Annotated in this window: 105 protein-coding genes and 3 pseudogenes (1 of these 108 only partly in view); 70 read left to right on the top strand and 38 right to left on the bottom strand. The window is 70.5% G+C overall.

The features are described from left to right. The 3 genes from AC07EJ_RS37260 to AC07EJ_RS37250 all read right to left on the bottom strand — a co-directional run. Positions 1-114, bottom strand: partial view of a DUF5667 domain-containing protein gene (locus tag AC07EJ_RS37260; protein ID WP_478885917.1) — the 5' end (the start) only. Its footprint begins 1,092 nt before the window's first position; the window shows 114 of its 1,206 coding nt (coding positions 1-114); its start codon is at positions 112-114; its stop codon lies beyond the left edge, outside the window. A 258-nt stretch (positions 115-372) separates the two neighbouring features. Next, positions 373-1,164, bottom strand: a complete 792-nt coding sequence (locus tag AC07EJ_RS37255; protein WP_100599392.1) for an ECF subfamily RNA polymerase sigma factor, BldN family — start codon at positions 1,162-1,164, stop codon at positions 373-375. Positions 1,165-1,490: 326 nt separating this feature from the next. Continuing rightward, positions 1,491-2,435 carry an HAD family hydrolase gene (locus AC07EJ_RS37250; protein WP_389491128.1) on the bottom strand — a complete coding sequence of 315 codons (945 nt, stop codon included), beginning with the start codon at positions 2,433-2,435 and terminating at the stop codon, positions 1,491-1,493. Positions 2,436-2,561: 126 nt separating this feature from the next. Here AC07EJ_RS37250 and AC07EJ_RS37245 point away from each other — a divergent pair, with 126 nt between their 5' ends. From AC07EJ_RS37245 to hemB, 6 genes are all read left to right on the top strand, one after another. Then, entirely contained in the window at positions 2,562-2,849 is a 288-nt protein-coding gene (locus AC07EJ_RS37245) for a glutaredoxin family protein (protein WP_326711772.1), read from the top strand. A 362-nt stretch (positions 2,850-3,211) separates the two neighbouring features. Continuing rightward, entirely contained in the window at positions 3,212-3,985 is a 774-nt protein-coding gene (locus AC07EJ_RS37240; protein WP_393586965.1) for a redox-sensing transcriptional repressor Rex, read from the top strand. Further along, positions 3,982-5,349 (top strand): glutamyl-tRNA reductase, encoded by a 1,368-nt coding sequence (locus AC07EJ_RS37235; protein WP_393586964.1) that lies wholly within the window; start codon positions 3,982-3,984, stop codon positions 5,347-5,349. The genes AC07EJ_RS37240 and AC07EJ_RS37235 overlap by 4 nt, the downstream gene beginning before the upstream one ends. Continuing rightward, positions 5,346-6,305: a hydroxymethylbilane synthase gene (gene hemC / locus AC07EJ_RS37230; protein ID WP_389491136.1), complete on the top strand. Its 960-nt coding sequence runs from the start codon at positions 5,346-5,348 to the stop codon at positions 6,303-6,305. Before AC07EJ_RS37235 ends, hemC begins: the two co-directional genes overlap by 4 nt. Beyond that, the gene (locus AC07EJ_RS37225) at positions 6,302-7,987 is read left to right on the top strand and encodes a bifunctional uroporphyrinogen-III C-methyltransferase/uroporphyrinogen-III synthase (RefSeq protein ID WP_389491138.1); all 1,686 of its coding nucleotides are present in this window, start codon (positions 6,302-6,304) and stop codon (positions 7,985-7,987) included. The genes hemC and AC07EJ_RS37225 overlap by 4 nt, the downstream gene beginning before the upstream one ends. 69 nt (positions 7,988-8,056) lie before the next feature. After that, positions 8,057-9,046 (top strand): porphobilinogen synthase, encoded by a 990-nt coding sequence (gene hemB / locus AC07EJ_RS37220; RefSeq protein ID WP_389491140.1) that lies wholly within the window; start codon positions 8,057-8,059, stop codon positions 9,044-9,046. 91 nt (positions 9,047-9,137) lie between these two features. Here hemB and AC07EJ_RS37215 read toward each other — a convergent pair whose 3' ends face one another. After that, the gene (locus AC07EJ_RS37215; RefSeq protein WP_389491144.1) at positions 9,138-9,875 is read right to left on the bottom strand and encodes a DUF4232 domain-containing protein; all 738 of its coding nucleotides are present in this window, start codon (positions 9,873-9,875) and stop codon (positions 9,138-9,140) included. A gap of 174 nt (positions 9,876-10,049) precedes the next feature. Here AC07EJ_RS37215 and AC07EJ_RS37210 point away from each other — a divergent pair, with 174 nt between their 5' ends. Then, on the top strand, positions 10,050-11,366 hold the full coding sequence (locus AC07EJ_RS37210) for a helix-turn-helix domain-containing protein (protein ID WP_389491146.1): 1,317 nt from the start codon (positions 10,050-10,052) through the stop codon (positions 11,364-11,366). A 100-nt stretch (positions 11,367-11,466) separates the two neighbouring features. Here the strand turns inward: AC07EJ_RS37210 and argS are convergent, their stop codons facing one another. Continuing rightward, on the bottom strand, positions 11,467-13,242 hold the full coding sequence (argS, locus tag AC07EJ_RS37205; protein ID WP_389491148.1) for an arginine--tRNA ligase: 1,776 nt from the start codon (positions 13,240-13,242) through the stop codon (positions 11,467-11,469). A gap of 158 nt (positions 13,243-13,400) precedes the next feature. Here argS and lysS point away from each other — a divergent pair, with 158 nt between their 5' ends. After that, positions 13,401-15,152: a lysine--tRNA ligase gene (lysS, locus tag AC07EJ_RS37200; RefSeq protein ID WP_389491151.1), complete on the top strand. Its 1,752-nt coding sequence runs from the start codon at positions 13,401-13,403 to the stop codon at positions 15,150-15,152. A gap of 87 nt (positions 15,153-15,239) precedes the next feature. Here lysS and AC07EJ_RS37195 read toward each other — a convergent pair whose 3' ends face one another. The 3 genes from AC07EJ_RS37195 to AC07EJ_RS37185 all read right to left on the bottom strand — a co-directional run bounded on the left by AC07EJ_RS37195 (position 15,240) and on the right by AC07EJ_RS37185 (position 18,685). Beyond that, positions 15,240-16,520, bottom strand: coding sequence for a DUF2637 domain-containing protein (locus AC07EJ_RS37195; protein WP_478885916.1), 1,281 nt, complete (start codon positions 16,518-16,520; stop codon positions 15,240-15,242). Between the two features lie 199 nt (positions 16,521-16,719). After that, complete coding sequence (locus AC07EJ_RS37190) at positions 16,720-17,631, bottom strand: DUF3558 domain-containing protein (RefSeq protein WP_478885915.1); 912 nt, start codon at positions 17,629-17,631, stop codon at positions 16,720-16,722. 130 nt (positions 17,632-17,761) lie between these two features. Continuing rightward, positions 17,762-18,685 carry a DUF3558 domain-containing protein gene (locus AC07EJ_RS37185; RefSeq protein WP_478885914.1) on the bottom strand — a complete coding sequence of 308 codons (924 nt, stop codon included), beginning with the start codon at positions 18,683-18,685 and terminating at the stop codon, positions 17,762-17,764. A gap of 213 nt (positions 18,686-18,898) precedes the next feature. On the opposite strand from AC07EJ_RS37185, the gene AC07EJ_RS37180 reads away from it, so the two are divergent. Beyond that, positions 18,899-20,092, top strand: a complete 1,194-nt coding sequence (locus AC07EJ_RS37180) for an RtcB family protein (RefSeq protein ID WP_389486017.1) — start codon at positions 18,899-18,901, stop codon at positions 20,090-20,092. Positions 20,093-20,261: 169 nt separating this feature from the next. On the opposite strand, the gene AC07EJ_RS37175 is transcribed toward AC07EJ_RS37180, so the two are convergent. The 3 genes from AC07EJ_RS37175 to AC07EJ_RS37165 form a co-directional block, all read right to left on the bottom strand. Further along, positions 20,262-20,444 (bottom strand): hypothetical protein, encoded by a 183-nt coding sequence (locus AC07EJ_RS37175; protein ID WP_389486015.1) that lies wholly within the window; start codon positions 20,442-20,444, stop codon positions 20,262-20,264. Beyond that, on the bottom strand, positions 20,444-21,220 hold the full coding sequence (locus tag AC07EJ_RS37170; RefSeq protein ID WP_393586956.1) for an SDR family NAD(P)-dependent oxidoreductase: 777 nt from the start codon (positions 21,218-21,220) through the stop codon (positions 20,444-20,446). The genes AC07EJ_RS37175 and AC07EJ_RS37170 overlap by 1 nt, the downstream gene beginning before the upstream one ends. 62 nt (positions 21,221-21,282) lie before the next feature. After that, entirely contained in the window at positions 21,283-21,621 is a 339-nt protein-coding gene (locus AC07EJ_RS37165; RefSeq protein WP_389486011.1) for a YnfA family protein, read from the bottom strand. A gap of 167 nt (positions 21,622-21,788) precedes the next feature. On the opposite strand from AC07EJ_RS37165, the gene AC07EJ_RS37160 reads away from it, so the two are divergent. After that, complete coding sequence (locus tag AC07EJ_RS37160; protein WP_389486009.1) at positions 21,789-22,295, top strand: hypothetical protein; 507 nt, start codon at positions 21,789-21,791, stop codon at positions 22,293-22,295. Here AC07EJ_RS37160 and AC07EJ_RS37155 read toward each other — a convergent pair. Both AC07EJ_RS37155 and AC07EJ_RS37150 read right to left on the bottom strand, forming a co-directional pair. Next, the gene (locus AC07EJ_RS37155; RefSeq protein WP_393586954.1) at positions 22,286-22,909 is read right to left on the bottom strand and encodes a GNAT family N-acetyltransferase; all 624 of its coding nucleotides are present in this window, start codon (positions 22,907-22,909) and stop codon (positions 22,286-22,288) included. The two genes, AC07EJ_RS37160 and AC07EJ_RS37155, sit on opposite strands and share 10 nt — an antisense overlap. A gap of 4 nt (positions 22,910-22,913) precedes the next feature. Continuing rightward, the gene (locus AC07EJ_RS37150) at positions 22,914-23,765 is read right to left on the bottom strand and encodes a DUF6597 domain-containing transcriptional factor (RefSeq protein ID WP_389486005.1); all 852 of its coding nucleotides are present in this window, start codon (positions 23,763-23,765) and stop codon (positions 22,914-22,916) included. Positions 23,766-23,894: 129 nt separating this feature from the next. On the opposite strand from AC07EJ_RS37150, the gene AC07EJ_RS37145 reads away from it, so the two are divergent. Together AC07EJ_RS37145 and AC07EJ_RS37140 are read left to right on the top strand one after the other, a co-directional pair. Further along, a complete protein-coding gene (locus AC07EJ_RS37145; RefSeq protein WP_478885919.1) occupies positions 23,895-25,019 on the top strand; it encodes an LLM class flavin-dependent oxidoreductase in 1,125 nt (374 codons plus the stop codon). Continuing rightward, complete coding sequence (locus tag AC07EJ_RS37140; RefSeq protein WP_389486003.1) at positions 25,016-25,630, top strand: FMN reductase; 615 nt, start codon at positions 25,016-25,018, stop codon at positions 25,628-25,630. Before AC07EJ_RS37145 ends, AC07EJ_RS37140 begins: the two co-directional genes overlap by 4 nt. A 37-nt stretch (positions 25,631-25,667) precedes the next feature. Here the strand turns inward: AC07EJ_RS37140 and AC07EJ_RS37135 are convergent, their stop codons facing one another. After that, on the bottom strand, positions 25,668-27,125 hold the full coding sequence (locus AC07EJ_RS37135; protein WP_478885913.1) for a hypothetical protein: 1,458 nt from the start codon (positions 27,123-27,125) through the stop codon (positions 25,668-25,670). A gap of 383 nt (positions 27,126-27,508) precedes the next feature. Then, positions 27,509-28,771 carry a glycosyltransferase family 4 protein gene (locus AC07EJ_RS37130; protein ID WP_478885912.1) on the bottom strand — a complete coding sequence of 421 codons (1,263 nt, stop codon included), beginning with the start codon at positions 28,769-28,771 and terminating at the stop codon, positions 27,509-27,511. 210 nt (positions 28,772-28,981) lie between these two features. Here AC07EJ_RS37130 and AC07EJ_RS37125 point away from each other — a divergent pair, with 210 nt between their 5' ends. Together AC07EJ_RS37125 and AC07EJ_RS37120 are read left to right on the top strand one after the other, a co-directional pair. Then, positions 28,982-29,689 (top strand): response regulator transcription factor, encoded by a 708-nt coding sequence (locus AC07EJ_RS37125; protein WP_389486032.1) that lies wholly within the window; start codon positions 28,982-28,984, stop codon positions 29,687-29,689. Positions 29,690-29,691: 2 nt separating this feature from the next. After that, positions 29,692-31,158: a sensor histidine kinase gene (locus AC07EJ_RS37120; RefSeq protein WP_389485997.1), complete on the top strand. Its 1,467-nt coding sequence runs from the start codon at positions 29,692-29,694 to the stop codon at positions 31,156-31,158. A gap of 66 nt (positions 31,159-31,224) precedes the next feature. Here AC07EJ_RS37120 and AC07EJ_RS37115 read toward each other — a convergent pair whose 3' ends face one another. Further along, complete coding sequence (locus tag AC07EJ_RS37115) at positions 31,225-31,830, bottom strand: hypothetical protein (protein WP_362908553.1); 606 nt, start codon at positions 31,828-31,830, stop codon at positions 31,225-31,227. A 283-nt stretch (positions 31,831-32,113) separates the two neighbouring features. On the opposite strand from AC07EJ_RS37115, the gene hemL reads away from it, so the two are divergent. The 10 genes and pseudogenes from hemL to AC07EJ_RS37065 all read left to right on the top strand — a co-directional run bounded on the left by hemL (position 32,114) and on the right by AC07EJ_RS37065 (position 42,181). Next, complete coding sequence (hemL, locus tag AC07EJ_RS37110; protein WP_478885911.1) at positions 32,114-33,478, top strand: glutamate-1-semialdehyde 2,1-aminomutase; 1,365 nt, start codon at positions 32,114-32,116, stop codon at positions 33,476-33,478. Continuing rightward, positions 33,475-34,170: a histidine phosphatase family protein gene (locus AC07EJ_RS37105; RefSeq protein ID WP_100597987.1), complete on the top strand. Its 696-nt coding sequence runs from the start codon at positions 33,475-33,477 to the stop codon at positions 34,168-34,170. Before hemL ends, AC07EJ_RS37105 begins: the two co-directional genes overlap by 4 nt. A gap of 166 nt (positions 34,171-34,336) precedes the next feature. After that, complete coding sequence (locus AC07EJ_RS37100) at positions 34,337-35,581, top strand: polysaccharide deacetylase family protein (RefSeq protein WP_389485993.1); 1,245 nt, start codon at positions 34,337-34,339, stop codon at positions 35,579-35,581. Between the two features lie 99 nt (positions 35,582-35,680). Further along, positions 35,681-36,301: a TlpA family protein disulfide reductase gene (locus tag AC07EJ_RS37095; RefSeq protein ID WP_389485991.1), complete on the top strand. Its 621-nt coding sequence runs from the start codon at positions 35,681-35,683 to the stop codon at positions 36,299-36,301. A gap of 6 nt (positions 36,302-36,307) precedes the next feature. Further along, the gene (locus AC07EJ_RS37090; protein WP_393586943.1) at positions 36,308-37,084 is read left to right on the top strand and encodes a cytochrome c biogenesis CcdA family protein; all 777 of its coding nucleotides are present in this window, start codon (positions 36,308-36,310) and stop codon (positions 37,082-37,084) included. A 3-nt stretch (positions 37,085-37,087) separates the two neighbouring features. Then, complete coding sequence (gene resB, locus AC07EJ_RS37085; RefSeq protein WP_389485986.1) at positions 37,088-38,788, top strand: cytochrome c biogenesis protein ResB; 1,701 nt, start codon at positions 37,088-37,090, stop codon at positions 38,786-38,788. After that, complete coding sequence (ccsB, locus tag AC07EJ_RS37080) at positions 38,785-39,876, top strand: c-type cytochrome biogenesis protein CcsB (protein WP_389485985.1); 1,092 nt, start codon at positions 38,785-38,787, stop codon at positions 39,874-39,876. The genes resB and ccsB overlap by 4 nt, the downstream gene beginning before the upstream one ends. A 73-nt stretch (positions 39,877-39,949) precedes the next feature. Then, positions 39,950-40,581: pseudogene (locus tag AC07EJ_RS37075) on the top strand (RNA polymerase sigma factor). Next, complete coding sequence (locus AC07EJ_RS37070) at positions 40,578-41,567, top strand: CU044_5270 family protein (protein ID WP_478885910.1); 990 nt, start codon at positions 40,578-40,580, stop codon at positions 41,565-41,567. The pseudogene AC07EJ_RS37075 and the gene AC07EJ_RS37070 overlap by 4 nt, the downstream one beginning before the upstream one ends. 65 nt (positions 41,568-41,632) lie before the next feature. After that, positions 41,633-42,181 carry an SRPBCC domain-containing protein gene (locus tag AC07EJ_RS37065; protein ID WP_389485981.1) on the top strand — a complete coding sequence of 183 codons (549 nt, stop codon included), beginning with the start codon at positions 41,633-41,635 and terminating at the stop codon, positions 42,179-42,181. Positions 42,182-42,209: 28 nt separating this feature from the next. Here AC07EJ_RS37065 and AC07EJ_RS37060 read toward each other — a convergent pair whose 3' ends face one another. The 4 genes from AC07EJ_RS37060 to AC07EJ_RS37045 all read right to left on the bottom strand — a co-directional run bounded on the left by AC07EJ_RS37060 (position 42,210) and on the right by AC07EJ_RS37045 (position 45,300). Continuing rightward, positions 42,210-43,193 (bottom strand): isopenicillin N synthase family dioxygenase, encoded by a 984-nt coding sequence (locus AC07EJ_RS37060; RefSeq protein ID WP_393586935.1) that lies wholly within the window; start codon positions 43,191-43,193, stop codon positions 42,210-42,212. A 98-nt stretch (positions 43,194-43,291) separates the two neighbouring features. Further along, positions 43,292-43,750, bottom strand: coding sequence for a nucleoside deaminase (locus AC07EJ_RS37055; RefSeq protein WP_389485977.1), 459 nt, complete (start codon positions 43,748-43,750; stop codon positions 43,292-43,294). Continuing rightward, positions 43,747-44,142 (bottom strand): PLD nuclease N-terminal domain-containing protein, encoded by a 396-nt coding sequence (locus AC07EJ_RS37050; RefSeq protein WP_478885909.1) that lies wholly within the window; start codon positions 44,140-44,142, stop codon positions 43,747-43,749. Before AC07EJ_RS37050 ends, AC07EJ_RS37055 begins: the two co-directional genes overlap by 4 nt. A 57-nt stretch (positions 44,143-44,199) precedes the next feature. Continuing rightward, positions 44,200-45,300: a LuxR C-terminal-related transcriptional regulator gene (locus AC07EJ_RS37045; protein ID WP_478885908.1), complete on the bottom strand. Its 1,101-nt coding sequence runs from the start codon at positions 45,298-45,300 to the stop codon at positions 44,200-44,202. A 134-nt stretch (positions 45,301-45,434) separates the two neighbouring features. Between AC07EJ_RS37045 and AC07EJ_RS37040 the strand changes: the two genes are divergently transcribed. From AC07EJ_RS37040 to AC07EJ_RS37025, 4 genes are read left to right on the top strand one after another with little or no spacing between them, the layout of a single operon-like run. Next, positions 45,435-46,013 (top strand): hypothetical protein, encoded by a 579-nt coding sequence (locus tag AC07EJ_RS37040; RefSeq protein WP_389485971.1) that lies wholly within the window; start codon positions 45,435-45,437, stop codon positions 46,011-46,013. 51 nt (positions 46,014-46,064) lie between these two features. Beyond that, positions 46,065-47,516, top strand: coding sequence for a menaquinone biosynthesis decarboxylase (locus AC07EJ_RS37035; protein WP_100597997.1), 1,452 nt, complete (start codon positions 46,065-46,067; stop codon positions 47,514-47,516). Beyond that, on the top strand, positions 47,513-48,415 hold the full coding sequence (gene mqnP, locus AC07EJ_RS37030; protein ID WP_389485969.1) for a menaquinone biosynthesis prenyltransferase MqnP: 903 nt from the start codon (positions 47,513-47,515) through the stop codon (positions 48,413-48,415). The genes AC07EJ_RS37035 and mqnP overlap by 4 nt, the downstream gene beginning before the upstream one ends. A 31-nt stretch (positions 48,416-48,446) precedes the next feature. Then, positions 48,447-49,127, top strand: a complete 681-nt coding sequence (locus AC07EJ_RS37025) for a UbiX family flavin prenyltransferase (protein WP_389485967.1) — start codon at positions 48,447-48,449, stop codon at positions 49,125-49,127. On the opposite strand, the gene AC07EJ_RS37020 is transcribed toward AC07EJ_RS37025, so the two are convergent. After that, the gene (locus tag AC07EJ_RS37020; protein ID WP_389486038.1) at positions 49,124-49,258 is read right to left on the bottom strand and encodes a hypothetical protein; all 135 of its coding nucleotides are present in this window, start codon (positions 49,256-49,258) and stop codon (positions 49,124-49,126) included. The genes AC07EJ_RS37025 and AC07EJ_RS37020 overlap by 4 nt on opposite strands. Positions 49,259-49,430: 172 nt before the next feature. Between AC07EJ_RS37020 and AC07EJ_RS37015 the strand changes: the two genes are divergently transcribed. Then, complete coding sequence (locus tag AC07EJ_RS37015) at positions 49,431-49,886, top strand: Lrp/AsnC family transcriptional regulator (RefSeq protein WP_329571395.1); 456 nt, start codon at positions 49,431-49,433, stop codon at positions 49,884-49,886. Between the two features lie 90 nt (positions 49,887-49,976). Further along, the gene (mqnE, locus tag AC07EJ_RS37010) at positions 49,977-51,140 is read left to right on the top strand and encodes an aminofutalosine synthase MqnE (RefSeq protein WP_393586979.1); all 1,164 of its coding nucleotides are present in this window, start codon (positions 49,977-49,979) and stop codon (positions 51,138-51,140) included. A gap of 58 nt (positions 51,141-51,198) precedes the next feature. On the opposite strand, the gene AC07EJ_RS37005 is transcribed toward mqnE, so the two are convergent. Continuing rightward, positions 51,199-51,723: a GNAT family N-acetyltransferase gene (locus AC07EJ_RS37005; RefSeq protein ID WP_389485965.1), complete on the bottom strand. Its 525-nt coding sequence runs from the start codon at positions 51,721-51,723 to the stop codon at positions 51,199-51,201. A 104-nt stretch (positions 51,724-51,827) separates the two neighbouring features. Between AC07EJ_RS37005 and AC07EJ_RS37000 the strand changes: the two genes are divergently transcribed. From AC07EJ_RS37000 to AC07EJ_RS36990, 3 genes are all read left to right on the top strand, one after another. Next, positions 51,828-52,124, top strand: a complete 297-nt coding sequence (locus AC07EJ_RS37000; protein WP_393586931.1) for a DUF4229 domain-containing protein — start codon at positions 51,828-51,830, stop codon at positions 52,122-52,124. A gap of 391 nt (positions 52,125-52,515) precedes the next feature. Continuing rightward, the gene (locus AC07EJ_RS36995) at positions 52,516-53,862 is read left to right on the top strand and encodes a dicarboxylate/amino acid:cation symporter (protein ID WP_389485961.1); all 1,347 of its coding nucleotides are present in this window, start codon (positions 52,516-52,518) and stop codon (positions 53,860-53,862) included. Positions 53,863-53,989: 127 nt separating this feature from the next. Continuing rightward, complete coding sequence (locus tag AC07EJ_RS36990; RefSeq protein ID WP_389485959.1) at positions 53,990-54,637, top strand: TetR/AcrR family transcriptional regulator; 648 nt, start codon at positions 53,990-53,992, stop codon at positions 54,635-54,637. Here AC07EJ_RS36990 and AC07EJ_RS36985 read toward each other — a convergent pair. Then, positions 54,617-55,468, bottom strand: coding sequence for a MaoC/PaaZ C-terminal domain-containing protein (locus AC07EJ_RS36985; protein WP_389486026.1), 852 nt, complete (start codon positions 55,466-55,468; stop codon positions 54,617-54,619). The two genes, AC07EJ_RS36990 and AC07EJ_RS36985, sit on opposite strands and share 21 nt — an antisense overlap. 5 nt (positions 55,469-55,473) lie before the next feature. After that, a complete protein-coding gene (locus AC07EJ_RS36980) occupies positions 55,474-56,787 on the bottom strand; it encodes a 3-oxoacyl-ACP reductase (RefSeq protein WP_389485957.1) in 1,314 nt (437 codons plus the stop codon). Positions 56,788-56,857: 70 nt separating this feature from the next. Between AC07EJ_RS36980 and AC07EJ_RS36975 the strand changes: the two genes are divergently transcribed. Beyond that, positions 56,858-58,159 carry an acetyl-CoA C-acetyltransferase gene (locus AC07EJ_RS36975; RefSeq protein WP_478885907.1) on the top strand — a complete coding sequence of 434 codons (1,302 nt, stop codon included), beginning with the start codon at positions 56,858-56,860 and terminating at the stop codon, positions 58,157-58,159. A 13-nt stretch (positions 58,160-58,172) separates the two neighbouring features. On the opposite strand, the gene AC07EJ_RS36970 is transcribed toward AC07EJ_RS36975, so the two are convergent. Then, a complete protein-coding gene (locus tag AC07EJ_RS36970) occupies positions 58,173-59,045 on the bottom strand; it encodes a helix-turn-helix domain-containing protein (protein WP_393586926.1) in 873 nt (290 codons plus the stop codon). A 262-nt stretch (positions 59,046-59,307) separates the two neighbouring features. Here AC07EJ_RS36970 and AC07EJ_RS36965 point away from each other — a divergent pair, with 262 nt between their 5' ends. Beyond that, complete coding sequence (locus AC07EJ_RS36965) at positions 59,308-60,729, top strand: MFS transporter (RefSeq protein ID WP_478885906.1); 1,422 nt, start codon at positions 59,308-59,310, stop codon at positions 60,727-60,729. Positions 60,730-60,732: 3 nt separating this feature from the next. Here the strand turns inward: AC07EJ_RS36965 and AC07EJ_RS36960 are convergent, their stop codons facing one another. Beyond that, the gene (locus AC07EJ_RS36960; protein WP_389485949.1) at positions 60,733-61,779 is read right to left on the bottom strand and encodes an ATP-binding protein; all 1,047 of its coding nucleotides are present in this window, start codon (positions 61,777-61,779) and stop codon (positions 60,733-60,735) included. Between the two features lie 400 nt (positions 61,780-62,179). Further along, the gene (locus tag AC07EJ_RS36955) at positions 62,180-62,383 is read right to left on the bottom strand and encodes a cold-shock protein (protein WP_006138897.1); all 204 of its coding nucleotides are present in this window, start codon (positions 62,381-62,383) and stop codon (positions 62,180-62,182) included. Positions 62,384-62,675: 292 nt separating this feature from the next. On the opposite strand from AC07EJ_RS36955, the gene AC07EJ_RS36950 reads away from it, so the two are divergent. Together AC07EJ_RS36950 and AC07EJ_RS36945 are read left to right on the top strand one after the other, a co-directional pair. Continuing rightward, entirely contained in the window at positions 62,676-63,539 is an 864-nt protein-coding gene (locus AC07EJ_RS36950) for a menaquinone biosynthetic enzyme MqnA/MqnD family protein (protein WP_389485947.1), read from the top strand. Between the two features lie 296 nt (positions 63,540-63,835). Continuing rightward, positions 63,836-65,479: a serine/threonine-protein kinase gene (locus AC07EJ_RS36945; RefSeq protein ID WP_478885905.1), complete on the top strand. Its 1,644-nt coding sequence runs from the start codon at positions 63,836-63,838 to the stop codon at positions 65,477-65,479. Between the two features lie 16 nt (positions 65,480-65,495). On the opposite strand, the gene AC07EJ_RS36940 is transcribed toward AC07EJ_RS36945, so the two are convergent. After that, a complete protein-coding gene (locus AC07EJ_RS36940; protein WP_478885904.1) occupies positions 65,496-65,732 on the bottom strand; it encodes a GntR family transcriptional regulator in 237 nt (78 codons plus the stop codon). A gap of 317 nt (positions 65,733-66,049) precedes the next feature. Between AC07EJ_RS36940 and AC07EJ_RS36935 the strand changes: the two genes are divergently transcribed. The 8 genes and pseudogenes from AC07EJ_RS36935 (at position 66,050) to AC07EJ_RS36900 (ending at position 73,128) form a co-directional block, all read left to right on the top strand. Continuing rightward, positions 66,050-66,232, top strand: a complete 183-nt coding sequence (locus tag AC07EJ_RS36935; RefSeq protein WP_478885903.1) for a hypothetical protein — start codon at positions 66,050-66,052, stop codon at positions 66,230-66,232. 221 nt (positions 66,233-66,453) lie between these two features. Then, positions 66,454-67,191, top strand: a complete 738-nt coding sequence (locus AC07EJ_RS36930) for a prepilin peptidase (protein ID WP_389485940.1) — start codon at positions 66,454-66,456, stop codon at positions 67,189-67,191. A 59-nt stretch (positions 67,192-67,250) separates the two neighbouring features. Next, the gene (locus AC07EJ_RS36925) at positions 67,251-67,727 is read left to right on the top strand and encodes a hypothetical protein (RefSeq protein ID WP_478885902.1); all 477 of its coding nucleotides are present in this window, start codon (positions 67,251-67,253) and stop codon (positions 67,725-67,727) included. Between the two features lie 105 nt (positions 67,728-67,832). Next, positions 67,833-69,032 carry a cyclic dehypoxanthinyl futalosine synthase gene (mqnC, locus tag AC07EJ_RS36920; protein WP_389485936.1) on the top strand — a complete coding sequence of 400 codons (1,200 nt, stop codon included), beginning with the start codon at positions 67,833-67,835 and terminating at the stop codon, positions 69,030-69,032. A gap of 7 nt (positions 69,033-69,039) precedes the next feature. Next, the gene (locus tag AC07EJ_RS36915; RefSeq protein ID WP_389485934.1) at positions 69,040-69,639 is read left to right on the top strand and encodes a hypothetical protein; all 600 of its coding nucleotides are present in this window, start codon (positions 69,040-69,042) and stop codon (positions 69,637-69,639) included. Positions 69,640-69,673: 34 nt separating this feature from the next. After that, the gene (locus tag AC07EJ_RS36910) at positions 69,674-70,363 is read left to right on the top strand and encodes a demethylmenaquinone methyltransferase (RefSeq protein WP_116511247.1); all 690 of its coding nucleotides are present in this window, start codon (positions 69,674-69,676) and stop codon (positions 70,361-70,363) included. A 170-nt stretch (positions 70,364-70,533) separates the two neighbouring features. Then, positions 70,534-70,602: pseudogene (locus AC07EJ_RS36905) on the top strand (zinc-ribbon domain-containing protein); the annotation flags it as partial. A gap of 285 nt (positions 70,603-70,887) precedes the next feature. Beyond that, a complete protein-coding gene (locus AC07EJ_RS36900) occupies positions 70,888-73,128 on the top strand; it encodes a cell division protein PerM (RefSeq protein ID WP_478885920.1) in 2,241 nt (746 codons plus the stop codon). Between the two features lie 76 nt (positions 73,129-73,204). Here AC07EJ_RS36900 and AC07EJ_RS36895 read toward each other — a convergent pair whose 3' ends face one another. Together AC07EJ_RS36895 and AC07EJ_RS36890 are read right to left on the bottom strand one after the other, a co-directional pair. Continuing rightward, the gene (locus AC07EJ_RS36895; protein WP_389485932.1) at positions 73,205-73,546 is read right to left on the bottom strand and encodes a PASTA domain-containing protein; all 342 of its coding nucleotides are present in this window, start codon (positions 73,544-73,546) and stop codon (positions 73,205-73,207) included. Between the two features lie 121 nt (positions 73,547-73,667). Then, positions 73,668-74,174: a GNAT family N-acetyltransferase gene (locus AC07EJ_RS36890; RefSeq protein ID WP_362908590.1), complete on the bottom strand. Its 507-nt coding sequence runs from the start codon at positions 74,172-74,174 to the stop codon at positions 73,668-73,670. Between the two features lie 98 nt (positions 74,175-74,272). Between AC07EJ_RS36890 and AC07EJ_RS36885 the strand changes: the two genes are divergently transcribed. Continuing rightward, positions 74,273-75,556: a geranylgeranyl reductase family protein gene (locus tag AC07EJ_RS36885; protein ID WP_362908591.1), complete on the top strand. Its 1,284-nt coding sequence runs from the start codon at positions 74,273-74,275 to the stop codon at positions 75,554-75,556. A gap of 536 nt (positions 75,557-76,092) precedes the next feature. Continuing rightward, positions 76,093-76,419 carry a putative quinol monooxygenase gene (locus tag AC07EJ_RS36880; protein WP_116511241.1) on the top strand — a complete coding sequence of 109 codons (327 nt, stop codon included), beginning with the start codon at positions 76,093-76,095 and terminating at the stop codon, positions 76,417-76,419. 111 nt (positions 76,420-76,530) lie between these two features. Here the strand turns inward: AC07EJ_RS36880 and AC07EJ_RS36875 are convergent, their stop codons facing one another. Continuing rightward, positions 76,531-77,337, bottom strand: coding sequence for a C40 family peptidase (locus AC07EJ_RS36875; protein WP_389485927.1), 807 nt, complete (start codon positions 77,335-77,337; stop codon positions 76,531-76,533). Between the two features lie 714 nt (positions 77,338-78,051). Here AC07EJ_RS36875 and AC07EJ_RS36870 point away from each other — a divergent pair. From AC07EJ_RS36870 to recQ, 15 genes are all read left to right on the top strand, one after another. After that, on the top strand, positions 78,052-78,411 hold the full coding sequence (locus AC07EJ_RS36870) for an NADH-quinone oxidoreductase subunit A (protein WP_007383963.1): 360 nt from the start codon (positions 78,052-78,054) through the stop codon (positions 78,409-78,411). Positions 78,412-78,424: 13 nt separating this feature from the next. Continuing rightward, complete coding sequence (locus AC07EJ_RS36865; protein WP_389485925.1) at positions 78,425-78,979, top strand: NuoB/complex I 20 kDa subunit family protein; 555 nt, start codon at positions 78,425-78,427, stop codon at positions 78,977-78,979. Continuing rightward, on the top strand, positions 78,976-79,716 hold the full coding sequence (locus tag AC07EJ_RS36860; protein ID WP_227296709.1) for an NADH-quinone oxidoreductase subunit C: 741 nt from the start codon (positions 78,976-78,978) through the stop codon (positions 79,714-79,716). Before AC07EJ_RS36865 ends, AC07EJ_RS36860 begins: the two co-directional genes overlap by 4 nt. After that, positions 79,716-81,038 (top strand): NADH-quinone oxidoreductase subunit D, encoded by a 1,323-nt coding sequence (locus tag AC07EJ_RS36855; protein ID WP_389485923.1) that lies wholly within the window; start codon positions 79,716-79,718, stop codon positions 81,036-81,038. The genes AC07EJ_RS36860 and AC07EJ_RS36855 overlap by 1 nt, the downstream gene beginning before the upstream one ends. A 41-nt stretch (positions 81,039-81,079) precedes the next feature. Beyond that, on the top strand, positions 81,080-81,913 hold the full coding sequence (gene nuoE / locus AC07EJ_RS36850; RefSeq protein WP_389486025.1) for an NADH-quinone oxidoreductase subunit NuoE: 834 nt from the start codon (positions 81,080-81,082) through the stop codon (positions 81,911-81,913). Next, the gene (gene nuoF / locus AC07EJ_RS36845) at positions 81,913-83,265 is read left to right on the top strand and encodes an NADH-quinone oxidoreductase subunit NuoF (RefSeq protein ID WP_389485921.1); all 1,353 of its coding nucleotides are present in this window, start codon (positions 81,913-81,915) and stop codon (positions 83,263-83,265) included. The genes nuoE and nuoF overlap by 1 nt, the downstream gene beginning before the upstream one ends. Further along, complete coding sequence (locus AC07EJ_RS36840) at positions 83,262-85,760, top strand: NADH-quinone oxidoreductase subunit G (protein WP_389485919.1); 2,499 nt, start codon at positions 83,262-83,264, stop codon at positions 85,758-85,760. The genes nuoF and AC07EJ_RS36840 overlap by 4 nt, the downstream gene beginning before the upstream one ends. Continuing rightward, positions 85,757-87,139: an NADH-quinone oxidoreductase subunit NuoH gene (nuoH, locus tag AC07EJ_RS36835; protein WP_389485917.1), complete on the top strand. Its 1,383-nt coding sequence runs from the start codon at positions 85,757-85,759 to the stop codon at positions 87,137-87,139. The genes AC07EJ_RS36840 and nuoH overlap by 4 nt, the downstream gene beginning before the upstream one ends. After that, complete coding sequence (gene nuoI, locus AC07EJ_RS36830; protein WP_389485915.1) at positions 87,132-87,743, top strand: NADH-quinone oxidoreductase subunit NuoI; 612 nt, start codon at positions 87,132-87,134, stop codon at positions 87,741-87,743. The genes nuoH and nuoI overlap by 8 nt, the downstream gene beginning before the upstream one ends. Next, positions 87,740-88,564, top strand: coding sequence for an NADH-quinone oxidoreductase subunit J (locus AC07EJ_RS36825; RefSeq protein ID WP_389485913.1), 825 nt, complete (start codon positions 87,740-87,742; stop codon positions 88,562-88,564). The genes nuoI and AC07EJ_RS36825 overlap by 4 nt, the downstream gene beginning before the upstream one ends. After that, positions 88,561-88,860: an NADH-quinone oxidoreductase subunit NuoK gene (nuoK, locus tag AC07EJ_RS36820; protein ID WP_004927567.1), complete on the top strand. Its 300-nt coding sequence runs from the start codon at positions 88,561-88,563 to the stop codon at positions 88,858-88,860. Before AC07EJ_RS36825 ends, nuoK begins: the two co-directional genes overlap by 4 nt. A gap of 14 nt (positions 88,861-88,874) precedes the next feature. Then, positions 88,875-90,776, top strand: a complete 1,902-nt coding sequence (gene nuoL / locus AC07EJ_RS36815) for an NADH-quinone oxidoreductase subunit L (RefSeq protein WP_389485911.1) — start codon at positions 88,875-88,877, stop codon at positions 90,774-90,776. A gap of 5 nt (positions 90,777-90,781) precedes the next feature. Then, positions 90,782-92,353, top strand: coding sequence for an NADH-quinone oxidoreductase subunit M (locus AC07EJ_RS36810; RefSeq protein WP_389485909.1), 1,572 nt, complete (start codon positions 90,782-90,784; stop codon positions 92,351-92,353). Continuing rightward, on the top strand, positions 92,350-93,999 hold the full coding sequence (nuoN, locus tag AC07EJ_RS36805) for an NADH-quinone oxidoreductase subunit NuoN (protein ID WP_389485907.1): 1,650 nt from the start codon (positions 92,350-92,352) through the stop codon (positions 93,997-93,999). The genes AC07EJ_RS36810 and nuoN overlap by 4 nt, the downstream gene beginning before the upstream one ends. Positions 94,000-94,204: 205 nt before the next feature. Further along, positions 94,205-96,181, top strand: coding sequence for a DNA helicase RecQ (gene recQ, locus AC07EJ_RS36800; protein WP_389485905.1), 1,977 nt, complete (start codon positions 94,205-94,207; stop codon positions 96,179-96,181). 91 nt (positions 96,182-96,272) lie between these two features. Here the strand turns inward: recQ and fahA are convergent, their stop codons facing one another. Then, a complete protein-coding gene (gene fahA, locus AC07EJ_RS36795) occupies positions 96,273-97,535 on the bottom strand; it encodes a fumarylacetoacetase (protein ID WP_389485903.1) in 1,263 nt (420 codons plus the stop codon). Positions 97,536-97,748: 213 nt separating this feature from the next. On the opposite strand from fahA, the gene AC07EJ_RS36790 reads away from it, so the two are divergent. From AC07EJ_RS36790 to AC07EJ_RS36780, 3 genes are all read left to right on the top strand, one after another. Continuing rightward, positions 97,749-99,008: a carboxylate--amine ligase gene (locus AC07EJ_RS36790; protein WP_389485901.1), complete on the top strand. Its 1,260-nt coding sequence runs from the start codon at positions 97,749-97,751 to the stop codon at positions 99,006-99,008. A gap of 88 nt (positions 99,009-99,096) precedes the next feature. Next, the gene (locus tag AC07EJ_RS36785; protein WP_389485899.1) at positions 99,097-100,299 is read left to right on the top strand and encodes an NAD(P)-binding domain-containing protein; all 1,203 of its coding nucleotides are present in this window, start codon (positions 99,097-99,099) and stop codon (positions 100,297-100,299) included. Between the two features lie 88 nt (positions 100,300-100,387). Continuing rightward, a complete protein-coding gene (locus tag AC07EJ_RS36780; protein WP_478885901.1) occupies positions 100,388-101,206 on the top strand; it encodes an HAD family hydrolase in 819 nt (272 codons plus the stop codon). Positions 101,207-101,244: 38 nt separating this feature from the next. On the opposite strand, the gene AC07EJ_RS36775 is transcribed toward AC07EJ_RS36780, so the two are convergent. Then, the gene (locus tag AC07EJ_RS36775; protein ID WP_478885900.1) at positions 101,245-103,263 is read right to left on the bottom strand and encodes a CocE/NonD family hydrolase; all 2,019 of its coding nucleotides are present in this window, start codon (positions 103,261-103,263) and stop codon (positions 101,245-101,247) included. 10 nt (positions 103,264-103,273) lie between these two features. After that, a complete protein-coding gene (locus tag AC07EJ_RS36770) occupies positions 103,274-104,788 on the bottom strand; it encodes a peptide MFS transporter (RefSeq protein WP_389485893.1) in 1,515 nt (504 codons plus the stop codon). 224 nt (positions 104,789-105,012) lie between these two features. On the opposite strand from AC07EJ_RS36770, the gene AC07EJ_RS36765 reads away from it, so the two are divergent. From AC07EJ_RS36765 to AC07EJ_RS36750, 4 genes are all read left to right on the top strand, one after another. Further along, positions 105,013-106,023 carry a polyprenyl synthetase family protein gene (locus AC07EJ_RS36765; RefSeq protein WP_389485891.1) on the top strand — a complete coding sequence of 337 codons (1,011 nt, stop codon included), beginning with the start codon at positions 105,013-105,015 and terminating at the stop codon, positions 106,021-106,023. A gap of 259 nt (positions 106,024-106,282) precedes the next feature. Next, the gene (locus tag AC07EJ_RS36760) at positions 106,283-107,548 is read left to right on the top strand and encodes a LolA family protein (RefSeq protein WP_478885899.1); all 1,266 of its coding nucleotides are present in this window, start codon (positions 106,283-106,285) and stop codon (positions 107,546-107,548) included. A 113-nt stretch (positions 107,549-107,661) separates the two neighbouring features. Then, a complete protein-coding gene (locus AC07EJ_RS36755; protein ID WP_478885898.1) occupies positions 107,662-108,618 on the top strand; it encodes an ABC transporter ATP-binding protein in 957 nt (318 codons plus the stop codon). Further along, positions 108,605-109,510, top strand: a complete 906-nt coding sequence (locus AC07EJ_RS36750) for an ABC transporter permease (protein WP_389485885.1) — start codon at positions 108,605-108,607, stop codon at positions 109,508-109,510. The genes AC07EJ_RS36755 and AC07EJ_RS36750 overlap by 14 nt, the downstream gene beginning before the upstream one ends. A gap of 38 nt (positions 109,511-109,548) precedes the next feature. Here the strand turns inward: AC07EJ_RS36750 and AC07EJ_RS36745 are convergent, their stop codons facing one another. The 3 genes from AC07EJ_RS36745 to AC07EJ_RS36735 all read right to left on the bottom strand — a co-directional run bounded on the left by AC07EJ_RS36745 (position 109,549) and on the right by AC07EJ_RS36735 (position 112,309). Next, positions 109,549-110,136 carry a flavodoxin family protein gene (locus AC07EJ_RS36745; RefSeq protein WP_478885897.1) on the bottom strand — a complete coding sequence of 196 codons (588 nt, stop codon included), beginning with the start codon at positions 110,134-110,136 and terminating at the stop codon, positions 109,549-109,551. Between the two features lie 132 nt (positions 110,137-110,268). After that, the gene (gene rarD, locus AC07EJ_RS36740; RefSeq protein ID WP_389485881.1) at positions 110,269-111,312 is read right to left on the bottom strand and encodes an EamA family transporter RarD; all 1,044 of its coding nucleotides are present in this window, start codon (positions 111,310-111,312) and stop codon (positions 110,269-110,271) included. A gap of 139 nt (positions 111,313-111,451) precedes the next feature. Continuing rightward, the gene (locus AC07EJ_RS36735; RefSeq protein WP_478885896.1) at positions 111,452-112,309 is read right to left on the bottom strand and encodes an SDR family oxidoreductase; all 858 of its coding nucleotides are present in this window, start codon (positions 112,307-112,309) and stop codon (positions 111,452-111,454) included. A 92-nt stretch (positions 112,310-112,401) separates the two neighbouring features. Between AC07EJ_RS36735 and AC07EJ_RS36730 the strand changes: the two genes are divergently transcribed. Further along, a complete protein-coding gene (locus AC07EJ_RS36730) occupies positions 112,402-112,794 on the top strand; it encodes a winged helix-turn-helix transcriptional regulator (RefSeq protein ID WP_389485877.1) in 393 nt (130 codons plus the stop codon). A 30-nt stretch (positions 112,795-112,824) separates the two neighbouring features. Here the strand turns inward: AC07EJ_RS36730 and AC07EJ_RS36725 are convergent. Next, a pseudogene (locus AC07EJ_RS36725) lies at positions 112,825-112,968 on the bottom strand (2-oxoacid:ferredoxin oxidoreductase subunit beta); the annotation flags it as partial.

The raw sequence follows: 112,968 nt of genomic DNA, 5'->3' as shown, positions 1-112,968 counted from the left end.
TTGTTCGGCGGGGGGCTCTTCGTGCTGTACGGCCGCAGCTTCCCGGTCGGACTGCTCCTCCAGGGCCTGGGCGAAGGCGTTCGCCCGCCGGTGTGCCGATACGTTCGCGATCACTGGCGGCACCTCCTCTCGTCATGACGGTCGACTCCCCAGGGGGTCCTGAGGGTTGCACGCCCTGAGCACTTCCACACGATCGAGTGAGTGGAAGCAGTCGGGGAGTGACCACAGGGAGCCTGCATCCCGCATAACGAGCGACGCGGCACTTGGGTTACGGACGGCGGATGATCGGACCGCGATCCCATCTGCCCCTCACGGAAGGTGAGTTGACGGATACGGAGCGACGCGGGGGGTGGGGTGGGCCCCACCGGGTCACTAACGGGCGTCGTCCGGGAGCAGGCGCGCCAGGGTGCGTACGGCGCGGTACTGGAGGGTCTTGATCGCGCCCTCGTTCTTGCCCATCACCTTGGCCGTCTCGGCGACCGAGAGGCCCTGGAGGAAGCGCAGGGTCACGCACTCCTGCTGCTGGGGGTTGAGCCGGTGCACCGCGTCGAGCAGGGCCGCGTTCGACAGGGACTCCAGGACGGAGTCCTCGGGGCTGCGCTCGACCTCGTTCGCGTCGAGCATTTCGCCGGTGGTCACTTCCAGGCGGAAACGGCTCGACTTGAAGTGGTCGGCGACCAGGTTCCGCGCGATCGTGACCAGCCAGGCGCCGAAGTCCCGGCCCTGCCAGGTGAATGTGCCGATGCGGCGCAGGGCCCGCAGGAAGGTCTCGCTGGTGAGGTCCTCGGCCGTCGCCTTCCCGCCGACGCGGTAGTAGATGTAGCGGTAGACGGTGTCGCTGTACTGGTCGTAGAGACGGCCGAACGCGTCGGCCTCGCCCGCCTGGGCGCGCTCGACGAGATCCATCATGCGGGCGCTGTCGCTGTCCGCGGCGGGGCGGCGTGCGGTGGACGTACCGGCGGAACCTGAGCGGGCTCGTCTTCCTACCGTGGTGCTCCCGTCGGCAAGGGCATAGCAAGGACCGGTAGGGCCGTTCGCGGCGGGTGCCGCGACGGCGAGGGCGGGGACGGCGTACGCGGTGGGGACGAAGCCGCGCAAGCGGTCGGAGACCGTTGCGCGCAGCGTAGCCAGGCCCGAGGCGTCAACCCCGACGTGTGGGTACACGGGACTCCCAGAGGCAGAGCTTCCATCACGTGCAGTGCGGGACCGTTCACTCGTCGTGTTGACGTGTGGGTACCGGTTTGCGTCTGAGGAGAATAACGCTTCGTGCAGGGAGCGCTACACCCAGTTGCTCAAATCACCGATTACGTCGCTTCCGTAACTGAAAGGAGTCGGTTCAAGTACCGGAGAGTGACCGCTTGTTGATCGGATTAGGTCATGTTCCGTCTGAGCGCGGGGCGTGTTGTGGCCGAGTTGAACCAACGGGACTGGCGGGAGCCGTGCGGGGGTAAGGGGATGCGATTGGCGCTCGTGCCCGGGAGCGCCGCGGGTCAGCGGCGACGGCGGTGCAGGGCGACCGCGGCGGCCGTGCCGCCGGCCAGTGCGCCGACTCCCGCCGCGGCCGGGATGCCGACCTTCGCGGCCTTGCGGCCCGTGCGGTAGTCGCGCAGCCGCCAGTCACGTTCGCGTGCGTGCTTGCGCAGTTTGGTGTCCGGATTGATCGCGTAGGGATGTCCCACGAGCGACAGCATCGGGATGTCGTTGTGCGAGTCGCTGTACGCGGCGCAGCGGCCCAGGTCGAGGCCCTCGGCCGCGGCGAGCGCGCGGACGGCCTCGGCCTTCGCGGGGCCGTGCAGGGGTTCGCCGACGAGCTTGCCCGTGTAGACGCCGCCGACGGACTCGGCGACCGTGCCGAGGGCGCCGGTCAGGCCGAGTCGGCGGGCGATGATCGTCGCGGTCTCCACGGGGGCCGCGGTGACGAGCCACACCTTCTGTCCCGCGTCCAGGTGCGCCTGGGCGAGGGCGCGGGTGCCGGGCCAGATGCGCTCGGCCATGTACTCGTCGTAGATCTCCTCGCCGATGGACATCAGCTCGGCGACGCGGTGGCCCTTGACGATGGACAGCGCGCTGTCGCGGGCGTCCTGCATGTGCTCGGGGTCCTCGACCCCGGCGATCCTGAACCAGGCCTGCTGCCAGCCGAACTTGACCAGCTCGCGGCGCTGGAAGAACTTCCGCTTGTAGAGGCCGCGGCCGAAGTGGAAGATCGCGGCGCCCTGCATGACGGTGTTGTCCAGGTCGAAGAAGGCGGCGGCTCTGTCGTCGCCGACGACAGGGAACTCCGTTTCAGGAGTGCCTTCGTCGGGCTGTGTCGCCTCGCCGAGCTGTTCCAGCTCTTGCGACGACTTGCGGGCGGCCTCGGCCGAGGCCTCGCCAGCCAATACGCTCCGCGCGGTGGCGGAGCGCCTACGGGGTGTGAGCCATCCGAGAGCGGCCATGCCGTGAGCATAGCCAGTTTGTTCGGTGGTTCCGTGTCGCGAGGATTCGGCGCTGTGAACTCTCTGCGACCGAGCCGTTAAACAAGTGGCGGGAGAGGTGCGCCGGGAGGCGCCGACGGGACGAGAATGGCCGGTATGAGCCCCATTTTTCGCCGGAGCGAGAAGAAGAGCCCCGAGGAGCGTCTGGTCACCCTGGTCGGGAAGCCGGGCTGTCATCTGTGCGACGACGCGCAGGAGGTGATCGAGAAGGTGTGCGGCGAGCTCGGCGCGTCCTGGGAGAAGAAGGACATCACCCAGGACGAGGAGTTGTACCGCTTGTACTGGGAGCAGATCCCCGTGGTGCTCGTGGACGGAGCACAGCATGACTTCTGGAAGGTGAACGAAGATCGACTTCGGCGTGCGCTGACGGGCTGATCCGTCGATGGTCCGCCTGTGGATCCGCCGGTGGTTCGCCGGTGGTCCGCGGGGGAGTAGCGACCGTCACTGACCGGGCAGTCCAAGTGGTCCGGAAAGTCGCTTAGGATCGGGGGCGGTTTGGTCTCGGGGGCGCGGATCGTAGAGGAGAGTGTGCGGTTTTGCCCCCTTCAAGCAGGCAACGAAGCGGCTTGCGCGCCGGTTCCATATGCGCGCGCCAGGGGCGCGTGACCCCGGTCACGTTGCCCGGGCAAATCGGACACCATCTTTGTGCACGCGTTCACAAAGACATAGCCTGCATTCGACGGGGCGGTCCTGGGACGTACGACCGCCCGCAGCCCCGCTCTACCCGCAGGAGCACCGTGGCAACTGGCCGAACTCACCGACCGGCGACCCGCAGCCGAGGAATTCCCGAGGCCACCGTCGCCCGCCTTCCGCTGTACCTCCGGGCCCTCACCGGCCTGTCGGAACGCTCGGTTCCCACGGTTTCCTCCGAGGAGCTCGCGGCCGCCGCGGGGGTCAACTCCGCGAAGCTGCGCAAGGACTTCTCGTACCTCGGCTCCTACGGCACCCGCGGTGTGGGCTACGACGTCGAGTACCTCGTCTACCAGATCTCCCGCGAACTCGGCCTCACCCAGGACTGGCCGATCGTGATGGTCGGTATCGGTAACCTCGGCGCCGCCCTGGCCAATTACGGCGGTTTCGCCTCCCGCGGCTTCCGTGTCGCCGCCCTGATCGACGCCGACCCGGCGATGACCGGCAAGTCCGTCGCGGGCATGTCCGTGCAGCACGCCGACGACCTCGAGAAGATCATCGACGACAACGGCGTCTCCATCGGCGTCATCGCGACCCCCGCGGGCGCGGCCCAGCAGGTCTGCGACCGGCTCGTCGCCGCCGGTGTCACCTCGATCCTCAACTTCGCGCCGACCGTCCTGACCGTTCCGGACGGCGTCGACGTGCGCAAGGTCGACCTCTCCATCGAGCTCCAGATCCTCGCCTTCCACGAGCAGCGCAAGGCCGGCGAGGGCCAGGACGACGCGATGGAGGAAGCCGGCACCGAGACCCCGGCCGCCACCGCGGCGAAGCCGGCCCGTAAGGGACCCGACGGGGACGTCCCCGCCGTGATGCCGGCATGAGTCTCCTCGTCGTAGGCCTGAGCCACCGCAGCGCCCCCGTGAGCGTCCTCGAACGCGCGGCGCTCTCCGCGGACGCCCAGGCGAAGCTGCTCCAGGACACGCTCGCCGCTGAGCCCGCCGTCGAGGCCTCGGTGCTCTCGACGTGCAACCGCATCGAGCTGTACGCCGACGTGGACAAGTTCCACGCGGGTGTCGCCGAGCTCTCGACGCTGCTCGCCCAGCACAGCGGCGTCGGTCTCGAGGAGCTCACTCCTTATCTTTATGTGCACTACGAGGACCGGGCCGTCCACCACCTCTTCTCGGTGGCGTGCGGGCTGGACTCGATGGTCGTGGGCGAGGGCCAGATCCTCGGCCAGATCAAGGACGGGCTCGCGCGCTCCCAGGAGCTGCACACCGCGGGCCGCCTGCTCAACGACCTGTTCCAGCAGGCCCTGCGGGTCGGCAAGCGGGCCCACTCGGAGACGGGGATCGACCGCGCCGGCCAGTCCCTGGTCACGTTCGGCCTCGAACAGCTGGCCGCCGGGCGACCCGTCGACGTATGGGCCAAGGACAAGCGCGCCCTGGTGATCGGCGCCGGCTCGATGTCCTCGCTGGCCGCGGCGACGCTCGCGCGCGCCGGGGTCGCCGAGGTCGTCGTCGCCAACCGCACGCTGGAGCGCGCCGAGCGGCTCGCACAGATCCTGAGCGAGCCCGGCGGCACGGGGGTGACCGCGCGAGCGGTTCCCATGGACGCCGTCGGCGACGAACTGACACGTGCCGATGTCGTCGTCTCCTGCACCGGAGCGACCGGGCTCGTCCTGACCGAGGCCGAGATCCTGCGCGCCACCGAGGGACGTACGGACGGTCTCTCGCTGCTCGACCTCGCGATGCCGCGTGACATCGACGGCGCCGCGCACCGCATCGCCGGCGTGCGCTTCGTCGACATCGAGTCGCTTGCACAGGCCTCGGCCGACGCTCCGATGGCGGCCGACGTGGACCAGGTGCGGGGCATCGTCTCCGACGAGGTCGCCGCGTTCGGCGCCGCTCAGCGTGCCGCGACCATCACGCCGACCGTCGTCGCCCTGCGCACGATGGCCGCCGACGTGGTCGCCGGCGAGATCACGCGGCTCGACGGGCGCCTGCCGGAGCTCGACGAGAAGCAGCGCGCGGAGATCACCCAGACCGTGCGGCGCGTCGTGGACAAGCTCCTGCACGCGCCGACCGTACGGGTCAAGCAGCTGGCCGCCGAGCCCGGCGGTGCCGGATACGCGGACGCGCTGCGGACCCTTTTCGACCTTGACCCGGAGGCGGTCGCCGCCGTCTCGCGGGCCGATCTGAACGAGCTGAACGAGCCGGTAGCCAAGAATCGAGGCCGGGCATCATGACGGACAGGGCACTCAGGCTCGGGACCAGGCGCAGCAAGCTCGCCATGGCCCAGTCCGGGCGCGTGGCCGAGACCGTACGGCAGGTGACGGGACGGCCCGTCGAGCTGGTCGAGATCACCACGTACGGCGACACGTCCCGCGAGCAGCTGGCGCAGATCGGCGGCACCGGTGTGTTCGTCGTGGCGCTGCGCGAGGCGCTGCTGCGCGGCGACGTCGACTTCGCCGTGCACTCCCTCAAGGACCTGCCGACCACGCCCCACCCGGGCCTCACGCTGGCGGCCGTGCCGCTGCGCGAGGACCCGCGCGACGTACTCGTCGCCCGCGACGGACTGACCCTCGCGCAGCTCCCGAAGGGAGCGCGCATCGGTACCGGTTCGCCGCGCCGCATGTCGCAGCTGAACGCGTTCGCGCGCAGCCACGGCATGCACATAGAGACCGTGCCGATCCGCGGGAACATCGACACCCGCGTCGGTTACGTGCACAACGGGGAGCTCGACGCCGTCGTGCTCGCCGCCGCCGGACTGAACCGGATCGGCCGCATCGGGGAAGTGACGGACTTCCTCGCGGTCGACACTGTTCTGCCCGCCCCCGGCCAGGGGGCCCTGGCGATCGAGTGTGCCGCGTCCGACGCGGACCTCGCCGCCGTGCTCGGAGAGCTCGACGACTCGTTCACACGAGTCGCCGTGACCGCCGAGCGATCCCTGCTCGCCGCCCTGGAGGCCGGTTGCAGTGCACCTGTGGGTGCGCTGGCCGACCTGTTGGCCGACGGGCAGATTGCCAACGAAATGCGCCTGCGCGGCGTCGTCGGTACGACCGACGGCTCCGCTCTGGTGCAGCTGTCCACCACCGGTCCCGTGCCCGAGACGGAAGACCAGGCGCTCGCGCTCGGTCGTGAACTCGCTGCCGAGATGCTCGCCAAAGGCGCGGCCGGTCTGATGGGGGAGCGAGCACTTTGAGCCCCACCACCTCTGACCCTTCTCCCACCTGGGCAACCGGGCACGTCACCTTCCTCGGTGCCGGTCCCGGAGATCCAGGACTACTGACGCTGCGCGCCGTGGAGGCGCTCGCCCGAGCGGATGTGCTGATCGCCGAGCCCGAAGTGCTCGACGTCGTCCGCACGCACGCGAAGGCGGGCGTGACCGTCCTCGGCGCGGAGAGCCCGGGCACACCGGCGCAGACGGTTGCTGACGATGCGTCAACTGCCGTCTCTGTCCCCGCGTTGAGGGACTGCGCCAATCTTGTCATGGAGGCCGCGCGGGGCGGCAAGCGGGTCGTGCGTGCCGTCAGCGGCGACCCCGGACTCGACACCTACGCGGCCGGGGAGATGCTGGCCTGTGCGGCCGACGGGCTCCCCTTCGAGGTCGTGCCCGGCATCGCGGCGGCCGTCGGTGTGCCCGCGTACGCCGGTGTTCCGCTGCGGGACGCGCAGGGCGCGGACGTGCGGTTCGTCGACGCCCGTACGGCCTCCGAGCGCTGCTGGACCGAGGTCGGCGCGTCCGACGGCACGGTCGTCGTCTCGACGACGCTCGACGCGGTGGCCGCGGCCGCCGGTGAGCTGGTCGCGGCGGGCCGCAAGCCGGACACCCCGCTGACCGTCACGGTCGCCGGTACGACGACGCGCCAGCGGACCTGGTCCGCGACGCTCGGCACGATCGCCCAGACCTTCAAGCAGGCGAAGGTGCTGCCCTCCCCGGAGGGCGGTCGCCCCGTCATAGCCGTGGTCGGCGAGCGCTCCGCTGCCGCCCAGCGCGACCAGCTCTCGTGGTTCGAGTCCAAGCCGCTGTTCGGCTGGAAGGTGCTCGTGCCGCGTACCAAGGAGCAGGCGGCGTCGCTCTCCGACCAGCTCAGCTCGTACGGTGCCGTGCCGCACGAGGTGCCGACGATCGCCGTCGAGCCGCCGCGCACGCCTCAGCAGATGGAGCGCGCGGTCAAGGGCCTCGTCACCGGACGCTACGAGTGGATCGCCTTCACCTCGGTGAACGCGGTCAAGGCCGTGCGCGAGAAGTTCGAGGAGTACGGGCTCGATGCCCGTGCCTTCGCCGGGATCAAGGTCGCCGCGGTGGGCGAGCAGACCGCGAACGCGCTCATCGCGTTCGGTGTGAAGCCCGACCTCGTGCCGAGCGGTGAGCAGTCCGCAGCCGGTCTCCTCGAGGACTGGCCGCCGTACGACCCGGTCTTCGACCCGATCGACCGTGTCTTCCTGCCGCGCGCCGACATCGCCACCGAGACGCTCGTCGCCGGGCTCATCGAACTCGGGTGGGAGGTCGACGACGTGACCGCCTACCGGACGGTGCGGGCGTCGCCGCCGCCGGCCGATACGCGCGAGGCGATCAAGGGCGGCGGTTTCGACGCCGTGCTGTTCACGTCGTCGTCGACCGTGCGGAACCTGGTGGGTATCGCCGGGAAGCCGCACAACGTCACCGTGATCGCGTGCATCGGCCCCGCGACGGCCAAGACCGCCGAGGAGCACGGGCTGCGCGTGGACGTGATGTCTCCGGAGCCGTCGGTGCACCGGCTGGCGCAGGCGCTGGCCGACTTCGGTGCCAGGCGGCGTACGGCCGCGCTCGAGGCGGGGGATCCTGTGTCCCGGCCGAGCGAGCGGCGGCCCGGGGCCCGTCGCAGGCGCGCGGCGCCGTAAGACTGTGATGGGGTGGGCGCCGGCCAAGGGCGCCCGCCCGCAGCAGTAGTTGAGACGTGGAGTGTCGGTGTGACTGAGTACGGATCCTTCCCGGGGGCGCGGCCGCGGCGGCTGCGCACCACCCCCGCCATGCGGCGCATGGTCGCCGAGACGCGGCTGCACCCGGCCGATCTGATCCTTCCCGCGTTCGTGCGGGAGGGCATCAGTGAGCCGGTCGAGATCGGGTCCATGCCCGGTGTCGTGCAGCACACCCGGGACACCCTGAAGAAGGCGGCCGTCGAGGCGCTGGAGGCCGGGGTCTCCGGGATCATGCTCTTCGGCGTGCCGGACGACGCGAAGAAGGACGCCCTCGGGACGGTCGGTACGGACCCCGACGGCATCCTTCAGGTGGCGCTGCGCGACGTGCGCGCCGAGGTCGGCGACGACCTCATCGTCATGTCGGACCTGTGCCTCGACGAGTTCACGGACCACGGGCACTGCGGTGTCCTGGACGCCGAGGGGCGCGTCGACAACGACGCGACGCTGGAGCGGTACGCCGAGATGGCGCAGGTCCAGGCCGACGCGGGCGCCCATGTCGTGGGTCCCAGCGGCATGATGGACGGGCAGGTCGGGGTCATCCGCGACGCGCTCGACACCATCGGCAAGGAGGACGTCTCGATCCTCGCCTACACCGCGAAGTATTCGTCGGCGTTCTACGGGCCGTTCCGTGAGGCCGTCGGCTCGTCGCTGACCGGCGACCGCAAGACGTACCAGCAGGACCCGGCGAACGTGCGGGAGTCCCTGCGGGAGCTGGCGCTCGACCTCGAAGAGGGCGCCGACATGGTGATGGTCAAGCCGGCCGGCCCCTACCTCGACATCCTCGCCAAGGTCGCCGAGTCGGTGGATGTGCCGGTCGCCGCGTACCAGATCAGCGGCGAGTACGCGATGATCGAGGCCGCCGCGCAGCGCGGCTGGATCGAGCGTGACCGGGCCATCATGGAGACGCTGCTCGGCATCAAGCGGGCCGGCGCGAACATGATCCTCACGTACTGGGCGACGGAGGTCGCACGCGGCCTGTGACCGCGCCCGACCCCCTGAACTCCCGCTGCCCCGCCGGTACTTGTCCGGCGGGGCAGCTTTTTCACGTGCGTCAGGCCACCTGGTCAACCGGTCACCAGGTCAGCGCGTCGCTCATCGACTGCTGCCAGTAGGTGACCTTGAGCGAGTCGTCGATGTAGACGCCCTTCGCGGGCAGCGCGGCCTTGGCGCCGGGGCCGCCGTCATTCGTGTTGCGGCCCTGGAAGAACACCTCGAGCGTGTTCTCCGTACGCCCGTTGGCGCCGCCGCCGTCGTCGCCGCCGGAGAGTGCGACGCCCGCGTAGGCGGACTGGCCCGGGGACAGGGAGACCACCGCCTGTGGCTGAGAGTCGTCGATCACCGGCGGGACGGACTGGGCCTCGCCGAAGCGGACGGCCGGGTAGCCGTACAGGTCGCACCGCTTCGAGCCGGTGTTGGTCACCGTCAGGAGCATGTGGTTGATGGGGCGCGAGACGGACTGGGCGGTGACCTTGACCGTGGAGCCGTTGCAGGTGACGCCGGTGGTGGAGGTGGCGGGCTTGTCCTTGCCGGTGGAGGCGGGCTGGGGCTTCGGCTTGCTGGTGGCGCCCTGTCCGGAGCCGGTGCCGGTGCCCGTTCCCGTGCCGGAGCCCGTCGTGGTTCCGGCGTTCGTGTCCTTGTTCTTGCCGTTGTCGCCGTCGGCCGGCGCCGAGTTCGACGGCTGCTGCGACGAACCCTCGTCGCGGACCCCCTCCCCGTTGTTGCAGGCGGTCAGGGAGAGCGCGGCCAGGGCGACGGTGGCGGCGGCCGTGAGGAGGCGGACACGGGAGCGGGTGGGTGCGGCGACGGACATTGGTGATCCCCTTCGGTAGCGGCGTGCTTGGATGACCAGAGCTTGTCCGGTGATCCGTCCCAGTCGCCAGCAGCGCAGGACCATTTGGGACGCTGGAACGTTCGTACCGGCTCTGACCTGGGGAAATGACCTTGCCCTGGAATGCCGGTCTGGGATGAGGGGGGTTGGGGAACGGTGGCTGAGGCTGACGGGTCGGCCGAGTTCGCGGCGCGCTTGCGAGGGCTGAAGGAGCGGTCCGGGCTGAGTTACGGCGTGCTCGCGAAGCGGCTGCACATGAGTACGTCGACGCTGCACCGGTACTGCAACGGGGACGCGGTGCCGGTCGAGTACGCGCCGGTCGAGCGGTTGGCGCGGCTGTGCAAGGCCGGGCCCGAGGAGCTCGTCGAGCTGCACCGGCTGTGGGTCCTCGCGGACGCGGCACGCAGGACGAAGCCGGTGGCGGCAGCGGAGGAGCCATCAGCGGCAGCGGCAGAGGGAACTGCAGAGGGAACGGCAACGGCAGGGGCAGCGCCGGTGCCCGTACCCACACCGGCCCTGGAGCCCGTACCCGACCCCGTCCTGGAGCCCGTACCCGCCCCGCCCTCCCCGCAGAAGCGCCGCTCCCGGCGTGCGGTCGTGCTCGCCGCCGCTCTGGCCGTCGTCGTGGCCGGGGGAGCCGGTGCGTTCGCCGTGCATCTCGCCGGGGACGGAGGGGGCGCCGACGGCGACCGGAAGGAACAGGCCGGGGCCGCCTCGTCCGTCACGCCGGGAGCGCGCTCCGCGGACCCGTCCGGTACCGCCTCCCCCTCACCGGGACGCAAGCACACGCCCTCGGCGGGCCCGTCCCGCAGCGACGCCCCGGACGATGACGCGCCGGGCACCCCGTCCGCCCCGGCGGCGGGTGAAGCCACCGGCACCCCGCTGACCGTCGCCACCACGCCGTACGTCTACGAGAGCCCGTGCAGTCAGCACTTCCTGATCGACCGGCCGCCGGCCAAGGTGCCCCCGCCGCCCCTCGAACAGGACGCCCCGAACTGGGTCGGCGTGCTCGGCGCGGTCGCGTCGGGGGAGCAGCTCGTCAAGCTCACCGTTCAGGGGACCGGCAGCGAGACCGTGGTCCTGGAGGACATGGACGTCCGCGTCATGAAGTCCGGTGCGCCGCTCGCGTGGAACGACTACTCGATGGGCGTGGGCTGCGGGGGCAACGTGGAAACGAAGTCGTTCGGCGTGGATCTCGACGCGCCCCGCCCGGTCTCCGCGCCGAAGCACGGGCAGCGCGACTTCCCGTACAAGGTCAGCGAGAGCGACCCCGAGGTCTTCTACATCAAGGCGAACACCAAGGCCCACGACGTCAGCTGGGTCCTGGAGCTGAAGTGGTCGAGCGGATCCCGCCACGGCGTCCTGAAGGTCGACAACCAGGGGAGCGCGTTTCGCACCAGCGCCGATGTCGGCCGCCCCGGCTACGACTACCCGATCGGGGCGGGCAGCTGGGGCGAGCGCGTCGACGGATAGCCGCCGGGCCCGAACGACTGTGCCCCGCCGGAGAGTTCCGGCGGGGCACAGTCGGCGTATCGGGCTGCCGAGCCCCGGATGACCGGGGTCGGCCGGTCGGTCAGAGGCGCTCGGGCGTCCTGATGCCCAGGAGCGCCATGCCCTGGTGCAGCGTGCGGGCCGTCAGGTCGCACAGGAACAGCCGGTTCTCGGCGACCTCCGGCGCGGGCGCCGGCTTCACGACCGGGCACTGGTCGTAGAACGTCGTGTACAGGGACGCCAGCTGGTACAGGTACGCGGCCAGCTTGTGCGGCTCGTACGACGACGCCACCTCGGCCAGCGTCTCGCCGAACTGGTCCAGGTGCAGGCCGAGCGCCCGCTCCGCCGGGGCCAGTTCGAGCTCCGGGTGCGCGACGGGCCTGCGGTCGCCCGCCTTGCCGAAGATCGAACGGATACGGGCGTAGGCGTACTGGAGGTACACGCTCGTGTCGCCGTTCAGCGAGACCATCTGGTCCAGGTCGAACTTGTAGTCCCGCACGGCGGAGGTCGACAGGTCGGCGTACTTCACCGCGCCGATGCCGACGTACTCGCCGTTCTCGACGATCTCCTGCTCGGTCAGGCCCACCTTCTCGGCCTTCTCGCGCACGACGGACGTGGCGCGGTCGATGGCCTCGTCGAGGAGGTCCACCAGGCGCACCGTCTCGCCCTCACGGGTCTTGAACGGCTTGCCGTCCTTGCCGAGGACCGTGCCGAACGCCAGCTGGTGCGCCTTCACTTCCTCGTTCAGCCAGCCGGCGCGGCGGGCCGTCTCGAAGACCATCTTGAAGTGCAGCGACTGGCGGGCGTCCACGACGTACAGGAGCGTCGACGCCTTCAGGTTCTGGACGCGGTCCCGGATCGCGGAGAGGTCGGTGGCGGCGTAGCCGTAGCCGCCGTTCGACTTCTTCACGATGAGGGGGACCTTGTTGCCGTCGGGGCCCAGGACGTCGTCGAAGAAGACGCACAGCGCACCCTCGGAGCGGACCGCGACGCCCGACTCCTCAAGGATCCGGCAGGTCTCTTCGAGCATGTCGTTGTAGCCGGACTCGCCGACCACGTCCGGGTCGTCGATCTGCATGTCGAGCTTGTTGAAGACCGAGTAGAAGTAGATCTTCGACTCGTCGACGAACCGCTGCCACAGGGCGATGGTCTCCGGGTCCCCGGCCTGGAGGGCCACCACGCGGTCCCGCGAGCGGGCCTTGAACTCCTCGTCGGAGTCGAAGAGCGCGCGCGAGGCCTTGTAGAGCCGGTTCAGCGACGACATCGCCGCCTCGCCGTCCTTCTCGCTGCCCTTGCCGGCCTCGTGGTCCAGCTCGTGCGGGTGCTCCAGGAGGTACTGGATGAGCATGCCGAACTGGGTGCCCCAGTCGCCGATGTGGTGGCGCCGGACGACCTTCTCGCCGGTGAACTCCAGGATCTCGACCATCGCGGCGCCGATCACGGCGGACCGCAGGTGGCCGACGTGCATCTCCTTCGCCACGTTCGGCTGGGCGTAGTCGATGACCGTCGTGCCCGCGTCCTGCTGGAACGGCACGCCGAGGCGGTCGTCGGCGGCGCGGGCGGCCAGGGTCTCGACGATGGCCCGGTCGGCGATCGTGATGTTCAGGAAGCCCGGTCCCGAGACCTCGACGTCCTTGATCACGTCGTTGGCCGGGAGGGCGTCCAGGACGGTCGCCGCGAGCTCGCGCGGGTTCGCCTTCGCCTTCTTCGCGAGGGCCAGGATGCCGTTGGCCTGGAAGTCGGCCCGGTCACTTCGTCGCAGCAGCGGGTCGGCGGCGCCGGCCTCCGGCAGGGCAGCCGAGAGGGCGTCCGCGAGACGCTGGTGGACGGAAGCGGTGAGGGACGTGACCGAGGCCATGGGTGAGGTGCCGTTCTGCTCGGGTGCCTGGGTTTCTCCATATACAGAGAAGCTCAGTATCCCACGCGGTGAAAAGCGGTTTTCGCGGATGGGGCCGCAGCTGGGAGAATGGAACGGTCAGGCGTCCCTGACGCACACCACGTATGAGGAAGAAGGACGTGCCGATCGTGGCTCAGAGCACAGAGACCACCGACTGGGTCTCCCGTTACGCGGACGAGGTCATTGCCGAGTCGGAGCGTCGTGCCCCGGGCAAACCGGTCGTCGTCGCGTCCGGACTCTCCCCGTCCGGCCCCATCCACCTGGGGAACCTGCGCGAGGTCATGACCCCGCACCTGGTCGCCGACGAGGTGCGCCGCCGCGGGTACGAGGTCCGGCACCTGATCTCCTGGGACGACTACGACCGGTACCGCAAGGTCCCGGCCGGTGTTCCCGGCGTCGACGAGTCCTGGGCCGAGCACATCGGCAAGCCGCTCACCTCGGTTCCGGCGCCCGCAGGATCGGCGTTCCCGAACTGGGCGGAGCACTTCAAGGCCGCGATGACCGGGGCGCTCGGCGAGATGGGTGTCGAGTTCGACGGCATCAGCCAGACCGAGCAGTACACGTCGGGCGTCTATCGCGAGCAGATCCTGCACGCGATGAAGCACCGCGGCGACATCGACGCGATCCTCGAGCAGTACCGCACGAAGAAGAACCCCGGCAAGAAGCCGCAGCAGAAGCAGCAGAAGCCGGTCGACGAGGCCGAGCTGGAGGCCGCCGAGGGCTCCGGCGCGGCGAACGAGGACGACGGCAGCGGCGGCGCGGGCGGCTACTACCCGTACAAGCCGTTCTGCGGCGCGTGCGGCAAGGACCTCACCACCGTCACGTCGTACGACGACGAGACGACGGAGCTGTCCTACACCTGCACCCTCGACGGCCACAGTGAGACGGTCCGGCTGAGCGAGTTCAACCGCGGCAAGCTGGTCTGGAAGGTCGACTGGCCGATGCGTTGGGCGTTCGAGGGCGTGATCTTCGAGCCGTCCGGTGTCGACCACTCGTCCCCGGGCTCGTCGTTCCAGGTCGGCGGGCAGATCGTCGGGATCTTCGGCGGCAAGCAGCCGATCGGCCCGATGTACGCGTTCGTCGGCATCAGCGGCATGGCGAAGATGTCGTCCAGCAAGGGCGGGGTCCCGACCCCGGCCGACGCGCTCCAGATCATGGAGCCGCAGCTGCTGCGCTGGCTGTACGCCCGCCGCCGGCCCAACCAGTCCTTCAAGATCGCCTTCGACCAGGAGATCCAGCGGCTCTACGACGAGTGGGACAAGCTCGCCTCCAAGGTCGCCGACGGCTCCGCCCTGCCGGCGGACGCCGCCGCGTACGCGCGCGCCGTGGGCACCGCGGCCGGTGAACTGCCGCGCACCCCGCGGCCGTTGCCGTACCGCACCCTGGCCTCCGTCGCCGACATCACCGCCGGCGCCGAGGACCAGACCCTGCGCATCCTCAGTGAGCTCGACCCGGAGAACCCGGTCACCGCGCTCGACGAGGTAAGGCCGAGGCTGGCCAAGGCGGAGGCGTGGATCAGCAAGTACGTGCCCGCCGAGTCCCGCACCCTGGTGCGCGACGAACCGGACACGCAGGGGCTGGCCGCGCTCGACGACGAGGCCCGCGAGTCGCTGCGGCTCCTCCTCGACGGCCTGGACTCGAACTGGTCCCTCGACGGCCTGACGCACCTCGTCTACGGGGTGCCGAAGGTACAGGCGGGCTTCTCGCCGGACGCGACGCCGAAGGAGCTGCCGCCGGAGATCAAGACGGCCCAGCGGTCGTTCTTCGCGCTCCTGTACGACCTGCTCGTCGGCCGTGACACCGGGCCGCGGCTGCCCACGCTGCTGCTCGCCGTGGGCGCGGACCGGGTGCGCAAGCTGCTCGGAGCGTAAGCGCTCCGCGCAAGGTGAAGGAAAGGGCCGCACCGGATGCTCCGGTGCGGCCCTTTCGTATGTGCTGCGGGTCAGGTGTGCTGCGGGTCAGGCGATGTGGTTCTCGATGAACTCGTTGTTCAGGCGGGCCGTGAATTCGTCCACGTAGCGGTGCAGATCGCGTGGCTCCAGCTTCAGGCCGTACGTCGCCTCGATGTTCGCGGCGAACGCGCCGGGTGTCGGCATGCCCTCACCCTCTATCGACTTCTTGAACACCTGGTAGAAGCCGTCCTCGTTGGGCGGCTCCTCCTGGGCCACGGGGATGCCGTCACCGAGCGGCCGAGTGCGGCCGGGACCGGCGGGCACAGGGAACTCCGGGTCCTGGAGCTGGGGCTGTACCTGGAGCTGGGGCTGCGCCTGGTCCTGGGCCTGGGCCTGGGCCTGGGCCTGGGCGGGGATGAAGGCATGGGGCTGGGGCAGGTCCTGCTGGCCCTCGTACCACTGCTCGTACTCCTGCTCGGGGTCGTACGTCGGGTCGTAGCCGCCGTCGTACGACGCGGCCTGCGGCGGCGTCTGGAACCACGGGCTCGCCTCCTCGGCGGCGGTGGGCTCGCCGGGCGTCTCCTGGGCGACGGGCGTGGCCGGGGCCGCCTGGACCAGTTCGGGCGCGGCTGAGACCGGGGCCGGGGGCAGCAGCGCGGGCTCGATGCCGGCGGCGGCCAGACCGGATGGGGCGGTCTCGGCGAGCGGGACGCCGTAGCGCGCCAGGCGCAGCGGCATCAGGGACTCGACGGGAGCCTTGCGGCGCCAGGCGCGGCCGAAGCGGGACCGCAGCCGCGCCTGGTAGACCAGACGCTCCTGCTCCAGCTTGATGACGGCCTCGTAACTGCGCAGCTCCCACAGCTTCATCCGGCGCCACAGCAGGAACGTGGGCAGCGGGGAGAGCAGCCAGCGCGTGAGGCGCACGCCCTCCATGTGCTTGTCGGCGGTGATGTCCGCGATCCGGCCCACCGCGTGCCGCGCCGCCTCGACCGAGACGACGAAGAGGATCGGGATGACGGCGTGCATGCCGACGCCGAGCGGGTCGGGCCAGGCGGCCGCGCCGTTGAACGCGATCGTCGCGGCCGTCAGCAGCCACGCGGTCTGGCGCAGCAGCGGGAACGGTATGCGGATCCAGGTCAGCAGCAGGTCCAGGGCAAGGAGTACGCAGATACCCGCGTCGATGCCGATCGGGAACACATAGCTGAAGTTCCCGAACCCCTTCTGGAGCGCGAGCGAGCGAACGGCCGCGTACGAACCCGCGAAACCGATGCCGGCGATGACCACCGCTCCGGCGACGACCACGCCGATGAGTATGCGGTGCGTCCGTGTCAGCTGTGGCGCGGCCACACGTGCTCCCCTCCCTGTACGCCTTGTTGCGCGCAACAGCCTCGCACATCGGCACGGGGGCCCGTGGCCCGGTACGGCGGGAGCCCGGCCCCATAAGGGACCGGGCTCCGCAAAAGGCGTGGCCGGCAGGTGAGTTGGGACCCGCCGGATGCCGACCGGTGGCCGCGGACGGCCACTTGGCGGCTGGATGCCTACGGCGTCAGGACTTGGAGGAGGCCTTGTCCGACGGGTCGTCAGAGGGCTTGGCCGAGGTCGTCGCGGACGACTTCCCGGACGGCTTGTCGGAAGACTTGTCCGACGGCTTCTCGGACGTCTTGCCCGAAGCCTTGTCCGACGGCTTCGAGGAGGCCTTGTCCGACGGCTTCTCCGAGGCGGAACCCGTCTGGTCCGAGCCGCCCGCCCCGTTCGCCGTGACGACCGCCGCGATGGCTTCCTTCGCCGCCTTCTCGGCGTCCTTCACCAGCTCGTCGGCGCCCGGCGTCTTCTCACCCGCGAGGCCCGCACCGTTGTAGTCGATCGTCACGACGACGTTCTCGACCCGCGCGACGACCGTCTGCTGCTTGAAGGTGCCTTCCTTCTTCTTCAGCTCGTACGTCACCGCGGTCGCCTCGTCGCCCGTGCCGCTGACCGGCTCCGACTTCGGGGACTTCGCGCCGTCCACGGACTGCGCGTCGGTCACCTGCTTGGTGAAGTACGCGTGCGCCAGCTTGTTGCCGCTGCCGCGCGCCGCGTCCGAGTCGAAACGCATCAGCGACGCGTTCAGCCAGCGGAACTGCGAACCCTTCACGCCCTTGTTGTCGAGGCTCGACCAGGAGCAGGTGCCCCGCACCGACTCGTCGTCGGAGGAGCCCGCCTTGCCGGACTTCGCCTCCGGCACGAGATCGTCGAGCGTCTTCTTCGAGATCGCGGCACACGGCTGGGGCAGCGAGTCGTACGCCGCCGCCTTCACCTTGGCGGCCGCGTCGCTCGCGGACGCCGAGGCCTTCGAAGAGCCCTTGCCGGCCCCGTCGCCGGAGTCCGAGTCGGAGGAACAGCCGGATGCCACGAGGATCACCGGCACGGCGGCTGCGCAGACAAATATGCGGGTGAGTCGCTTGGTCGGTCGGTGCATGGTTCCTTATTCTCCGGGTTTGCCTGGTACGTACCCGAGAGGTGCGGCCCGGGTCCGATGGGCCACCGTACGCCCAAGCCGGTCCGCGCGGCTCCGCTTCCGCGGACCCGCGCGACCGCCGTACCATCGGTTACCCGCCCAGCGTCCCGGCCAGCTTGCGGGCCAGTTCCCGCGCCCTGTCCTGCATTTCCTTGCTGTCCGGCACCTCCGCGGCGGGGCCCGGCTGCTGCTCGTACTCGACGGTCACGATGACGTTGGACGTGCGGAACACCACAGTCACCTTGCGGTGGCCGCCGGCCGAGGTGGACGCCGTCAGCTGGTCGTCGAGGAATGCCTCGTTACCGAGATCGTCGAGGATGCGGGGCTGCAGGTCGACGCCCGGAGCGGAGTCGTCCGACGGGGTCGACGAGGCGTCGTCGGAGGCCGTGTCGTCCCCCTTGTCCGACTTCCCCCCCTCCTCTGCCGTGCCCTCGTCCGTGCCCTTGTCCGTGTTCTTCGCCGCGTCCTTCGCCGTGTCTTGCCCGGCGTTGTGGCCGGTGCCCTTGGCATCCACCTTGTCGGCGTCCTCGGAGGAGGCCGGTGACGTCGTGTCCGTCGGGGCCGGCTCCGGAAGATGCGCCGCGATCCGCTTCGACGTGAAGACCTGGTCGGCCTCCGTGTCATCGCTCATCGTGTTGTCGTAGGACACGACCCGCTCGAAGTCGACCAGCAGACGATGCGTCGCGTCCGCCCCGTCGTCCTTCCAGCGGCAGCCCACGCGCCGGTCCGTGTCGTACGTGACCGTGGCCGCGCCCTCGTACGCCTTGTCGCGCTGGTTGCCCTCGGGGAGCTCCTTGACGCCGGGCAGCATCTTGTCGAGGGTGCCCCGGTCGAGCTGACGGCACGGTTCGGGCAGGGTGCGGTACTTGCCGGGCCGGGCGGCCGCGGCGCTGGTGCCGACGTCTCCGGGCTTCGAGTCGGTGGCTTCACCGGTGGCATCCGAACTTCCGGTGCAACCGGTGAGCAGCGCTGCGAGGAGCGCGGCGACGCCGGGTACGTACGCCTTCCGCTGCACGGTGATGGCCCCTCTCGGCAAGGTGACACGTCGTCGGACGTGCATATTCGGTTGCCGTCGCAGGACGGCCGATGGACACAATGTGTATCGCACGCACTGCTGTGAACGCCGGTCCGATATCCCATTCGTCGACCTTGGCGCCGGTATTTGCGATTACTGACTTTTGATCGAGTAAGGGAACGTACGGGAGCGTACGGGGGAAACGAGGACACTATGTCGTATGTAGAGGTTCCGGGGGCGAAGGTGCCGATCCGGATGTGGACGGATCCGGCGTCGGTCGAGGACGTGGCGATGCAGCAGCTGCGCAATGTCTCGACGTTGCCGTGGATCAAGGGTCTGGCAGTGATGCCCGATGTGCACTTCGGCAAGGGCGCGACGGTCGGCTCGGTTATCGCGATGCACGGCGCGGTCTGCCCGGCGGCGGTGGGTGTGGACATCGGCTGCGGAATGTCGGCGGTGAAGACGTCTCTGACGGCGAACGACCTGCCCGGGGACCTGTCCCGGCTCCGCTCGAAGATCGAGCAGGCGATCCCGGTGGGCCGCGGCATGCACGACGACCCGGTCGACCCGGGCCGGCTGCACGGGTTCGGTGTGGCGGGGTGGGAGGACTTCTGGGGGCGGTTCGAGGGGGTCGCGGACGCGGTGAAGTTCCGGGAGGAACGGGCCGCCAAGCAGATGGGGACGCTGGGCTCCGGAAATCATTTCTGGGAGTTTTGCCTCGATTCGGACAACTCGGTCTGGGTCATGCTCCATTCGGGTTCTCGGAACATCGGCAAGGAACTGGCCGACCACCACATCGGCATCGCGCAGAAGCTCGCGCACAACCAGGGTCTGGTCGACCGCGACCTCGCCGTCTTCATTGCGCAGACCCCGCAGATGGCGGCGTACCGGAACGACCTGTTCTGGGCGCAGGAATACGCGAAGTACAACCGTGCGGTGATGATGGCGCTTTCTCTGGACGTGATTCGCCGCGAGTTCAAGAAGGCGAAGCCGACGTTCGAGCCGGTGATCTCCTGCCACCACAACTACGTGTCGGAGGAGCGGTACGACGGCATGGACCTTCTCGTCACCCGCAAGGGCGCGATCCGCGCGGGTTCCGGTGAGTACGGGATCATCCCGGGCTCCATGGGTACGGGCTCGTACATCGTGAAGGGTCTCGGGAACGTGGCGTCGTTCAACTCGGCGTCGCACGGCGCCGGCCGCAGGATGAGCCGGAACGCCGCGAAGAAGCAGTTCTCGACGAAGGACCTGGAGGAGCAGACGCGGGGCGTGGAGTGCCGTAAGGACTCCGGCGTCGTGGACGAGATCCCGGGCGCCTACAAGCCGATCGAGAAGGTCATCGACCAGCAGCGCGACCTGGTCGAGGTCGTCGCGAAGCTGAAGCAGGTCGTCTGCGTCAAGGGCTGAGGCCGGCAGCGCACGTGGCCGGCGGGACCCCGCACCACGTCCACCGGGGCAACCCGGTGGACGTGTGCGGCCGGCCGGGCCTCAGAGCTTCACGATGTGTGTGGCCTGCGGGCCCTTGGTTCCCTGCCCGATAAAGTGCCGGTCAGCGCATCGGCGGAGACTGCCGGGCCTACTTCGCGTGGGTCACCGCGTAGATCATGACCAGGGCCACCAGGTGGATGCCGAAGAGGAAGTAGGCCAGGTACCACCACATGTGGCGTTCGCCGCGCTTTTCCTCCGCGCGGCGGCGCTCGTCCGCCTCGCGTTCCAGGACCTCCAGCGGGTCCATGGCCTCGGGCTGCTCCTGGGGCATCACAGTTCCCTGTGGACCTTGGTGTTGGAGGCCTGGGCGCGGGGGCGGACGACGAGCAGGTCGATGTTCACGTGGCTGGGGCGGGTGACCGCCCAGGTGATCGTGTCGGCCACGTCGTCCGCGGAGAGCGGTTCGGCGACGCCCGCGTAGACCTTCGCGGCCTTCTCGGCGTCGCCGCCGAAGCGGGTCAGGGCGAACTCCTCCGTCTTGACCAGGCCGGGCGCGACCTCGATGACGCGGACCGGGGTGCCGACGATCTCCAGGCGCAGGGTCTCGGCGAGGACGTGTTCGGCGTGCTTGGCGGCGACGTAGCCGGCGCCGCCCTCGTACGTGCCGTGGCCGGCCGTGGAGGAGAGGACGACGACGGTGCCGTCGCCGCTCGCGGTGAGCGCGGGGAGCAGGGCCTGGGTCACGTTCAGCGTGCCGATGACGTTCGTCTCGTACATCTGGCGCCACTCGGCGGGGTCGCCCGTCGCCACGGGGTCGGCGCCCAGTGCGCCGCCCGCGTTGTTCACGAGGACGCCGATGGTCTTGAAGGCTGTGGCGAACTCGTCGACCGCGGCGCGGTCCGTGATGTCGAGCGCGTAGGCCGTCGCCTGGTGGCCCGCGTCGTTGATCTCGGCGGCCAGCGCCTCGATGCGGTCCTTGCGGCGGGCGGTGAGCACGACCCGGTACCCGGCCGCCGCCAGCTGTCGTGCGGTGGCTGCGCCGATTCCGCTGCTCGCGCCGGTGATGACGGCGATGCGGGAGGCGGCTGCGGGCGCGGCGGCGGTCATGGCTTGCTCCTCGTACGGGCGATTCGACTCCCGTCAGGATAGGCAGGCGGCGCGCGGTGGTGTCACCGGCCGCCGCGGGGCGCGTACATGATCACGGCCATGCCGGCCAGGCAGATGAGGGCGCCGGTGACGTCCCAGCGGTCGGGCCGGTAGCCGTCCGCGACCATGCCCCAGGCGATCGAGCCCGCGACGAAGACGCCTCCGTACGCGGCGAGGATGCGGCCGAACTCGCCGTCGGGCTGGAGCGTGGCCACGAAGCCGTAGATGCCGAGGGCGATGACGCCCGCGCCGATCCACGCCCATCCCTTGTGCTCGCGCACGCCTTGCCAGACGAGCCAGGCGCCGCCGATCTCGAAGAGGGCGGCGACGACGAAGAGGAGCGCGGAGCGGGCGACGAGCATGCGGGCCAGGCTGCCATGCCGCCGTACGCGGCTGCCGCACGGTCACCTGTTGGACGGCGCCTGCGGGGCGGGATGCGTGGGATACATCAGGAGACCCGCGTGGCGGTGATCGGTGGTCGGTGGTCGGTGGTTCGCGACCGAGACGAGATGGCGGAGAGAACATGCTGGTGAGGCGTGCAGTAGTGCGTGGGCTTGGTGTGGGGCGTGGGCTCGGGGCCGTCGGGCTGAGCGCCGTCGTGGTGCTGGGGGCCGGTCCCGCGGTCGCCGACGGGCCTCGGCCGCGGCCCGTTCCGGAGGTCGATCTGGCGTATCACGGGCAGGTCGTCATGTCCGGGGGCCGGGTGCAGACCCGGCTCGTCCCGCAGAACCACGGTCCGTCGTCGGTGGCGGACGCCACGGTGCGGCTGCGCTGGTCGGCGCCGGTCAGGGACGTGCGGGGGCTGCCGCCGATGTGTGTGCGGGCGGATGCGCAGACGGTGCTGTGCCGTACGGGTGCGCTGCCGGCGGACAGCAGGGGCAGGCGGATCGGGGTGTCGGTGCGGCTGGCGGGGGCGCCCTCGGAGGTGACGGTGCGGATCGACACGATGTGGAGCGGTGGCACGGCGGACCACAATCCGCAGAACAGCACCCATCAGGTGCTGGCCCTGGACACCGGGGACGTCTACTACTTCTGACGCGTCTCAACAGGGTTCTTGGACGGGCGTGGACTCGGGGACGCGCCCGATCGACGCGCGCCGCTGAGCGTCCCCAGGTCGAGGTGCCAGTCGTGGCAGCGGATCGCGCGGCCCTTCGGGTACTCGACGTCGCAGGGGCCGCGCAGGGTGAATCCGGCGCTGCGGCAGACGCCGTTCGACGCGGGGTGGTCGACGGGCGGGAAGGCGTGCAGGTGGCGGATGCGGGCCCGGTCGGCGGCCGCGTGCGCGGCGACGAGCCGGGCGGCCGCGGCGGCGATGCCGCGGCCCTGATGGACGGGCAGGACGCCCCAGCCCGTCTCCCAGACCCGTTCGCCCTGCCACGGTGTCGCCCAGTAGCCGATGGAGCCGGCCGCGGGGGTGTCGGGACCCGCGGTGATGCGGAACATCCGGCCGTGTCCGTCGAGCATGGACAAGGCGAGGTAGCGGCGGTGGCGGTCCATGAGCTGGTCGAGGGTCTCCGGTCCACCGAGGTGGGCCATCATCTCGGGCGCGTTGTTCTTGAGGAGGAGGCCGAAGTCGTCCTCCGTCCAGGGCACGAGGCCTATGTCCGTCATCTTTTCCCCGGCCGTCCTGTGTTCGGTGCGGTGCGTCATCGACTCATCGGTTCCTCGGTGCGTACGCGGTCGGCGGTACGCCCACGGTCGCGGTGAAGTCTCTGACGAGGTGGGCCTGGTCGGCGTACCCGAGGTCGGCGGCGAGCGCGGCCCAGCCGACGGCGGCGTCCGAGCCGGCGCGTTCGAGGGCCTGGTGGATGCGGTGGCGCAGGATGATCCACTTCGGTCCGACGCCGACGTAGGCGGAGAAGAGGCGTTGCAGGGCCCGTACGGAGAGGCCTTGTGCGGCCGCGAACTCGCCGACGCGGTGCACGGTGGTGTCGGCGCGGATGCGGTCGACGAGGTCCATGGCGAGGTCGGCCTGCGGGTCGTCGGCGGCGCCGCGGGCGAGCAGGAAGGCGTCGAGTGCGGCCACGCGCGCGTGCTCGTCGCCGGGACCGGTGACGGTCAGGGCGGCGTCGGCCGGGGCGCCGGTGAACACGTCGCCCACGGGCAGCTCCCGGCCCGTCCATCGCAGGACCGGCGTGTCCGGGGCGTAGGGCCGGAAGCCTCCGCTGCGGAACTTCACCCCGCACACCCGGCCGCGCCCCGTCAGTTTCCTGGTGAACGGGCCGAGCGCGACGCCGGTGACCACGCCGAAGGGCGTGCCCGTCGGCCCCTCGTCGCCCCCGCCGCCTCCGCTGTCCCCGTCGTCGTACCGCTCGAAGGTCAGGTTGACCGAGGGGTGCGGGACGATGTGCGAGGCGTAGGGCTCGGTGAGGACCCAGTCGATGAACCAGTAGTTCTCGACGTAGTGGCGCAGCGGCTCGGCGGGCTCGTGGCGACGGAACCGTACGCGGGTCAGGAGCTCGTCAGGGTCGACGATGCCGCGGGTGTCACGGCGGGGTGCGGCCATGGCCGGATCGTATGTCGCCTTTCTTCAAGACGGGGCCGGGTTCCGGCCGACCCCGGGGAATAGGGACGAGGCTGTCACCGTTCGAAGGTATAGTTGAATCGTCAACAACCTCGAAGGGTGAGCGCCATCATGCAGTTCGGGATCTTCAGCGTCGGGGACGTCACAGCCGATCCGACGACGGGCCGTACGCCGAGTGAGCACGAGCGCATCAAGGCCATGCTCGCCATCGCGTTGAAGGCGGAGGAGGTCGGGCTCGACGTCTTCGCCACCGGCGAGCACCACAACCCGCCCTTCGTGCCCTCCTCGCCGACCACGATGCTCGGCTACCTCGCGGCCCGCACCGAGAACCTGATCCTCTCCACGTCGACGACGCTGATCACCACGAACGACCCGGTGAAGATCGCCGAGGACTTCGCGATGCTCCAGCACGTCGCGGACGGCCGGGTCGACCTGATGATGGGCCGCGGCAACACCGGCCCGGTCTACCCCTGGTTCGGCAAGGACATCCGCGAGGGCATCAGCCTCGCCGTCGAGAACTACGCCCTGCTGCGCCGCCTGTGGGACGAGGACGTCGTGACGTGGGAGGGCAAGTTCCGTACGCCGCTGCAGTCCTTCACCTCGACGCCGCGCCCGCTCGACGGGGTCGCGCCCTTCGTGTGGCACGGCTCGATCCGCTCGCCGGAGATAGCCGAGCAGGCCGCGTTCTACGGCGACGGGTTCTTCCACAACAACATCTTCTGGCCGATCGAGCACACCAAGCAGATGGTGAACCTCTACCGCCGGCGCTTCGCCCACTACGGGCACGGCGCCCCCGAGCAGGCCGTCGTCGGCCTCGGCGGCCAGGTGTTCATGCGCAAGAATTCGCAGGACGCGGTGCGTGAGTTCCGCCCGTACTTCGACAACGCGCCCGTCTACGGACACGGCCCCTCCCTGGAGGACTTCACCTCGCAGACCCCACTGACCGTGGGATCCCCGCAGCAGGTGATCGAGCGGACGCTCGGCTTCCGGGAGCACGTCGGTGACTACCAGCGCCAGCTGTTCCTGATGGATCACGCCGGTCTGCCCCTGAAGACCGTCCTGGAGCAGCTCGACATCCTCGGCGAGGAGGTCGTGCCGGTGCTGCGCAAGGAGTTCGCGAACAGCCGCCCGGCGAACGTGCCGGACGCGCTGACGCATGCGTCGCGCGTCGCGGAGGCGGAGCTGAAGGCCCAGCAGGAGCAGGGCCGGAAGGAGACGGAGGTGCCGACCGTATGAAGCTCGTCGTCGTGTCGGCGGGGCTGAGCGCCCCGTCGTCGAGCAGGATCCTCGCGGACCGGCTCACGCAGGCGGTGACCTCGCAGGTCGCGGGCGCCGACGTGGGCGTGGACGTGGACGTGACCGTCGTCGAACTGCGGGACCTGGCCGTCGAGATCGCCCACAACCTGGTCACCGGGTTTCCCGGGCCCGCCCTCAGGGAGGCGCTCGACGCGGTGGCCGGGGCGGACGGCCTGATCGCCGTGTCGCCGGTGTTCTCGGCCTCGTACAGCGGTCTGTTCAAGTCGTTCTTCGACGTGCTCGACAAGGACGCGCTCACCGGGAAGCCGGTGCTCGTCGGGGCGACCGGCGGCACGCCGCGGCACTCGCTCGTCCTGGAGCACGCGATGCGTCCGCTGTTCGCGTATCTGCGGGCCGTGGTCGTGCCGACCGCCGTCTACGCGGCGTCGCAGGACTGGGGCGCGGAGGGGCTCGAGCAGCGCGTCGAACGGGCGGGCGGCGAGCTCGCGCGGCTCATGACCGGCCTCGCGGCGGCCCGCCCCGCGCCGGTGGAGTGGGGCGACGACGTCATCCCCTTCGAGCGGCAGCTTGCCGCGCTGCGGGTGGAGTAGGCAGCGGTTTCGGGAAGCTTCGACCCGTCTGAAGCCGTTACGAGCCCCGCGGCCCGGCCGGTGCGAGCCAGGCCGTCCAGCCGGGCGTGTGGTGCAGGGGATACGGCGTCCAGTCGCGCGCGAAGCGCGGTGGGCGCTGTCCCTTTGTCGTGAGGACGGCGGTCGGCACGTTCGTGGCGCGGTCGACGATGCCCGCGGCGGTCGTCGAGACGTTGTTGCCCTCCACCTGGGCGGACGCGCAGCCCGCGTCGTAGGCGATGGGGAGGGCGCGCGGGCCCGAGACCAGGCAGGGCGGGCGCAGGCCCAGGGCGTGCAGATCGGCGGCGGCGGCGCGGTAGCGCTGGTTCGTGGTGGCGGTGGACGCGGTGACCTCGGACAGGACGGTGGCCTGCGAGACGAACTGCGCCGCGATGAGCAGCCCTACGGCGATGAGCGCGCGGTGTGAGCCGATACGGGTGATCAGGCCCGCGACCGGCAGTGCGAGGAGCGCGTACGCGGGGAGCAGGAAGCGCGGGGCCGAGTAGTCGATCATGAGCAGATACGGCACGGAGAGCGCGGCGGCGGCGGCGAGGGGGAGCGCGGTCGGCAGGAGACGGCGCTCGCGCACGGCGTAGGCGAGCGCGGCCGCGGCGAGGACGGGGAGGGCCAGCCACCACAGGGTGAGGCCGGGGGAGTGCAGGGTTGCCGTGCACGGGCGGCACAGCAGGGGGCCGTTGAGGCTGGCCCAGGCGTTGTCGAAGTTGAGGTGCAGGCCCATGTCGCCCTCGGTGGCGCTCGACACGTGCAGCCGGTTCTGTACGGAGCCGAAGCGGATGTACGCCTCCGCGACCCACTGGGCGAGGCCTGCCGCGAGTCCGCCGGCGAGGTAGGGCAGGGTGCGGCGGCCACGGAACAGGGCCGTGGCGATCAGGGGCAGGGCGAGCCAGACGGCGTCCGGGGCGCGGAACAGTGCGGTCGCCGCGACGCAGCCCGCGAGCCACCAGTTCGCGCGTCGTTCGCGCCGGATCACCGCGCGCAGGAACCAGCCGGTCGCGGCGACCGAGCCGAACGCGACCCAGAGGTTGGGCATGGCCTGCGGTCCGGAGATCTGGGTGATCCACAGCCCGGAGAACAGCAGCGCGGCGAGGGCGGTGGTGCGGACCCCGACCACGGGACGCCATACGCGGAACGCGGCGTACAGGGCGGCCGACGAGAGCAGCGTGAGCGCGATGCGCAGGACGAGCACGGAGGGGGTGGCCGCGATGAACGGCGCGGTCAGGAAGCTGATGCCACGGGAGCGGGGCGCGCTGAAGAAGGCGGCGGGGATGCGCGGGTCGTACTGCGACACGTACACGGTCTCGTCCCACCCCAGCGCGTGCGCGAGCGGCGGCACGACGAGCACGAACTGAACGAGGGCGTAGGCGAGAGCGACGAGCGCGAGCCAGGGGGTGGCCCGGGGGCGCCTTCCGGGGGCGTCGGACGTGGTGGCGGAGGGGGAGGACGGCGGCCGGGACATGGCCGTGGCACCGGGGGACGCGGTGGCGGCTCGGCGGCTGGGAGTGGGGTCGGTGCGGCGGCTGGTGGCGGCTGACGCATGCGCTTCCGGGTGGGCAGCGGTGGCTGCCGTACCCGTCTCCGTACGCGTTTCCGTCTGCGTTTCCGTGCGCGTTTCCGCATGCGGCCGGGCGTCGGAGCCGGGTGCGGATGGGGCGGGCTTCGGATGGGGGTCGGGCCGGGGGGCGGGCCGCCGCCGGTTTTGATCGGCCCGCCTGCCCCGGCCCTCGGTGGCCCGGTCCCGCTTGGCTCCGGGGGCCTTGGAGCCGTGCGGGCGGGCCGGTTCAGGGGTGGGGGTACCGAGTCGTGCGTCGTTGGTCGTCAAGTTGACTTCCCCCTCGTCAGTCACGTGGGCCGTGGTGTACCGGACACGGACGACCTTGCCGGGCGGCGGGCCGTACGGGTCTTGCGGCGCGCCCAGCCGGCCGCCCGGTGGCGCAGCCGCTGCCAGGACCTGAGGCGTCGCGTCTCTCGGAGTTCGGCGAACAGGAGCTCGTAGCGGGCGACGATCGGATCGGGGTCGTAGCGGCGGGCCGACGCGAACGCGGCACGGGCCATGGCGTGCCGGTGCGGCGGGTCCTGGATGAGGTCGACGACCGCCTCGGCGAGGGCCCGCGAGTCCCCGACCGGTACGAGCCGGCCGTCGACGCCGTCCGTGATGATCTCGGCGGGGCCGAGCGGCGCGTCCGTGCTGACCACCGGAACCCCGCACCGCATCGCCTCGACGAGCGTCATCCCGAAGGACTCCGCGTCCGACGCGGACACCACGATCGAGGCCTTCGCGAACTCCGGCTCGATGGGTGAGTGCGCCCCCATCAGGTGGGCGCGCCCGGTGAGGCCGAGCCCGGCGATGAGATCGCGCAGTTTCGCCTCCTCGGGCCCGCCGCCGTAGATCCGCAGCTGCCACTCGGGCTGCCGCGCGGCGACGGCGGCGAACGACTCCAGGAGCAGGTCGTAGCGCTTGCCGGGCGCGAGACGTCCGGCGCTCGCGATGACCTTGGAGCTTCCCTCGGACGGCGGGCAGGGCGCCTCCGGCACGATGTTCGGGACCGACAGGACCCGTACGCCCGGCAGGGTCATGCGGGCCCGGTACACCTCGGCGTCCGCCGCGGTCATGGTGACGACGGCGTCGAGGGAGCGGTAGTGGCGGGCGAGCACCGCCCTCAGCTTCTTGCTGTGGGCGTCGTGGCGCAGGTGCTCCTGCCCGATGCGCAGTGCGGTGCGCGGGCCGTACATCGCCAGATAGACGTTGATGCCGGGGCGCGTACCGATCACGACGTCAGCGTCGCAGCGCTCCAGGTACTCGCGCACACGCAGATCGTGCAGACGGGTGTACTGCTTGTGGCGCTTCTCGGCGGCGGGAAAGTCCCGCGCGGGCTCCTCGTACGCCGCGTACTGCGGGTCGGCGCTGCCGATGCGCGTGTCGACGAGCGGGACCAGTGAGACGGCGGGGTCGACCGTGAAGCGCGGCACCTCGCGGTGCCGGGACATCGAGACGATCTCCACGTCGTGGCCGCCGCGCCCGGCGAGCGCCGCGGCGAGGTTGAGCGTGGTCCGCACGGTCCCGCCGATCGCGTACGCGTTGTGCAGCAGGAACACGATCTTCATGGACAGCCCTCCCGGCGGGCCCGGTGCCCGCGACATACGGCGGGAGCCTGGTCCAGCGAGGTAAGCCGCCGTTCCCGCCGGGGTGAGAGGCGGGTAAGAAGGCGTCCGGCAGGCCCTTGGTCAGGGGGTATGCCGCTGGGCCCGGGGGGCACACTGGAACGCGTGTCCCCAATCCCCGCGTCCGCCACGCCCCGCGCCGCGTCCCCGACCGTGCTGCTCGCCGAGGACGACCGTGCCATCCGCCATGCCCTTGAACGGGCCCTGACTCTGGAGGGTTACGAGGTCACGGCCGTCGCCGACGGGGTGGAGGCGATCGCTCAGGCGCACCGCAGCGCGCCCGACATCCTCGTCCTGGACGTGATGATGCCGGGCATCGACGGCCTTCAGGTGTGCCGTGTGCTGCGCGCCGAGGGTGACCGCACGCCGATCCTGATGCTGACGGCGCTCGTCGAGACGCCCGACCGGATCGCGGGCCTGGACGCGGGCGCGGACGACTACGTCGTGAAGCCCTTCGACGTGGACGAGGTCTTCGCGCGGCTCCGTGCCCTGTTGCGCCGCACCAGTGGCGCGCCGTCCGACGACGGGCGCGACGGGCGCGACGTGTCGCCCGAGATCGACGGCCAGGTCGCGGCGGCCGACCTCAGGATGGACCCGCAGGCCCGGCGTGCCTGGCGCGGGGAGCGCGAACTGGAACTCACCCGCACCGAGTTCGACCTCCTGGAACTGCTCGTCCGCAACGCCGGCATCGTCCTCGACCACGCCACGATCTACGACCGCATCTGGGGCTACGACTTCGGTCCGGGGTCGAAGAACCTGGCCGTCTACGTCGGCTACCTGCGCCGCAAGGTCGACGAACGAGGCGCCGACTCCCTGATCCACACCGTGCGCGGCGTCGGCTACGTGCTGCGGGAGGACTGAGGATGCCGCGCCGCCGCCTGCGCGCGTTCCTGCACGGGCGGCCGCGCGCCCGGTCCCTGCGGACCACGTTCGCCGTGTCGTTCGCGGCCGTCGCGGCGGCCGTCACGGTCCTGGTCGGCTTCCTCTCCTACGACGCCGCGGCGCGGCTCGTCCGCGTGGACCAGCAGGCCGTGTTCGACGAGGTGGTCACCGATCTGCGGCAGCAGGTGAAGGAGGCCAAGCTCACCCCGTACGACTTCGCGTCGGGGGACCCCGACCACGACGGGCCGCGCGATGACCTGATCCGGCCGGCCCGCACGGACGTGCAGGTGCTCGGGCCGGGCGGCCGGATCGTCGACCGCGGCAGCCCGCGGCTGCCGGTGAACGCGGCCGACCGGCGCACCGCGGACGAGGCGCACGCCGGTGTGACGGAGGAGGCCGACGGGGCGGAGAAGGGCGGATCGCGGCGCGATGTGGAGATCGGCGGGGACGCGTACCGGCTGACGGCCGTGTCGCTGGGCGGCGGGCGGGGCGCCGTGCAGGTCGCGCAGGAGTTCAGCGACACGGAGGATCTGCTGCGTGAACTCCAGCAGCGCACGGGCCTGTTGGCGGGTTCCGTGATCGTGGCGGCGGGTCTCGTCGGCTGGTGGCTGGCGCGCCGGATCACGGGGCGTCTGGTACGGCTGGCGGAGGCGGCGGAGGACGTGGCGGGGACGGGACACCTCGATGTGCGGGTGCCGGTCACCGGCGGCGACGAGGTGGGCAGCCTCGGCCGGTCCTTCGACCGGATGCTGGGGCGCCTGGCGCGCTCCATGGAGGACCAGCGCCGCCTGGTGCAGGACGCCGGTCACGAACTGCGCACGCCGCTCACCTCACTGCGTACGAACATCTCGCTGCTGCGCCGTATCGAGGACCTGCCGCCCGCCGCCCGCGAGGAGCTGATCGCCGACCTGGCGCTGGAGTCGCGTGAACTGACCGATCTGGTCAACGAGCTGGTGGAGCTGGCCGCGGGCAAGGAGGACGACGAGCCGGTCGTCGAGCTGGCGCTCGCCGAGACGGCCGAGGACACCGCGGTCCTCGCGCGCCGCCGCACGGGCCGCACGGTCACGGTGCGTTCGCGGGGCGACACAGTGATCCAGGGCCGCCCCGCCTCGCTCCAGCGCGCGGTGTCCAACCTGGTGGAGAACGCCGCCAAGTTCGACCGCGACGGTACGGAGCCGATCGAGATCGTGGTCACGGGAGGCCTTCCGGACGGCGTGCGCGTCGAGGTGCTCGACCGGGGTCCCGGCATCGCGGACTCGGACCTGGACCGGGTCTTCGACCGCTTCTACCGCGCGCCGGCCGCCCGCAGCCTGCCGGGCTCCGGCCTCGGCCTTTCCATCGTCCAGGAGGTGGCGGCGGCCCACGGCGGCGAGCCGTTCGCGAAGGGGCGGCCAGGCGGGGGAGCGGTGATCGGGTTCACGGTGCGGGGGGTGCCGGAGGCGCGGTGATCGGGTTCACGGTGCGGGGGGTGCCGGGGGAGCGGGACTGAGGCCGGCGGGGTGTGGCGTGGGCGGTCAGGGCCAGACGAGGCAGTAGGCCTGGTGTCCCGCGTCGTGCAGCCGGTGGCTGAAGTCCTGCCATTCGTGCAGCAGTTGGTACACGTAGAACGCGTCGCGCGGGCCGCCGCGGTCCGGGACCGTCGACCAGATGAACGCCGCGGCGCCCACGGCCTCCTCGCCGACGCCGCGCAGCGGGTCGACGACCGTCATGGGCAGCTTCACGACGGCGTAGTCGGGATGCAGAACGACCAGTTCCAGCGGGGGGACCTTGTGCAGGGGTATGCCCTCTATGCCGGTGAGGACCATCGCGGCCATCGTCTCCGGCTTGATCTTGGTGAACATGCCGCCCATGCCGAGCTCGTCACCGCCGAGCTCCTCGGGGCGCATCGAGATGGGGACACGGGCCGCCGTGGCGCCGTCGGGCGCGCCGAAGTATTTGTACGTCACCCCCACCCGGCCACCATTCCTGCTCCCGGTCCCGCTCAGTGCCTGCCCGGCGTCCGCTTCTTCCGCTGATGCTGCAGCCGCTGCCGCCTCCGCGTCGCGCCGGTGCTTTCCCCGCCGGGCACGCCGGGGGCCCAGATCGTCGGTCCCCTCGCCCAGTCCGCCACCGCGATGCATATCTCCACCCGACTGCTTTTCCAGGGCGCCTGGCCCCTTTTCTAGGCCGCGCGGCCACCACCGCGCAACCCGATCATCGTGTCAGTGACCTCCCCCACGGTCACTCGCCGAAACGTGCGGTGAAACACCTGCGCGGGCCGGGGAGCGAACCCCGTGCCGGCGTGCAGCGTGAACTGTCCGCGAGCGGCCCATCCCCTGGGAGTTTAGGTAGTCGGTTCCCGCCGTGGCCAGAGAAGCAGGGGATGAGCCGGGCTCCGGAGAGGCTGCCCGTACGCTGAGAGGCATGGCAGAGGCGAACAACATCCCCGGGCCCGCGGCGCCGCCGTCGGGCGCGACCGCACCGTACCCCTATGAAGCACCGGTCTCGCAGGGTCTCTTCGACCGCGCGGCCCTCGTGACGCCGGGCGGCGTGAACTCGCCCGTGCGCGCGTTCCGTGCCGTGGGCGGTACGCCCCGGTTCATGGTGTCCGGTACCGGTCCGTACCTCACGGATGCCGACGGTCGCGAGTACGTCGACCTCGTCTGCTCCTGGGGACCGATGATCCTCGGCCATTCCCGTCCCGAGGTCATCGCGGCCGTCCAGGACGCCGTCGCGCGCGGCACGTCCTTCGGTACGCCGGGTGAGGGCGAGGTGGCCCTGGCCGAGGAGATCGTCGCGCGGATCGCGCCGGTCGAGCAGGTGCGGCTGGTGTCCAGCGGGACCGAGGCGACCATGTCCGCGATCCGGCTCGCCCGCGGGTTCACCGGGCGCGCCAAGGTGATCAAGTTCGCCGGCTGCTACCACGGGCACGTGGACGCGCTGCTCGCCGCCGCGGGTTCGGGCCTGGCGACCTTCGGGCTGCCGGACACCCCGGGTGTGACCGGCGCCCAGGCGGGCGACACCATCGTCGTCCCGTACAACGACCTCGACGCCGTGCGGGCCGCGTTCGCCGCGAACGAGGGCCAGATCGCCTGTGTCATCACCGAGGCGTCGCCGGGCAACATGGGCGTCGTGCCGCCGCTCGCCGGCTTCAACCAGGGCCTCGCGGACCTGTGCCGCGACAACGGCGCGCTGTACATCTCCGACGAGGTCATGACCGGCTTCCGCACGTCGAAGGCCGGCTGGTACGGCGTCGACGGGGTGGCGCCCGACCTGATGACGTTCGGCAAGGTCATGGGCGGTGGCTTCCCGGCCGCCGCGTTCGGTGGCCGCGCGGACGTCATGGGGCACCTCGCCCCGGCGGGCCCCGTCTACCAGGCGGGCACGCTGTCCGGGAACCCGATCGCGACGGCGGCCGGTGTCGCGCAGCTGCGGCTGCTCGACGACGCCGCGTACGCGACGATCGACGCCGTCTCCGCGGAGCTGCGGACCCTGGTGAGCGCCGCGCTCACCAAGGAGGGTGTCGCGCACCGCGTGCAGAGCGCCTCCAACATGTTCTCCGTGTTCTTCACTGAGGACGAGGTGCGCAACTACGAGGACGCGAAGCGCCAGGAGGCCTTCCGCTTCACCGCGTTCTTCCACTCGATGCTGGCGCAGGGCGTCTATCTGCCGCCGTCGGCCTTCGAGTCCTGGTTCGTCTCCACTGCCCATGACGAGCGGGCGGTCGAGCGCATCGCCGCCGCGCTCCCCGGTGCCGCGCGCGCGGCTGCGGAGGCCACGCAAGCATGACCACTGCCGGCAAGTCCGACCAGGACATCACCGTCGTCCATGTGATGCGGCACGGAGAGGTGCACAACCCGGAGGGGATCCTGTACGGGCGGCTGCCCGACTACCACCTCTCCGAGCTCGGCCGGCAGATGGCCGACCGGGTCGCCGAGCACCTGTCCTCGCGTGACGTGACTCATGTCGTGGCCTCGCCGCTGGACCGGGCGCAGGAGACGGCGACGCCGATCGCGAAGGCGCACGGGCTCGACCTGGCGACCGACGACCGGCTCATCGAGGCGGGCAACGTCTTCCAGGGCAAGACCTTCGGCGTCGGCGACGGCGCGCTGCGCAAGCCGGAGAACTGGAAGCACCTCGTCAACCCGTTCAAGCCGTCTTGGGGCGAGCCGTACGTCGAGCAGGTCGTGCGGATGATGGGCGCCCTCGACGCGGCGAAGGACGCGGCGCGCGGGCACGAGGCGGTGTGCGTCAGCCATCAGCTGCCGATCTGGATCGTGCGCAGCTTCGTGGAGAAGCGGCGGCTGTGGCACGACCCGCGCAAGCGGCAGTGCACCCTCGCCTCGCTCACGACGTTCACCTATCGCGGCGACAAGATCGTGTCCGTGGGCTACACGGAGCCCGCGCGCGACCTGGTGCCGGCCCATCTCCTCGCGGGCGCCAAGCCTGTGAAGGGGAAGGACAAGGCGTTCGGCGCCTAGGTCGCGTCCGCAAAGGCGCTGGTCGACCGTCGAAGCGGCATTCGCCGCATACCCGTCGGCAGTGCCCAAATTTGCTCTCCCTGCCGGAACCGCAGTGTTCGTCGCGCCCTCTAACGGGGTGCCCGTCTCGTACGGGAACGGGGCGCGACGAATGGGGACCAGGGAAATGCCGGACATCACACGAAGGGGACTGATCGGGCTCGGAGCGGGGGCGGCGGCAGCCGCCGCGCTCGCCGGGTGCGGTACCAGTAACGGGCAGGGCGGCGGGGCGTCCGTGCCGGGCGGGGAGCCCAAGGGTGGCGGGGCCGGCAAGCCCGACAAGCCCGCGGCCCGGCCGATCGGTGACGGCTCGACGTCGTACACCGGCAAGCAGCCGAACCAGCCGGGCAGGCCCGTCCCCCTCGAACCCGGCCAGACGCCACCGCAGTTCGTGATCTTCTCCTGGGACGGTGCGGGAGAGGTCGGCAACGGTCTCTTCCCACGCTTCCTCGAACTGGCCGAGAACCACGGCGCGCACATGACGTTCTTCCTCTCCGGTCTCTATCTGCTGCCGGAGTCGAAGAAGCGGCTCTACCGCCCGCCGAACAACGGGGTCGGCGCCTCGGACATCGGCTATCTCACCGACGCCCACATCAAGGAGACGCTGAAGTACGTCCGCCAGGCCTGGCTGGAAGGCCATGAGATCGGCACGCACTTCAACGGCCACTTCTGCGCGGGCACCGGCACCGTCGCCAACTGGACCCCGGCGCAGTGGCGCAGCGAGATCGACCAGGCCAAGTCGTTCGTCAAGGAGTGGCGTACGAACACGGGCTGGCACGACCTGCCCTCGCTGCCCTTCGACTACGAGAAGGAACTCGTCGGCGGCCGCACGCCCTGTCTGCTCGGTCAGGACAATCTGCTGCCCACGGCCCGCGAGCTCGGCTGGCGCTACGACGCCTCGTCGCCGGGCGGCCGGCAGCGCTGGCCCTCCAAGCGAGGCGGGGTGTGGGATCTGCCGCTGCAGGCCGTGCCGTTCCCCGGGCACAGCTTCGAGGTGCTCTCGATGGACTACAACATGCTGGCCAATCAGTCGGTGAACTCGACCAACGCGCCGTCCTACAACTACCCGCGCTGGCGAAAGCAGTCGGCCGAGGCCTACATAGCAGGCTTCACGCGGGCATACGAGACAAACCGGGCACCGTTTTTCATAGGCAACCACTTCGAGCAGTGGAACGGCGGGATCTACATGGACTCCGTCGAGGAAGCCCTCAAGCACATCGCCGGCAAGAAGGACGTACGCCTCGTCTCCTTCCGGCAGTTCGTCGACTGGCTGGACGTCCAGGACCCGGAGGTCCTCGACAAGCTGCGCTCGCTCGACGTCGGGGTGCGCCCCGACGGTGGCTGGAAGAGCTATCTGAAGGCCGCGGCTTGAGCGCCGCGCCGACCCCTGAATGACCCCTCCTGAAATGGGGTTTTCCGTACGCAAGGGGGGTGCGGAAGATCCCCTAAACAGACATGCGAAACTTTTCACATGAGTGCCGACTGCCGCGTTTCCCCCCTCGCTGCATCCAAGCGCCGAACCGCCCTCCTCGCCGCGGGAGCCGCGGTCGCTGCGCTGACGCTCTCCGCGTGCAGCTCGGGCGGAACGTCGGGCGGCGGCAACAACACCAACTTCGTGACGAACTCCGGCGGCATCTCCACCGTCGACAAGGGCGACCGGCACTCCGCGCCCAAGCTGGACGGCAAGGATCTGGAGGGCAAGCCCCTCGACCTCGCCGACTACAAGGGCAAGGTCATCGTCCTGAACGTGTGGGGCTCCTGGTGCCCGCCGTGCCGCGCCGAGGCCAACTACTTCGCCAAGGTCGCGAACGAGACAAAGGGCAAGGACGTCCAGTTCATCGGCATCAACACGCGTGATGCGCAGACCGAACCGGCCCTCCAGTTCGAGAAGGACCACGACATCCCGTACCCGAGCTTCTACGACCCCTCGGGCAAGCTGATGCTGCGGTTCGAGAAGGGCACCCTCAACCCGCAGTCGATCCCGTCCACGCTCGTCATCGACCGCGACGGCAAGATCGCCGCCCGCTCGCTGCGCGCGCTCAGCGAGGACAAGCTGCGCAAGATGGTCGACCCCGTGATCGCGGAGAAGTGAGCGACGGTGCACGCCACGCTCACCGCTCTCGCCGCTGAAGGCGGAGTGGGCCAGACCGTCGAGAGCGGTGCGCTCCTGCTCGCTCTGCCGATCGCCGTGCTCGGCGGCCTCCTCTCGTTCTTCTCGCCCTGCGTCCTGCCTCTCGTCCCCGGCTACCTGTCGTACGTGACGGGGGTCAGCGGCACCGACCTGGCCGACGCCCGGCGGGGCCGGATGGCCCTGGGCGCCGGACTGTTCGTCCTCGGCTTCACCGCCGTCTTCGTCTCCGGCGGGGCCCTCTTCGGCTACTTCGGCTCGACGCTCCAGGAGTACCAGGACACCCTCACCAAGATCCTCGGTGTCCTGATGGTCCTCATGGGGATCTTCTTCATGGGGATGATGCCCTGGCTCACCCAGCGTGAATTCCGCTTCCACAAGCGGCCGGTGACCGGGCTGATCGGCGCTCCGGTGCTCGGTGCCCTCTTCGGCATCGGCTGGACCCCCTGCATCGGGCCGACGCTCGCTTCCGTGACCGCCCTCTCGTTCAACGAGGCGAGCGCGGGCCGCGGGGCCATACTGACCGTTGCGTACTGCGCCGGGCTCGGCATCCCCTTCGTGCTCGCCGCGATCGCCTTCCGCAAGGCGCTCGGTGCCTTCGGCTGGGTCAAGAAGCACTACGCCTGGGTGATGCGGATCGGCGGCATCATGATGATCTTTACCGGAGTGCTGCTGCTCACAGGAGCCTGGGACACCCTCGTCCAGCAGATGCAGACCTGGTCCGACGGCTTCACGGTGGGAATCTGATCCATGAGCACGACTGAATCCGACAAGACCGGCGAGGTGAGCGGCGACGAGCTCGGCGCGGCCGGCTCGCACCTGTCCACCGCACCGCAGGAGGACCGCAGCCCGAACCTGCCCCGGCTTGGCGTCATCGGCTGGGTCCGCTGGTTCTGGCGGCAGCTCACCTCGATGCGCGTCGCGCTGATCCTGCTCTTCCTGCTCTCGCTCGGGGCGATCCCCGGCTCGCTCATCCCGCAGTCCGGGGTCGACGAGATGAAGGTGCAGACGTTCAAGGACGCGCACACCACGGTCTCGCCGGTCTACGACAAGCTGGGTCTGTTCCACGTCTACAGCTCTGTGTGGTTCTCCGCGATCTACATCCTGCTGTTCATCTCCCTCATCGGCTGCATCGTCCCGCGCACCTGGCAGTTCGTCGGCCAGCTGCGCGGCCGCGCCCCGGGCGCCCCCAAGCGCTTCACGCACCTGCCCGCCTCCGCGACCTGGCGCACCGACACCGAGCCCGAGCAGGTCCGCGCGGCAGCCCTCGAAATCCTGCGCAAGCGCCGCTTCCGCGCCCACATCGCCGGTGACGCCGTCGCCTCCGAGAAGGGCTATCTGCGCGAGGCCGGCAACCTGATCTTCCACATGGCGCTGATCGTGATGCTGATCGCCTTCGCCTGGGGCCAGCTCTTCAAGTCCGAGGGCGGCAAGCTGATGGTCGAGGGCGACGGAGGCTTCTCCAACGCCCTGCCGATGTACGACGACTTCAAGTCGGGCAACCTCTTCAACTCCGACACCGACCTGACGCCGTTCAGCTTCCAGCTGGACAAGTTCGACGGGACGTACGAGCGCAACGGGCCGAACAAGGGCAGCCCGCGCATCTACCGCGCCAACGTCACCTACAGCGTCGGCGCGAACGGCAAGGACCAGAAGACCGCGATCCAGGTCAACGACCCCCTCGACATCGACGGCACCAAGGTCTACCTCAACGGCCACGGCTACGCGCCCACCGTCACTGTCCGGGACGGCCGCGGCAAGATCGTCTCCCGGCAGGCCGTGCCGCTGCTGCCCATCGACTCGAACGTCACCTCCACCGGTGCCATCAAGATCATGGACGGCTACCGCGACAAGAACGGCAAGCGGGAACAGCTCGGCTTCAACGCCTTCTTCGTGCCGACCTTCGCGGGGTCCGGGAAGGGCAACATGTTCTCCCAGTTCCCCGCGCTCGACTACCCCGTCCTCGCGGTGTCCGCGTACCACGGAAGCCTGGGTGTCGACTCGGGTATCCCGCAGAACGTGTACCAACTGGACACCTCCAAGATGAAGAAGTTCACGGATTCGAAGGGTGAGCTGCTCAAGACGCGGCTGCGGCCCGGCGAGACCATGAAGCTTCCGAACGGTGCCGGGTCGATCACGTTCGACAAGGACATCAAGCAGTGGGCGAGCTTCCAGATCACCCACCAGCCCGGCGATGGCTGGGCCCTCGCCGGAGCGCTCGCCGCCATCGCGGGCCTCGCCGGCTCCCTCTTCATCCAGCGCCGCCGCGTGTGGGTGCGGGCGACCCCCGGAGCCGACGGAGTGACCGTCGTCGAGATGGGCGGTCTCGGGCGCAGTGAATCCTCGAAGGTGGCCGAAGAACTCGGCGACCTGGCCGCACACCTCCACGAACAGGCGCCCAGCGCCGCCGATCCCCAACCTGCTGTTCCTGCCGAAGGGGCTGAGAAGTGAATCTCGCCGCCGCAACCAACGAGAATCTCGCGCACATCAGCAATGTGCTGATCTACTCGTCGATGGCCGTGTACCTCCTGGCCTTCTTCGCGCACATGGCCGAGTGGGTCTTCGGCAGCCGCAGCAAGGTCGGCCGCACGGCCGCCGCGCTGGTGCAGAAGGGCGCCGGCACTGCCGCGGCAGGCTCCGTGAAGGTGCAGGTCAAGGAGAAGAGCGGCGGCACAGCCGTCCTGGAGCGGCCCAGCGTCGTGACCCGCGCCGTCTCCGGCGCGCGTGACGTGCCGGACGGCCCGGGCGCCTCCGCGGGCGACGAACAGGGCGACCTCTACGGCCGTATCGCGGTGTCCCTCACCGTGCTCGCGTTCCTCGTCGAGGCGAGTGGTGTTCTCACCCGCGCGCTCTCCGTGGAGCGCGCGCCGTGGGGCAACATGTACGAGTTCAACATCACCTTCTCCACTGTCGCCGTCGCCGTGTACCTCGGACTGATGCTGGCGAAGAAGAACATCGGCTGGCTCGGCCTCCCGCTGGTCACCACGGTCCTCCTCGATCTCGGCCTCGCTGTCACTGTCTTGTACACCGCCAGCGACCAGTTGGTTCCCGCCCTTCACTCGTACTGGCTGTACATCCACGTCTCCACGGCGATCTTCTGCGGCGCGGTGTTCTACGTGGGCGCGGTCAGCACGCTGCTCTACCTGTTCCGTGACGCGTACGAGAACAAGCTGGCGACCGGCGGCACGCCCGGAAAGTTCGCGACCTCCGTCATGGAGCGCCTGCCCGCCGCGGCCTCGCTCGACAAGTTCTCCTACCGCGTGAACGCGGCCGTCTTCCCGCTGTGGACGTTCACGATCATCGCGGGCGCGATCTGGGCCGGCGACGCGTGGGGCCGCTACTGGGGCTGGGACCCCAAGGAGACCTGGGCGTTCATCACCTGGGTCGCGTACGCCTGCTACCTGCACGCCCGCGCGACCGCAGGCTGGAAGGGCCGCAAGGCCGCCTATCTGGCCCTCATCGCCTTCGGCTGCTGGCTCTTCAACTACTACGGCGTCAACATCTTCGTCACCGGCAAGCACTCCTACGCCGGCGTCTGACACCGCGACAGCCGACAACGGCCGGTTCTCATGTGACGTGAGTCACGGGAACCGGCCGTCGTCGTACGGACAGATGGGGGACGTGAAGAGGAATCAGGGGGCACATCAAGCACGCAGAACCCGGGTGAGGGACGGTGACGCCGACGCGTTCGGCGAGCTCTTCGACGCCTACGCCCGGTCCGTCTACAACCACGCCTACAGCCTGACCGGTGACTGGTCGACCGCCGAGGAAGTCGTCTCGCTGACCTTCCTCGAAGCGTGGCGGCTGCGCGACAGGGTCGAGCCCGAGGGCGGCTCGCTGCGGCCCTGGCTGCTCGGCGTCGCCACGAACGTCACGCGCAACCTGCGCCGCGCCACCCGCAGACACGCCGCCGCCGTCTCCCGCCTCCCGTGCGCGGAGGCCGAGGCCGACTTCGCCGACGACGTCGCGGGCCGCATCGACGACCAGGCCCGCATAGCCCTCGTCCACACCGCGCTGGCCACGCTGCGGCGCCCCGAACGCGAGGTGCTCGCCCTGTGCGTCTGGTCGGGCCTCGACTACCCGGCCGCCGCCACGGCGCTCGGCATCCCCGTCGGCACGGTCCGCTCCGGCTCTTCAGAGCCCGCAGGAAACTCGCCCGCGCCATGGAACTCCCGCACCCCGACGGACAGATGAAAGGCGGCCACGCTCCCGTGGCCGGGCCCATACAGGAGGGGAACCGATGAACGCGCTTCCTGAGAAGGACCTTCCGCCGGGCCGGCACCGACTCCTCAAGGAGCATCTGATGACCGAGATCCGCGAGACCGAGATCCGCGAGACCGAGATCCGCGAGACCGAGATCCGCGAGACCGAGATCCGGGAGACCGAGGCATCCGCGCAGGCACCGCGCCGCCGGAAGTGGCTGCGGCCCACGTTCGCCGCCGTCGCCGTGGCGACCGCGGCTGCCGTCACGTTCGTCGCCCTGCCTTCGGACGGCGCGGGCGCCCCGCCGCCCACCAAGGAGGCCGTGGCGCTCCTGGAGGACGTCGCGCTGGCCGCCGAGCACTCCGATACGCCCGGCCGCATCCGCGACGACCAGTTCGTCTACGTCGACAGCCTCGTGTCGTACTCGCAGAGCGGCGAGGGCATGAAGACGAAGAGCCCGCCGCTGCACCGGCAGGAGATCTGGCAGTCCGTGGACGGATCCCGCAAGGGACTCGTACGCGAGAAGGGGCGCGGCCAGTGGCCGACCGAGGTCGGGCCGGACCCGGGCGAGCCCGGCTACGACACGTCCACCAGCTACCGGCACCTGTCCACCTTGCCCACCGACCCCGACGCGATGCTGCGCTGGCTGCGCAGGACGGCCCCGGGGCAGAGCGGCCAGCAGACCGACCAGGCCATGTTCGTGCTGGTCGGCGATCTGATCAGGGACGCGCTCGTGCCGCCGGAGGTGGGCGCCGCGCTCTACCGGGCCGCCGCCAGGATCCCCGGCGTGACCGTGGTGAAGGGGGTGAAGGACGCCTCGGGCCGGCCCGGTATCGCCGTGGCCCGCAAGGACCCGGACAACCCGAGCCGCGACGAGTGGATCTTCGATGTGAAGACGCACGAGTTCCTGGGCGAGCGCACCGTCGCCACCGAAGCCTGGTCGGGCGGGGTGAAGAAGGGCCAGGTCACGAGCAACACGGCGGTCGTGAAACGGGCCGTCGTGGACAAGCCGGGGCAGCGGCCGTAGGGGGTGGGCAGCGGATCCCCGTCCGTACAGGTGCGCGAAACGTGCGGGCGCGCCAGCCTGGAGGTATGACCGAATCCAGCCACCCCACCGAGGCCGCGGCATCCGCCACGCCCGTCGCGCCCGGCACGAGCCGGACCGAGGGTCACACCCACACCCTGCACTTCACGATCCCTCTTCCCCACCCGGTGGAGGAGGTGTGGGCTGCGGTGGCCACCCCGGCCGGGCTGCCGGGGTGGCTGGCCGCCGCCGATGTGCTCGAACCACGGCTCGGCGGGGCGGTCACGCTGCGGTGGCTCAACAACGGGCGCGCCCACCAGGGCCACGTCACCGCGTGGGACGGCGAGCGCGTCGCCGAGTACACGCTCGAAGGCCCGCCCGGCCGCATGCGCTTCCACCTGGAGCCGACGGCCCCCGAGACGACGACCCTGCGGTTCACCGGCGAGATCGACGGCGACGACGCGGAGCGCCTGGACCACCTGGCCGCCTGGCACGACCACTTCGAGCACCTGGCCGCCGCGCTCGACGGGCACCCGACGGACGACGAGGCCTGGGCGGCCTGGACCCCGTCCCGATGGCAGGAGCTCCGGGACGGCTATCTCAAGGCTCCGCAGTGAGCGGGAACCCGCAGGAACCCTTCAGCGATCAAGGCTCCACAGTGATCGAGTCCAGCTTCGCCCGCAGGTACGTGTGCGAGTCGACCGGCTCGTACGCGACCCGGCCCTTCGGCGCGGGTACGGACTCGACGCTCGTGCGCGGGTCGCACTCGTAGAAGTAGACGAGCGACATCAGCTCCTCGGCGGGCAGGTCGGCCGGGGGAGGCAGGACGCGGTGCCGGCCGGAGCGCCAGCGGTCGCCGGTCCAACGCGCCAGCAGGTCGCCGATGTTGATGGTGAACGCGTCCGGGTCGAACGGCGCGTCCTCCCAGCCGCCCTCGTCGGTGTGGACCTGGAGCCCGCCCTTGCCGGCCTGCCGGTCCAGGACCGTGACCGTCCCGAAGTCGGTGTGCGGCCCGATGCGGAACTGGCCCGCCTCGGGCTCGCCCACGACGTCCGTGCCCGGGTACCAGTTGATGTTGAAGCCCCAAGTGGGGTGCGCGGTGTGCCGGGTGAAGAAGTCCGGTTCCTCGTCGAGCGCGACCGCGAGGAGTTCGAGCAGCAGGTCGGACAGTTCCCGCATCCGCCCGAGGTACGTCTCGACGAGCGCGCGCAGCTCGGGCGTCTCGGCGGGCCAGGTGTTGGGCAGGAACCACTCCGCGTCGATCTCCGCGTCCCCGGTGGGCAGTTCGGAGGCGTACGACAGGGACTCCTTGAGGTCGGGCGGGGTCTCGGTGCCCTCCGCGTAGCCGTTCGCCTCGGCGCCGGGGCCCAGCCAGCCGCGCCCGCCCACCTTCACGGCGTACGGCTCCTTCACCGGGGGCGGCAGCCGGAAGAAGGCGCGGGCCGCCTCGCGGATCCTGGTGCGCAGGCCCGGGTCCACTCCGTGCCCGGTGACCAGCAGGAATCCGGCGGTCCGCAGCGCGTCGTCGACAGTACGGGCGATCTCGGCGCGCGCGGCGGGGCCGCCGGTGAGCCAGGGCCGCAGATCGATGGTGGGGATACGGGGCTGCCGCGCAGCGGGTTCCGTCATGACCCCACTGTGGACGCGGCGCGGTACCGGGGCAACGACGCCTGACCGGCCGGATCCGCGCCGTTCGCCGATGTCCGCGTCATCCGCCGATGACCTCGCTATTCGCCGATGTCCTCGTTCCACAGCTCGGGCCGGGCCGCGATGAACTCCTCCATCATGGCGACGCACTCGGGGTCGTCGAGCACCACGATCTCCACGCCGTGTTCGACGAGCCAGTCGTGCCCTCCGTGGAACGTCTGCGCCTCACCGACGACGACCCGCGAGATCCCGAACTGCCGCACCAGGCCGGAGCAGTACCAGCACGGCGAGAGCGTCGTCACCATCGTCGTGCCCTTGTACGAGCGCTGCCGGCCCGCGTTGCGGAAGGCGTCGGTCTCGCCGTGCACGGACGGATCCCCGTCCTGCACGCGGCGGTTGTGCCCGCGGCCGAGGACCTTTCCGTCCGCCGAGTAGAGGGCCGCGCCGATCGGGATGCCGCCCTCGGCGAGCCCCGCCCGCGCCTCCTCGACGGCCGTGGCCAGCCAGGTCCGGGCGAGTTCGGTGTCGAAGGCGCTCACGCCTGCTCCCCGCCCTGCTCGCGCTCGCGCTGCTTGAGCTCCTCCTCGCGGCGGCGCAGATCGGCCTCCCAGTCCTTGAGGAGCGACTCGTCCTTCTTGTTCTCTTCCTTGAGGGAGTGCAGGAACTCGGGGTTGTCGTCGGGCGCGACGAACGTGGTGCGGTGGTTGCGGTGCCACTCGGACGGCGTCGAGCCGCCCGCGGGCGCGTGGCGGACCTTGCCCGCGACGAGCCAGGCGATCGGGCCGACGAGCACCTCGCCGAAGAGCAGGATGATGATGACCCAGACGACCTTCGGCAGGCCCCTGACCTCCTCCTCCGGAGTGTTCAGGCAGTCGATGAAGGCGTAGATCCACAACGCCAGGACCAGCAGGAACGGCAAGTAGCGGAGCATGGTGTCGCGATCCCCCAAGGAGCGGCATGGGGGCGACGCAGGCCCCCGGTGACCGGGTCAGGGTAGCGGGTGGCTGTCGTCCCGGTGATCCCCGTCCTGGGCGGGGTTGTCGTCGAGCAGTCCGGACATCGCCGCGTTGTAGCCCGCCTGGAAACGGCTGTCCGCCGCCAGCTCCTCGGTGAGCTGCGAGATGTGCCGGCGGCAGGTGCGCACCGACATGGCGAGCCTGCGGGCGATCGTCTCGTCCTTGTGTCCCTGCGCCATCAGCCGCAGGATCGACCGCTTGAGATCGTCCGTGAGGGAAGGACCCGGCGGCGCGTCCGGCACGAACGAAGTCGCCCCGTCCCACAGATGCTCGAAGACGGAACAGAGGAAGGCGACCAGGGCGGGTTCTCGTACGACGATCGCGGCGGGCGGGCGGACGGCCTTGCGCCGGTCCGCGATGAAGACCGTCTCCCGGTCGTAGATGAGGATGCGCTCGATGACCCGGTCGGCGGTGCGGATCTCGGCGCCCGCCGCCGTCACGTCGCGCACATAGGCGCGGGTGGCGAGATCCCCGCGGGCGGTGTGCTGGTAGAGGCTGCGGATGCGCACGCCGCGCTCCAGCATGGCGAGCGCGCTGGTTCGGGCGCGGCCGAGCACCGACGGGGGCCGTGCCCCGCCGGGCTGTACGGCGAGGAACTCACTGCGGCAGCGCGCGCTCAGCCCGTTGAGCACCGACTGCACGGCGTCGCCGTCCTCGAGGAGGTCGAAGGCCTCGTGCCGATTGCGCAGCCTGCGCCCTTCGAAGTAGGCGGGCGTCAGCGAAAGCAGCCTTCCGCGTACGTCGGTGACGGCGTCCTGGAGCTCCCGTATCTGCCGTTCCGTGGTGCCGACGAGATCGGCGGCGGCCGCGTCCGGGCCGACGGGGACCAGGGTCCGCGGGTCGCCGGCCGCGGGCCGCAGCAGTCGAAGGCGCGTCAGCACCCCTTCAGCTGTTCCGACTTCGTCCGGCGAGAGTCCGAGGACGTCGGCGATGTCCGCCCGGTCGAACCGGCCCGCGGCGGCCGCGTGCCCGTAGGCGGCGGCGCTGACGTCGTCGAGCATGTCGAAGCCCGCTCCGGCTGCCCCGGGAGCATCACGCGGGGCACCGGAGGGGCCGGCGGGATTAGCTGCCATGCAACTTCACGCCATCGGCGGGAACTTGGCGGCGCGGTTTGCCGGGGACATGATCACCATGGTTGCCGGGAGCGGGGTCCATGACGCCGCTCTTGGGCTGTTGTTTACCCACCGCCGGCTTCAGGGGGACCATTGTGAACCGTTACCTCATCAGCTTCGCCCCATGGATCGTCTACGCCGTCATCGCGACGAGCGACGACTGGCGCAGCGGCGCGGAGTGGGGCCTCGCGATCGCCTGCGTAGTGATCATCCACGACCGCCGCTCCGGCAAGGCCTGGGACGAGATGGTCATCGAGCTGAGTGCGGCCGTGTTCTTCGCGGGCATCACGCTCCTCTCGTACGCACGTCCCGACTCGGCCCTCATTCCCTACGGCCCGGCGCTCGTCGACGCCTGGCTCGCCCTGACGGCGCTCGGCTCGCTGGCCGTCCACAGGCCCTTCACGCTGGGCATCGCCCGCCGTATCGCGCCGGAGCACGTCTGGAAGACCCCGGCGTTCTTCCGCACCAACGCCGTCATCACCTGGGTGTGGGCGGTGTCCTTCGCCGTCGCGGCGGGCGCGCTCGCGCTCCTCATCCACGCGGAACCGCGGGCGACGGCCGCCGCGATCGCGATCAAGGTGGTCACCTTCGTCCTGCCGGTGATGTTCACCATGCGCTACCCGGCGATCATCGCGAGCCGCAGGGAGCGGGCCGCGGGCACGGCGGACGCCTGAAGGGGGAAGCCCCGGCGAAGATCCGCCGGGGAGGATGCCAAACTGGGACGCATGGCTTACGACGATCTTCGCTCCCTCCTGCGGGCGCTGGAGCGCGAGGGTGACCTCAAGCGCATCAAGGCCGAGGTCGACCCCTATCTGGAGGTCGGTGAGATCGTCGACCGGGTGCAGAAGTCCGGCGGCCCCGCTCTCCTCTTCGAGAACGTGCGCGGCTCCTCGATGCCTCTCGCGATGAATGTGTACGGCACCGACCGGCGCCTGCTCAAGGCGCTCGGCCTGAAGTCCTACGAGGAGATCAGCGACAAGATCGGCGGCCTGCTGCGCCCCGAACTGCCGCACGGCTTCGTGGGCGTGCGCGAGGCGTTCGGCAAGCTCGGCTCGATGGTGCACGTGCCGCCGAAGAAGGTGAAGGACGCGCCGGTGCAGGAGGTCGTCCTGCGCGGCGACGACGTGGACCTGGACCAGCTCCCGGCCCTGTTCACCTGGCCCGAGGACGGCGGTTCCTTCTTCAACCTCGGCCTGACCCACACCAAGGACCCCGAGAGCGGCATCCGCAACCTCGGGCTCTACCGGCTCCAGCGCCACGACCGGCGCACCATCGGCATGCACTGGCAGATCCACAAGGACAGCCGCAACCACTACCAGGTGGCCGCCAGGAAGGGCGAGAAGCTGCCGGTCGCCATCGCGTTCGGCTGCCCGCCGGCCGTGACGTACGCGTCGACGGCGCCCCTGCCCGGGGACATCGACGAGTACCTCTTCGCCGGGTTCATCCAGGGCAAGCGGATCGAGATGGTCGACTGCAAGACGGTGCCGCTCCAGGTGCCGGCGAACGCCGAGGTCGTCCTGGAGGGGTGGCTGGAGCCCGGGGAGATGCTCCCCGAGGGCCCGTTCGGCGACCACACCGGTTTCTACACGCCGCAGGAACCGTTCCCCGCGCTGACGATCGACTGCGTGACGATGCGCAAGCGCCCGCTGCTGCAGTCGATCGTGGTGGGGCGCCCGCCGACGGAGGATGGTCCCCTCGGCCGGGCCACGGAGCGCTTCTTCCTGCCGCTCCTCAAGATCATCGTGCCGGACATCGTGGACTACCACCTGCCCGAGTCGGGCGGCTTCCACAACTGCGCGATCGTCTCGATCGACAAGAAGTACCCCAAACACGCGCAGAAGGTGATGCACGCCGTGTGGGGCGCCCACATGATGTCGCTGACCAAGCTGATCGTGGTCGTCGACTCGGACTGCGACGTGCACGATCTGCACGAGGTCGCGTGGCGGGCGCTCGGGAACACGGACTACGCCCGTGACCTGACGGTCGCCGAGGGCCCCGTCGACCACCTCGACCATGCCTCGTACCAGCAGTTCTGGGGCGGCAAGGCGGGCATCGACGCGACGAAGAAGTGGCCCGAGGAGGGCTACACGCGCGACGGCGGCTGGCCCGAGATGGTGCTGTCCGATCCGCAGACGGCGGCGACGGTCGACCGCCGCTGGAAGGAGTACGGCCTGTGACCAGCGCTTCCGCCGCGATCCCGCAGCCGGGCCGCACCAAGGCGTTCCTGCGCCTCGTCATGATCGAGCACTCGGTGTTCGCGCTGCCCTTCGCGTACATCGCGGCGCTCACCGCGATGTTCCAGATGGACCGGAACATCCACTGGGGGCGGCTGCTGCTCGTGACGGTCGCCATGGTCGGCCTGCGCACGTTCGCGATGGCTGTGAACCGGATCATCGACCGCGAGATCGACGCCCGTAACCCGAGGACCGCGCACCGCGAACTCGTCACGGGCGCGATGTCCGTGAAGTCCGCCTGGACCGGCGCGCTCATCGCGCTGGTCGTCTTCCTCGGCGCGGCCGCCCTGCTCAACCCGCTGTGCCTGGCGCTCGCGCCCATCGCGGTGATCCCGATGGTCGTCTATCCCTACGGCAAGCGGTTCACGAACTTCCCGCAGGCCATCCTGGGTCTCGCCCAGGCGATGGGGCCGGTCGGCGCCTGGATCGCGATCACCGGCGAGTGGTCCTGGGACGCGGTGGTCCTCGGGCTCGCGGTCGGTATCTGGATCGGCGGCTTCGACCTCATCTACGCCTGTCAGGACGTCGAGACGGACCGCGAGGTCGGCGTGATGTCGGTGCCGGCCCGCTTCGGGATCCCGGCGGCGATCCGGGGCGCGCGCGGCTGCCACGCGCTCACCACGGCGCTGTTCGTCTGGTACGCGCTCGCCACGGACGCGGGCGCGTTCTTCTGGCTCGGCCTCGTCATCGTCGCGGGCGCCTTCCTCTACGAGCACACGATCGTGCGGCCGCGCGACCTGTCCCGGCTCAACCGGGCCTTCTTCCAGGTCAACGGCTTCATCGGGATCGCCCTGTTCGCGTGTGCGCTGCTCGACCTCCTCGTGCGCGGCCTGACTGTCTGACCGCGACCGGGTGCCGGATAGGCTCGGTGGCATGACCGCAGGAGAAATTGGGCGCCGGCCTTGGATCGTGGGGGTGTCCGGCGCGTCGGGGACCCCGTATGCCGCCGCGGTTCTGCGCGCACTGCTCGACGCGGGGGAAAGTGTGGACCTCGTCGTCTCGCGGGCCTCGCGGCTGACGCTGCTCGACGAGACGGGCATCGCCTTCCGGGACGCGCACTGGCGCCAGGACCTGGGGGAGTGGCTGGCGCGCGGGGCGGACGGGAAGCCGGACACGTTCGCGGTGGGCGACCGGCTCGACCTGGTCCGGTACTGGGCGGCCGGGGATCTGGCGGCGGGACCGTCGTCCGGGTCGTATCCGGCGAAGGGCATGATCATCGTGCCCGCGTCCACGGCGTGCGTGGCGGGCGTGGCGCTCGGCCTGTCGAAGGATCTGCTCCAGCGCGCGGCGAGCGTGACGCTCAAGGAAGGGCGCAGGCTGGTCGTCGCGGTGCGCGAGACGCCGCTGAACGGACAGACGCTGAAGCATCTGGTGGCGCTGGACGAGGCGGGCGCCGTGGTGCTGCCCGCCTCTCCGGCGTTCTACGCGGGGGCGACGCACATCCAGGATCTGGTGGACTTCGTCGCCGGGCGGGCGCTCGACGCGGCGGGGGTGCCGCATCGGCTCTACCGCCGGTGGGAGGGAGAGCTCGGGGGCGGCTCTCCGGACCGTTAGCGCTTCTTCTTGGCGTGCGCGGCCCGCTTCTCAGCGGTACGCGCCTCGACGGCGGACTGGTGGGCACGCGAGCGGTTGGCCTGGTCCTGCAGCTCGCGCATACGGGCATAGGCCATCTCGATCGTGTACACGGTGACAACGCTCCTGAATGATCGTCTTTGATCGGTAGTCGAAGATCGCTTGCAAGGGCAGCCGAAGGTGAAACCGGGTTTCGGCTGAAAGATTCACAGGGTCAACGCCCTGGACGCCTTAGATTCTACACGTAAACTTGCGCCAACGCAGAATAATGAAAGGCATGGACCCATGGACGCCGTGGACAGGCAGCTCATTCAGGCCCTGCGCGAGAACGGCCGCGCCTCGTATGCCGAGCTGGGACGCCTCGTAGGCCTGTCCGGGCCCAGCGTCACCGACCGCATCAACCGTCTCGAGGCGGCCGGCGTCATCACCGGCTACCGCGCGACGGTCGACTCGCCCTCGCTCGGCCTCGGCGTCACCGCGCTGATCGGCATCTCGCTCTCCGACGCCGCCGACCACGAGGACGTGGCGCGCCGGCTCAAGGACCTCCACGAGATCGAGGACTGCTGGTTCATCGCGGGCGACGACTCGTACATGCTCAAGGTCCGGGTGGGCGACGTGGACGGCCTGGAGCGCACCATCCGCCGGCTCAGCGGCACGAAGGGCGTCTCGCGCACGCGCACCACGATCGTGCTGTCCACCAAGTGGGAGAACCGGGTGGGGGAGCTGCCCGAGGAGGAGTAGGAACGGGCACGGAGTGCCTGGTGGGGGCCCCTCCCGTCCGAAGGGCGGGGGAGTACGGTTGGCCGCAGTCTTTGATGAGGAGCAATGGCAATGGACGTAGGGCTCAAGCGCGAGCTGGAGCAGAAGGTGCGGGACGGCGAGCGCCTGTCCCGTGAGGACGGCATCGCGCTGTACGAGTCGGACGACCTGGCCTGGCTGGGCGGGCTCGCCCACGAGGTGCGCACGCGCAAGAACGGCGACGTCGTCCACTTCAACGTCAACCGCCACCTCAACATGACGAACGTGTGCACCGCCTCGTGCGCGTACTGCTCGTTCCAGCGCAAGCCGGGCGAGAAGGACGCGTACACGATGCGCATCGAGGAGGCCGTCCGCCTCGCCAAGGCGATGGAGAACGAGAACCTCACCGAGCTGCACATCGTCAACGGCCTGCACCCGACGCTGCCCTGGCGTTACTACCCGCGCTCCCTGAAGGCCCTCAAGGAGGCGCTGCCGAACGTCGCGCTGAAGGCGTTCACGGCGACGGAGATCCACCACTTCGAGACGATCTCCGGGCTCTCCGCCTCCGAGATCCTCGACGAGCTGATCGAAGCCGGTCTGGAGTCGCTGACCGGTGGCGGCGCGGAGATCTTCGACTGGGAGGTCCGTCAGCACATCGTCGACCACGCCACCCACTGGGAGGACTGGTCGCGGATCCACCGTCTGGCGCACGAGAAGGGTCTCAAGACCCCGTCCACGATGCTGTACGGGCACATCGAGGAGCCGCGCCACCGCGTCGACCACGTGCTGCGCCTGCGTGAACTGCAGGACGAGACCGGCGGTTTCCAGGTCTTCATCCCGCTGCGCTACCAGCACGACTTCGTCGACATGAAGGACGGCAAGGTCCGTAACCGCCTCCAGGCGCGCACGACCATGGCGACCGGCGCCGAGGCGCTCAAGACCTTCGCGGTCTCCCGGCTCCTGTTCGACAACGTGCCGCACGTGAAGTGCTTCTGGGTCATGCACGGCGTGCAGACCACCCAGCTCGCGCTCCAGCACGGCGCCGACGACATGGACGGCTCGGTCGTCGAGTACAAGATCACGCACGACGCGGACAACTACGGGACGCCGAACAAGCTGACCCGCGAGGACCTGCTCGACCTGATCCGCGACGCCGGCTTCCGGCCCGTCGAGCGGAACACCCGGTACGAGATCATCCGCGAGTACGACGGCCCGGACCTGGCGCGCCGTGAGACGCCGCAGGCGATGCGGGTCTGACGCATTTCGCGTGAGGAAGCCCCGGCCGACGGCCGGGGCTTCCCTCGTATCCGGCGGCTCACGCCACCGGCAGCAGCATCGTGATGTCGTCTCGGTCGTCGCCGGGGGTCACCCGGATCGCGCCCGGGACGCGGCCGACCTCCTTGTATCCGCACGCCGCGTAGAAGCGGTCGGCGCCGGTGCCGCCGCGGCAGGTGAGGCGGATCCCCTCGATGCCGTCGAAGCCGCGGGCGGCGTCGGCCGCGGCGGCCATCAGCTCCCGCCCGTATCCCTTGCCCTGGTGCCGCGGGTGGACCATCACGGTGTACAGCCAGATGTAGTGCTTCTGCAGGCGGTGCTGGTTGAACGTGAAGAAGGCCGTCGCCGCGACGGTGCCCTCCTCGTCGCGTCCGACGAGGAGCCGGGTGCGGCCCTCCGTCATCGCGACGAGGTGCCTGACCAGGTCGGGGCGGATGTCCTCGGTGGTGACGGGCGGGACGAAGCCGACCGCTCCGCCCGCGTTGGACACGTCGGCCCAGAGCGCGAGGACATCGTCCCGCAGCGCCGGATCGATCTGCGGGTCCAGCTGAAACGTAAGGGTCATCGGGCAATAGTAACCATTACTTGTGGTACCGCTCAATGCCCTTTCGGGGCCGCATGCTTCACTGAGATACGTAGGACCGATTCGGAACGGAAGAGTGGATTGACATGCTCCGCTACACGCTGATGCGCTTCGGGATCTTCGCGGGCTGTTTCCTTGTCGTCTGGGGCCTCGCCTCGACGGGCATCGTGCCCCGCGGTGCCGGCGGCTCGTACTTCCTGTGGATCGCCCTGCTCGGTCTCGTCATCTCCGCGCCCATCAGCTACATCGTGCTGCGCAAGGAGCGCGACCGGGCCTCGGTCAAGATCGTCGAGCGCGTCGACCGCACGAAGGCCAACCTCGAGCGCAACCGCGCGCAGGAAGACCTCACGGACGACGCGGCCCGCGCGCAGAGCGCCTCGTAACGCGCCTCGTCAGGCGTCTCGTTCCCGAAGTCCCATGTAAGGGACCCGTAAGCTTCGTCACAACACAGGTGGCCCCGGCATCGCTCGATGCCGGGGCCACCTGCGTTTTCCAGGTCCAAGGGCCACGGAGCGGGTCATTTCTTCCCCAAAGAACCCCTTTGATGTTCTCAAAGCATGAGTGTTAACGTGATTGCCATGAAGACATCCGCAGCCCGCATGCCCATGAGCGTCCCGCTCGTGGCGCGCCTGCATGTCGACCTCTGTCGTTGCATGTCTGCGGCCTGTCGCCTCTGAAGCGACCCCCGATGCAGCGGCGCCCCTGGTTCTTCCTCCCGCGGTGGCCGCTTCCTTACGTCCAACCCCACCCGCGCGTCATCACTGGAGTGTGTCCGTGTCCGCGAACGCCGCGTCCGCGTCCGAGAAGCAGAAGCCCCGCTTCCGAATACCCATCCCCTTCTGGGCCCAGGTCCTGCTCGGCCTCGTCGTCGGCCTCGTGCTCGGCTACGTCGCCCGCACCTACGATGTCTCCTGGCTCGCCACGACCCTCGACAAGGTCGGCGGCATCTTCATCCAGCTCCTGAAGCTGGCCGTGGCCCCGCTGGTGTTCTTCGCGATCCTGGTGTCCATCACCAATCTGCGGAAGGTCAACAACGCCGCGCGGCTCGCCAGCCGCACCCTCCTCTGGTTCATGATCACCTCGCTGATCGCGGTGGTCATCGGCCTCGCGATCGGCCTGCTCACCAACCCGGGCAACGGCTCGAACCTCACCCCGGCCGACGGCTCCAAGCCCGACCACGCCGGCTCCTGGCTGGACTTCCTCACCGGCATCATCCCGACCGATGTCGTCACGCCGTTCACCCAGCTCAACGTCCTGCAGATCGTCTTCATGGCGGTCGTCGCCGGTGTCGCCATCCTGAAGATCGGCCCGAAGGCCCAGCCGATCCTCTCCCTGTCCGAGTCCGTGCTGGAGCTCCTGCAGAAGGCCCTGTGGTGGGTCATCCTGCTCGCCCCGATCGGCTCCGCCGGCCTCATCGGCCGCGCCATCGTCCAGTACGGCTGGGACCTCCTCGGCAACTACGCGACGTTCACGATCGACATCTACGTCGGCTGCGCCCTGGTCCTCTTCGGCGTCTACCCGCTGCTCCTCGCGACCGTCGCCAAGCTGAACCCCCTCCAGTTCTTCAAGGGCGCCTGGCCCGCGATCCAGCTGGCCTTCGTGTCCCGCTCCTCCGTCGGCACGATGCCCGTCACCCAGCAGTCCGCCGAGCGCCTCGGCGTCCCGCGCAACTACGCCTCCTTCGCCGTGCCGTTCGGCGCGACGACCAAGATGGACGGCTGCGCCGCGATCTACCCGGCGATCTCCGCGATCTTCGTCGCGCAGATCTTCGACGTACAGCTCGGCATCAAGGAGTACCTGCTCATCGCGTTCGTCTCGGTGATCGGCTCCGCCGCGACCGCCGGACTGACCGGCGCCACGGTCATGCTGACGCTGACCCTGTCGACGCTCGGCCTCCCGATGGAGGGCGTGGGCCTGCTCCTCGCCATCGACCCGATCCTGGACATGATGCGCACGGCCACGAACGTGGCGGGCCAGGCGCTCGTGCCGGTCATCGTGGCCGCCCGCGAGAACATCCTGGACCGTGTGAAGTACGACAACGCCACCGCGTCTCCCGTCGAGGCGCTCGTGGAAGAGAGCCAGCACCAGGACGAGCCTCAGGTGGTGGGTGCCGCCGCCTGAGTCCCCAGGCTCGTACCCGTCCGCACCCCGCGCCCCGCCGGTTCCCTCCGGTCGTGGTGCGGGGTGTGTGCGTTGTGGTGGCTACGCTTGCGGGCGGACGCGGTTCGGAGAGAGGCGGGGGGCCGGGGTGGGCGAAGTGAGGGCCAAGCGGATGCCGCGGGCCGTGCGGGAGCGTCAGATGCTCGACGCGGCGGTGCGGGTGTTCGGGGAGCGTGGGTACCGGGCCGCGTCGATGGACGACATCGCGGAGCTCGCCGGGGTGTCGAAGCCGCTGGTCTATCTGTATCTGAACTCCAAGGAAGAGCTCTTCTCGGCGTGCATCCAGCGCGAGTCGGCGGCCCTGATCGCGACGGTGCGCGAGGGTGTCCTGGGCGGTGGGGACGCCGACCGGCAGCTGTGGGACGGGCTGCGCGCCTTCTTCACGCACACGGCGCAGCACCCCGACGGCTGGGCCGTCCTGCACAGCCACGCGCGGGCGGGCGGCGAGCCGTTCGTCGTCGAGGTCGCGGCCATGCGGGCGGAGATCGTCGCGTTCGTGACCGGGCTGATCGCGGCGGCGGCCAGGGAGGCGCACGGCGATCCCGCACTGCCCGACCGCGAGGTGGCCGGGCTCGCGCAGGCGCTGGTCGGGGCCGCGGAGTCGCTGGCCGGCTGGGCCAACACGGACCCGTCGGTGACGGCCGGGGAAGCCGCGGCCACGCTGATGAACTTCGCCTGGTCGGGCCTCGGGAACCTGCGGGAGGGCCGGCGCTGGTCACCCGCCCCCGGCGCGTAGCACCTCGCCCGTGACATGGGTGCGCGTCGCCGAGCGGAGCTCGAAGGCGGGCCCCCGGGACGCGTAGGTCACGGTCGTCGGCAGCAGTACGGGGGCCTTGAACGCGGCGCGCACCTGCACCTCGCCCTCCGCGCCGTGTTCGGCGAGGCAGCGGGCGACGGTCCACGTGCCGTGCGCGATGGCGCGCGGGAAGCCGAAGAGGCGGGCCGTGAGCGGGTGCAGATGGATGGGGTTGCGGTCGCCGGAGGCGGCGCCGTAGCGACGGCCCAGGTCGCCGGGCAGTTTCCACTCGGCCACGGTGGGCAGCGGCTCGGGTCGCACCTCGGCGGCCCCGGTGTCCCTGGCGGGTGCGTCGGTGCGGTGGCGCGCCAGGTACGTGCTGGTCGAGGTCCACGCGCGCGTGTCGCCCGCCCGCAGTTCGGTGACGACGGTGGCCTCGGTGCCGCGCCGGTGGGGCGCCAACTCCTTCACGTGTACGGAGAGCTCGTACGCCTCGTCGACCGGCAGGTCATGCCCCTGGGTGACGGTGATGGAGGTGTGGACGAGGCCGAGCAGGGGGAGCGGGAAGCGCCGCTCCGCCATGATCCGCATCGCCAGGGGAAAGCCGAGGACGTGCGGATACGTGACCGGGAGCGTCGCGGAGTCCGGGGCGAAGCCGCACACCTCGCGGTACGCGGCCAGGCGGGTGCGGTCGGCGCGTGCGGCGGGCAGGACCAGGCGGGTCGCGGGGGCCTCGGCGCCGGGGCCCGGACGCTTGAGGGGGGAGAGCAGGGCGCCGCGGGCCAGGAGGGGCGGCAGGGACGGGGCGGCGGTGAGGGTGACGGTCGTCATGGTCGTCACGCCCCCAGCAGGCTCTGGCCGCAGACCCGGACGACCTGGCCGTTGACGGCGCCGGAGGCCGGGTGGGCGAACCACGCCGTCGTCTCCGCCACGTCCACCGGGAGGCCGCCCTGTCCGAGGGAGTTCATGCGGCGGCCCGCCTCGCGGATGAACAGCGGGACGGCGGCCGTCATCTTCGTCTCGATGAAGCCGGGCGCCACCGCGTTGACCGTGACGCCGTGTTCGGCGAGCGCCTTGGGGGCGAGCGCCCGGGTCAGTCCGGCGATGCCCGCCTTGCTGGCCGCGTAGTTCGTCTGGCCCGCGTTGCCCGCGAGGCCCGCGATGGAGGCGGTGGCGACGATGCGGCCGCCGCGGCTGAGGGTGCCGGCCTTGAGCAGCGCGTCCGTGGTGGTCAGGACGCTCGCCAGGTTCACGTCGAGGACCGTGGCCCAGCGGTCGGCGGGCATCTTGGCGAGGGTGCGGTCCCGGGTGATGCCGGCGTTGTGGACGAGGGTGTCCAGGGCGGGGACCGCGTCCGCGATCCGCTCGGCCGCGTCGGGGGACGTGATGTCGAGGGGCAGCGCGGTCGCGTCGAGGCGGGCGGCGAGGGCATCGAGGTCCGCCTGCGCGGACGGCACGTCCAGGAGGATCAGGTGGGCCCCGTCCCGCGCGAGGACCTCCGCCACCGCCTCGCCGATGCCGCGCGCGGCGCCGGTGACCAGGGCCGTGCGGCCGGCCAGGGGGCGCGCCCAGTCGGCGGGCGCGGTGGTGTCGGCGGCCGCGACCCCGATCACCTGGCCGCTGACGTACGCGGACTTGGGCGACAGGAGGAAGCGCAGCGTCGACTCGGCGGCCGCCATGGGGCCTTCGACGCGGACGAGGGTGACGGTCCGGCCGCGGCCGGTCTCCTTGCCGAGGGAGCGCACGAACCCTTCGAGGGCCTGCTGGGCGGCGGCTTGGTGGTGGTCGTCGCGGGAGAGCGGGGCGCCGAGCACGACGATGCGGCCACTGGGCGCGATCGAGCGCGCGACCGGGTGCAGGGCCGCGTGTACCTCGGCGAGCGTGGGGACGTCCGTGACCGCGGTGGCGTCGAGGACGATCGCGGCGGGGCGCTCGGCCGTCGCCCCCACGTCGAGGCCGGTGCGCGCCAGAAGCTCCGCGAGCTCCGCCGTGTGCGCGGATCCGCCGGCCGTGAGATGGAGCAACGGGCCGTCCAGCGAGGGGCGTTCAGGGGTCCAGCGGTGCAGTTGTGCGGGCTGGGGGAGGCCCAGGCGGCGAGTCAGGAAGCGGCCGGGGGCCGTGCCGGTGAAGTTCAGATAGCGGTCGGCCATTGTCCAACTCCCTGCGCGGTCGGTAATTTACTTCTGAGTAAGGTTACTCAACGGTCAGGAGTTGGTCGAGATGGAACGCGCAGCACGCCCGGTGCGCGGGGACCTGCCGCGCCGCGTCGCGGTCGTCGGCGGCAGCCGCATCCCCTTCGCCCGCTCCGACGGCCCCTACGCGACCGCCTCGGACCAGGACATGCTGACCGCGGCCCTCGACGGCCTCGCTACGCGCTACGGCCTCCAAGGTCCGGGCGCCGTCGGCGAGTTCGTCGCGGGAGCGGTTCTCAAGCACAGCCGCGACTTCAACCTCGCGCGCGAGACGCTCCTCGGCTCCGTACTCGACCCGCGCACCCCGGCGTACGACATCCAGCAGGCCTGTGGCACCGGGCTCCAGGCCGTGATCGCCGCCGCCAACAAGATCGCGCTCGGGCAGCTCGACAGCGCGGTCGCCGGCGGCGCCGACACCGCGAGCGACGCGCCGCTCGGCGTCAACGACTCCCTGCGCCGGATCCTCCTCGACGCGCGGCGCGCCCGCTCCCTGCCCGCGCGCCTCAAGGCCCTGACCCGGGTGCGCCCCCAGCACCTCGTGCCGGACATCCCGCGCAACGCCGAGCCGCGCACCGGCCTGTCCATGGGTGAGCACGCCGCAGTCACCGCCCGCACCTGGGGCATCGCCCGCGAGGCGCAGGACGAGCTGGCCGCCGCCAGCCACCAGCGGCTCGCGGCCGCCTACGAGCGGGGGTTCCTGGACGACCTCGTCGTCCCGTACCGGGGGCTCGACCGCGACCAGAACCTGCGCCCGGGGTCGACGGTCGGGAAACTCGCCACGCTCAAGCCCGTGTTCGGCACGGACGGCCCGAACCCGACGATGACGGCGGGGAATTCGACCCCGCTGACCGACGGCGCGGCCGTGGTCCTGCTCGCGAGCGAGGAGTGGGCCGCCGAGCGGGGCCTCGAACCGCTGGCGTATCTCACGGCGTACGAGACCGGGGCCGTGGACTTCGTCGGCGGGGACGTGACCGGGGGCGAGGGTGACGGGCTGCTCATGGCGCCCGCCCACGCCGTGCCCCGGATGCTGGAGCGGGCCGGGCTCGGCATCGGCGACTTCGACCTCTTCGAGGTCCACGAGGCCTTCGCCTCACAGGTCCTCGCGACGCTCGCGGCCTGGGAGAAGCAGGGGCTCGCGCCCGTCGACCGGACCCGGCTCAACGTCGCCGGATCCTCCCTCGCGACCGGCCACCCCTTCGCCGCCACCGGCGCCCGCATCGTGGCCACCCTGGCGAAACTCCTGAGCGAACGCGACGCCCCGTCCCGTGGGCTGATCTCGATCTGCGCCGCCGGCGGTCAGGGAGTCACCGCGATACTCGAACGGGCTTGAGGCGTACGGGAGTTCAGGACTCCCGGCGGTCCGGGCGGGCCGCCGGGTCCAGGCGGAGCATCGCCGCCTCGTCCGGGCTGCCGGGCTCGGCCTGGTAGGTGACGAGGCGCTGCCCGCCCGTGCGCGCCAGCTGCATGACCTCGAAGGTGAGGGTCATCGTGCCGACCTTGGGGTGCGCGAGCGTCTTGCTGCCGCCGCCGCGTTCGAGCACCTCGTAGCGGTCCCAGAGCTTCGCGAACTCCGGTGACTTCAGGACGAGTTCACCGACGAGGGCGGCCAGCTGCGGCGAGTTCGGGTCCTTGCCGCCCACCGCGCGCAGATGCGCCACCGACTGGGCGACCGTCGCCTCCCAGGGGACGTAGAGCTTGCGGCCCACGGGGTGCAGGAACAGATAGCGCGTGAGGTTGCGCTCCTCGGGCGGGGAGTCCCACAGACCCGGCAGGAGACGGCGGCCCGCCGGATTCGCCGCCAGCATGTAGTTGTGCGGGCTCACCACGTACGCGGGCAGCGGACTGAGTGCCTCCAGGAGCCGCAGGACCGACTCGCGCACCGTGTGGTCGGTCGTGGGGTGCGGCTCGGTGAGCCGGCCCGAAGCCAGCTCGGCCAGGTCGTGGAGGCGCTCGTGGGCGTCGCCGCACAGCCGCAGGGCGCGGCTGATGGCGTCGATCACGGCCGTGGAGGGGTTCGTCTCGCGGCCGCGCTCCAGCCGCGTGTAGTAGTCGACGCTGACGCCGGCGAGCGTCGCCAGTTCCTCGCGGCGCAGGCCCGGCGTCCGCCGGATCCCCGCGCCCGCGGGCAGCCCCGCGTCCGCCGGGCTCACGAGCGCGCGCCGCGCCTTGAGGTACCTGCCCAGTTCGGTGCCGTCGTTCGTCGCTCCACCAGCCATACCTCCATTCTCCCTGCCCGGCGACGTCTGTGGGGGGCCGTGTCAGGACCAGGAACAGCGCGCCCCGGTGAACGGCGGCCTGCCACCTGGCGCCGACTCCGCGCAGAGTTGGTCCCGTTGCGGGCGGCCCGGCCACCGCGGACCCAGGGGGTGCACGGCACCGGGCCGCGGACGCGGTCGCCGGAGCCGCCCGCACGAAGCCGTACCGGGGAGGACCGACGGACCACGTCGCCCACCCGTTTCTCCACCCGAGGAGCCCCGAATGCCGTCCGTCGCCACCCGCTCCGACCAGCGGAACCCGACCCGCGTCCCTGGGGCCGGTGCGCCGGCACCCGCACAGGCATCCGGCTTCGCCCTCGTCGCCGCTCTCCTCGGGTTCACCGTCATCTCCATCGACGTGTCCGCGGTGAACATCGCGCTGCCCGCCATCCGTTCGTCGCTGCACGGCGGCATCACCGGGCTCCAGTGGATCGTCGACGCGTACACCCTGATGTTCGCCGCGCTCATGCTCTCCGCCGGCGCGCTCGCCGACCGGGCCGGTGCGCGGCGCGCCTACGCCTGGGGCGTCGGACTGTTCACCCTGGCTTCGCTCGCCTGCGCCCTCGCGCCCGGCATCGGCACGCTCGTCGCGGCCCGCGTGCTCCAGGGCGGCGCCGCGGCCATCGTGATGCCGGCCTCGCTCGCGCTGATTCGCCGGGCCTACGACGACGCGCGGCACCGCGCACGGGCCATCGCCCTGTGGACGGTGGGCGGTTCGGTCGCCATGGCCGTGGGCCCGGTACTCGGCGGCATACTCACCGAGGCCGCCGGCTGGCGCGCCGTCTTCTTCCTGAACCTGCCCGTGGGCGCCCTGATCCTGGCCCTCCTCGTCCGCGTCCCGCGCTCCCCGCGCCGGCCCGCCCCGCTCGACCTGGCCGGTCAGGTCACCGCGGTCCTCGCCCTCGCCGGGCTCGCCTTCGCCGTCATCGAGGGCGGCCACGCCGGCTGGACCGCCCCGTCCGTCCTCGCGGCACTGGCCGTGGCCGTCGCAGGGGCGCTCGCCTTCCTCGCCGCCGAGAAGTGCCACCGCGCGCCCATGGTCCCGCTGCCCCTGCTGCGCCGGCGCGACGTGAGCGTCTCCCTCGCCATCGGCTTCGCCGTCAACGTCGCCTTCTACGGCGCGATCTTCCTGCTCGGCCTCTACTACCAGCAGCTGCGCGGCATGTCCGGCACAGCGGCCGGCCTCATGTTCGTACCGCTGGCGGCGATCATCACGGCGACCAACCTCATCTCCCCGCCGATGGCCGAACGCTTCGGCCGCCGTCCCGTCATCGTGACCGGGCAGGCCGTCCTCGCCCTCGGCATGTTCAGCCTCCTGCCGCTGGCCGCGCACACCCCGGTCTGGCTGATCCTTCTCCTGCTCGTCCCGACGGGCATGGGCGGCGCGTTCGCGGTCCCCGCGCTCACCGCCCTGCTCATGGACAGCGTCCCGGCCGCCCGCGCGGGCACGGCCTCCGGCCTCCTGAACGCGTTCCGCCAGACCGGCGGCGCCCTCGCCGTCGCACTCTTCGGCTCCCTCATCGCGGGCGGCGCCGGTGACGGCTTCTCCCTCGGGGGCATGCGCACGAGCCTGATCGTCGCGGGCGGCCTCCTGTGCGTGACGGCGGCGCTGGCGGCCTGGGCCCTGCCGAAGAAGCAGGGCTAGGGGCTACGGCGAGGTGGGGGCGTTGTGCAGGCAGTGCGCCAGGCAGCGCCGCCGGAACTCGGCGTCCTCGCCGAGGCGTTCCAGCAGATGCTTGCCGTACGCGCGCGTGGCGGCCGCCATGCGGAAGGCGCCGGGGCCCGACGGCTCGGATGTGATCAGGCGGTGGGCCGCGAGCCCCTCGAAGGCGCGGGCGAGTTCGTCGGGCGGCAGCCGGTCGTCCGCGCACACCGTCACCGTGTCGGCCAGGGTGAAGGGCCCGGTGAAGACGGAGGCCCGCGCCCACAGCAGCCGTTCGCCGGGCGGGCAGAGCCGCTGGCTCCAGCGCAGCGAGGCGCGCAGCGTGCGCAGCCGGTGCGGCAGTCCGGGCATCGGGGCGGGCAGGTCGAGGAGGCGCTCGGGGCGGCCGATCAGCGACAGCAGGTCGTCGGCGTCGTGACGCTTCAGCTGGCCCGCCGCGATGCGCAGGGCGAGCGGCAGCCCGGCGAGTGCCGCGCAGATGCGGCGGGCCGGTTCGGGGTCCGGGTCCCGCGGCGCGCCGAGTGCCCGCGCGGCCGTCGTGAGCAGACGGGCGGCGCCGCCGGGGGTGAGCGGGGCCAGGGGGAACGTGACCGGGGTGTCCAGCGGGACCCTGCTGGTGGCGAGGACGCGCAGCTCCGGGCACGCCTGTACGAGGTGCAGCAGCGTGGCGGCGCACTCCGCGGCCTGCCGCTCGCAGGTGTCGACGACGAGGAGCACCGGCCGCCGCCCGATCGCGGCGGCCAGCGCGGGGAGTTGGGGCACCGCGGGATCGCCGTCGAAGCGCAGCGCGCGGGCGAGCGCGTGCGGCACGAGTCCGGCGATGTCGAGCGCGGCCAGGTCGGCGGTGCCCGTCATGGACCAGGGCTCGCGGCGCATGCGCCGTACGACCTCGGCGGCGAGCGCGCTCTTGCCGACGCCGCCCGGCCCGGCGACCGTCAGCAGGCGATTCTCGCGCAGCAGCCCTTCGAGCGCGGCCGCGGCGCCCGCCCTGCCGACGAGTCCAGTGGCCCGGGTGTGCAGGAGCTCCGGCATGTTCTGGTGCCTCCGTCGACTTGCGTCGGCTTGTGTTCCGGTCGGATGCGGCCAGCATGTGCCGGGCGGGTGGTCCCCGGCATCGGTGCGTGCGCAGAAATCCGTATACCTACCTCTGCGCCGGGTCCGGTCGGTGACGCGGGCCGATCACAGTAGCGGCGGTTCCCGCGACGCCGGTCCGCGTGACCGTTCGGGGCCGCTATCCGTTCGTACGTTGCCGAATGAGCCCATCTGGGAGCGAGTTGGAGGCGTTACGCGCCCGATCGAGGCGGATTCCCGGGCAAAAGGCAGGAGCCCCGTCTCCTCCACGTGCCGGGGCACATGGGGGAGCGGGGCTCCTTGGGTACTGCATCCGTTCCGGAGTCACGACGTCCCTAGGGCAGGCCTGGGGACGCCCCACTTACATGGGGGTGACGTTCTCCGCCTGCGGACCCTTGGGGCCCTGCGTGACGTCGAAGCTCACGGCCTGGTTCTCCTCGAGGGAGCGGAAGCCGTTTGCGTTGATCGCGGAGTAGTGGACGAAGACGTCCGGGCCGCCGCCTTCCTGGGCGATGAAGCCAAAGCCCTTTTCAGCGTTGAACCACTTCACGGTTCCGGTAGCCATAAGCCCTCCTTGGGCCAAAGGGTCGCCCTGCTCCAGAACCTGCAAATGCACTTGCGAACAACTGCAAAAGTCTGAAAACGACGAGAGCCCGCGGTCACATGCTCCGCAGGCTCTGTACTGCAAGGGAAACCAAACTGCAACTTGCGGGCGAGCCTAGCACGCAGGCACCGGAATGCAATAGAGGGAAAGATCACGTCACCCGGAGGTTTGACACGGGGCGCCAAAGGGTTGACGGGGCCGACTCGGGGACCCTGAAGCCTGCACCGTACCGCATGGGGTCTAGCCTCGCGATGTGGACAATTCTCCCGAGACCCCGCAGCGCAACCGACCACGAGTCGGCCACATCCAGTTCCTCAACTGCATGCCCCTGTACTGGGGACTTGCCAGGACGGGAACGCTCCTCGACCTCGAGCTCACGAAGGACACCCCGGAGAAGCTCAGCGAGAGCCTCGTCCAGGGCGACCTCGACATCGCGCCCATCACCCTCGTCGAGTTCCTGAAGGCCGCCGACCAGCTCGTCGCCTTCCCCGACCTCGCGGTCGGCTGCGACGGCCCGGTGATGTCCTGCGTGATCGTCTCGCAGGTACCTCTCGACCAGCTCGACGGGCGGCGGGTAGCGCTCGGCTCCACCTCGCGCACGTCCGTGCGCCTCGCGCAGCTGCTGCTCGCCGACCGGTTCGGCGTACAGCCCGACTACTACACGTGCCCGCCCGACCTGGGGCTGATGATGCAGGACGCGGAGGCGGCCGTGCTCATCGGTGACGCCGCTCTGCGCGCCAATCTGCACGACGCGCCGCGCCTGGGGCTTGAGGTGCACGACCTGGGCGCCCTGTGGAAGGAGTGGACGGGTCTGCCGTTCGTCTTCGCCGTGTGGGCCGCCCGCAAGGACTACGCGGAGCGCGAGCCGCTCATCACGCGCAAGGTGCACGAGGCGTTCCTCGCCTCCCGGGACGTGTCCCTGGAAGAGGTCACCAAGGTCGCCGAACAGGCCGCCCGCTGGGAGGTCTTCGACGAGCAGATCCTCGAGCGCTATTTCACGACGCTCGACTTCCGCTTCGGCGCGCGGCAGCTGGAGGGCGTCACGGAGTTCGCCCGCCGGGTGGGCCCGACGACCGGTTTCGCGGCCGATGTCCGGGTGGATCTCCTGCAGCCGTGACGCGGTAGCTCCGCGGCCTCCGGAAGGCGTACGGGAATTCCCCTGCGGGAATTCGCGTACGCCTTCCGTGCGTCGCCCCTCCGGCGTGCGGGGCAATTCCGGCTATCCGGGAAACAACGGGCTGTTCGGCGGCTATCGACTGTGAACGTCAGGAATTTCACCGGTGAACGTTTTGAATACGCCGGGCCCGCGGATATCGGAGCGACGCGTTCCGCGAGGCGTCGACTACAGGAAGGCGTGACAGGGGAGGACTACCCTGGCCCGACTGGAGCGCGGGCACAGGGGGAGGCCAGGCCATGCAGCCGCTGGAAGCCGGCGAACCGACCACGATCGGGCCCTACCGGCTGCTCGGCCGGCTCGGTTCCGGCGGAATGGGCCGCGTCTATCTGGGGCGCAGCGCCGGAGGCCGCAGTGTCGCCGTGAAGGTCGTCCATCCGCACTTCGCGCTCGACGAGGAGTTCCGGGCCCGCTTCCGGCGCGAGGTCGACGCTGCGCGGCGCGTCGGGGGCGCCTGGACGGCGCCGGTCCTCGACGCCGACCCGGAGGCGCCCGTGCCGTGGGCCGCGACCGGGTACGTGGCCGGACCTTCCCTCGCGCAGGCCGTGAAGGAACGCGCCCTGCCCGACCACTCCGTACGGGTCCTGGGCGCGGGCCTTGCCGAGGCCCTGTCGGTGGTGCACGGCCTCGGGCTCGTCCACCGCGACGTGAAGCCGTCGAACGTGCTGCTCACCGTCGACGGCCCGCGCCTGATCGACTTCGGCATCGCCCGCGCCACCGACGGCACCGCCTCCCTCACCTCCACGGGCGTCTCGATCGGGTCGCCCGGATACATGGCGCCCGAGCAGATCCTCGGCAAGGGCGTCACGGGCGCCGCGGACGTCTTCTCCCTCGGCGCGGTCCTCGTCTACGCGGTGACCGGCACGTCCCCGTTCCCCGGCGACTCGTCGGCCGCGCTCCTCTACAAGGTGGTGCACGAGGAGCCCGAACTCGGCCTGGCGCGCGGGGAGCTGCGCGACGTCGCCGCGGCGTGCCTGGCGAAGGACCCGGCCGTCCGGCCCACCCCCGAAGAGGTGGCGGGCGCCCTCGCCCCGCAGGGCGCGGCCCGGCTCGTCGCGGCGGGGTGGCTGCCGGGCGCGCTGGTGGAGCAGGTGGGGCGCAGCGCGGTGGCGCTTCTGGACCTGGAGGGCGCGGCGCCGGATACGGGTGCCGGGTCGGGGCCGGTGGGGTTCAGCGAGCCCTCGGTCGACGGGCCGCCCGCCGGGGTGTTCGGGCCGCCCGATCCCGCGTACGGGCCGGCCGCCCCGTGGTCCTCGGCGTATGTGCCGGCCGTCGCCGACTCCGCCGTGCCGGCGCCGCGCACGGAGTCGCCGGGTGCGGGGAGGGTCTCGGTCAGCGTGGCCGCGACGTCCTCGACGGGCGCCAACGGGCGTGGGCGCAGGCTCAGTTGTACGGTCGCTCTGGGCGTCGCGGGCGCCCTGGCCGCGGTCACCCTGGGCTCGGCCTTCCTCTTTGACCTGCTGCCGGGGAATTCGGACTCGCAAGGCGGCTCGGACACGGGTGCGAGGCCGCCCGCGGCCACGCCGTCCGGCGGGCAGGTCCCGTCCGGCTATCTCGGCAAGTGGCACGGCAAGGTGGTGCAGGCCGGGGTTCCGTTCGGCACCTTCGACGTCGAGGTGAGGCAGGCGGGGCCGGGGCAGAAGGTCGGCACGGTGACGTCGACCGATCCGCTGGGCATCAACTGTGTCGACGTACTCACCTTGAAGTCGGCCACGGGCAAGGAGCTGGTGGCCGGGGGAGAGGCCGCCGAGTCGAACCCCGGAACATGCGCGTCGTCCGCCCACACCGTGCATCTACGGCTGGACGGGAAGGTGCTGGTGTACACGTCGGAGTATCCGGAGGCGGGTAACCCGACGGCGCGCCTGGGGCGGGTGGGCGGCTGAGCCCGCGCCCACGGGGCTACGCGTTGTCCTTGCCGGCGACGAAGGAGCCCATGCCGGGAGTGGTGACGATCAGCCCCTCCGCGCGCAGGGCGGCGGTGGCCTTGCGGACCGTCACCCGCGAGACGCCGAATTCAGCCTCGAGCTTCACCTCGGAGATCAGGCCGTGCACGGGGTACTCGCCGCGGGCGATCCGGGCGCGGACTTCCTCGGCGATCTGCTGCCACTTGGGGCGGGTGGGGTTGAATTCGAACACAACCGAACTGTACGTACCCCTCTAAGGGGCAGCATAGAAAGTCCCGTCTTAACCTAGGTATAGACAGGTCATAACAGGGGGCTCTACGGTGAGGGCATGAAAGACCCCGGCGGCGGTTGCACCCGCCCCGGGGCATGGCCGAACGCTTCAAAGGAGCGCCGACAGTGCGAAACCTTATCCTCCAGCTCGCCTTCTGGGCCCTCGTCCTCTGTACGCCCCTGCCACGCGGGCGCCATCGATCCCGGGGGGTGCACCCGGCACCCGTACCCGCGCCGCGCCCCCCGGTTACACCTCAACTCCGCTGCGCCATCGCGCCGTTGGACGGCGACGCGTCCTCCCTCGTACGCCCGTATCTGCTCGGTGACGCCGAGGCGTTCCTGGAGCGGCGGCGTCAGCGGGAGCGGCGGCGGGTGCTGTATCTGGCGACGTTCGGGGTCGACTTGGGCGCGCGGCGCATCCACGGCGTGCGCGTGCCGGTGGCTGTGGCGGTGGCCCGGTGAGCCGGGCGGTGGTGCGGATGTGTGCTCGTTGTCAGTGTGTGACCGATGAACCGGTTCTCGTGTACATCGGCCATGCGGCGAGCGGACCCGGGTTCAACGTGTACGCGTGCCCGGCGTGTGCCGACACGTATCCGCCGATGAGTGACCCAATGGACGCCCTCAGGAGGCCGACGGGGACTGACACCTGACGGGCTCCAGGGAGAGTACGTAGGGTACTTGGCGTGGATGTGGACCTGTTGCTGGTCGTAGGGGCTGTCGTCTGGGGCGTGGTCGCCGGGGGACTCGTGCCGCGTGCCGCCTACCGGTTCTCCGTCGAGCCCGACGAGGACTGGCGGGCCGCGTGCCCGGCCGGACATCCCATCAGCGGCCTCGCGGGCGGCTGGCTCGGGCGTGCCCGGTGTGCGGACGGCACCCGGTACGGGCCCCGCACCGCCCTCGTCTCCCTCGTCACCGCTCTCGTGTGTGCCGCCCTCGCCGCCGCGACCGGCGCCCGCCCCGAACTCGCGGCCTGGCTGCTGCTCGCGCCCGTGGGAGTGCTGCTCGCGACCGTGGACTTCAGGGTGCGCCGACTGCCCGACGTGCTGACGCTGCCGCTCGCCGCGGCCGCCCTCGCGCTGCTCGGGCTCGCCGCGCTGCTGCCCGAGCCCGGCGGTGCCTGGCGCACGTCCCTGCTCGGCGCGGCCGCGCTCGGCGGCGGCTACCTCGTGCTCTTCCTGATCCACCCCGCCGGGATGGGGTTCGGGGACGTGAAACTGGCCGTCGGACTGGGTGCGGTGCTCGGCTGGTACGGCTGGGGCCTGCTGCTCATCGGCACGTTCGCCGGGTTCCTGTTCGCGGCGCTGTACGGGGGTGTGCTCGTGGCGCTGCGGCGGGCGGGGCGGCGGACCGAGATCCCGTTCGGCCCGTTCCTGATCGCGGGCGCCTTCGCCGGCGTGCTGATGGGGGCGTACGCCGCCTGATCCCGGGTGAAGTCCGGTGGGGAACCACGGCAGTTGGCCGACAGCAAAGGGAAGAGAACATGGATGTCGAGATTTGGCCGAACGCCGGCGTTGCCCCGTTCCGGTTCGGCATGCCCTTCGGTGAGGCGATGGACATCGCCCGGGATCTGGGTGCCACCGTCAGCCATCAGGCGGGGGCCGAGCAGCCGCCGGGCCAGTACGTGCTGACGCTGGAGGACTCCGGGTTCCAGTTCTTCCTGTTCTTCCCGGAGGACGGGGCGCTGGCCGGCGTCGAACTGTGGCGCTTCCGTAAGGAGGACGCCGACATCAACGTGACCTTCGACGGTCTGGACGTGTTCCGCACCCCCGGCGAAAAACTGGTGGAGCAGATCGAGGAGCGCGGGCACGAGGTCGAGTACGACGACTACGGGACGTATCTCCTGCCGGAGCTCAAGACGGCCTTCGCGAACAACAGCTCCTACGAGTACCCCACCGACGACGAGGGTGACCCCCTGTACTTCGACTACGTCCTGGTCACGACCGGGCCGGTCCGCTGACCCGGCGGGCGGGGCGGGGCGCCTGGCCTCGGGCAGCCGGAAGAGCTGGCGTACGCTGAGGCGGTCCGTCCACAACCCGTTACGAACACAACGAAAGGGACGCCGGTGACCGAGAAGGCCGACCTTCAGACCGTCCTCGACCGTGCCGCCGCGGGTGGACGCATCACCCCCGAAGAGGCGCTCGACCTCTACCGCGACGCTCCCCTGCACGCGCTCGGCGCGGCCGCCGACGCGATCAGGCGCCGCCGCTACGCGGGCACCGAGCACATCGCGACGTACATCATCGAGCGGAACATCAACTACACGAACGTCTGCGTGACGGCGTGCAAGTTCTGCGCCTTCTACGCCGCGCCCAAGGACACCGCCAAGGGCTGGACGCGCGACCTCGACGACATCCTGCGGCGCTGCGCCGAGACCGTCGAACTCGGCGGCACGCAGGTCATGTTCCAGGGCGGGCACCACCCGGACTTCGGCGTCGAGTACTACGAAGAGCACTTCTCGGCGATCAAGAAGAACTTCCCGCAGCTGGTCATCCACTCCCTCGGCGCCTCCGAGGTCGAGCACATGGCCCGCATCTCGAAGGTGTCCGCCGAGGAGGCGATCCAGCGGATCCACGCCGCCGGGCTCGACTCCTTCGCCGGTGCCGGCGCCGAGCTGCTCCCGGAGCGGCCGCGCAAGGCCATCGCCCCGCTCAAGGAGAGCGGCGAGCGCTGGCTGGAGATCATGGAGATCGCCCACGGGCTCGGCGTCGAGTCGACGTCCACCATGCTCATGGGCACGGGCGAGACCAACGCCGAGCGCATCGAGCACCTACGGATGATCCGTGACGTACAGGACCGGACCGGCGGCTTCCGGGCCTTCATCCCGTACACGTACCAGCCCGAGAACAACCACCTCAAGGGCCGGACCCAGGCCACCATCTTCGAGTACATCCGCATGATCGCGATCTCGCGGATCTTCCTCGACAACATCGCCCACATCCAGGGGTCCTGGCTGACCACCGGCAAGGAGGCCGGCCAGCTCACCCTGCACTACGGCGCGGACGACCTCGGCTCCGTGATGCTGGAGGAGAACGTCGTCTCCTCCGCGGGCGCCAAGCACCGGAACAACCTGCGCGACATGATCGACATGATCCGCAGCGCGGACCGTGTCCCGGCCCAGCGCGCCACGACCTACGAGCACCTCGTCGTGCACGACGACCCGGCGAACGACCCGGTCGACGACCGCGTCCAGTCGCACATCTCGTCCACCGCGATCGAGGGCGGCACGGCGCACCCCGAGCTGAAGCTCGTCTCCACCAACTGAGGCTCCTTTGCTGACGATTCATGTGGCCGAGGCCTCGCCCGAGGCCGCGGTCCTGGTCGACGGCGCGTCCGTCGCCGCCCTCGGCCCGTACGAGGACCTCGCCGCCGTCCGCCCGCAGGCGCGGGTGCGGCGGTGGCCGGGCATCCTCACGCCCGGCCTGCTCAACCCGTACGGTCCCGAGATCCTCGAAGGCACCTACCACCCGGACCCGCGCGAGGCCGACGAGTTCGGCACCCGGCCGATCGTCGGGGAGCGCGCGCGGGAGATCTTCCGCGCCGATCCGTCCCGGGTCGGGGCCAGCGCGCGGCGCGGCATCCAGCAGCTGTTCGCGCACGGCACCGTCGCCGTGGCCGGGGAGCTGCGCTCGCGAGCCGTGGTGGACGCGGTGCGCAGGGCCGGGCTCGCGATCGGGCAGCGCCCGCCGAACCAGCCGGGGCCGGTGTCCTTCTCGCCGGTGCCGCTCGTCCTGCTGCCGCCGCTGACCGTGGGCGGACCGGCCAGGTTCGCCGTGTTCGACGTGCCGGACCGTGCCTCGCTCGCACGGCTCGGCCCGGCCGGCTGCGTGGCCACGGTCATCGAAGGGCGCCTGGTCTACCGGCGCCGCTGACGCCGGCCCGGGGGCGTACTGCCACAATGGACGCGTGACCCGCGCATCCCTGGACAAGCAGCCGCACGAAGTCGCTTCGATGTTCGACGACGTGGCGGACCGGTACGACCTCACCAACGACGTGCTCTCGCTCGGCCAGGCCCGGCTGTGGCGCAAGGAGGTCGCGAAGGCCGTCGACGCGCGGCCCGCGCAGAAGGTCCTCGACCTCGCGGCCGGTACGGCGACGTCCTCGCAGCCGTTCGCGCAGGCCGGTGCGTACGTCGTGCCCTGCGACTTCTCGATCGGGATGCTCCAGGTCGGCAAGAAGCGGCACCCGTGGATGCCGTTCACCGCGGGCGACGCCACGAAGCTGCCGTTCAAGGACGACACCTTCGACGCCGTGACCATCTCCTTCGGCCTCAGGAACGTGCAGGACACGGACACGGCGCTGCGTGAGCTGTACCGGGTGACGAAGCCCGGCGGGCGCGTCGTGATCTGCGAGTTCTCGCAGCCGACGTGGGCGCCGTTCCGCACCGTCTACACCGAGTACCTGATGCGTGCCCTGCCGCCGGTGGCCCGCGCCGTCTCCTCGAACCCGGACGCGTACGTCTACCTCGCCGAGTCGATCCGCAGCTGGCCCGACCAGCCGGCGCTCGCGGCCCGCCTGCAGAAGGCCGGCTGGTCGGACGTGGCCTGGCGCAACCTGACCGGCGGCGTCGTGGCGCTGCACCGGGGAACCAAGTAGCGGCTCTCCTGCGGCTCTCCTGCCGCCAAGTAGCCCTTCGCGCCCGTCCGTTGTGCCGAATCCCCGCCACGGGGAACCGGCCACCGGGAAAGATGTGTCCGTTGAGTACGTGGTGACGGCCGGTCACCTTTGGTAACGGTACGACTTTCCCGGATGACGGAGCATTTCCCATGGCGTCGTTCTGCCCGCACTGCGGAGCCCAGGCTCCCGACGAGGCCCGCTTCTGCATGAAGTGCGGGCGGGAACGGGCGCCGGAGCACGAGCCCGCTGTTCAGGGTCCGTCGGCGCCTCCCGCCGGGCCCGCTGGTTCGCCTGCGCTCGCTGGACCGCCTGCGCCCGCTGGTTCGCCTGCTCCTCCTGCTTCTCCCGCTCCTCCTGGGCAGCCGCCCGTTCCGCCGGTCGCGCCGCCCGCCGCCCCGCCGCCGCCCGCGTTCGCCCCCGGCGGGCCCTCGCCCGTCGGTGCCTTCTTCGGGCGTGCCTTCCGTGGCGACTGGGCCGGCTCGGGGCAGGCCGCGCTGTGGCCCGTGGGACTCCTGGTGATCGCCGCCGTCGCCCTCGCCATCCCCTCGTACGGGCAGGGCAGCGACGTCGTCGTCGGGTTCGGCGACCGGATGCGGATCGCGCTCGCGCTGCTGCTCCAGTCGCTCGGCGGCGGCTTCGAGGTGTCGGCCTCCTCCGGCGGCTCCTCGCCCTTCGGCGGCTCGGACTCGCCGTTCGGCGGCGGGAGCGGTGACATGGGGGCGGAGCTCAGCGGCGGCGCCGCACTCTCCCTCGTCCCCCTCACCGTCACCGCCCTGTGGATCCTGGCGTTCTGGATCGGCGTACGCGTCCTGCGCTCGCGTCTCCAGGCCCGCGCGACGAGCCCGGCCGGGCAGCCGGGCGACCCCTCGGGACCCGGCACCCCCGGGCTCGAAGCCACCCTGCGCGTCGCCCTGTTGGTGACCGTCTGCGTTCTCGTGCTCGGCCTGTTCGCGCAGCCCTCGGTCCAGGGCGTATCGATCTCGTCGTCGCCCGTGCTCGCCGCGCTCGGCGCGCTCCTCATCTCGCTCGCCGTCTCCGCGGGAATGCTGCACCGGGACGACCTGGCCCAGTGGCTCGCCGTCCGGCCGGGGGTACGGGCGCTGGTGCGGGCCACCGGAACGGCGCTGCGGGCGCTCGCCGTCGTCCTCGTGATCTGCTCGCTCGCCGCCTTCATCAGCATCACCCAGATCGACGACCTGGGTGACGTCTCCGACGTGTCCGACCTGGGGCAGGCCGACCTGTCGCCGCTGGTCTTCGCCCTGCTCGTGCTGCCGAACCTCGGCGCCATGGCGCTCGGTCTCGGCTGGGGCGCGCCCATCTCCTTCGAGGCGGGCGGCAGTTCGACGTACGGCGGCGGCTACGAGCACCACTCGTTCGGCCTCTCCGAACTCGGCGACGTCACCAACGCCTGGGCGGTCGTGGGGGCGCTGGCCCTCGGCACCGTCTGCGCGCTGACCGTGGGAGTGATGGCGGCCCGACGGTCGGCCGACCGTCGTGAGCAGCTCCTGTCCGCCGGGATCTTCCTCGGTCTCTTCCTCCTGCTCGGCGCACTCGGCGGCCTCGGCGTGCAGGCCACCGGGGCCGCGTCCGACCTCGGCGGCGGCACGGGCAGCGCCGGCGTGGGGCTCGGCATGGCGGAGGCGCTCCTGTTCGGGCTGCTGTGGGTGTTCGCGGCGGCGTTCCTCGCGCCGTATCTGATGCAGATGGCGGGGGTGCGGACCGGGATCGTGGCGGAACCGCGGCTGGTGCCGGGGGCGTTCGGGCCTGCGACGCCGGGGGCGTTCGGGTCTGTGACGCCTGGTGTCCAGGCGCCGGGGACTGCCATGCCGGAAGCGCCGGCCGAGCCGCCCGCCCCCAACGACCCGCCGAGCCCCGCGGTGGCGGCCGCCCTGCCGACGGTCGGCGCCGCTCCCACGCCCACGCCTCCCCCCGGGCCCACCCCTGGACCCGCGTACGCCCCCGTCCCCGCCTCCGCCCCGATGTACGACCCCCACACCTTCCAGCTGGGCGTGCAGCCGGCCGCCGCGCCCGCCAAGTCCCCGCGCCGCGCCGGGGTCTGGGTCGCGACCATCGCCGGCGCGTTCGTCATCGGGGGTGGCGCGGCCGCCGGGGTGCTGCTGCTCCAGGACAGCGGCGGCAAGGACGACAAGGCGGCCGCCGACGACAAGCCCGCCGTCAGCACCGGGCAGCCCGCCACGTCGCAGCAGCCGACCCCGACGCCGAGCCCCACCCCGAGCGCGACGCCCGACCAGGCCACGGCCCCCACGCCGAGCGCGACCACGGACGCGACCGTCCCGTCCGGTTACCGCAAGGTCGCCGACCCCATGGGCTTCTCCTTCGTGATCCCCGACGTGTGGTCGCGCCAGGGCGTCGAGAACGGCAGCCAGATCACCTACGCGGGCAGCACCGGCGCCGAGCACTACCTCATCGGCGTTATACCGAACGCGGGCTACACCTCGTACGACAACATCCTCAACATGGAGAAGCACGCGAAGGAGGACAAGAAGAAGCGGGACTACGAGCGGATCGACCTGCGCGAGAACACCTTCCAGGGGCGACCTGGCGCGATCTGGGAGTACACGTACCGCGACGAGGGCGGCCGGACGATGCACGGCATCGACCAGTCGTACGTCGCCGAGGACGGCACCGAGTACACGATCTTCCTCGTGGGGCAGCAGGACGTGTGGGCCGACCTGAAGAAGACGTACCGGACCGGCCTGGAATCCTGGCGCCTGACGAACTGACGCCGGCCGGGCGCCGCCGGCCATGGCCGGGGCACGGAGCGCCGCTCGCTATGTGCCGACCACCGAGTACGGCCGGCTACATGCCGACCACCGAGTACGGCTCGCCCGGCTCGTCAAGTTCGCGCTGCAGACCGCCGCCGCGCGGCCCCGGCATACGGGGCTCGTTCACCCCGGAGCCGCCGTGGCCCTCGCCGTCCGCCAGGTCGAACCAGACGGTGACGACGGAGCCACGGGGCACCTCGGTGTCGGGCGGTGGGTACTGGCGTACGACGTAGTCGACCACGGTGAGACGGAAGTCGGGGCGGTCGGGCGCGGTCAGCTGTACGCCGCGCGCCGCCGCAGCCTCGCGCGCGTCGACGGCCATCAGGCCGATGAACTTCGGGACGCGCACTTCGGGCGTCTTGGGTGTAATGCGCACAGACTTCACCCCCAGCGGTACCCGAAGGGTAGCTCCGCCCGACCCCCGACCGGAAGCGGCAGGGCTGCAGGGCTTGCAAGCCTTACGAGGCGCACAAGGCTTACAAGGCGAGCCTGAATCATTACAAGGCGAGCCTGAAGCAGAGGCCCGTGCGCGCGTCACCCGGGACGGTGAACGATTCGGCGGGTTCCATGCCGAGGCGGCGCGTCACCGCCACCGAGCGCTCGTTGCGCGAGTCGACCATCGCCACCACGCTCCGTACACCCGCGGCCCGTACGCGTTCCAGCGTCGCCAGCGCGGCCGCCGTCGCGTAGCCACGGCCCCAGTGCGCGCGCCCCAGCCTCCAGCCGATCTCGATCTCGCCCGCCGGACCCCAGGCGTGCGGCCAGGGCTGCGCGCCCGTGAAGCCGATGACGTCGCCGTCCGTGCCGGTCATCGTCCACAGGCAGAAGCCGCGCTCCGCGTCGTGCCGGCGCTGCCGGGCGGTCAGCTCCTCGTACACGGACAGCTCGGCAGCGGCCCCGCCGTGGAACTCCATGACCTCCGGGTCGTCGAAGACGCGGTGCCAGGCGAAGGCGTCCTCGTCGGTGGGGACACGCAGCTGTACATCAGGCAGAGCTCGGTTCACAGGGCGGCCCTTCGGCTGGGTGATCAGTACCGCTGCATAGACTGCCCACATCCGGTGCCGTGCGGCACGCAGATTTCGAGTCTTCGGGAGAACCCGCCGTGACCGAGCCCTTCTCCGAGCACAGCGCAGATGTGATCGTCGTCGGGGCCGGGCCAGCCGGTTCGACGACCGCGTACTACCTGGCCAAGGCCGGACTTGATGTCCTCCTCCTTGAGAAGACCGCGTTCCCCCGGGAAAAGGTGTGCGGCGACGGCCTCACCCCGCGGGCCACCAAGCAGCTCGTGTCGATGGGCATCGACATCTCCGAAGAGGCGGGCTGGCTGCGCAACAAGGGCCTGCGGATCATCGGCGGCGGCGTGCGGCTCCAGCTGGACTGGCCGGATCTCGCCTCCTACCCGGACTACGGACTGGTCCGCAAGCGCGACGACTTCGACGAGCAGCTCGCCCGGCAGGCGCAGAAGGCGGGCGCGCGCCTGTACGAGCGCTGCAACGTCGGCGCCCCGATCATCGACGATCGCACGGGCCGCATCACCGGTGTCAACGCCAAGCTCGGCGAGGAGAAGCGCGAAGTCACCTTCCACGCGCCCCTCGTCGTCGCCGCGGACGGCAACTCGACCCGCCTGTCCCTCGCGATGGGTCTGCACCGGCGCGAGGACCGCCCGATGGGCGTCGCCGTCCGCACGTACTTCACCTCGCCGCGCCACGACGACGACTACCTGGAGTCCTGGCTGGAGCTGTGGGACCGGCGCGGCGGCCAGGAGCGGCTGCTGCCCGGCTACGGCTGGATCTTCGGCATGGGCGACGGCACGTCGAACGTCGGCCTCGGCATCCTCGACTCCTCCAAGGCCTTCAAGGAGCTCGACTGGCGCGAGGTGCTCAAGGCCTGGTGCGCGTCCATGCCCGAGGACTGGGGCTACACCCCGGACAACATGACGATGCCGATCCGCGGCGCCGCCCTGCCCATGGCCTTCAACCGTCAGCCGCACTACACCAAGGGCCTGCTCCTCGTGGGTGACGCGGGCGGCCTGGTCAATCCGTTCAACGGCGAGGGCATCGCGTACGCCATGGAGTCCGGCCAGATCGCGGCCGACGTCATCGTGCAGGCGCACGCCCGCGCGACCGACGCCCAGCGCGAACTCGCCCTCCACCGCTACCCGAAGGTCCTCAAGGACACCTACGGCGGCTACTACACGCTCGGCCGCGCCTTCGTGAAGCTCATCGGCAACCCGAAGGTCATGAAGATCGCCACGCAGCGCGGCCTGTCGCACCCGGTGCTCATGAAGTTCACGCTGAAGATGCTCGCGAACCTGACCGACCCGACGGGCGGCGACGCGATGGACCGCATCATCAACGGCCTGAGCAAGGTGGCGCCGAAGGCGTGATCCTCGTGAGTGGGGCCGTCGCCTATGGGTGACGGCCCCACTTTTTTGTGGCTACAGCTTTTTTGTGACTACAACGGCAGCCAGGGCCCGCCCAGGGCCACCCCTCCTCCTAGAAGCAGCACGATGACCGCAACAGCCGTCAGAAGGCGGACCGGGCGGCGCTGCACGGTCAAGTGGAGCCCGCCGACCCGAATTTCGAGATATGGCTTCTCGTGGGACATGCACACATGGCGCGCCCTACGAGGACTGATCGGCGCGCCGTCCCTTCTTGGATTCCGGTTACGTGGGCAGCCCTCGGCAAGCGCAGCCGCTAGGGCACGACTGCGCCGGCCGCGACTCCCAGCCGGGACGGCGGGCCAGTCGGGATGCGCGGGGCGACCGTTGCGGGATCGCCAAGAAGCAGTGTGGAGGGTTCCTCGGCGCAGGGTGGGCAGATCGGGGTTTCGCCACCATTCGCCAGACGCGGCAGCCATCTCCGCGGTCCAGGGGCGCGCGGCGAATTGGCCTATCAGGGTGGCTCGGAGCACCCTGGTTGCATGATTTTCATCGCCGTGAAGTTCACCGCCCGGCCCGAGTACGCCGACTCCTGGCTGGAGCACACCGCCGAGTTCACCCGCGCCACGCGCGCCGAGGAGGGCAACCTCTTCTTCGACTGGTCCCGCAGCGTCGAGGACCCCAACCAGTACGTCCTCCTGGAGGGCTTCCGGGACGGGGACGCGGGCGCCGCGCACGTGGGCTCCGACCACTTCAAGGCCGGCCTGGAGACGATGTCCGGTCTGATCGCCTCCGTACCGGAGATCATCAATACGGAGATCCCGGGCGGCAGTTGGGGCCCTATGGGTGAATTGTCACCGAAGGGCTGATTCGAGAGTTACGCCAGTTACGAGAGTTACGCGGGATTTGCTGGTTGTACGGCAAAGGGCCACCGCCCCCGGGAGGGGAGCGATGGCCCTTTGCCACGAAATCTCGGAGACTCAGAGAACGCGGACCGCGCCGGTCGCCGGGTAGCCGGACAGGTCCTGGATGACAACACCCTTGGAGGGGTTGGCGGCGTCCAGGTACTGGCCGTTACCGATGTACACACCCACGTGGTACGCCGAGCCCGCGCTGCCCCAGTAGAGGAGGTCGCCGACCTGCAGGCTGTCGAGGGAGACCGGGGTGCCGGCCGTCGACTGGTCCTGCGAGACGCGCGGCAGGCTGACGCCGGCCTGCGCGAACGCGGCCTGGGTCAGGCCGGAGCAGTCCCAGGAGTTGGGGCCGGTGCCGCCCATGACGTACGCGTCGCCGAGCTGCGCCTTCAGGAAGGCGATGACGGACGCGACGCTGCCACTGGCCGGGGCCGCGACGTCGGAGGCCGCGGAGGAGGCGGTGGAGAGGGTGGTGCGCTCGGCGGAGCGCGACGCACGCGCTTCCTCGGCCTTGCGCTTCGCCTCGGCCTCGGCCTTCTTCTTGGCCTCCGCCTTCTTCTCCGCGAGGGCCTGGTCCGCCTCGGCCTGCTTTGCGGCCTTTGCGACGGCCTGGTCCTGCTCGGCCTGCAGCGCGTAGGAGTTCGCGGCCTGCTGGGTGGCGTCCGCGGACTGGGCGACCTGAGCGGAGAGGTCCGCCGTGATGGTCGGCATCTCGATGGTCTCGGTCACCGGCTCGGCGGCAAACGCCGGGCCGGACGCACCGGCCACTGCCAGGGTGCTGAGTACGCCACCGGCAACTCCGGCGCGCAGGGCGATTTTCGACGCGCTGCGACGGGGCTTCCGGTGGCTGGGTATGTGAGCGGTGTGGGACATGAGTACAACCGCTATCAGGGCCTCCATGGTTCCTTCAAGAAACGTGTGGTGCGCCACAGTTGTTGTGTGGGCGTTTGAATCCCGGGCGTGGCGGCCTTTATTGACGCCGTAACGGGCAATCCGGACACGGCTGAACAAGCCTGTGATCATGGGCTTTCTGCAATACGCCCGAATTGCCCTCGGCCTACCATTCGTTGATACCGATGGCCAAGCCCGGTTTCCGACAGGTAACGGTCGGCGTGACGCAGGTCACAAAGAGGTCACCTTCGCGGTCGGACGCTCCTCGCGGACGCCTGCCCGCGTCCACTTACGTCCACACCTCTCCCCCTGATGTGTGAACGGCGCTCACTATCAGCCAGTTCTGTCCAGCGCCAATTTGCCCGCACGCGCCCCCTCTTGATAGTGGGCCAGCGCTGTCACCTGGGGTAACGAGCCAAGATGTCACCTCTGGTGATCACTCAGGCGCTTCGCGTATGAAGATCACCGCTCATCCGACTTCATGATCCTTCGTCAGGTGGTGGAGATCACAAAGCTGTTGGCGCACCCCGTGTCGCAGATCACAGACCGGCAGGCATAGGATGCGGGGCAGTTGGGCTTGTGACCTGCTTCACATGTGGGCGATCTTCGTGCAATCGGGGGTGGCTTCGCGGGGAGCGGGAGGCGGGCCCGACGTATCCGCCAGCAGTCAGCGCCGACTGAGAGGAGCGAGGAGCGGTGAACGCGTATGCGCCCATCCTCGTACTGGGAGCCCTCGGGGCAGGCTTTGCGATCTTCTCCGTGGTCATGGCCACGCTTATCGGTCCAAAGCGGTACAACCGGGCCAAGCTCGAGGCCTACGAGTGCGGTATCGAGCCGACCCCTACGCCGGCCGGCGGCGGGCGCTTCCCCATCAAGTACTACCTGACGGCGATGCTCTTCATCGTCTTCGACATCGAGATCGTCTTCCTCTACCCCTGGGCCGTCACCTTCGACGCCCTGGGTGTTTTCGGGCTCGTGGAGATGCTGCTCTTCGTGCTCACCGTCTTCGTCGCGTACGCGTACGTATGGCGGCGCGGCGGCCTGGAATGGGACTGAGGGGCCTTAAGCCATGGGACTCGAAGAAAAGCTGCCGAGCGGCTTTCTGCTGACCACTGTCGAGCAGGCCGCGGGCTGGGTGCGCAAGTCATCCGTCTTCCCGGCCACGTTCGGCCTGGCGTGCTGCGCCATCGAGATGATGACGACGGGCGCCGGCCGTTATGACCTGGCGCGCTTCGGCATGGAGGTCTTCCGCGGCTCGCCGCGGCAGGCGGACCTGATGATCGTGGCCGGGCGCGTGAGCCAGAAGATGGCGCCCGTCCTGCGGCAGGTCTACGACCAGATGCCGAACCCCAAGTGGGTCATCTCCATGGGCGTGTGCGCCTCGTCGGGCGGGATGTTCAACAACTACGCGATCGTGCAGGGCGTCGATCACGTAGTCCCTGTGGACATCTATCTGCCCGGCTGTCCGCCGCGGCCGGAGATGCTGATGGACGCGATTCTCAAGCTCCATCAGAAGATCCAGTCCTCCAAGCTCGGCGTGAACGCCGAGGAGGCGGCCCGCGAGGCGGAGGAAGCGGCGCTCAAGGCGCTCCCGATGATCGAGATGAAGGGGCTGCTGCGGTGAGCGACGCGGACAGCAACGGGGTCAACCCCGAGAAGGACCTGAGCGCGGCCAACCTTCCGGGCCAGCGCGGCGACCAGGGCGAGGAGATCCGCGTCCAGCGCGGCATGTTCGGCGCCAACAACGGCGGCGACACGTCGGGTTACGGCGGCCTCGTCCGCTCCGTACGGCTGCCGGGCGCCGCCTCACGGCCGTACGGCGGCTGGTTCGACGAGGTGGCCGATGAGCTGGAGGGGGCCCTGGAGGAACAGGGCCTCGTCCCCGAGAACGCCATCGACAAGACCGTCGTCGACCGCGACGAGCTCACGTTCCACATCGAGCGCGAGTATCTGGTGCGCGTCGCCCAGACCCTGCGCGACGACCCGGCCCTGCGCTTCGAGCTCTGCACGGGCGTGAGCGGGGTGCACTACCCGGACGACAAGGGCCGCGAGCTGCACGCCGTCTACCACCTGCGCTCGATCACCCACAATCGCCTGATCCGCCTCGAAGTCAGCGCCCCGGACGCGGATCCGCACGTCCCCTCGCTCGTCGCCGTCTACCCGACGAACGACTGGCACGAACGCGAGACGTACGACTTCTTCGGCCTGGTCTTCGACGGCCACCCGGCGCTGACGCGGATCATGATGCCGGACGACTGGCAGGGCTTCCCGCAGCGCAAGGACTACCCCCTCGGCGGCATCCCCGTCGAGTACAAGGGCGCCCAGATCCCGGCTCCGGACCAGCGGAGGTCGTACAGCTGATGTCCACTTCTTCTGCATCGCCTCGCGAGACGACCGAGGGGACCGTATATACGGTCACCGGCGGCGACTGGGACGAGGTCGTCCAGTCCGCGGCCAAGGCCGACGACGAGCGCATCATCGTCAACATGGGTCCGCAGCACCCGTCCACGCACGGCGTGCTCCGGCTGATCCTGGAGATCGACGGCGAGACGGTCACCGAGGCCCGCTGCGGCATCGGCTATCTGCACACCGGCATCGAGAAGAACCTCGAATTCCGGAACTGGACGCAGGGCACCACGTTCGTCACGCGCATGGACTACCTGACGCCGTTCTACAACGAGGCGGCGTACTGCCTCGCGGTCGAGAAGCTCCTCGGCATCACGGACGAGATCCCCGACCGCGCGTCGATCATCCGGGTGCTCCTGATGGAGCTGAACCGGATGTCCTCGCACCTGGTGGCCATCGCCACCGGAGGCATGGAGCTCGGCGCCACGACGATCATGATCTACGGCTTCCGTGATCGTGAACTCATTCTCGACATCTACGAACTCATCACCGGCCTGCGCATGAACCACGCGTACATCCGGCCCGGCGGGCTCGCCCAGGACCTGCCGCCCGGCGCGGTGGACCAGATCCGCGAGTTCGTGAAGACGATGTCGAAGAACCTTCCCGAGTACGACAAGCTCGCCACCGGGAACCCCATCTTCAAGGCCCGTATGCAGGACGTCGGCTATCTCGACCTCACCGGCTGCATGGCTCTCGGCGCCACCGGACCGATCCTGCGCTCGGCGGGCCTCCCGCACGACCTGCGCAAGTCCCAGCCGTACTGCGGTTACGAGAACTACGAGTTCGAGGTCCCGACCGCCGACACCTGCGACTCCTACGGGCGCTTCCTGATCCGGCTGGAGGAGATGCGCCAGTCGCTGCGCATCGTCGAACAGTGCCTGGACCGGCTCGCCCCGGGCCCGGTCATGGTCGGTGACAAGAAGATCGCCTGGCCGGCGCAGCTCGCGCTCGGCCCGGACGGCCTCGGCAACTCGCTCGACCACATCAAGCAGATCATGGGCACCTCCATGGAGTCCCTGATCCACCACTTCAAGCTGGTGACCGAGGGCTTCCGGGTCCCCGCCGGGCAGGCGTACTCCGCCGTCGAGTCACCCAAGGGAGAGCTCGGCGTGCACGTCGTGTCCGACGGCGGCACCCGCCCCTACCGGGTCCACTACCGCGACCCCTCCTTCACCAACCTTCAGGCCATGGCGGCGATGTGCGAGGGCGGCCAGGTCGCCGACGTCATCGTCGCCGTCGCGTCCATCGACCCCGTGATGGGAGGCGTCGACCGGTGACCACCACCCCTTCCGCGCAGGGCCAGGGCGTCAGCCTGGGCATGCCCCAACTGCCCGCGCCCGATTATCCGGACGACGTCCGGGCCCGGCTCGAGACGGATGCGCGCGAGATCATCGCCCGCTACCCGGGATCGCGCTCGGCGCTCCTCCCGCTGCTGCACCTCGTGCAGTCACAGGAGGGCCATGTCACGCGCACGGGCATGCAGTTCTGCGCCGACATGCTGGGCCTGACCACCGCAGAGGTCACCGCCGTCGCGACCTTCTACACGATGTACCGGCGCAAGCCGAGCGGTGACTACCAGGTGGGCGTCTGCACGAACACGCTGTGCGCCGTGATGGGCGGCGACGCCATCTTCGAGGCGCTCCAGGAGCACCTGGGGGTCGGCAACGGCGGGACCACCGAGGACGGCAAGGTCACCCTCGAACACATCGAGTGCAACGCGGCCTGCGACTTCGCGCCCGTCGTGATGGTCAACTGGGAGTTCTTCGACAACCAGACGGTGGGCAGCGCGAAGCAGCTCGTCGACGACCTGCGCGCGGGAGCCGAGGTCGAACCCACCCGCGGCGCGCCCCTGTGCACGTACAAGGAGACCGCGCGGATCCTCGCCGGCTTCCCGGACGAGCGGCCCGGCGCCGTCGAGGCGAGCGGCAGCGCGGGCCCTGCCTCGCTGATCGGCCTGCGCCTCGCCAAGGGCGAGGCCGCCCCCGCGCGCGTGGTCCATCCGCGCGACGGAGGTCCTCACCGGGACGGCGGCGACGCGACACCGCAGGACGCGTCGGCCGCCGAACACCTGAGTTCGCACGACGCGCCGCAGGACACATCGTCCTCCGATCCGGCTCACCCGGCGGGCCCTGTGGACGAGGAGGGGGAGTGATGACCTTGGCAGCCGAGATCAACAACGACACCAGCCCGGAGAAGCTGCTCTCGCCGGTCCTTTCGGCGTTCTGGGACGAGGACAAGTCCTGGTCCCTCGACGTCTACCGGCGGCACGACGGCTACGAGGGTCTGCGCAAGGCCCTCGCCATGACGCCGGACGACCTGATCGCCTATGTGAAGGACTCCGGACTGCGCGGCCGTGGCGGCGCGGGCTTCCCCACCGGAATGAAGTGGCAGTTCATTCCGCAGGGCGACGGCAAACCGCACTATCTGGTTGTCAACGCCGACGAGTCGGAGCCCGGGACCTGCAAGGACATCCCGCTCCTCTTCGCGAACCCGCATTCCCTCATCGAGGGGATCGTGATCGCGTGCTACGCGATCCGCTCCTCGCATGCCTTCATCTATCTGCGGGGTGAGGCCGTCCCCGTACTGCGAAGGCTCCACGAGGCCGTACGGGAGGCCTACGCGGCGGGCTACCTCGGCGAGAACGTCCTGGGCAGCGGCCTGAACCTCGAAGTCACGGTGCACGCGGGCGCGGGCGCGTACATCTGTGGCGAGGAGACCGCACTGCTCGACTCGCTCGAAGGGCGCCGTGGCCAGCCGCGGCTCCGTCCCCCCTTCCCCGCGGTCGCGGGCCTCTACGCGTGCCCCACTGTTGTCAACAATGTCGAGTCCATCGCGTCGGTTCCCGCGATCCTGAATCGCGGCAAGGACTGGTTCAAGTCGATGGGCAGCGAGAAGTCCCCGGGCTTCACGCTGTACTCGCTCAGCGGGCACGTCACCAACCCCGGCCAGTACGAGGCGCCGCTCGGCATCACGCTGCGCCAGCTCCTCGACATGAGCGGCGGCATCCGTGCGGGCCACCGCCTCAAGTTCTGGACGCCCGGCGGCAGTTCGACCCCGATGTTCACCGAAGAGCACCTCGACGTGCCCCTCGACTACGAGGGCGTCGGCGCCGCGGGATCGATGCTGGGCACGAAGGCGCTCCAGTGCTTCGACGAGACGACCTGCGTCGTGCGTGCGGTCACCCGCTGGACCGAGTTCTACGCCCACGAGTCCTGCGGCAAGTGCACACCGTGCCGCGAAGGGACGTACTGGCTCGTGCAGTTGTTGCGCGACATCGAAGCGGGCAAGGGCGTCATGGCCGACCTCGACAAGCTGAACGACATCGCCGACAACATCAACGGCAAGTCGTTCTGCGCGCTCGGCGACGGCGCGGCGTCCCCGATCTTCTCCTCGCTCAAGTTCTTCCGCGAGGAGTACGAGCAGCACATCACGGGCAAGGGCTGCCCCTTCGACCCCGCCAAGTCGACCGCTTGGGCGGACCAGCGCACGGAGGTGAACGCATGACGGTAACCACAGGCGCTCCCTCCGGGAGCGGTGAGGCGGCGGTGCCGCCGGAGGATCTCGTCTCGCTGACGATCGACGGCATCGGGATCAGCGTGCCCAAGGGCACTTTGGTCATCCGCGCCGCCGAGCAGCTCGGCATCGAGATCCCCCGCTTCTGCGACCACCCTCTGCTCGACCCGGTCGGCGCCTGCCGGCAGTGCATCGTCGAGGTCGAGGGCCAGCGCAAGCCGATGGCGTCCTGCACCATCACCTGCACCGACGGCATGGTGGTCAAGAGCCAGCTCAGCTCGCCGGTCGCCGAGAAGGCGCAGCGCGGTGTGATGGAGCTGCTCCTCATCAACCACCCGCTGGACTGCCCGGTCTGCGACAAGGGTGGCGAGTGCCCGCTGCAGAACCAGGCGATGTCGCACGGCCAGTCCGACTCCCGTTTCGACGGGAAGAAGCGGACCTTCGAGAAGCCGGTCCCGATCTCGACGCAGGTCCTGCTCGACCGTGAGCGGTGCGTGCTCTGCGCGCGCTGCACCCGGTTCTCGAACCAGATCGCCGGCGACCCGATGATCGAGCTGCTCGAGCGCGGCGCGCTCCAGCAGGTCGGCACCGGCGAGGGCGACCCCTTCGAGTCGTACTTCTCCGGGAACACGATCCAGATCTGTCCGGTCGGGGCGCTGACCTCGGCGGCGTACCGGTTCCGCTCCCGTCCCTTCGACCTCGTGTCCTCGCACACTGTGTGCGAGCACTGCGCGGGCGGCTGTGCGACCCGCACCGACCACCGGCGCGGCAAGGTCATGCGGCGCCTCGCGTCGCCGGACCCCGAGGTCAACGAGGAGTGGGTCTGCGACAAGGGCCGCTTCGGGTTCCGTTACGCGCAGAAGCCCGACCGGCTGACCACGCCGCTCGTGCGGAACGCGGACGGTGTGCTCGAGCCCGCGTCCTGGCCCGAGGCCCTGGATGTCGCGGCCCGGGGTCTTTCGTCGGCGCGTGGCCGCGCCGGGGTCCTGACCGGCGGCCGGCTCACCGTCGAGGACGCGTACGCGTACAGCAAGTTCGCGCGCGTGGCGCTCGACACGAACGACATCGACTTCCGCGCGCGCGTGCACAGCAGCGAGGAGGCCGACTTCCTGGCGGCGCGGGTCGCGGGACGCGGGCGTGACCTCGACGGCGTCGGGGTCACGTACACCTCTCTGGAGAAGGCGCCCGCCGTCCTCCTCGTCGGGATCGAGGCCGAGGAGGAGGCGCCCGGCGTCTTCCTGAAGCTGCGCAAGGCGTGGCGCGGGCACGGCCAGCGGACCTTCGGGCTCGCCCCGTTCGGGACCCGCGGCCTGGAGAAGGCGGGCGGCACGCTGCTGCCGGCCGCGCCGGGCACCGAGACCGAGTGGCTGGACGCCCTCGCCTCCGGCTTCGGTCTGGAGGACGAGGGCGCCGAGGCGTCCGAGGCGCTGCGCGCCGAAGGTGCCGTCATCGTCGTCGGCGAGCGGATCGCCGCCGTGCCGGGCGCCCTGACCGCCGTCGTGCGGGCCGCCACGGCGACCGGCGCCCGGCTGGTGTGGATCCCGCGCCGGGCCGGGGAGCGCGGCGCGATCGAGGCGGGCGCCCTGCCGTCGCTGCTGCCCGGCGGTCGCCCGGCCACCGACCCGCGCGCGCGGGAGGAGGTCGCCGTCGCCTGGGGAGTGTCCGAACTCCCGCACCGCTACGGGCGTGACACGGGCCAGATCGTCGAGGCCGCCGCAGGCGGTGAGCTGCGGGCCCTGGTCGTCGCCGGTGTCGAGGTCGCGGACCTGCCCGACCCGGCACGCGCGCGTGAAGCACTGCACGAGGTGGCGTTCGTCGTCTCCCTGGAGCAGCGCCCCAGCGAGGTCACCGACCACGCGGACGTCGTGTTTCCGGTCGCCGCCGTCGTCGAGAAGGCGGGCACGTTCCTCAACTGGGAGGGCCGGGCACGCCTCTTCGAGGCCGCGCTCAAGCCCGACCAGATGACGCGCTCCCTGGCGCCCGCCGACGCGCGGGTGCTCCAGATGCTCGCGGACGCCATGGACGTGCACCTGGGACTGCCGGACCTGCGGGCCGCGCGGGGGGAGCTCGACCGCCTCGGCGGCTGGAGCGGACCCCGCGCGACGGACTCGCTGGAGTCGGCCTCGCAGCTGCCGCGGCCCGCGTCCGGCGAGGCCGTCCTCGCGGGGCACCGGCTGCTGCTCGACCAGGGCCGCCTCCAGGAGGGTGACGACGCGCTCGCCGGTACGCGGCACGCGGCACGCGCGCGTGTGTCGGCCGCCACGGCCGCCGAGGCGGGCGTCAAGGACGGCGACGTACTCGCCGTCACCGGCCCGGCGGGGACGACCCGACTCCCGCTCCAGGTCACGGAGATGCCGGACCGCGTGGTGTGGCTTCCGCTGAACTCCACTGGCGGGGGCGTGGCCTCCGACACGGGGGCCGTGCCCGGCGCACTCGTCCGGATCGGTCCCGCGGGCATCGACGAGGCCAAGGAGGTGCAGTCATGAACCCGCTCGCTCTGGAAGACCTCTCGATGTTCGGCACAGACCCCTGGTGGCTGGTGGCGATCAAGGCGGTCTTCTGTTTCGCCTTCCTGATGGTGACCGTGCTCTTCTCCATCGTGTGGGAGCGCAAGGTCGTCGCCTGGATGCAGCTGCGCATCGGCCCCAACCGGCACGGCCCCTGGGGCATGCTCCAGTCGCTCGCCGACGGCATCAAGCTGATGCTCAAGGAAGACGTCGTCGTCAAGCGCGCCGACAAGGTGGTCTACATCCTGGCGCCGGTCGTCGCCGCGATCCCGGCCTTCATGGCGATCGCCGTGATCCCCTTCGGGCCCTCCGGCAACGAGGTCTCGATCTTCGGCCAGCGCACGACGATGCAGCTCACCGACCTGCCGATCGCGATGCTCTACATCCTCGCGGTCGCCTCGGTCGGCATCTACGGGATCGTGCTCGCGGGTTGGAGTTCCGGATCGACCTACCCCTTGCTGGGCGGTCTGCGGTCCTGCGCCCAGATGATCTCGTACGAGATCGCGATGGGCGCGGCCTTCGCCTCGGTCTTCCTCTACTCCGGGTCGATGTCCACCTCGGAGATCGTGGCCCAGCAGCACGACCGCTGGTACATCGTGCTGCTGCCGGTCTCGTTCCTGATCTACATCGTGACGATGGTCGGCGAGACGAACCGCGCCCCCTTCGACATGCCGGAGTCCGAGGGCGACCTCGTCGGCGGCTTCAACACCGAGTATTCGTCGATCAAGTTCGCGCTGTTCATGCTCGCCGAGTACGTGAACATGGTGACGGTCTCGGCCGTGTCGGTGACGCTCTTCCTGGGCGGCTGGCGGGCCCCGTGGCCGGTGTCCACCTTCTGGGAGGGCGCGAACCACGGCTGGTGGCCGATGCTCTGGTTCGTCATCAAGGTCCAGCTGCTGCTGTTCTTCTTCATCTGGCTGCGCGGCACGCTCCCGCGCGTGCGCTACGACCAGCTGATGAAGCTCGGCTGGAAGGTCCTCATCCCGGTCTCGGTGGTCTGGCTGATGCTGGTCGCCACGGTGCGGACCCTGCGGAACGAGAACTACGACTTCGCCTCCATCGCCCTGTACGTGGGGGGTGGCGTCCTCGCCCTGCTGCTGCTCTCGTTCCTCGTCGACATCTTCAGGGACCGCGGCGGCAAGGAACGCGAGGCGCGGGAGGTGGCCGAACAGGCCGCGGCCTTCGACCCGATGGCAGGCGGCTTCCCGGTCCCGCCGCTGCCCGGCCAGACCCCGCCGGCCGTACCGCGCCGACGCCCGCGCGGGGAGCGGGAGTTGATTGTCAGTGGCGGACCGGATACTGCCAGTGACGGAACCGGTGAGGGTCCCCGTGACGGAAAGGAGGCGTCCCATGGCTGAGGAGTCGACGGAGGGCGGGCAGATCAAGCCCGGCTTCCAGAATCCCGTGGCCGGCTTCGGCGTGACCTTCAAGGCCATGTTCAAGAAGCGGCTGACGGAGCAGTACCCGGAGCAGCCCAAGACCACGGCCCCGCGGTTCCACGGCCGGCACCAGCTCAACCGTCATCCGGACGGCCTGGAGAAGTGCATCGGCTGCGAGTTGTGCGCCTGGGCCTGTCCCGCGGATGCCATCTATGTGGAGGGCGCGGACAACACCGAAGAGGAGCGCTACTCGCCGGGCGAGCGGTACGGCCGCGTCTACCAGATCAACTACGCCCGCTGCATCCTGTGCGGTCTGTGCATCGAGGCATGCCCCACGCGCGCGCTGACGATGACGAACGAGTTCGAGCTCGCCGACAGCAGCCGCGAGAACCTGATCTACACCAAGGAGCAGCTGCTCGCCGGGCTCGAGGAGGGCATGGTCGAATCGCCCCACTCGATCTTCCCCGGCACGGACGAGCAGGACTACTACCGAGGTCTGGTGACGGAGGCCGCGCCCGGCACGGTGCGTCAGGTCGCCGTCTCCAAGGGCGAGAAGCCTGAACCCGAGGGGGCGGAGGCATGAGCCAGCTCGCCGCCACAGCCACTCTTGCCGCCGGCACCTCCACGGGTGAGGCCTTCCAGTTCTGGATCCTCGGCACGGTCGCCGTCATCGGCGCGCTGTGCACGGTCCTGATGAAGAAGGCGGTGCACAGCGCGCTGTGCCTCGCCGGGACCATGATCATCCTGGCGGTCTTCTACCTGGCCAACGGCGCGTACTTCCTGGGCGTCGTCCAGATCATCGTCTACACCGGCGCGATCATGATGCTGTTCCTGTTCGTGGTCATGCTCGTCGGTGTCACCGCGGCGGACTCCCTGAAGGAGACCATCAAGGGGCAGCGCTGGCTGGCCCTGGTGTGCGGCCTCGGCTTCGGGATCCTGCTGCTCGCGGGCATCGGGAACGCCTCGCTCCACCATTTCAACGGACTGGGCAAGGCGAACGCCGGCGGGAACGTGGAAGGCCTCGCCGCCCTCATCTTCACGAAGTACGTCTTCGCCTTCGAGATCACCGGCGCCCTGCTGATCACGGCCACCCTCGGCGCGATGGTGCTCACGCACCGCGAGCGCGTCGAGCGGGCCAGGACCCAGCGCGAGATGGCCGAGCAGCGCGTGCGCGAGGGCAAGCACCTGCCGCCGCTGCCCGCCCCGGGTGTCTACGCCCGGCACAACGCGGTCGACATCGCGGGCCTGCTCCCCGACGGCACCCCCTCCGAGCTCACGGTCAACAGGACGCTGCGCGAGCGCGGCCAGATCCGCGACGTGTCGGACGAGGCGCTCGGTGACCTGAAGGCCCTGGAGCAGCGCTCGGCCGAGCGCCTTGAGCGGACCGAGGAGGCGTCGAAGTGAATCCCGTCAACTACCTGTATCTCGCCGCCCTGTTGTTCACGATCGGCGCCACCGGCGTGCTCATCAGGCGGAACGCGATCGTCGTGTTCATGTGCGTCGAGCTCATGCTCAACGCGTGCAACCTCGCGTTCGTCGCGTTCTCCCGGATGCACGGCAATCTCGACGGCCAGATCATCGCCTTCTTCACGATGGTCGTCGCCGCCGCGGAGGTCGTGGTCGGGCTCGCGATCATCGTGTCGCTGTTCCGTTCCCGCCACTCGGCCTCGGTCGACGACGCCAGCCTGATGAAGCTGTAAGGGGTCGCTGCACAGTGGAAAACCTGATTGCGCTGCTGGTAGCGGCGCCACTGCTCGGAGCGGCCGTACTGCTGTGCGGCGGACGGCGGTTGGACCGTGTGGGCCATCTGCTCGGCACGCTGTTCGCGGCCGTCTCCTTCGTGATCGGCGTCCTCCTTTTCGCCGACATGCTCGGCAAGGGCGCCGACGACCGCTCCCTCACCCAGCACCTGTTCAGCTGGATCCCGGTCGAGGGCTTCCAGGCGGACGTCTCCTTCCAGCTGGACCAGCTGTCGATGACGTTCGTGCTCCTGATCTCCGGTGTGGGCACGCTGATCCACATCTACTCGATCGGGTACATGGAGCACGACGAGCGGCGCCGCCGCTTCTTCGGCTACCTGAACCTGTTCGTCGCGGCGATGCTCCTCCTGGTCCTCGCCGACAACTACCTGCTGCTGTACGTCGGCTGGGAGGGCGTGGGCCTCGCCTCGTACCTCCTGATCGGCTTCTGGCAGCACAAGCCCAGCGCGGCCACCGCGGCGAAGAAGGCCTTCCTGGTCAACCGCGTCGGCGACATGGGCCTGTCGATCGCCATCATGCTGATGTTCACGACGTTCGGGACGTTCGCCTTCGCGCCGGTACTGAAGGCGGCGGACGAACACCAGGGCGGCGGCGCGACGCTGACGGGCATCGCCCTGATGCTGCTGCTCGCCGCGTGCGGCAAGTCCGCACAGGTGCCGCTGCAGTCCTGGCTCGGTGACGCGATGGAGGGCCCGACCCCGGTCTCGGCCCTCATCCACGCCGCGACCATGGTGACTGCCGGTGTCTATCTGATCGTCCGCTCCGGCGCGGTGTTCAACGCGTCGCCGGACGCACAGCTCGTCGTCGTCATCGTCGGATCGGTCACGCTCCTGTTCGGTGCGATCGTCGGTTGCGCGAAGGACGACATCAAGAAGGCGCTGGCCGGCTCGACGATGTCGCAGATCGGCTACATGGTGCTGGCCGCGGGCCTCGGCCCCATCGGCTACGTCTTCGCGATCATGCACCTGGTGACGCACGGCTTCTTCAAGGCGGGCCTCTTCCTCGGCGCCGGTTCGGTCATGCACGGCATGAACGACGAGGTGGACATGAGGAAGTACGGCGCCCTCAGGAAGTACATGCCGGTCACGTTCGTCACGTTCGGGCTCGGCTATCTCGCGATCATCGGCTTCCCGGGTCTGTCCGGCTTCTTCTCCAAGGACAAGATCATCGAGGCGGCGTTCGCGAAGGGCGGCACGGAGGGCTGGATCCTCGGCTCGGTGGCCCTGCTCGGCGCGGCCATCACCGCGTTCTACATGACGCGCGTGATGATCATGACATTCTTCGGTGAGAAGCGCTGGCAGCCGGACGCGGACGGCCACGAGCCGCACCCGCACGAGTCGCCGAAGTCCATGACGATCCCGATGATCGTGCTCGCGGTCGGATCCGTCTTCGCGGGTGGCTTCTTCAGCATCGGCGACCGCTTCCTGCACTGGCTGGAGCCGGTCACCGAGCACAGCCACGGGGACGCGCCGATCAGCGCCACGACCGTCACCGCGGCCACCATGGTGGTCCTGGTGATCGGCGTGGGCCTGGCCTACCTCCAGTACGGCCGCCGCCCGGTCCCGGTCGTCGCCCCGCGCGGCTCGCTGCTCACCCGGGCCGCCCGCCGCGACCTGCTCCAGGACGACTTCAACCACGTGGTCCTGGTCCGCGGCGGCGAGCACCTCACCCGCTCCCTGGTCTACGTCGACCACACCCTGGTCGACGGCGTGGTCAACGGGACGGCGGCCTCGGTCGGCGGGCTCTCCGGCCGGCTGCGCAAGCTCCAGAACGGCTACGCCCGCTCGTACGCCGTCTCGATGTTCGGCGGTGCGGCACTCATCGTCGCCGCGACCCTGCTGATGAGGGCGGTCTGATAGCAATGTCCTTTCCTCTGCTGACAGCGACGGCGGTGCTCCCCGCCGTGGGAGCCATCGCCACGGCTGCCGTCCCGGCGGCGCGGCGCACGGCGGCGAAGTGGCTGGCGCTGCTCGTCTCGCTCGCCACGCTCGTGCTGGCTGCGGTCGTGCTCGTGCGCTTCGAGCCCGGCGGCGCCCGCTACCAGCTCACCGAATCCCACTCCTGGATCAAGGACTTCGGGGTGCGGTACGAGCTGGGCGTGGACGGCATCGCGGTGGCGCTCATCGCGCTCACCGCCCTCCTGATGCCGTTCGTGATCCTCGCGGGCTGGCACGACGCCGACCCGCAGGAGACCGGCAGTTCGAGGTGGCGTCCGACGCAGGGCTTCTTCGCCCTGATCCTCGGCGTCGAGGCGATGGTGATCATCTCCTTCGAGGCCACCGACGTCTTCCTCTTCTACATCTTCTTTGAAGCCATGCTCATCCCGATGTACTTCCTCATCGGCGGCTTCGGGGACCGCGCCCACGCGGGCAGCGACGAGAACGCGGCGGCCCAACGCTCGTACGCCGCCGTGAAGTTCCTCCTCTACAACCTCGTCGGCGGCCTCATCATGCTGGCGGCCGTGATCGGTCTCTACGTGGTGGCGGGGAACTTCTCGCTCCAGGAGATCGTGGCCGCGCGGGCCAACGGTTCGCTGCACATGGCGACCAGTACCGAGCGCTGGCTCTTCCTCGGCTTCTTCTTCGCCTTCGCCGTGAAGGCACCGCTGTGGCCGCTGCACACCTGGCTGCCGAACGCGATGGGGGAGGCCACCGCCCCGGTCGCCGTCCTCATCACGGCGGTGGTCGACAAGGTCGGCACGTTCGCGATGCTCCGCTTCTGCCTCCAGCTCTTCCCGGAGGCCTCGAAGTGGGCGACGCCGGTCATCCTCGTACTGGCCCTCATCAGCATCGTCTACGGTGCGCTGCTCGCGGTCGGCCAGCGGGACATCAAGCGCCTGGTGGCGTACGCGTCGATCTCGCACTTCGGCTTCATCGTCCTCGGCATCTTCGCGATGACCAGCCAGGGCCAGTCGGGCGCGACGCTCTACATGGTCAACCACGGAATCTCGACGGCCGCCCTGATGCTGGTGGCGGGCTTCCTGATCTCGCGCCGCGGCTCGCGCCTGATCGCGGACTACGGAGGCGTGCAGAAGGTCGCCCCGGTACTCGCCGGCACGTTCCTGATCGGCGGCCTCGCGACGCTCTCGCTGCCGGGCCTCGCGCCCTTCGTGAGTGAGTTCCTGGTCCTGGTCGGCACGTTCTCGCGCTACCCGGTGATCGGGATCATCGCGACCTTCGGCATCGTGCTCGCCGCGCTCTACACGCTCGTCCTCTACCAGCGCACGATGACGGGCCCGGTGAAGCCGGAGGTCTCGGCCCTGCCGGACCTGCGCGTGCGGGAACTCGCGGTGGTCGTCCCGCTGATCGCCGTGCTGATCTTCCTGGGCGTCTACCCGAAGCCGGTCACCGACCTGGTGAACCCGGCGGTCAAGCAGACCCTGTCCGACGTACACAAGAAGGACCCGAAGCCAGCGGTGGAGGCGGCCAAGTGAGCGCAGCAGCCGTCCACAGCCTGTGGACAACGGCGGCCGATCCCATTTCCAAGATCGACGCGCCGAAGATCGAATACGGCCAATTGTCGCCCACCCTGATCGTCCTCGGTGCGGCGGTCCTCGGGGTCCTTGTCGAGGCGTTCGTGCCGCGCAAGTCCCGCTACTACGTCCAGGTGTTCCTCGCCGTCGTCGCCCTGGCCGCCGCGTTCGCCGCGGTGGTCGGGCTCGCCGCCGGCGGGTACGGCACCACGAAGGCGCACATCGCGGCCATGGGCGCGATCTCCGTCGACGGCCCGGCCCTGTTCCTCCAGGGCGTGATCCTGCTGACCGGCCTCGTCGCGATCTTCACCTTCGCCGAGCGCCGCCTGGACCCGGAGGCGCACGGCAACCGCGTCGACTCGTTCGCCGCGCAGGCCGCGTCCGTACCGGGCAGCGACAGCGAGAAGGCGGCGGTGAAGGCCGGGTTCACCACCACCGAGGTGTTCCCGCTCGTGCTCTTCGCGATCGGCGGCATGCTGGTCTTCCCCTCGGCGAACGACCTCCTGACGCTGTTCATCGCCCTGGAAGTCTTCTCCCTGCCGCTCTACCTCCTGTGCGCCGTGGCCCGCCGCAAGCGGCTCCTGTCGCAGGAGGCCGCGGTCAAGTATTTCCTCCTCGGCGCCTTCGCCTCGGCGTTCACCCTGTTCGGCATCGCCCTCCTGTACGGGTACGCGGGCTCGGTGTCGTACGCGACGATCGCCGACGTCGTCGACGGATCGATCCAGAACATCGACCCGGCGCTCGCCGACACCATGGGGAACGACGCGCTGCTGCTCATCGGCGTGGCCATGGTCGTCATGGGCCTGCTGTTCAAGGTCGGCGCCGTGCCGTTCCACATGTGGACCCCGGACGTCTACCAGGGCGCGCCCACGCCGGTCACCGGCTTCATGGCGGCCGCCACGAAGGTCGCCGCCTTCGGCGCCCTCCTGCGGCTCCTGTACGTCGTCCTGCCCGGCATGCGCTGGGACTGGCGGCCGGTCATGTGGGGCATCGCGATCATCACGATGCTGGGCGGCGCGATCGTCGCGATCACCCAGACCGACATCAAGCGGCTCCTCGCGTACTCGTCGATCGCGCACGCCGGATTCATCCTCGCCGGTGTCATCGCCACCACGCCCGACGGCATCTCGTCCGTGCTCTTCTACCTGGGCGCGTACTCGTTCGTGACCGTCGGCGCGTTCGCCGTGGTCACGCTGGTCAGGGACGCGGGCGGCGAGGCCACGCACCTGTCGAAGTGGGCGGGGCTCGGACGCCGCTCGCCGCTCGTGGCGGCCGTCTTCGCGGTGTTCCTGCTCGCCTTCGCCGGTATCCCGCTGACCTCGGGCTTCGCCGGAAAGTTCGCCGTGTTCAAGGCGGCGGCGGAGGGCGGGGCCGGTGCGCTCGTCGTGGTCGGTGTGATCTCGTCGGCCATCGCGGCGTTCTTCTACATCCGGGTGATCGTGCTCATGTTCTTCAGCGAGCCGAAGGCGGACGGCCCGACGGTCGCCGTGCCCTCGCCGCTGACCATGACCACGATCGCCGTGGGTGTGGCGGTCACGGTGGTGCTGGGCCTGGCGCCGCAATACTTCCTGGACCTGGCGAACCACGCGAGCGTGTTCGTGCGGTAGCCGCGCAGCGCGGGGTCCTGGCCGCCCGGTGTCCCTGAGAGGGGGCGCCGGGCGGCGGTGTTCCCGGCCGCCGCGGACGGCGCCCCGGATCCCCAGCCTGTGGATAACTTTTCGGGCTGTCGGCGCGGAGCCCTATCGTGGCAGCAGTGGTCGAACCACGGAGTACGGACGTACGGGGGACAGGGCGATGAATGGGATCGGTGGCATGAGCGAGGTGACGGAGCCCGGCGTGGCGACGGCGATGCGCGGCGGCGCGCTGGAGACGCTGCACCGCGTCTTCGGATATGACGCGTTCCGCGGCGAGCAGGAAGCGATCATCGACCACGTCGTGGACGGCGGGGACGCCGTCGTCCTGATGCCGACCGGCGGCGGAAAGTCCCTGTGCTACCAGATCCCGGCCATGGTCAGGCCCGGTACGGGCGTCGTGGTCTCGCCCCTCATCGCCCTGATGCAGGACCAGGTGGACGCGCTGCGTGCGCTCGGCGTGCGCGCCGGGTTCATGAACTCGACGCAGGACTTCGACGAGCGGCGCACCGTCGAGGCCGAGTTTCTCGCGGGCGAGCTGGACGTCATCTATCTGGCGCCGGAGCGGCTGCGCCTCGACTCCACGCTCGACCTGCTCTCCCGCGGCAGGATCTCCGTCTTCGCGATCGACGAGGCGCACTGCGTGGCCCAGTGGGGGCACGACTTCCGCCCCGACTACCTGGCGCTCTCCGTCCTCGGGCAGCGCTGGCCGGACGTACCGCGCATCGCGCTCACCGCGACCGCCACGCACGCCACGCACCAGGAGATCACCCAGCGCCTGGGCATGCCGGACGCCAAGCACTTCGTGGCGAGCTTCGACCGGCCCAACATCCAGTACCGGATCGTGCCGAAGGCCGACCCGAAGAAGCAGCTCCTCACCTTCCTCAAGCAGGAGCACGAGGGCGACGCGGGCATCGTGTACTGCCTGTCGCGCAAGTCCGTGGAGGCGACGGCCGAGTTCCTCAGCCGCAACGGCATCGAGGCGGTCCCGTACCACGCGGGCCTGGACGCGGGCACCCGCGCGGCGCACCAGTCCCGCTTCCTGCGCGAGGAGGGGCTGGTCGTCTGCGCGACCATCGCGTTCGGCATGGGCATCGACAAGCCCGACGTCCGGTTCGTCGCGCACCTCGACCTGCCGAAGTCCGTCGAGGGCTACTACCAGGAGACGGGCCGCGCCGGCCGTGACGGCCTCCCCTCTACGGCCTGGATGGCGTACGGGCTGCAGGACGTCGTCCAGCAGCGGAAGCTGATCAACATGGGGGAGGGGGACGAGGCGTTCCGGCGCCGGGCGGGGTCCCACCTCGACGCGATGCTGGCGCTGTGCGAGACGGCGCAGTGCCGCCGGTCCCAGCTGCTCATGTACTTCGGGCAGGAGCCGCAGACGGCCGCCTGCGGCAACTGTGACACCTGCCTCTCGCCGCCCGAGACCTGGGACGGGACCGTCGCCGCGCAGAAGATCCTCTCCACGGTGGTGCGCCTGGACCGGGAGCGGAGGCAGAAGTTCGGCGCGGGCCAGATCATCGACATCCTGATGGGCCGGCGCACAGCCAAGGTCATCCAGTTCGACCACGACCAGCTCTCCGTCTTCGGTATCGGCGAGGACCTGAGCGAGGCCGAATGGCGGGGTGTGGTGCGGCAGCTGCTGGCGCAGAGCCTCATCGCGGTAGAGGGCGAGTACGGGACGCTGGTGCTCACGGAGGAGAGCGGCAGCGTCCTCGGGAGGCAGCGTGAGGTGCGGCTGCGCAAGGAGGCGCCGCGGCCCGCCGCCTCCCGCTCGGCTTCGCGCGAGCGCAAGGCGAAGTCGCCCGCGGCGGACCTGCCGGAGCAGCTGCTGCCCGTCTTCGAGGCGCTGCGCGCGTGGCGCGGCGCGCAGGCGAAGGAGAACGGGGTCCCGGCGTACGTCATCTTCCACGACGCGACCCTCAAGGAGATCGCCCTCCAACACCCCACGTCCATCGGCCAGTTGGGCACGATCGGCGGCGTCGGCGAGAAGAAGCTGGCGACGTGGGGCGAGGGTGTGCTCGCCGTCCTGGCAGGCCTGGACAGCGCCGGTTCCAGCGGCCCGGCAGCCCCGGCCGGCTCCGCCGCCGGGGAGGCGCCGGAGCCGGACCCCGGCTGGCCCGAGGACGAGCAGGAGCCGGAGGACATCGACTGGTGACGGTGGTGACGGTGGTGACGGTGGAGGCGGCGCACTCAGGCCACTGACGGCGCCCCACCGTCGGGCCCCTGACAGCGACGCCTCCGGTCTCTCATGCCGTGGCGCCCGCCACGATCCGCCCCGTCACTTCGCCCAGGCCCACTCGGGTGTTGTCCGGGCCCTGGGCCCAGGCCGTCATGGTGACCACGTCGTCGTTCTCGAGGAACGTGCGCTTGCCGTCGGGGAGTTCGATGGCGTCACGCCCGTTCCAGGTGATCTCGATGAGGGAGCCGCGTGCGTTCTCCGAGGCGCCGCTGATCGTGCCGGAGCCGTACAGGTCCCCGGTGCGCAGGGAGGCGCCGGCCACCGTCATGTGGGCCAGCATCTGGGCTGCCGTCCAGTACAGGCCGGCGGACGAGGTCTCGGAGATGACATGGCCGTTGAGGCTGACGGTGATGTGCAGGTCGTAGCCGCCGGGCTCGTCCGCGATGCCGTCGGCGGAGGGCGCCGAGTCGTCCAGGTACGGCAGGAGGGGGTAGGTGCGCTCCGGGGGCGTCACGCGCGCCTCGTCCAGCGCCTCCAGCGGAGTGATCCAGGCCGAGACCGACGTGGCGAACGACTTGCCCAGGTGCGGGCCGAGCGGCACGGTCTCCCACGACTGGATGTCGCGCGCCGACCAGTCGTTGAGGAGGCAGAGCCCGAACACGTGGTCGCGGTACGCGGACAGCGGTACCGCCGTGCCCTGCGCGGACGGCGTCCCGACGACGAAGCCGAGCTCGGTCTCGATGTCGAGCCGCACCGAGGGGCCGAAGACAGGGGCCGGGTCGGCCGGTGACTTCCGCTGGCCCGAGGGGCGGACCACGTCCGTGCCCGAGACCACGACCGTCCCCGCGCGGCCGTGGTAACCCACCGGCAGATGCTTCCAGTTGGGCTTCAGCGGCTCCTCGTCCGGGCGGAACATGCGGCCGAGGTTCCGGGCGTGGTTCTCCGAGGCGTAGAAGTCGACGTAGTCCGCGACCTCGAAGGGGAGGTGCAGGGTGACGTCGTCGAGCGGGTACAGCAGGGGGCCCACGGTCTCGCGGTGGGCCGGGACCGTGACCCAGGCCGTGAGCGCGCGGCGCACGTCCGACCAGGCGGTGCGGCCCGCCGCCATCAGCGGGTTCAGGGTGGGGCGCGCGAGCAGGGAGACGTAGGGCGAGCCGAGCGCGGCCGCCGCGGCGCCCGCGTCGAGCACGTACGAGCCGAGGCGCACGCCGACCCGGCGCGTCTCGACGGCCTCCCCCGGCCGGGAGAACACCCCGTACGGGAGGTTGTGCGGTCCGAAGGGGTCGCCTTCGGGGAGGTCGAGGGGGGTGAGCGGGGTCTGCTCGGACATGCGTACCTGCCTCGCTTTCCATATGGGTGGGCCACACGTTACGTGGGAGCGACGCGTTGGGGCAGTGCCTAAAGAGTTCGCAATGTCCGGATAAGCCTTGCTGGAGTGGTCAATTCCGGCTTAGCGTCCTATCGGGGGACGCGGACGGGGTGGGTCCGGGTCCGAAGGGGGACAGGACACGTGGGGGGACCCGTGGCCAGGAGTGCCAGCAGCGTGCCGTTCGGAGTCGACCGGGACGTGCCAGGCCTGATCGTCAAGTTCGGTGACTATCCACTGCATCACGGAGGAGTGGGAGCAATCCGCAGCCTGGGCCGCCTCGGCGTGCCCATGTACGCGATCACGGAAGACCGTTACACGCCGGCGGCGTCCTCGCGCTATCTGCACCGGGCCTTTCCCTGGCGGACCACCGGGGCCGAGGAACCGGAGCGGCTCGTCGAGGGCATGCTGCGCATCGCGCGCCGGATCGGCAGGCCGACGGTCCTGATCCCGACCGACGAAGAGGCGGCCGTCCTCATCGCCGAGCACCAGGAGCAGCTGGCCGACGGGGGAAAGTTCCTGTTCCCGCGCGTCGAGCGGGACCTGCCGCGCCGGCTCGCCAGCAAGCAGGGGCTGCACGAACTGTGCGTGGAGCACGGCGTCGCGTCGCCGGCGGCCGCGTTCCCGGAGTCGTACGCCGACATCGAGGAGTTCGCCGCGTCGGCGCGCTTCCCGGTGGTCGCCAAGAACCGTGAGGCGTTCACCCGCCGCAAGCAGCCCGCGGTGAACGGGACGACGAAGATCGCGACCCCCGGAGGTCTGCTCGAACTCGCCCGCGACTGGGGCGAGCAGCCCGGCGTGATCCTCCAGGAGTATCTGCCGAGGGAGCAGGCGGAGGACTGGATCGTGCACGCGTACTTCGACGCGGACTCGACGCCGCTCGCCCTCTTCACCGGCGTCAAGGTGCGTTCCTGGCCACCGCACGCGGGCATGACGGCGAATGCGTACGTCGTCGACAATCCGGAACTCGCGGACCTCGCCGCGCGTTTCATCAAACAGATCGGCTTCACCGGCGTCATCGACCTCGACCTGCGCTTCGACCGGCGCGACGGCCAGTACAAGCTCCTCGACTTCAATCCGCGCATGGGCGCCCAGTTCCGGCTCTTCGAGAGCGAGTCCGGGATCGACGTCGTCCGTGCCATGCATCTCGACCTGACCGGCCGCGCCGTACCGGAGGGGGAACAGCGCGCGGGCCACCGGTACGTGGTGGAGAACATCGACCTGCCCGCTCTCATCGCCTACCGCCGCAGCGGTTACACGACCCCGCACGCCCCCGCCCGCGCCACGGGCACGGAGCTCGCGTGGCTCGCCACCGACGATCTGCGGCCGCTGTTCACGATGCTCGCCCGGTTTGTGGGCCCGGGAGCCCGCCACCTCCACCAGCTGTGGCGGACCAACCGCCGCGGCGGTGGCATGGCGAAGGCCCAGCCCAAGTAGCCCATCGCCGGCACCAGCTACGGCCACCAAAGCACCAAGTGTCACCGCGAAGCAGGAAGCAAACGTTCTTCCCTGGGGAGGGGACTTCGTGATTCATCCGGTAGCTGTCATCGGAGCGGGCCCGTACGGCCTGTCGACCGCCGCCCATCTGCGGGCACGCGGCATTCCGGTACGCGTCTTCGGCGACCCCATGGTGAGCTGGCGCTCGCACATGCCCGCGGGAATGCTCCTGAAGTCAGTGCCGTCCGCCTCGAACATCGACGCCCCGCAGCGCGGCCACGACCTCGTCGACTACTGCGACGCGGCCGGGATCCCGCGCCTGGTGACGGACGAGGACATCGTCCCGGTCGAGACGTTCGTGGCCTACGGGGACTGGCTCCAGCAGAAGCTCGTGCCCGACCTGGAGCGGGTCAGGGTGGTCTCGGTGGACCGGCGCGGACACGAGAACTTCGAGGTGAAGCTGGACTCCGGCGAGCAGTTCACGGCCCGCGCGGTCGTCGTCGCCACCGGCCTTTCGGGACTCGACCACCTGCCGCGCGAGCTCGCCGCGGCGGCGCCCGACGGGCCCGCCCCCACCGGGCCGGTCTCCCACAGCTCGCAGCACCACGACCTGTCCCGGTTCTCCGGCAGGGAACTCATCGTGGTCGGCGCCGGCCAGTCCGCCCTGGAGACCGCCGCGCTCGCCGCGGAGGCCGGGGCGAGCGTGCGGATCGTGGCACGCGGCAAGGGCTCCGTACGGTTCGGCGCGCCGCCGTGGGGCCAGCCGAAGCTGCGCCCCGAGACGCCGTTCGGCCGGGCCTGGTCGCTGTACGCGCTGACGTACTACCCGCACCCGTACCGTCATCTTCCGCCGCAGGCACGGCACTTCCTCGTCCGGCGGGTGCTCGGGCCGCTCGGGGCGTGGTGGCTGCGCGAGCGGTTCGAGGACAAGGTGCGGGTGCGTGAGGTGGAGGGCATCGTGGGCTCCGCCGCCGCGGACCGGGGCGTGACTCTGACGGTGCGGGCTCCCGGCGGACGCCGTGAGGAGCTGACCGCGGACCACGTCATCGCCGCGACCGGCTACCGCGTCGACCTCGCCGCGATGGACTTCCTAGGCGACGGTCTGCGGACCCGGATCGCCGCCAGCCGGGGCACCCCCAAGCTGGGGCCCGGCTATGTGTCCTCGGTGCCGGGGCTCTACTTCACGGGCATGCTGGGCGGGTCGTCGTACGGGCCGGTGATGCGGTTCGTGTGCGGCACCGAGTTCGCCTCGCCGCGCCTGGTGAAGCATCTCTCGGCGGCACACGCGTGAGGCGCCCCGTGCTGGGGTGACCGGGCAGGGCGGCGGCGGGGGTGACCGGGCGGAGTGACCCGGCGGAGCGGTCCGTATTCTCTCGATCATGCCCGCTCCGTTTCGCTCCGCCCCGTTCGATCTCATCGCCACAGACCTGGACGGGACGCTGCTGCGCGGCGACGACACGGTCTCCGAACGGACGCGCGACGCCCTCACGGCCGCTGCCGCCGCGGGGGCCCGCCACCTCGTGGTGACGGGACGGCCGGCGCCGCGCGTGCGGCCGCTGCTCGGCGAGCTGGGCGGCGCCGGGCTCGCGGTCTGCGCCCAGGGCGCCCAGCTGTACGACGCCGCGAAGGACCGCATCGTGTGGTCCCTGACCCTCGACCGTGACCTTGCCGAGCAGGCCCTCGGCAAGATCGAGGCCGAGGTCGGACAGGTCGACGCGGCGGTCGACCAGGACGGCGCGGACGGTCTGACACTCATCGAGCCGGGCTATGTGATGCCGCACCCCACGCTCCCCGCCGTGCGGATCGAGCGCCGTGAGGAGCTGTGGGCCGAGCCCATCAGCAAGGTGCTGCTCCGTCATCCCCGGCTCGGAGACGACGAGTTGGCGACGGCGGCGCGGGCGGTCGTCGGCGATCTGGCGACGGTCACCATGTCGGGCCCCGGCACCGTGGAGCTGCAGCCGTGCGGCGTCACCAAGGCGACGGGGCTCGCGCTGGCCGCCGAGCGGCTCGGTCTGACGCCGGAGCGCACGATCGCCTTCGGTGACATGCCGAACGACCTGCCGATGTTCGCGTGGGCCGGCCACGGTGTCGCGATGGCCAACGCCCACGCCGAACTGCGGGCGGCGGCAGACGAGGTGACCCTGTCGAACGAGGACGACGGGGTCGCGGTCATCCTCGAACGCCACTTCGCGCGCTAGCCGCACTCACCGGTCCCCCCCGTGACCCGCCCGCTCCCTCACCCCGCCGTGCGCGGAATCCGCTGTTCCCAGGTCCGGTGGAAGACCACTTCGCCGCCGTCCCGGCACACCACCTCGTTGCTGGTGATGAAGTCCTTCGCGTCGCAGGCGATCTCGGAGCGGGTCTTGATCGTCACGTCCCACGCCAGCTCGGGCCGGTGCAGGCGGATCGACCAGTCGGAGCGGGTGCGCGCACTCAGTGGGTCCGCCTCCTGGATGACGTACGTCTCCACGGCGTCCTCGGTGAATTCGAGGCCGTCGGGGTAGACCCGGGTGCCGCCGTAGCGCGGGTCCACCTGCAGGCGCCATTCGCCCTTGGCGACATCGCGGACGCAGAGCCGCTCGGGGCGCTGTTCGTCCAGGGTGGCGGGGTAGACGACGCCGAGCGGCTCGGACTGTTCGGGCCCTTCGAAGCCGATGTCGGCGCCGTTCTCGGCGTCGACCATCCTGACCGGCAGTTCGAGGGTGCTGCCCGCCGGGTCGAGGGTGAAGCCTGCCTCGGAGCCGGGCTGTGGCCAGATCCACGGCCAGTACGCGGACGACACCGCGAGGCGGATGCGGTGCCCGGCCGGGAAGGTGTGGCCGATGCCGTTGAGCTCGAAGGAGACCTCGTCCGTGGTGCCGGGGGGCCAGGTGACGGCCTTGTCGCGGCCCTCGCGAGAGGAGAAGTTCAGGACGCCGCGTGTGACGAGCGTCGAGGAGCCGTCCGGCGCCACGTCGCACACCCGGACGGCGACCTGCCCGCGCGGTACCTCGCTGGTGATGCGCAGCGTCACCTGCGGCCGGCCGAGGACCTGCAGATCCGAGGGCACCTCGAAATCGAAGCACGCCGACTTCGCGTCCTCGTCGCGCTGGTCCGGCGGCAGGTCCGCGTCGTTGCCGAAGGGGAAGAAGCGGCCCGCGTCCAGGCCCGTCTGCTGGGGCGACTTCACGATCACGGGCGGGCCCTGAAGGGCGTACGCGAGGGGCGCGACGTTCGGGGACGGCCAGGACGGGTCGCCGACCCAGTGGCCCGGCAGCGTCGGGTAGACCGTCGCGGGCGGGTGCGAGTCGCTGATCCAGGAGCGGAGCTTGGGCTCCGCCATGACGCCGTTGTCGACGCCCTTGAGGTGGTGGTCCCACCAGCGGAGGGTCTCCTGGAGGAAGCCGATCGCGGGGCCCGGCGGCAGGCCGCGGTCCGGGTACTGGTGCGACCACGGACCGATGATCCCGCGTACCTGCTGGTCGGGCAGGTTCTCGACCAGGCGCAGGACGGTGTCGCGGTACGGGTCGTGCCAGCCGCCCACTGCGAGGACGGCCGCGCGTACGGCGGTGTAGTCCTCGCAGACGCTGCCGTGCTGCCAGTAGGCGTCGCGCGTCTGGTGGCCGAGCCAGGTGTGGATGAACGGGTCGACCGCTTCGAGGCGCTTCAGCCACATGTCGCGCCAGCCGTCGCCGACGAACTGAGGGTCGGGCGGCCGTGACACGAAGGCGAGCATCGTCGCCGCCCAGGCGTGCATGTCCACCGCGAGGACGGAACCTCCCATGTAGTGCACGTCGTTGTCATAACGGTCGTCCGTGGAGCAGACCGTGATGACCGCCTTGAGCGGCTCGGGCGCGAGGGCCGCGATCTGGAGGGAGTTGAAGCCGCCCCAGGAGATGCCGAACATGCCGACCTTGCCGCTGCACCAGGGCTGTGCGGCCAGCCAGTTGACGACCGCGACCCCGTCGGCGAGCTCCGTCGTGTCGTACTCGTCGCCGGGCAGGCCCTCCGAGTTGCCGTGCCCGCGCACGTCGACGCGGACGGAGGCGTAGCCATGGCCCGCGTACCAGGGGTGGCGCTGCCAGTCGCGCGGCGCCGTCCAGTCGCTCAGCCGGTACGGGAGGTACTCGAGGATGGCGGGCACCGGCTCCTCGGTCACCGGACGCCAGATGCGGGCGAACAGCGTGGTGCCGTCCGGCAGGGGTACGCGAACGTCCTCGCGGGTCGTTTCGTAGGGGAAGGAGGAGCGGATGGTGATGGCCGGGTTTTCTGACATGGGAGTCACCTCAGTGAACGGGGTGCATGGTCCTGCGCAGCCACGGCGCGAGCGCGACCACGACCAGGCCGATGGCGACGGCGATGGCGCCGTTGACGCCGAAGTACGCGGGATTGGAGACCTCGCCGTAGAGCTTCACGGTCTGTGCCTGAATGCCGTTGGCGAGGGCGAGCGAGAGGAACCAGAGGGACATCGTCTGGCTGGAGAAGGCCTTCGGCGCGAGCTTCGTCGTCGCCGACATGCCCGAGGTCTCCAGGAGGATGTCGCCGAGGCCGAGCAGCAGATACGAGCCGACGATCCACCAGGCGGCCATCTTGTACGTGTCCCCGCTGTGGCCCGAGGTGGGGATGACCATGAGCAGGAACGACAGACCGCCCAGGATCACACCGAACGCGATCTTGTTGGAGGCGTGCGGCTGGCGCGGTCCCATCCGGGCCCACAGACCGGCCACCACGGGGGCGAGCGCGACCTCGAAGGCGCCGAGCGCGGACGCGTACCAGCTGGCGGGGAAGTGGAAGCCGAGGATCTCGGTCCTGGCGTTCGTCGAGGCGAGCAGGATCATCGTCGAGTACGCCTGGAACAGGATGAAGTTGAAGGCCACGGAGGCCAGGAAGAGCACGACGTACGGCTTGAGCCTGCCGCGCTCCTCGGCAGTCACCCGGGGGCTGCGGAACATCACCGCGAAGTACACGACCGGGGCGATCACGGAGATGATCGTGAGGACGTCCACGAAGCGGTCCATCGTCAGCCAGCCGGCCCACACGAGGATCACGGCGAGTACGGCGAGGACGACGGCACCGGCGATCATCAGCCGGACCGCGCGCCGCATCCCCTCGGGCGGCAGCGCGTACTCGGCGGAATGCTTGCGCCCGGCCAGGTGACGTCGCCCGGCCACGTACTGGACGAGACCGAACGTCATGCCGATCGCGGCGGCCGAGAAGCCCCAGTGCCAGCCCTTGTGGTCGCCGAGCCAGCCGGTGATCAGGGGGCCCGCGAAGGCGCCGATGTTGATGCCCATGTAGTACAGCGCGAAGCCGGCGTCGCGGCGCTCGTCGTCGGTGCGGTAGAGCTTGCCGACCATGGTGGCGACATTGGGTTTGACCAGGCCGGTTCCCGCGCTGATCAGGCCGAGGCCGACCCAGGTCATGGCCGCCGTCGGCACTGCCATCGCGTAGTGGCCGCAGGCGATCAGGATGCCGCCGTACAGGACCGCGCGGTACGAGCCGAGGATCCGGTCGGCGAGCCAGCCGCCCCCCACCGAGACGAGATAGACGAGCGTTCCGTACGCTGCCGATACGGACGCCGCCGTCCCCGCGGACATGCCCAGGCCGCCGTGTGCGACCGTGTCCGCGAAGTAGAGGACGAGGATGGCCTGCATGCCGAGGAACGAGAAACGCTCCCAGACCTCGAGGCCCGACAGCGTGAGCAGGCCGCGAGGCTGGCCGAAGAACGCGTGGTCGTCGCCCGGCGGCGGCTGCTCGCTCTCCGGTCCGTTCGGCTCGGCCTCGGCCGTGGTGCGAGACAAAGGGGAAACTCCAGGTCTTCTCGGTCGTATGAGCTGATCAAGAACATACCGGGGGTGTTCGTGGGTCGCTCGGCCTGGTCTGTGCGGGCAGGCCCCCACTGTGATCGAAACGCGACCGGATACGCTGACTTGAGTGATGGCAGCGACACATCGACAAACCGTGTCATCGACCAAATGATCGACCGAGTTCGCCATGTGATCGTCAGCAGACAGGAGAACCTCTCGTGACCGTCGTCGGGACTTTCGGTCTTAGCGTGCGGGACCAGGCTCTCGAAGCCGATGTCCAGGCCGGGTTGGCGGCTGTCGAGGAGGGTCTGCTCGAGGCAACGAAGAGCGGGGTCCCCTTCATCACGGAGGCCGCGCAGCATCTCGTGCGCGCGGGCGGCAAGCGCTTCAGGCCCCTCCTCGCGATGCTCGCCGCGCAGTTCGGCGACCCGTACGCACCCGGTGTCGTGCCCGCCGCCGTCGTCGTAGAGCTGACGCATCTCGCGACGCTCTACCACGACGACGTGATGGACGAGGCAGACGTGCGCCGCGGCGTCGACAGCGCGAACACCCGCTGGGGCAACTCGGTCGCGGTCCTGACCGGCGACTTCCTCTTCTCGCGCGCCTCCCACATGCTGGCCGACCTCGGGCCCGAGGCCGTCCGCATCCAGGCGGAGGCCTTCGAACGCCTCGTCACCGGGCAGATCCTGGAGACGGCCGGACCGCGCGACGGCCGCGACCCGGTCGACCACTACCTCGACGTCCTGGGCGGCAAGACCGGCTCGCTGATCGCCGTGGCCGTGCGGTTCGGCGCGATGATGTCGGGCGCCGACGAGCGCATCGTGGACGTCCTCGCCCAGTACGGCGAGCGGCTCGGCGTCGCCTTCCAGCTCGCCGACGACGTCCTGGACATCGCCTCCGACTCGCACGAGTCCGGCAAGACCCCCGGCACCGACCTGCGCGAGGGCATCCCCACGCTGCCGGTGCTGCGGCTGCGCGAGCGCGCCGAGCAGCTCGGCCTGCCCGAGGACCGCGCCCTGTGCGAGCTCCTCGACTCCGACCTGACGGACGACGCGCGCCTCGACGAGGCGCTCGCGCGGCTGCGTGTCCACCCGGCCCTGGAGCAGGCCCGCAAGGACACCGTGCGGTACGCGGAGGAGGCGCGGGCGGCCCTCTCGCCGCTGCCCGAGTGCGATGCGAAGTCGGCCCTCCTGGAGCTGTGCGACCTGGTGGTGCACCGGGCGGGCTGACGCCCGCAGATCTCACCGTGCAGTGCTGACCGACACGCGGAACCGGCGGCGTCCCCCTACGGGATAGGGGAGGCGCCGCCCTTGTGTGTCATACCGCGGGAGTACGCGGAGTTGATCCTGGGGTCTGACGCTTCCGTCCCGCCGATTTGGTCAGATTGATAGCACCACTCCCGACCAATTCGGGTGAGAATGGCGGCTTGGGGTGGACAGACGAGCAAGGACGGTAGGCCGCCGCCCAACACGGAGGTAGGGCAACAACATGGCACCGTACGAAACCGAAAGCGCCGGTCGTCGCAAGGCGACCCGCTATGTGGTCCCGGTCGCGGTGGTGGGGGTGGCCGCGGCGACGATCGGGCTCGTTCCCGCGCTGGCCGACTCCGGCAACCCCGATCTGCCGAAGCTCAGCGCGCAGCAGCTCATCGAGAAGATGGCCAAGTCGGACGTGCAGCAGATGTCCGGCACGGTGAAGATCTCCACGGATCTCGGACTCCCGTCCCTGGGCGGTATCGCGGGCGGCTTCACCCCGGGCGCCGGCGGCCCCTCGGACGGCGGGGACGGCAAGGCGGGCTCCGCCGCCGACCCGCAGTCCAAGCTGATGGAGCTGGCCTCCGGCACGCACACGCTGCGCGTCGCGACGGACGGCCCCGACCGGCACAAGCTGTCCGTCCTGGACAGCGCGGCCGAGTACAGCGTGATCCACAACGGCGACGAGGTCTGGGCCTACGACAGCGCGTCGAACGAGGCGTACCACGCCAAGGACGCCGCTGCCGCCGGCGACCGGGCCGAGAAACAGCGCAGGGGCGAGGCGCAGAAGGGCGTCCCGGCCACGCCCAAGGAGCTCGCGGACGAGGTCCTGAAGGCGTCCGGCAAGACGACGTCGATCTCCGTCGAGGGCACCGCGCAGGTCGCGGGGCGCGACGCGTACAAGCTGCTCGTCAAGCCGAAGCAGGCCGGTTCGACGGTCGGCGGGATCACCATCTCGGTGGACGCGAAGACGGGTGTGCCGCTGAAGTTCACGCTGACGCCCGCGGGCGGCGGCAAGGCGGTCGTGGACGCGGGCTTCACCAAGGTGGACTTCGCCAAGCCGGCCGCTTCCACGTTCGACTTCACCCCGCCGAAGGGCACCAAGGTCACCGAGGGCGACGACCTCAAGGCGCGGGACAAGTCCCACCCGTCGAAGGACCTGCCCAAGGACCTGCCCAAGGACCTGCCCAAGGAGCTGAAGGACGCCCAGGGTGGCGGCATGAACGACCTGAAGGTCATCGGTGAGGGCTGGACGTCCATCGCCGAGCTGAAGATGCCCGGCGGGCAGGGGCTGCCGACGGGCGGCTCGGGCTCGGGCGACGTCCCGCCGGAGGCACAGAAGTTCATGGACGCGCTCGGCGACCACGTGACGGGCAAGTTCGGCTCGGGCACGGTCTTCTCGACGCGCCTGGTCAACGCACTCATCACGGACGACGGCAAGGTCTACGCGGGCGCGGTCACCAAGGACGCGCTCGTGAAGGCGGCGAACGCGGCGCAGTAGCCGTACGCGCCACGCGAGTTGGCAGGCAGGCAGGAGTGGAGGCGTCGGTTCCGGGGCCTCCACTCCCGCACTCCACCCGGACCGACGGGCACGACGGGAGCGACGGGAGCGACATGGCGGCGAGCACTGCCGAGGAGTCCGTGATCGAGACGCGGGCCCTCACCAAGCGGTACGGCGGCGGCCAGTTGGCGGTCGACGGCCTCGACCTCACCGTCCCCGCCGGCAGCGTCTTCGGCTTCCTCGGGCCGAACGGCTCGGGCAAGACCACCACCATCCGCATGCTGATGGGCCTGATCGAGCCGACGTCCGGCGCGGCCAGCGTCCTCGGCCGCCCCATGCCCCGCGCAACCCGCGCGGTCCTCCCGCACGTCGGCGCGCTCATCGAGGGCCCCGCCCTGTACGGGTTCCTGTCCGGCCGGGACAACCTGATCCGGTACGACTCCGCCGACCCGGCCGCCGACCCGCGCACCCGGCGCGCCCGTGTCGCCACCGCGCTCGACCGGGTCGGGCTGACGGCCGCCGCGGGCAAGAAGGCGAAGGCGTACTCGCTCGGGATGAAGCAGCGCCTCGGGCTCGCGGCCGCGCTGCTCCAGCCCCGCAGGCTCCTCGTCCTCGACGAGCCGACGAACGGTCTCGACCCGCAGGGCATGCGCGAAATCCGTTCCCTGGTGCGGGAGCTGGCATCGGACGGCACGACCGTCTTCCTCTCCTCGCACCTCCTCGACGAGATCGAGCAGGCCTGCACGCACGCGGCCGTGATGGCGCGCGGCCGGCTCCTCACGCAGGGTCCGGTCGCCGAGCTCGCGGCGGGCGCCCGCGGCCGGCTCGTGGTCACGACGCCCGACCCGGGCGACGCGGCGCGCGTCCTGAAGGAGCGGGGCGTCGCGGACCTGACCGTGACGGACGATCAGGTGACGGGCGAGCCGCCCGGTCCGGGGACCGACCTCGCCGAGCTGAACGCCGCACTGGTCACCGCGGGCGTCCGCGTCCGCGGCTTCGGACTCGAACGGGCCTCGCTGGAGGACGCGTTCGTGGCCCTGACGGGAGAGGGATTCGATGTCGCAGGCTGAGGCCACGGCCGCCACCACCGCCACGGCCGTCACGGAGGCGGCGCCCGCGCGGAAGAGGATCTGGACGCTCGGCCTGTTCCGCAGCGAGCTGGTCACCACGTTCCGCCGCTGGCGCACGATCGCCCTGCTCGCCGTCCTGGCCGGGGTGCCGATCCTCGTCGGGATCGCCGTGAAGATCGAGACGAGCGGCGGCTCACCGGCCGCGGGCGGCGGCGCGGGAGGGCCCGCGTTCATAGCGCAGATCACCAACAACGGCCTGTTCCTGGTTTTCACCTCGCTCGCCGCGACACTCCCGTTCTTCCTGCCGATGGCGGTCGGCGTGATCGCGGGCGACGCGATCGCCGGCGAGGCGAACGCGGGGACGCTGCGCTATCTGCTCGTCGCCCCCGCGGGCCGCACCCGTCTGCTGCTCACCAAGTACGCGACCACGATGACGTTCTGCCTGGTCGCGACGCTCGTCGTGGCGGTGACGGCGCTCGCCACGGGCGCCCTGCTCTTCCCGCTGGGCGACCTCGTCACGATCTCCGGCACGCGGATCGGCTTCGGCGAGGGGCTCGTGCGGGCCCTGCTGATCGCCCTCGTCGTGGCCGCGTCACTCGTGGGGATCGCCGCGCTCGGACTGTTCGTCTCGACGCTCACGAACAGCGGGATCGCGGCCATGGCGACGACGGTGGGCCTGCTCATCACCGTCCAGATCCTCGACCAGATCCCCCAGCTGCACGCGATCCAGCCGTACCTGTTCTCGCACCGCTGGCTGTCCTTCGCCGACCTGATGCGCGAGCCGGTCTACTGGGACGACCTGCTCAAGAACCTGGGCCTGCAGGGCTTGTACGCGGCCGTGTTCGGCTCGGCGGCGTGGGCGCGCTTCACGGCGAAGGACATCACGGCGTAGCCGACTGCCGCACTGCTACGCCTCGTACTGCCGCACTGCTACGCCTCGTACGGGAAGCGCGCGACCTCCGGCTGCCGCTCGGGCGCGAAGAACGTCTTGGCGCGCAGCAGCGCCTCCTCGTCCTTGAGTACGTCGCCGGGCTTGCTGCCGTTGCCGAGCAGGACGCCGCCGAAGCGCATGCCCATGTACGCGGCCGAGTTGCGCAGCGTGCCGACCAGCGGGTCCGCGACGACCTGCTCCTCGTGGGCGAGCGCCGTCACGCCCCACAGGGTGCGCCCTGCGAGTGTCGCCTTGAAGTCGACGCCGGGGGTGCGCAGCCAGCCCGACCAGTAGTCGAGGTAGCGCTTGGTGGCGGCCGAGACGGAGTACCAGTACAGCGGCGACACGATGACGATGTCGGTGGCTTCGAGCGTCGCGTCCAGGAGTAGTGCCGTGTTGTCGCCGGCGGGCCGGGTGTGGTCGCTGTCGTGGCGCAGGTCCTCGAAGTCGGGGAGGGGGTGCGCGGCGAGGTCGATCCAGCGCTGCCCGATTTCGGGGGAGAGCTGCTCGGCGGCCTTGCGGGCCAGGATCTCGGTGTTGCCTTCGCCTCGGCTGCTGCCGAGCAGGAAGAGGAACGTGCGGGACATGGGGCACTCCGGGGTCGGTTGGTCGCGCCGATTACCTGCATGTGCAGTTTATGCACGCGCAAGTAATTCCGTCCAGGAGGGGCAGGGCGGACCGGGGCCGGAGATATGAGGCGCTCGTGGCGGCGCGCGGGTTCAGGCGGCGGGCTCGGGCCGCGGATCCGTCTCCGGCTGGGTCTGCGGCTGCCGCTGCAGGTTCGACTGCAGATTCGACTCCGGCACCGTTTCCGGAGCCGTCGCCCGCGCCTTCTGCTCGGCCAGTGCGATCCGTCCGCGCCGGGCCGTCCGCAGCGCGTCCCACGTCAGGAGGGTGAGCGCCAGCCACACGAGGGCGAAGCCCGCCCAGCGTTCGGGGGGCATCGCCTCGTGGAAGTACAGGATGCCGAGCAGGAACTGGAAGACCGGCGCCAGGTACTGGAGCAGACCCAGGGTCGACAGCGGTACGCGGATGGCGGCGGCGCCGAAGCAGACCAGCGGGATCGCGGTGACCAGGCCCGTCGAGGCGAGCAGCGTGGCGTGGCCCGCGCCGTCGCCGAAGGTGGACTCGCCCTGCGCGCCGAGCAGCAGCAGATAGGCGAGCGCGGGCACGAACTGGATCGCGGTCTCGGCGGCGAGCGACTCCAGGCCGCCGAGGTTCACCTTCTTCTTCACCAGGCCGTAGGTGGCGAAGGAGAAGGCGAGGCAGAGGGAGATCCAGGGCGGCTGTCCGTACCCGAAGGCGAGGACGAGGACCGCGGCGAGGCCGACGCCGACCGCCGCCCACTGCACGGGCCGCAGTCGCTCGCCCAGGAGCAGGACGCCCATGGCGATGGTGACCAGCGGGTTGATGAAGTAGCCGAGTGACGCCTCGACGACATGGCCCGCGTTCACGGCCCAGATGTAGACGCCCCAGTTGACCGTGATGACGGCCGCGGCGACGGTGACGAGCGCCAGCCTGCGCGGGTTGCGCAGCAGCTCACCGGCCCAGGCCCAGCGGCGTACGAAGAGCAGGGCGACGCCGACCACGGCCAGCGACCACACCATGCGGTGGGCGAGGATCTCACCGGCGCCCGCGGGCTTGAGCAGGGGCCAGAAAAGGGGCACCAGGCCCCACATTCCGTAGGCCGCGATGCCGTTCAACAGTCCCGTGCGCTGTTCGCTTCCCGACTGCCCAGCCTCCACGGCCCCTCCTCCACACATACGGCCGCCCCGCGGCGGCCACCCATGAAGGTAGCGCCGCGGGGCACCGGCTGTCATGTCCGTATCCCTATACGGTCATGACAGGGCATTCGTGCAGGTGGGGGACCGGCCGAGCCCGGCATGATCCGAACGAGAGGCCCTAGGCGAGCGCGGCCTTGACCGCGGCCGCGAGCGGGGTCGTGGGGCGGCCCGTCAGCCGGGACAGGTCGCCGCCGGTGGCGGCGAGCAGGCCCTGCTCGATGGCGCTGTCGACGTCCACGAGGATGTCGGCGAAGGGTGCGGGCAGTCCGGCGCCGAGCAGGATCTCGCGGTTCTGCTCGGGCGTGACGGAGTTGTACGCGATCGTCCGGCCCGTCTGCCTGGAGAGCTCGGCGGCGTACTCGGCGAAGGACCAGGCGACGTCGCCGCTCAGCTCGTAGGCCTGGTTCTCGTGGCCCTCGCCGGTGAGGACGGCGACCGCGGCGGCGGCATAGTCGGCGCGGGAGGCGGAGGCGACGCGGCCCTCGCCCGCAGAGGCGGTGACGGCGCCGTGCTCCAGGACCGGGGCGAGGTTCTCGGTGTAGTTCTCGTGGTACCAGCCGTTGCGCAGGAACGTGTACGGCAGGCCGGAGTCCAGGATCGCCTGCTCGGTCACCTTGTGCTCGGCCGCCAGGTCGAAGTCGGCGGCCGGCCCGCCGAGGACGCCCGTGTACGCGAGCAGCGCGACGCCCGCGCCCTTCGCGGCATCGATCACGGCGCGGTGCTGCGGCACGCGCTGCCCGACCTCGCTGCCGGAGATCAGCAGGACCCGGTCGCCGGCGGCGAAGGTGCCGGTCAGCGTCCCGGGCGCGCTGTAGTCGGCGATCCGCAGCTCGACGCCGCGGGCGGCGAGGTCGGCGGCCTTCTCCTTGTCGCGGACGACGGCGGCGATGCGCTCCGCCGGGACGCCGGCGGCAAGGAGGCCGTCGATGACGAGACGGCCGAGGTGTCCGGTGGCTCCGGTGACGACGATGCTCATGTCTGAAATCTCCTCTTAGGGGCTTATCTGGCACCGAGCCTACGGGTGGCGCTAACCAATAGAAAGTACCCACTTTGAAGTAAGGTACTGGCATGGGAGTAAGCAAGGGGAGTTCCGGCGGCGAGGAGATGTGCCCGTACCGCCTCGTACTCGAACACGTCACCAGTCGCTGGGGCGTGCTCGTCCTGATCGCGCTGGAGGAGCGCTCGTACCGGTTCAGCGAGCTGCGCCGGGAGATCGGCCGCGTCGTCAGCGTGAGGAACGTCAGCGAGAAGATGCTCGCGCAGACGCTCCAGACCCTGGAGCGCGACGGCATGGTGCACCGCGACGCGAAGCCGGTCATCCCGCCGCGCGTGGACTACTCGCTCACCGACCTCGGCCGCGAGGCGGCGGAACAGGTCCGCACCCTGGCCACCTGGACGGAACGCCGCATGGCGGCGGTGGCGCAGGCCCGGAGCGCATACGACGAAACCCGCGCCCCATAGGGGACGCGGGTCCATTCGGCCAGGGGGCGACTAACCCACAACGGTCCAGGTGTCGCCGCCGGCGAGCAGCGCGGCCAGGTCGCCCTTGCCGTTCTGTTCGATCGCTTCGTCGAGCTGTTCGGACATCTGCACGTCGTAGACGGGGCGCTCGGCGGAGCGGAAGACGCCGATGGG

It is taken from the genome of Streptomyces sp. NPDC045026 (genome assembly GCF_056432625.1).
Note: the sequence above shows the minus strand (reverse complement) of the source record. Positions and strands in the feature narration are given on the sequence as shown.

Coding starts and splice junctions, on each gene's coding strand:
- rarD (WP_389485881.1), bottom strand. CDS start 111,312: ATGTGTGGAGGAGGGGCCGTGGAGGCTGGGCAGTCGGGAAGCGAACAG.
- AC07EJ_RS37000 (WP_393586931.1), top strand. CDS start 51,828: ATGCTCCGCTACACGCTGATGCGCTTCGGGATCTTCGCGGGCTGTTTC.
- nuoF (WP_389485921.1), top strand. CDS start 81,913: ATGACCTTGGCAGCCGAGATCAACAACGACACCAGCCCGGAGAAGCTG.
- AC07EJ_RS37070 (WP_478885910.1), top strand. CDS start 40,578: ATGAACGCGCTTCCTGAGAAGGACCTTCCGCCGGGCCGGCACCGACTC.
- AC07EJ_RS36980 (WP_389485957.1), bottom strand. CDS start 56,787: ATGGCCGACCGCTATCTGAACTTCACCGGCACGGCCCCCGGCCGCTTC.
- mqnE (WP_393586979.1), top strand. CDS start 49,977: ATGGACGTAGGGCTCAAGCGCGAGCTGGAGCAGAAGGTGCGGGACGGC.
- fahA (WP_389485903.1), bottom strand. CDS start 97,535: ATGTCCGAGCAGACCCCGCTCACCCCCCTCGACCTCCCCGAAGGCGAC.
- AC07EJ_RS37050 (WP_478885909.1), bottom strand. CDS start 44,142: ATGCTCCGCTACTTGCCGTTCCTGCTGGTCCTGGCGTTGTGGATCTAC.
- AC07EJ_RS36840 (WP_389485919.1), top strand. CDS start 83,262: ATGACGGTAACCACAGGCGCTCCCTCCGGGAGCGGTGAGGCGGCGGTG.
- resB (WP_389485986.1), top strand. CDS start 37,088: ATGAGCACGACTGAATCCGACAAGACCGGCGAGGTGAGCGGCGACGAG.
- AC07EJ_RS37245 (WP_326711772.1), top strand. CDS start 2,562: ATGGCCGGTATGAGCCCCATTTTTCGCCGGAGCGAGAAGAAGAGCCCC.
- AC07EJ_RS36970 (WP_393586926.1), bottom strand. CDS start 59,045: ATGGCTGGTGGAGCGACGAACGACGGCACCGAACTGGGCAGGTACCTC.
- AC07EJ_RS37155 (WP_393586954.1), bottom strand. CDS start 22,909: ATGACGCACCGCACCGAACACAGGACGGCCGGGGAAAAGATGACGGAC.
- AC07EJ_RS36960 (WP_389485949.1), bottom strand. CDS start 61,779: ATGCCGGAGCTCCTGCACACCCGGGCCACTGGACTCGTCGGCAGGGCG.
- AC07EJ_RS36810 (WP_389485909.1), top strand. CDS start 90,782: ATGTCCTTTCCTCTGCTGACAGCGACGGCGGTGCTCCCCGCCGTGGGA.
- AC07EJ_RS37115 (WP_362908553.1), bottom strand. CDS start 31,830: ATGCATCGCGGTGGCGGACTGGGCGAGGGGACCGACGATCTGGGCCCC.
- AC07EJ_RS37250 (WP_389491128.1), bottom strand. CDS start 2,435: ATGGCCGCTCTCGGATGGCTCACACCCCGTAGGCGCTCCGCCACCGCG.
- AC07EJ_RS37015 (WP_329571395.1), top strand. CDS start 49,431: ATGGACGCCGTGGACAGGCAGCTCATTCAGGCCCTGCGCGAGAACGGC.
- AC07EJ_RS37130 (WP_478885912.1), bottom strand. CDS start 28,771: ATGAAGATCGTGTTCCTGCTGCACAACGCGTACGCGATCGGCGGGACC.
- AC07EJ_RS37065 (WP_389485981.1), top strand. CDS start 41,633: ATGACCGAATCCAGCCACCCCACCGAGGCCGCGGCATCCGCCACGCCC.
- AC07EJ_RS36965 (WP_478885906.1), top strand. CDS start 59,308: ATGCCGTCCGTCGCCACCCGCTCCGACCAGCGGAACCCGACCCGCGTC.
- AC07EJ_RS36880 (WP_116511241.1), top strand. CDS start 76,093: ATGATTTTCATCGCCGTGAAGTTCACCGCCCGGCCCGAGTACGCCGAC.
- AC07EJ_RS36955 (WP_006138897.1), bottom strand. CDS start 62,383: ATGGCTACCGGAACCGTGAAGTGGTTCAACGCTGAAAAGGGCTTTGGC.
- AC07EJ_RS36875 (WP_389485927.1), bottom strand. CDS start 77,337: ATGTCCCACACCGCTCACATACCCAGCCACCGGAAGCCCCGTCGCAGC.
- AC07EJ_RS37095 (WP_389485991.1), top strand. CDS start 35,681: ATGAGTGCCGACTGCCGCGTTTCCCCCCTCGCTGCATCCAAGCGCCGA.
- AC07EJ_RS37175 (WP_389486015.1), bottom strand. CDS start 20,444: ATGCCCCAGGAGCAGCCCGAGGCCATGGACCCGCTGGAGGTCCTGGAA.
- AC07EJ_RS36825 (WP_389485913.1), top strand. CDS start 87,740: ATGAGCCAGCTCGCCGCCACAGCCACTCTTGCCGCCGGCACCTCCACG.
- AC07EJ_RS37005 (WP_389485965.1), bottom strand. CDS start 51,723: ATGACCCTTACGTTTCAGCTGGACCCGCAGATCGATCCGGCGCTGCGG.
- AC07EJ_RS36865 (WP_389485925.1), top strand. CDS start 78,425: ATGGGACTCGAAGAAAAGCTGCCGAGCGGCTTTCTGCTGACCACTGTC.
- AC07EJ_RS37215 (WP_389491144.1), bottom strand. CDS start 9,875: ATGTCCGTCGCCGCACCCACCCGCTCCCGTGTCCGCCTCCTCACGGCC.
- nuoE (WP_389486025.1), top strand. CDS start 81,080: ATGCCCCAACTGCCCGCGCCCGATTATCCGGACGACGTCCGGGCCCGG.
- AC07EJ_RS37140 (WP_389486003.1), top strand. CDS start 25,016: ATGAAGCTCGTCGTCGTGTCGGCGGGGCTGAGCGCCCCGTCGTCGAGC.
- AC07EJ_RS36735 (WP_478885896.1), bottom strand. CDS start 112,309: ATGAGCATCGTCGTCACCGGAGCCACCGGACACCTCGGCCGTCTCGTC.
- nuoH (WP_389485917.1), top strand. CDS start 85,757: ATGAACCCGCTCGCTCTGGAAGACCTCTCGATGTTCGGCACAGACCCC.
- AC07EJ_RS37035 (WP_100597997.1), top strand. CDS start 46,065: ATGGCTTACGACGATCTTCGCTCCCTCCTGCGGGCGCTGGAGCGCGAG.
- AC07EJ_RS37060 (WP_393586935.1), bottom strand. CDS start 43,193: ATGACGGAACCCGCTGCGCGGCAGCCCCGTATCCCCACCATCGATCTG.
- AC07EJ_RS36750 (WP_389485885.1), top strand. CDS start 108,605: ATGTCGCAGGCTGAGGCCACGGCCGCCACCACCGCCACGGCCGTCACG.
- AC07EJ_RS37150 (WP_389486005.1), bottom strand. CDS start 23,765: ATGGCCGCACCCCGCCGTGACACCCGCGGCATCGTCGACCCTGACGAG.
- AC07EJ_RS36925 (WP_478885902.1), top strand. CDS start 67,251: ATGGATGTCGAGATTTGGCCGAACGCCGGCGTTGCCCCGTTCCGGTTC.
- AC07EJ_RS36975 (WP_478885907.1), top strand. CDS start 56,858: ATGGAACGCGCAGCACGCCCGGTGCGCGGGGACCTGCCGCGCCGCGTC.
- AC07EJ_RS36755 (WP_478885898.1), top strand. CDS start 107,662: ATGGCGGCGAGCACTGCCGAGGAGTCCGTGATCGAGACGCGGGCCCTC.
- AC07EJ_RS37180 (WP_389486017.1), top strand. CDS start 18,899: ATGTCGTATGTAGAGGTTCCGGGGGCGAAGGTGCCGATCCGGATGTGG.
- AC07EJ_RS37045 (WP_478885908.1), bottom strand. CDS start 45,300: ATGGCAGCTAATCCCGCCGGCCCCTCCGGTGCCCCGCGTGATGCTCCC.
- AC07EJ_RS37120 (WP_389485997.1), top strand. CDS start 29,692: ATGCCGCGCCGCCGCCTGCGCGCGTTCCTGCACGGGCGGCCGCGCGCC.
- AC07EJ_RS36745 (WP_478885897.1), bottom strand. CDS start 110,136: ATGTCCCGCACGTTCCTCTTCCTGCTCGGCAGCAGCCGAGGCGAAGGC.
- AC07EJ_RS37190 (WP_478885915.1), bottom strand. CDS start 17,631: ATGCACCGACCGACCAAGCGACTCACCCGCATATTTGTCTGCGCAGCC.
- AC07EJ_RS36855 (WP_389485923.1), top strand. CDS start 79,716: ATGTCCACTTCTTCTGCATCGCCTCGCGAGACGACCGAGGGGACCGTA.
- AC07EJ_RS36760 (WP_478885899.1), top strand. CDS start 106,283: ATGGCACCGTACGAAACCGAAAGCGCCGGTCGTCGCAAGGCGACCCGC.
- AC07EJ_RS36780 (WP_478885901.1), top strand. CDS start 100,388: ATGCCCGCTCCGTTTCGCTCCGCCCCGTTCGATCTCATCGCCACAGAC.
- AC07EJ_RS37135 (WP_478885913.1), bottom strand. CDS start 27,125: ATGTCCCGGCCGCCGTCCTCCCCCTCCGCCACCACGTCCGACGCCCCC.
- hemC (WP_389491136.1), top strand. CDS start 5,346: ATGACGGACAGGGCACTCAGGCTCGGGACCAGGCGCAGCAAGCTCGCC.
- AC07EJ_RS37235 (WP_393586964.1), top strand. CDS start 3,982: ATGAGTCTCCTCGTCGTAGGCCTGAGCCACCGCAGCGCCCCCGTGAGC.
- AC07EJ_RS37105 (WP_100597987.1), top strand. CDS start 33,475: ATGACCACTGCCGGCAAGTCCGACCAGGACATCACCGTCGTCCATGTG.
- argS (WP_389491148.1), bottom strand. CDS start 13,242: ATGGCCTCGGTCACGTCCCTCACCGCTTCCGTCCACCAGCGTCTCGCG.
- AC07EJ_RS37170 (WP_393586956.1), bottom strand. CDS start 21,220: ATGACCGCCGCCGCGCCCGCAGCCGCCTCCCGCATCGCCGTCATCACC.
- AC07EJ_RS37100 (WP_389485993.1), top strand. CDS start 34,337: ATGCCGGACATCACACGAAGGGGACTGATCGGGCTCGGAGCGGGGGCG.
- AC07EJ_RS37145 (WP_478885919.1), top strand. CDS start 23,895: ATGCAGTTCGGGATCTTCAGCGTCGGGGACGTCACAGCCGATCCGACG.
- AC07EJ_RS36985 (WP_389486026.1), bottom strand. CDS start 55,468: ATGACGACCGTCACCCTCACCGCCGCCCCGTCCCTGCCGCCCCTCCTG.
- AC07EJ_RS36775 (WP_478885900.1), bottom strand. CDS start 103,263: ATGTCAGAAAACCCGGCCATCACCATCCGCTCCTCCTTCCCCTACGAA.
- hemL (WP_478885911.1), top strand. CDS start 32,114: ATGGCAGAGGCGAACAACATCCCCGGGCCCGCGGCGCCGCCGTCGGGC.
- AC07EJ_RS36730 (WP_389485877.1), top strand. CDS start 112,402: ATGGGAGTAAGCAAGGGGAGTTCCGGCGGCGAGGAGATGTGCCCGTAC.
- AC07EJ_RS37165 (WP_389486011.1), bottom strand. CDS start 21,621: ATGCTCGTCGCCCGCTCCGCGCTCCTCTTCGTCGTCGCCGCCCTCTTC.
- AC07EJ_RS37025 (WP_389485967.1), top strand. CDS start 48,447: ATGACCGCAGGAGAAATTGGGCGCCGGCCTTGGATCGTGGGGGTGTCC.
- recQ (WP_389485905.1), top strand. CDS start 94,205: ATGAGCGAGGTGACGGAGCCCGGCGTGGCGACGGCGATGCGCGGCGGC.
- AC07EJ_RS36945 (WP_478885905.1), top strand. CDS start 63,836: ATGCAGCCGCTGGAAGCCGGCGAACCGACCACGATCGGGCCCTACCGG.
- nuoI (WP_389485915.1), top strand. CDS start 87,132: ATGGCTGAGGAGTCGACGGAGGGCGGGCAGATCAAGCCCGGCTTCCAG.